The organism is Aeromonas sp. sif2416 (assembly GCF_019218665.1).
GTDB classification, from domain to species: Bacteria; Pseudomonadota; Gammaproteobacteria; order Enterobacterales; family Aeromonadaceae; genus Aeromonas; species Aeromonas encheleia.
In genome coordinates this window covers 115,344-229,850 of record NZ_JAHUXC010000004.1, presented here as the reverse complement: position 1 = coordinate 229,850, position 114,507 = coordinate 115,344, and the positions used below count along the sequence as shown (strand labels likewise).

Below are 114,507 nucleotides of genomic sequence, written 5' to 3'. Positions count from 1 at the left end.
GTTCCATGGTGCGGATCTGCACGCCCGAGGTGTGGGTGCGCAGCATCAGATCGGGATTGAAGTAGAAGGTGTCGTGATCGGTACGCGCCGGGTGGTGAGCCGGGATGTTCAGCGCATCGAAGTTGTGGAAACCGTCTTCGATCTCGGGACCGCGCTCAACCTTGAACCCCATCTCGCCAAACAGGCGCTCGATGCGTTCGATGGTGCGGGTCACCGGGTGCAGGCCACCGTTCTCGATGCGACGGCCCGGCAGGCTGACGTCGATGGTCTCGGCGGCCAGCTTCTGATTCAGCTCTTGCTCAACCAGGGCATCGCGGCGCGCGTTCAGGGCATCCTGAACCTGCTGCTTGGCCTGGTTGATCACGGCGCCCGCGGCGGGACGCTCTTCGGCGGACAAGGCGCCCAATGTCTTCATCTGCTCGGTAAAAAAGCCTTTTTTACCCAGATATTTGACCCGGATCTCGTCGAGGGTCGCAACGTCATTGACGCCCTCAATCTCGGCCTTGGCCTGGCCGACTACTTCTTCAAGCTGTTGCATGTCTTCCTCGTCACCACTCCCGGAACAGGAGCCTGTTAGGCTAAATAAGGGTAAGAGGGGAATAATACAAAAAAAGCCCCTTGGCTGACCATAGTTATGGTGGCCTTTTATCCCTAGAAATCATTTTGTTATAGGGAAAGGGTGTCAGTCTGTCCCCTCTTTCGCCACATAGGGTGTGATATGTCACACGTTTGTTGGCATAGATGATGGTTCATCCGGGGAAAGGAGCGGTGGGTTTGGTTGTCGGGGCGGATTTCGGGGCAACAAAAAAGGAGGCCTAGGCCGCCTTCACATGTCTAACAAAAACAATGGCTTACATGAATATCAATGAGTTAGATACTACAGGGGGTGACGCTAAGTCACCCCGGATGACCCTGTTTGGGGCAATTTGTGGACACTTCATCATGCGGCAGGTAGTGGATTTTCCAGCGGGTTGAAGCGCACCGCATCGCTCAGATAATCCGGTGCGAAGTGAGCATAGGTCATCGTCTGCTGGATGTTGTGATGGCCCAAAATTTTTTGCAGCGCGAGAATGTTGCCCCCCGACATCATGAAATGTGATGCAAAAGTGTGCCGGAACACATGCACCGCCTGCCCTGCTGGCAGGTCCGGCGCCACTGACTTGATCACATCACGCACCAACATATAGTCGAGGTCACGGAACAGCGGGCCGCGATTAACCCCGTTCGTTATCTCTTGGCACAGTTCGGCCGAGATCGGCACTGTGCGGTTCTTGCCATTCTTGGTGTTGATGTAGGTCACCCGACTGGCCAGCACATCCTCACGGCGCAGATGGGCCGCTTCACTCCAACGCGCCCCCGTAGCCAGGCAGAGTTTGACCACCTTCAGGTTATCCCCCGACAACGCGGCCAGCACCTCGCCGATCTCGTCCTGGGTCAGGTAGCCCATCGACCGCTCGACCAGCTTGACCTTCTTCATCTCTTTGAGCGGGTGCTCATGGTGATAATGGCCGAGATCAATGAGCACCGAGAACACCCCGCCCAGCATCTCCTGCTCACGGTTCACCGTCTTGGGCTGGCGGCCGGCGTGCAGTCGCTGCGCCCGATACTCGGAGAACAGCGCCCGGGTCACCTGCCTTGCCAACGGGTGGCGCAATGCGGCATCGATATTGTGGAGTTTCTTACGTACCGCCTCCCCCGCTTTCAGGGTCTGGCCATGGTAGCGCCACCAGAGCTCAATAAGTTCGGAGAGCGGCCGGTTATCTGCCGGGCGGTCCACCCACTCTTTGTTGTGCTCGGTGGCGATCACCCAGCGCTCGAACTGCTGTGCCTCGGACTTGGTCTTGAAACGCTTGCGGATCCGCTTGCCTTCCCTCCCCTGCGGGCGGATATCGACCAGGTAACCCTCGGGCGTGGACTTGATGCTCATCGCCCCTCCTTATATAGGAAGGCGTTCACCCATCCCAGTTGCCCGCACATCGACACCGTACCCAACCACTGCACTCTCACTGACATCACCCTCCATCAAAACACTGTTGTTTTATACAGCATTTGATGATGGTTAGCAGTGTTTAACTGAGGTTAAGGCATACATAGGCAAATAAGGTATGGTGGAGGAATAAAGTAGTGGCAATCTTGGCTTGGACCCAGCTATCTGCCAGCACTACAAGCTCTTCCAATCCAATCCAAGACAGGCCCATTCTTCAATACCAACACAATATGGCTGGTATCAGAGGAATAGCATAGTAGCTTTACTTTACCAATAAGCCTGAAACAGGCTAATTGATTTTTAAAAATGCTCAACGACTCATGAAACAGAAAAAGAGGGGGCATCCCCCTCATTTAATTATCATGATAGATGATAGCCCATATAAGATCTTTGAATGGTTTAATTGGAAGTCATTCAGTTTCATTCAGCATAGGGTTAGTAGCACTACTTGGGAGCTCTTCGGTTCTAGCCTGAGTCTTCCAAGCTATTTCGGCAATTTCCTTAATTCTATCAACAATTGGCTTAGCATCTGTGCCTAGCTTTCCTAATACCACTCCTGCATCGCCAACTAGTCCCCAGAAGCGATCAAGGTCGGAAACTTTCTTATGAAGCTCAGATTGTAAATGCTCTAACCGTTTCAGCAATCGTTGCCGATGACTTGCATCTAAAATTTCATTGTTGCTTATTTGCGCCCTGAGCTCATTAATAAGTAATTGAACACGTTCAAGATCACCTTGCGAGAACTCATATGAGAAAGCATTTGCAAACAAGCTTCGATAAGTCTCAGTATGATTATTTACTCTGTTTTTTAGGTCGTACGAACTAAACTGGCCACGAACGCTTTGAATATATTGGTTTAGGGTAATACAGTTAGCATTAATGTTATTAGTAATCTCAGGGAATGGGACTTCACTTAAAAATCCCTTTTCCATCAAGATTAAGTTAATAAAAGCAGCCCCTTCTATTAGAACTTCCTGCTCTTCGCTTGACCACTCAATATTATGTTGACTGTCACTCAACGAGTCATTTATTCTATCACAAGCTTGAACCAAACCCCTATAAGGGTTCTCCAAAACATAAGTAACAAAATCCTTACTAAATAGCATTTTAATTCCTCCCAAGAATTTTATTTTTTAACTCGAATCCAGTCTTCTTCATTGATGATCTGAATATCCTGCCCTTGTTCTTTTGCTTTGATGGCAGCTTCAATCTTACGGCCATGGCTGGTGAACATCCAATCACGGCTGGCCAAGCTTCCAACGATCAGCACATCGAGGTTGGTGGTGACGCCTTTCACAGGGGAAGCACCAAGCAACTTGGCCTGCTGTTCCAGGTTATGACGGGTATCGGAGAGAAACTTTCCTGTGAAGCAGACTGTCTTGCCTCGAAGACTCATCACATTGCCATCGGCAAAGAACTCGGTCGCCATCCCTGCAGCAAGACCTGATTCTGTGAAGCGCTGCCCGGAAATCTGCTTGACCAGTTCCAAAAGGTCTTTGCGCTCGTCTTCGGTGATTTCGCCATCTACCAGAATATCGTTGAGGCGGTTGAACAGCAGGCTACCCGGCCATGAGGCCAGCAGGTCACGATGCTTGAGCAGCAGTGAACTAAGAGCGTGCACCTCTTGTTCCACGATGTTGCTATCGGCACTGATGCCCTGCAGGAAGCCAAGCAACATGTTGACCAGCGCATCCATGTTGTCGTGCTCAATCTCGTTGTATTGCAGTACATCATTGAGCAGGTTCAGCAGATCTTCTTTCTCATCTGCTGTGATGACCCCATCTTCGAGAACGTCATGGATGAGATCTTGAATATCGAGGAAATCACCATCTTTTTTGAACTCGGAGTCTGATTTCAACCAAGTCGCCATAAAGAGAACTTCAGTGTCGTTAAGACGCTGATCGGCAGTGAGGCCGCTCAAGATACCGTGAAGGCTGATCAGTGCTTTCTGCTTATTGCGCTTGTAACCAAATGACATTGGCACATCATTGAACTCTGACATGTTTTCTCCCTAAAACGTCTCTGCCGCTCAAGCATGTCGTCCATTGTTATGTTGGTCTGGGCGTGGCTATAAGCTGGCAACGGATATAAAAACAGGGCGCATTAGCGCCCTGTTTGTCTTTTTCTATATGATCTGTGTTCTACCATCACGCCGATGATCTGGATGTGCTGCCGGTCGGAGTGCATGGTGGGGAAATCGTCATTAAGGGGGACCAGTTCAAACACCTCCTGCCCACTCTCGTCGATGCCGCGAGGCCGGTACTTCTTGAAGGTAGCCTCTTCGCTGCCATTCTTGGCCACGACGAAATCCCCTGGTTGGGGCACTTCGTCAGGGTCAACGATGATGAGGTCACCTTCCTTGAAGAAGGGTTCCATCGACTTGCCACGCAACCAGAGGCCGAAACCACAAGGGCCGACATCGACCCCCGCCGTCACAAACTCGACATTGCCATCGAAGGCAGTGGCCTGCTCACACATCTCGTGCCAGTGGCCGGCCTGGACATAGCTCAACACAGGCACGCGCGTACCTTGTGGGATCACGGCCGGTTCGACGTTGTGATATCCGGGCATCGCTTCCGGTGCAGGCTGTCCCCTCGCCTCCCCGTCTCCAGTCAAAAGCCAGTCAACAGTGACCCCCAGCGCTGCAGCTAAATCATTGAGATAGCGGCCTTTTGGCTGGTTAAGTCCCGACTCCCACTTGCTAATCGACACCCGGGTTATCCCGATTCGCTTAGCCAGCTCGTCTTGGCTCATTTTCTGCGCACGTCTGCGCGCTGATATGCGGTCATTGATAGTTTCCATAAACCTAAGTTACCACCCAGCAAGGTAACTAAAGCAACGAAACCACTTGACCCCTTCCCGACCCATAAGTTACCTTTAGCCATCACCGACACTTAGGTGACGAAATGGAGGATTTTAAAAATGCAAAAAAGTGCAGTTCTTGAACACTTCGGCACCGTTACAGCGACTGCCAAAGCTCTTGGTATTTCCCATGTTGCTGTCAGCAAGTGGAGCGAAACCATCCCCCAAGGCCGTGCCTACCAAATCGAGGTGCTGACCGGCGGCAAATTGAAGGCCAGCACGCGCAGTACCCCGCAACAACCAACCTCTTGTGTTTGAAGCCCCTGAGAAGGATTCACCATGGTTACTCGAATCAAACCCATCCGTATCCCCAGCGATGTGAGCCAGTTGCCACTCGATTACCCCTTTGGCAATCGTGTCAGTGAAAGCCTGGAGGAGTACGCCAAGCGCCAAGGCATGAGCTTGGGGGCTATCAAAAAGCGCGCTGACCGCGGCCAGTTGCCCATTTTGCAAGACGGTCCGGGCGCTCCCCGCGAGGTCAACCTCTACGCCCTGTTCCTGCAGGCCCGTTATCAGGCCGAGCGCTACGTCACCATGACGCTCGCGTGAACCTGCAAACACCATAACGGGTCAAGGAGAACCTCGCATGTTTACCGAATACGCCAGCAAACATCCTCACTGGATCAGCGCCTGCCAGCGCTTTGCGGCCAGTCACAACATGGCCGAGATCGCCCAGCGGGTCGGCATGAACCCGCAGCTCCTGCGCAACAAGTTAAACCCCGATCAGCCCCATGAACTGACGGTGGCTGAGCTGATTGCCATCACCCAGGCGAGTGAGGGCGATGAAACCCTGTTCGATGGAGCCCTTTTTGGCTGTGGCTTGACGGCTGTTGCCATCCCGCAGGCAGAACGGGCCCCTTCCCTGCCTCATCAGGCCATCGATCTGAACGCCAAGATCGCCAGCATTGGCCAGCGAGCCCTGGAGCTGACTGACCGCGGTCGGATCACCCGCTCGGAGCGCAACACCCTGGTGAGCGTGGCCACCTCGGCAATGGGATCGCTCGCCATCTTGATCCACGACATCGAGGCCCGCTTTCAGGCGGTGCCCGCCCTGGCCTGTGCATCAGACATCCTGATGCAGGCCACGACCATGTGAAGGGGAAACCACCATGCAACGCATTGACCACGAACAACGCAATCTGGCGGGCCTGACGCCCACCGAGCAGATCGCCATGAACACCGCCGGCTGCCTGCTACTGCGCGAGCTGTTCGGCAAGACACGTTCCAGCCTGGACACCGACTGGCTGGCTCTGGGCCAGGCCAAGAAAGCGGCCATCTGTGCCATCGCCCGCCAGTCGCGGGGCGAACTGATGACCGCCACCCTGTCAACCCTGCCCCATGCACAACGTGAGGCGATCAGGCTGGCGGTGATCGCACTGGAGTATCAGGGGGAGTTTCGCGGCGGCTGTGACAGCAAAGTCTGGCACCCGGCACTGAGTACCAGATCCATCAGGGATATCGAGAGGGAGAAGAAAGAGAGAGCGGCAAAGCTTCGCTTGAAGCGCGCCGTGCTGGCAGCAAGCCAGATGACCGGGCAAGGCCCGCGACCAATCGGGCAATAAAAAAGCCCGCATTACGGAGCAGCAACTCCAAGCGGGCCTTCTATCAACAACCACCTAGGAAGTCGACATGCCAACTTTAGCGATCCCCTGCGCCCTGCGCAACCTTCGCATACAGCAACGCAAGCTGACGGGCCGCTATGGCACCCGTCTTCGCCAACACCCTGACGGGGTTGCGCTTATGGAACGCACAACCGCACTGGCTTGGGCTTCTCTGTTCAGCCGCATCAACCCCTGCACTCTTTCACAAGGAGCCTGACCATGAACGCACAACCAACCCAGATCAACCTGCTCAACCACCATGCGGCCAAGCGCCTGCGCCAATTGCGGGAGCAGTTGAAACTGAGCCGCCCCAAGTTTGCCGATCAGCTCGGCATTCCGGCCACCACGCTCAAGAACTACGAGCTGGGATACCGCGAGATCGGCGGCGGCCTGTTCCTGCTGATCGCCAATCACCCGGAGCTGAAACACCACTGCGACTGGCTGCTGACTGGCATCGCCACGCCGGAGGTGCTGGCATGAGCGACGCCATCAAGATTGCCCGTCAGGCGCCCAAGCTCGTCGAGGGGTTGCTGGCTGATATGTTCGCAACTCATGCCGAAGATAACAGCATCGCCCTGGGCGGGATTTACTCCGGCCAGCAGTACATCCAGATCCAACTGGTCGCCACCTGCAATCCGGCCGCCCTGCTGGATGACGACAGCGGTGAGGACGATGACGAAGAGGGGCCAGCCATGGCCCCGACTCATGGCCCGCTGGTCACTCACTGGCTGGCGGCCCGCGCCGAGTTTATCGCGGCGGGGGGCGAAGTTCGGGGGGATAGAGACTTCTCCCGGGAGCTGCTGGCGCTCGGGGCCGTGCGCTCCGTCTATTGGCTGGCACTGGGCCAGGGGGAAACCGCCCTGGCCCGGGAAATTGGCGAGTGGTGGCACGAGTGCGCCCCGCTGCATGGACAAGGTGAGGTGATCCAGTGACTCATCACCTGCAGCAGGAACTGGCCAGCCTGATGCACCGCTGGCAAGAGACCTATCGGGAAGACGCAGCGCGGCTGCGTCTTTATCAGAAGGAGCTGGCCAATGCACGCCGGCTTCCTGCCCGCCCCCGGGCCAGTATCACGCTGTTACTGCGCCAGTGCGCGGCAGTCCGCCGACAACGAGAACAAGCTGACAGGCATATAGCCAGCTTGCACAACGACATAATGAACCCCGTGACCAACAAACCAATGAAGTGAGACAGCCATGAGACCGACTATGAGCCAAAGACAGCATCCTAATCACATGAACATCAAGCCTGAAGACCTCAAGCAATTTGCCACCAAGTACTTTGTTCAGGCCAAGCAAGCTGGCTTTTCCTTCGAACAGTTACTGAAGGAAGCGAACGCGCTTCACCCCGGAGCCAGGGACATTCTCATAGCTGTTTTTAATCAATCTTGACGCAGTAGTGGGCCCCTTTTGACGTTTCCTTGTGTTTGTCATGCAACCCAAGATCATTACTCAGAAACAGATTCAAACGTATGTAACTACCCATGCCATGTGCGGTGATATGGCGATAGACCTGGCCCTGTTCATTCTCGATTGCAAACCTCATTGCATTACCGCCCCCCTCAGGGCCACTAGAGAGAAAATCATTGATTTGTGAATCAAAAGCCGCGGGCTTGATTCCCTTTACGTATCGGCTGTCAAACATGCTGGATCTCCAACTAGTAATGAAGCGAATAAGGGTAACAAATATGGATTGCGAATGGATCCTCATCTCTGCATGCATCGGCGTGATTGAAATCGAATGAGTCTCAAGACCCAACTATTGCCGTTGTCCAAAAGGACACTGCGGCAGCGCATCGACACCCTTTCCAACGCTCTGCCCGATATCGACACCAGCGCCCTTGGCCCCGTCTTCACCGGCACCCCGGGCCAGAGCGATCTGGTCTGGGCCGTGCAACTGCTCGATGGCCTCTCTCCCCACCTCAACCAGACCCTGTTCAAACAGTACGTCCGCCGCCGCAAGGATGGCAGCACCCGCCATGCCCGCAATGCCAATATCTGGCTGCGCGAGCGGACCAAGCGGGTGAGAAGTCTTATCCAGGCGATCCCGGTAGATCCCCAGCACCTGCGCGATGAGGAGGGCCGCAAACGAGTGGCGCACCAGTTCGCCAATCAGACGGCCGCCATCTGGCACAACGTCGAGCAAGGTATCCAGGCCGGCGATGAGCCGGATCTGCTGCTGACCTGGGAGGTCATCCGCCAGCCTGCAGACCAGTGGGGCTTTATTGGGGAGCTGCCTGAGTTCAAGACCGAGGAAGTGCGTGATAACTGGATCCTGAGCGTGATGGTGCGCCTGCTCTCAGCCAAGTGGTGGGAGAAGCGTATCAACCGCACCTGGGATCGCCTGCAGGAGCACATCAATATCGTGCTCGGCAAGGTGCGTAAGGGAGTCTCGGCGTATGTGTCGAACGCCACCATGAAGGTGGTGCGCGAGCGCAAGCGGGCCATGATGCGCTGGTTGGCCGAGTCGGAGGTGATGAACACCCAGCATGACCTGGTGATCTCGATGAAAGATTGCTGGGAAGCCAGCAACGCCAACCCGGTCAACCGCCGCAATGAGATGATGGTGCGGATGCGCGGCTTTGAAGACTACGCCGAAGAGCAGGGCCATGTGGGGGTCTTCTTCACCTGGACTGCGCCGAGCCGCTTTCATGCCTGGAAGACTGGCCGCAATGGCAAGACGGTCGAAAATGAAAAATACGAGGGTGCTACCCCGCGGGAAACCTGCGCCTATCTGGCCAAGCTGTGGAGCCTGACCCGAGCCGCCCTCAAGCGCAATGATTTACCTGTCTACGGCTTTCGGGTGTGCGAACCTCATCACGATGGTACCCCGCACTGGCACATGCTGCTCTTTATGCGCCCTGCCAACAAATGGCGGGTGATCAGCACCCTGCAGCGCTATGCCCTCACCGATGATCATCAAGAGCTGGTGCGCGAGATCCAGGGGCGCCCGCTCTTCACTGACATTACACCCCGCTTTGACTGGAAAGAGATAGATCCGGCCAAGGGCGACGCCACCGGCTACATCGCCGCCTATATCGCCAAGAACATCGACGGTGAGCATGTGGATGGTGATCAGGAGTCCGACACTCCTGCTGATCAAGGAGCCCAGCATGCATGCGCCTGGGCCAGTTGGTGGGGGATCCGCACCTTCCAGCAAATTGGCGGCGCCCCGGTCGGAGTGTGGCGCGAGCTGCGCCGCATCAGCAACGCCAAGAAGCATGGCGATCTGGTGGGTCCACCTAAACCGGTGTTGCAAGACCCACGCTTTGAGGCCGCCCGCTTTGCCGCGGACAACGGCATCTTTCGCTGCTACCTGCAGGCCATGGGCGGCGCCCTGGCGACCCGTGCCGAACATCCCATCAAGCTGGCACACCTCATCGAGGAGCAAGCCAACGCTTATGGCGAAGACATCAAGCGTCTGATGGGCCTACACACCGTCCGCCTAGGTGTACGCACCCGACTGACCGGGTGGGAAGTGGTTCCTGCCGGTACCTTTGAGGCCACTAAGGCCGCCGAGGGTTCGGCTTGGGGTGTTGGGGTTAAGTCGGGCGACAGCCCGGCTCCTTGGAGCTCTGACAATAACTGTACGCGGCCCGACCCCGAGGCTTTCGCAGACCAGATAATGACAGATCAATGGGGTTTATCGCCCTTCTCCATCGACCGCTTGCGGGCCGGCGCCAGCGTCACGGCGGACGGTTTCACCCTTTGGCTGGAGAACGGGCAGGTGCAGTCGAGCCGAGCGATCCCGAGCGAGCCGGATTGGATACCAGATGGCCTGCCGCCAACCGAACAGGGCCTGTCGGATGAATACGCAGTACCGGAAGGCGATCAGGACTGGCCGATGCTGGTTGAACTGTGCGGCAAGGTGTACCAGGCCCAAGGCCACGCCGGGACACACCGCTGGATCGATATGATGCCGGAGCCCTATCAGTCGGAGATGTGGCGTGTGTTGGAAGGGCTGGATGCGCCGGAATGGATGCAGAAACAGGGTAACCCAACAATACAAAAATAAACATTCAATTAAATACCATCCAATTGGTTTCGTTTAATGCGTTTGATCTGGACTGACAAAACAATAATCCCCGTAACTAAAAGTTTCATCGGATGGCATTCTGACTAAAAATCACACAAAATGAAGTGCTAGCGGATTGCTACACAAAAATACCCCTCTATAATCTGCTTCACTTGAGGCTTCTTGTAGACAAATGTCACAGTATTGTATACAACTCAAATCCTGACCGTACTACAAAGAGTGATTATCATGGAGTTTACAGTATTAGAACGACATGAAAGAGTTCCTCAAAATGCAAAGAACCATGTGTATTTAAAAATTGACAATTGGAATGACTATTCATTCATGACAATGTTCTATTTATCAGTTTTTGATAAAAATGGGGAGTATCATGATATCGGATACATCAAGATCGCTTTTAAAGGACAGACTACAGAAACACCTACCTACAAGAAAATAAAACCTAATTTTTCTAGGTTATCTTCTATTTTCTTCTCTGTAGGAGTGGATGTTGATTTTTACAGGAATCTTTCTCTGCTAAACAATAGCTTAGCTAGGGAAATTCTGACTTCATTAAATGATATTACACTGAATCAAGATATTATAGATGCAGTACAGGAAGAGGACGTATTTCGAATATCCTTACTTCGAGACTCAAGCTTAACATCGATAAAAGGACAATATGCAAGGGCTCTTGCTGGAAAACCTGAACTCACAGCGTTTAAATTTTCATTCGTACGTGATGGTGAAGATGATGAAACATACCCTATTAAACTTGATTTCAATGTTAAGGATAACTCCACACCAAGCACAAACATACATGCATTGATAGGTAGAAATGGTTCAGGTAAAACTACAATTCTTAATGGGATGATTGATGCAATAACCAACACCCAAAAGGGAACATGTAGTTTCATTGAAAACTCATGGCAAAGAAGACCAATAGAATCAGACTATTTCAGCAGTCTAATATCGATTTCATTTAGTGCATTTGACCCCTTCTTACCTCCTAAAGAACAGCCCAACCCAAGCAAAGGAACCTGTTATTTTTATATCGGATTAAAGAGTCAAAAAAATCCAGAGAGTCACTTAACTCTGTCAGAGCTAAGGTATGAATTTGTAGAATCACTTGTTGATTGCTACCGGTTAAATAATAAAAGAGAGTTGTGGTTTAATGCAATTAATCAGCTAGAAACAGATATAAATTTCGAATCAATGAATCTGTCTATTTTATTTAGGTATTATCGTCGACTTGAAAGAAATCTTAAGGAGAATGAACAGGTTGACTCTAAACCATTCATTGCGAAACTGCATGATGAGATCATTGATATATTAGAGCACCTCAGTTCTGGCCATGCCATTGTCCTTTTTACTATCACAAAAATAATATCAAAGATTGAAGAAAAAACACTTATATTACTTGATGAACCGGAAGGGCATCTGCATCCACCATTACTATCAGCATTTATTCGGGCATTAAGTGAATTGCTTTTTGAACAGAACGGTGTTGCTATAATAGCAACGCACTCACCTGTTGTTCTTCAAGAAGTACCGAGAACATGCGTCTGGAAAATTAACCGAGTTGGAGACGTCATTGTTCCACATCGCCTAGACATAGAGACTTTTGGTGAAAACGTAGGCGTATTAACTAAAGAGGTTTTCGGATTAGAAGTAGTAAACTCTGGTTATCACAGTTTATTATCAAAATCTGTTAATAGAGGCATGAGCTATCAGGAAGTACTGGAGCAATATAACGATCAGATGGGTATGGAAGCACGCTCGGTGTTAAAATCCATGATAATAAATAGAGATCGAGGGATTCAATAATGAGAAAGCTCCCTGAACCTCCATACAATTTCAATGATGTTTTAAAAAAATGTTCTGATGGAATGGAGCAGGTTAATGTTAAGGCTAATTTCCTAGCCTCAAAACAATATCTTATACCTTTTGAAAATCAATATAGAGCATTAGGTGGAGCAGGACATCTATGCAGATTCCCTAAAATAACAGGCATTAACAGAAATAGTGTTGTAGTTCCTGGCCTCACAAAATCAAAACTAGAGTCACTATACACTAGCAACCTAAGAAATCTTAAAAAACCAGCCAGATTAATATATGATGAACTGCTTGCGTCAGCAAAAGGACGGTGTCCATTTTGTGGTGAAATTGGGGTTCCAAAAAACATTGATCATTTTCTACCTATAGCCCATTTCCCACAGTTATCTGTATTGCCTTTGAATTTAGTACCATCTTGTCGAGATTGTAACATGGGTGAAAAAGGTGATGATTATGCAACAGCTCCAAGGGATCAAATCCTCCATCCATATTTAGATGATGATATTTTTTATACGCAGCAGTGGGTATTTGCCAGCTATATTTCCAATGACATTAATGACCCGGTAAACCCAGGAGTTGTTATTTACACGGCTGCACCACCAGACACATGGTCACTAGTTGATGCACAAAGAGCCATAAAACATTTCACTGACTTCGACCTAGCTAGTAGATATAGCGCAAGAGCGGGTGACCATCTAACTGATATAGTCAGCCAGAGGAATAGCTTTTATGAAAAGAATAGAGAGTCCATGTCCGAAGACGAATTGAAATTAGAATTCATTGATACTATTTTAGAGCCTGTTATAACAGGCCATTTATTTGAAAATCATTGGAGAAAAATCATGTATAAATGCTTGTCACAGTCGAGAGATTTTTTACAAAGTGAAACTGTTGATGTGTTCAATACTTCTAAAAACCTCTAATGGATTTTTTATTTATTAATCGAGCCACAATAATTTCCAATGCTACTATTAATCTTCCCATTTTTATATAAAACAGCATGGATTAAAAATATTGAAAGGCCTCATAATATTTTTTCACTAAACGCCCCCTCATATAGGGGGCTGATGCCATGAGCGCACTCCACATCTTATTGGGTAAATGAAGACTTGCTCAGTGCTGTCAGACGTGACAGCTAGAATATTTGCATTTATCTCAGACTATTAAACTGCGTGTTGCTACTGTCCACTCAATCCTTGTAGCATCAGTTGTCGCCCCTCTGGTGTCAACGAGCCCATCAAGCTCAGCACCAACTGGTTTGTGGTCTTGGCCGAGGGGCTTAGGGTGTGGGCGAACGACAAGGTGGCCACCCAGCTATGACCACACTCGGCGTCAGTGCACTGGCAATAGAGATCAGAGACATCATTGCTCAGGCGATTGGTCTTGGTAATGCGGCCCCGCTGGCCACACACTTTGCAGTAAACCCGCATCATTTCCCCCCCTTCCCCATAAAAATCAACGATCTATTTTGCCACAGTGATCACTGTTTGTTTATACAGTGGAGCCTACATTCTCCCGAAAATCGACCCAGAGGGATCGAGGGAGTCCAGCGATGTTGATGACGTCCTGCACCAGCTCGCAGAGCGGCAGCACCTCGTTCCTGGCATAGGTGGCGTCGTACTTCTCGGGATCCCCGAGCCCTCCCCCGCCATTGGTCGGGATGATGCCAGCCAGCGCCGCCGGAAAGCGATGGGATGTCAGCACATCCTGGGCTGTGATCCCCTTGATGGCCGCGAACTCATCCTTGGTCGCGATGTCCCCCACCGGGATCAGCTTGATGCCATCAGGCTTGCCGTCCGGGATGTTGACGAACATGGAGCGGAAGTTCCCCACCCCCTTGCTGCTCGCGATCATCTCCTTCATCTCCTCCTCGGTGTCGTCGTCCATGTTGGGATCTGTGGCGTAGAAGATGAACCCCATGTGGGCACCGTTGAGGAAGTATTTACGCCGGAACAGGGTGGCGTCCTGGTTGAGCAGTGCCGACTGCAGGCCGCCCAGGTAATCGGGCATGCCATAGACCTGCTGCTCGGGGTCGTACTGGGCCAGCCAAATCACATCCTCCGGCCGGTAAATCAGGTTCGGCTTGCCCTGCTGCAAATAGACAAAGCAGCCATCCTCGCGCCGGCGCAGGTAGACGCTGGAGAGCGGGTGCAACCCCACCACCTGGCCAAAGCCGTTGCGCAGTTTGAGCAGGCTCGCATCCCCAAACTGCAGGTAGTTGTGCACAAACGCCGTGATGGTGGCGCGCTGATTGGTAAAGCGCCCCGCCACCATGTTGCGCCGCGCCATCAGGATGGCCCCGTGGTGGGCGTTGGCCCGGGCCACCTTGGCCAGCCCCTTGCGCTCGATGGGCGGCTGGTAATACTCGCCATAGGGGTTGTAGAACACCCCGGTGTAATCGGTCATCCAGGCCGTGGGATCGATAGCCTCCGGCATGCTGAAGGCCACGGCGCTGCGGTTGGGTGAGGTGGCCGCCTGGGCCGATTGTTTTCGTTTGGTCATGCTGCCTTTCTCTCCTGGCTGGTTGCCCAGGTGGATTTGCGTTTGCGGTTGGTATCGAGGGGCTCATTGGCCACGGCGTGGGCGATGGCAAAGAACACGTCGGCGTGTCCGGTCACGTTGTCGCGCGCAGCGCGGAACGTCATCTGGCCGCCGCCGGTGGTGCTGCGTTTGATGGCGAGGAAGGCAAGCGGGATGTCCCGATCAGAGCTGTCCCACTCGATGCGATTCGCTTCCACCACGTCGATCATCTTGAGGACCAGCCGCGACTTGCTCTCGATGCTGTAGTTGATGGGGTGGCACACCCCTTTAAAAACCGGCTTCAAGAGATCAAACACCCCGGCGCCGATGCCGGAGACATCGACCCCGAGATAGGTGACCCGGAATTTCTTGGCGATGCGGGTGATCTCCTGCGCCTGGAACTGGAAGTTGAGCCCGCGCCAGTAGTGCTTTTCCAGCACCCGGAAACGCTCGCCGGCGACGGTGGGCGGGGCGACCACCACCAGAGTGGCGTTGTCGCGGGTGCGGCTCGGGTCATAGCCCAGCCACACCTCCCGACGGCCGAACGGGTCAGGCCGCCCGCGCTTGTAGTCCTCCCACCGGGTCGGGTCCACCCCTGCCCGCTCCATGTCCTGAAACTTGAACACCGACAGGGCATCGTCGATAAACCGACACATGTAAAGACGGTCGAACACCTCCTCCGGATACTCGTCCTTGAGCTCCTCGATGTCGATGAGGTGGCAACCGAGGCGAATGGCATCTTCGATAGTGATAACGTAGCGCCACTGCCTGTCCGGGCAGACTCGGCCGCCGTCGCGCAGGTCATCTTCGCCAGGGAAGTCGATGGCCACCCGGCTCGGGCGTTGCCCCTTCCAGCGCTCCCCGGTCCAGAAGCGGTACGCCTCGTGCACCTTGCTTGACGGGGTCGAGAAGTAGGTCTTGCGCCAGTGGCTCTGGGTCGCCATGGCACTGGCCACGTCCGAGAGCTTCTCAAAGTTTGGGATCCAGAAGTATTCGTCGATGTAGACGTTGCCGGAGCGGGATTGGGCGCTGTTGGAGTTGGTGGAGCAGAAATGCAGTTCGGCCCCGTTCGACAGCACGATGGGGTTGCCGGTCAGGGTGACGCCAAGGAAGGTCTGGGCAATCTTGCAGATGTAGGAGCGGAACACCTCCGCCTGGGCCCGGGTGGCGGACAGGAAGATCTGGTTGCCGCCGGTCAGAATGGCATCTTCCAACGCCTCGCCGGCGAAGTAGTAGGTCATGCCGATCTGGCGGGACTTGAGGATGTTGCGCGTGCGCGGCAGCGCCGGGTCGTTCTTGGCCTCCCGCACCCGCAACTGATAGCCGAACAGGGTACCCAGCCACTCGGTAAAGTCATCGACCGTCAGATGCCCGATCTCGTTCTTGGCCTTCTTGCCGCCCTTGCGGCTACCGCCTGCCTGACGGCTTTGCTCACGCTTGCTGCGGCTGGGCCCGGGCTCATGCCCTTGCTCACGCTGGATCTTGAGGGCCTGCTCGCGCTCGGCCCACTTGAGCGCCTTCTCTTTGAGGCTGACATGGTGGCCGATGAGCCTGTCCAGCTCCTCCTGCTCGCCCGGGGTTTTCTTCTCCCGATGCAGCAACACCTGCACACGGCGATTGATGGCATCCTCCACTGCCTCTTCGGTCAGCAGGTCACGCCAGCCGAGCTTTTCGGCCCAGTAGTAGATGATGCGACAGGAGTTGAGCCCCAGTTCGTCCTTGATCTCCTGGGGTGTCCATCGTTTAAGGTAGAGTCCCTTCGTCGCATTGCGGATCTCTTCGGGGTACGCCACGGCGCCTCCATCCGGTGAATGATGGCGCCATCATAGCCAGCCCCCTCCCCTCCCTTATCCCACTGATGTTCTGAGCAATTCGGATTTCCTGCTGGATCCGAATCCCGCCGAACACCATAGCGTGAAACCCCCTTGCCGACCCGATAGCCTGAGCCCGCATCACTTGGGAGCAGGCATGAACGAATCAACCTTGAGAACTGGCTGGGTCTGTATCGCCACCGAAGGCAAAGCGGTGGACGGGCGGGACATTACCCGCGACTGGCTCACCGACATGGCCGAGACCTACGACCCGACCTATTACACCGCCGTCATCTGGCCCGATCACGATCGCTGGTCCAGCTACGGCACCGTGCAGGCCCTCAAGACCGAAGAGGTGGATGGCAAATTCAAGCTGTTCGCCATCCTCTGCCCAAATCGGGATCTCATCTACTGGAACCAGAGCGGCCAGTATCAGTTCTGCTCCATCGAGCCCTTCGAGAACTTCGCCGATCTGGGCCGCACCTACCTGCTGGGCCTCGGCGTCACCGATGAACCGGCCAGCATCGGCACCACCCATCTCAAGTTCAGCAAGAGCAACAAGGGGCAGGCCGTTGGCACCAGCGAGCCGCTGGATCTCTCCACGTTCAAGCTGCCCAAGCACGAAAAGGCCGATGGCCTGATCGCCAAGTTTTTCAGCTTCCTGGCCAGCCACGGCGAGCAAGCCCCCCAACCTACCCCCAGCCAACCCGAGGATGAGGAAATGACCAAAGAACAGTTCGATCAGATGCTGGGGGCCCTCAATGGCCTTGGCACCAAGATCGATGGCTTCAGCGCCAAGCTGGGCACCCACCCCGCGCCCGAACAACCCGCCACCACAACCACCGAACCCGACAAGGTGGAAGAGAAGCCCGGCATCAGCGCCGCGCAATTCAGCAAGCTGGAGCAGACCCTGGCCAGCCTGACCGACAAGTTCGGCGAGCTGAACGGCAAGATCGACCAGTTCTCCGTCGAGAAGCCGGGCCAGCGCCCGGGTGCACTCGGCGGTGACGATACCCCTGCAGTCTATTAAGGAGCGACCGTGAGCCAGACCCTTACCGTCCAGGCCATGCAGCGCCTGGAGCAATACAGCAATGCCCTGGCCAAGGCCTACGGCATCCCCGTCAACGCCCTGGCCAAGCAGTTCAGCGTCACCGGCCCGGTGGAAACCGGCCTGCGCGCCGCCCTGCTCGCCTCCGTCGAATTCCTCGGCCTCATCACCTGCCTGGATGTGGACCAGATCAAGGGTCAGGTGGTGCAGGTTGGCATCGGCAAGCTGTTCACCGGCCGCAAGAAGAACGGCCGCTTCAACGGCAAGATCGGCGTCGATGGCAACACCTACGAGCTGACCGAGACCGATTCTTGCGCCTCTCTGGACTGGGCGACCAACGCCGGCAGCGAGGGCGAGTTCCTGCGCCTGGTAGGCGATTTCATCAACAAGGCGTTTGCTCTGGACATGCTGCGGGTCGGCTGGAACGGCGTGGAAGCGGCCGCCGATACCGATCCCGCCGAGCACCCGCTGGGGGAAGACGTCAACAAGGGCTGGCACCAGATCGCCCGCGAGTGGAACGGCGGCAGCCAGATCATCAAGGCCGAGGCCGGCAAGAAGATCTACTTCGACCCGGACGGCAAGGGAGATTACAAGACCCTGGACGAGATGGCCTCCGATCTTATCAACACCACCATCGATCCCCTGTTCCGCCAGGACCCGCGTCTGGTGGTGCTGGTCGGTACCGACCTTATCGCCGCCGCCCAGGCCAAGCTCTACAGCGAGGCCACCAAGCCGAGCGAGCAGATCGCCGCCCAGAAGCTGGCCGAGTCCATCGCCGGGCGCCGCGCCTATATCCCGCCCTTCTTCCCGGGCAAGCGGATGGTGGTCACCACCCTGGACAACCTGCACATCTACACCCAGCGCGGCACCCGCAAGCGCAAGGCGGACGATAACCAGGACAAGAAGTGCTTCGATAACCAGTACTGGCGCATGGAAGGCTATGCCCTCGGCGAACACCTGGCCTATGGCGGCTTCGAAGAGGCCGACATCGAGATCGGCGCCGCGCCGGCAGCTCCCGAGGCCTAAGCCATGAGCTCACCCGGTCAACGTCACAAGCAGCGGGTTCACGCCGTGCAGGGGGCCCAGCAGGCCGCCAGCTCAGGTGTCGCCACCGGCGCCGTGGCCGACAGCCTGCACCTGCAGCTGATTGCCCTGGAGCAGGACATGGTCCGGCTGCGCAAGCTGGCCCGCATCGGCGACCGGGTGAACATGAAACGCGATGAGCTGATGCCCAAGTACCGCCCCTATGTGGAGCGCTATCTGGCTGCCGTCGCTGAGTCCGGCCAGCCCTATCAGAACGAGCTGTTCCAGCGCCTCATCATCTGGGCTTTCGATGTGGGCGACTTCGACGCCGGCATCGCCTGGGCGGATCTCGCCATCGCCCAGGGCCAACGCACCCCGACCAACATCAAGCGCGACTGGGCCCACTTCGTGGCCGACACCGTGCTGGAGTGGGCCGAGAAACAGGCGGCCGAGGGGCACGCCGTCGAGCCCTGGTTCTCCCGGGTGTTCGACAAGGTGCGCTGCGACTGGCGCCTCAACGAGCGGCTGACCGCCAAGTGGTTCAAGGCCGCCGGTTGCCTGCTGCTGCGCGACCACGACGGCCAGCCCCGCCCGAGCGCCGTGGGGGACAGCGCCACCCTGGAGCAGGCCGACCACTGGCTGGCCCAGGCCGACCAACTGCACGGCAAGGTGGGCGTCGGCACCTTGCGCCAGAAGATTGCCATGCGCCTGCGGGCGCTCAATCCCGAATAACGAACCAACTCTCCGCGCCGTCGCACCCCGGCGCGAATGCCATGAGCAGCCTCTGGCTAACTCAGCGGCAATTGCGTGGCTTCAGGGGTGCACCCATTCAACCAGCGAGGCAAGCCATGTTTGCAGGCAAGGACATCGACTACAGCGCCGCCACTATCCGCAATGACGGGTTCTGGCCGGATGTGGCCGTCGCCGACTTCGAGCGCCGCCGTGCCCTGCCTGCCGATCTGGACCAGCAGACCACCGGCGCCGCCTTGCTGGCCGCCGTCTCTGAAATAAACCTGCAGCTCGCCAGCCACCAGGCCGCCCTGCAGGGCAAGGGTTATGCCAGTGCCGCCGCCGTACCGGGTCCGAGCCTTGACGATGGCGCTGACTCCGGCAGAAACGCCCTGACCGAGCAGTACCTTGCTGCCGTCTTCGCCCGGGCCAAGGCGGCCTTGCTGCCGGAGTTCGCCAGCGTCACCGAGCGGGCCACCGCCAACAACCAGGTGGAGCGCTCCCCTGACCAGCGCGCCCAGTTGCTGGCCGAGAGCCAGCAACTGGTGCGCAGCATCAAGGGCAAGCACCGGGCGGGAGTGTCGCTGATATGAGCGCCGCCATGAACGAGCAGCAGGCCCAGGGCTACTTCCTGCAGGCGCTCCACGCCGAGTTGTTGCGGGTGCTGCCGGCCAAGTGCCACAACCGCCTGGATAGCTGGATGGAGAACGGCACCATCAAGCTCGAACCCAGGAACATGGGGCCCACCGGGGTGGACGTGGCCTGGCTCACCTATCAGGCGGTGTTCACCATAGAGCAGCTGCCGTTTCGGGAGCTGGATCCGGCCATTCTGTTGGCGGCCGTCGCCGCCTGGGTACAGGAGCACGACGAGGTGCGCGGGCAGCTCGACCTGCCCGATCCCGAGTACGCCGTGACCCCGAACGACGAGCAGACCGCCGATCTCGAGATCCAGCTCCCCTTTGCCGAGCCGCTGCGCCTTATCGAGCACCAGCAAGGGCCCATCAACTGGCTCGGCAAGCGCTGGAACGTGGCTCCCTATGACATCTGGGTGGCCGAGCAGATTGACCTGAACGTGGGTGATACCGGCGCTCACCAGGTGGGTGGCCTCTCATGATCACCATCACCCTGGACACCCGTCGCAGCAAAGACCAGCTCAACCTGCTGGCCTTGCCGCCCAAGCAGCGCAAGCGCCTGGTATGGCGCGCCGCCAACGAGATGAAGAAGCTGGCCGCCCGTCACGTGCGCCAGCAGCAAGATCCCAACGGTAATGCCTGGGCCCCACGCAAGCGGGGCAAGCGCAAGATGTTGCGCGGCCTGCCCAAGTTGCTGGTGATCCACGAGCCGCGCCAGGACGTGGCCGAGGTTGGGTTCAAGAAAGGCACCATGAGCGCCCACGCCGGGGTCATCGCCAACACCCACCAGAAGGGGCACACCTACAAGGTGACGGCCGCCAGTCGCCGGCGCATCGCCCCCAGTGAAGGCGGCAAGCAGAAGCAGGCCACCAAGGCCCAGGCCCGCAAGTTGCGGGAGCTCGGGTTCAAGCGCCCCGGTCAGCGCAAGCGCTCATACCGCTCGGCCTCGCTCGGCTGGATCACCGGCCACCTCAACTACGCCCAGGCGGGGTTGCTCATCAAGAAGCTCAAGGACGAACCGGCGGCCGAGAGCTGGGAAATCCATCTGCCGGCGCGCCCGTTCCTGGGCGCCAATGCCCGACAGCGGCAACAGGCCTTCGCCCGCGCCCTGCAGAGCATCGATTACGGCTGGGACGTCAACAAGCAAGACATGAAGGGGAAATAACGGCATGTGGCCTTACGTACAGATCAACAACTTGAACCAGATGCAGGGGCCCGTGACCGAGGTCGAGCGCCACCTGCTGTTCATCGGCAGCGCCGCCAGCAACACCGGCAAGCTGCTCTCCCTCAACGCTCAATCTGACTTCGATCAGTTGCTCGGTACCGCGGACAGCGAGCTCAAGGCCAACCTGCTGGCCGCCCGCGATAACGCCGGCCAGAACTGGTCGGCGGCGGCCTATGTGCTGCCCACCGACAAGCCCTGGCTGGACGCGGCCCGCGACGCCCAGCAGACCCAGTCGTTTGAGGGGGTCGTGGTGCTGGGGCAAGAGTGGGACCAGGCGGCCATCAACGCCGCCCACGCCCTCAACCAGGAGCTGATCGCCAAATGGGGGCGCTGGCAGTTCATGCTGCTGGCCGTACCGGCCATCGCCGACGAACAGGACTGGTCCACCTACGAGGCCGAGCTGGCCACCCTGCAGGATGGCATCGCGGCGAGTTCGGTTTCCCTGATCCCGCAGCTTTGGCCGACCCTGGCCGGCGCCTATGCGGGCCGCCTGTGCAACCGGGCGGTGAGCATCGCCGACAGCCCCTGCAGGGTGAAGACCGGCGCCCTGGTGGGCCTTGGCAACAAGCCGGTGGACAAGGACGGGATCCCGCTGCCACTGGCCACCCTGCAGACCCTGGAGCAGAACCGTTACTCGGTGCCGATGTGGTACCCGGACTATGACGGGATCTACTGGGCCGATGGCCGCACCCTGGACGCCGAGGGCGGCGACTACCAGGTGATCGAAAACCTGCGCATTGCCTACAAAGTGGCGCGCCGGATGCGCCTGCGCGCCATCGCCCGCATCGGGGATCGCTCGTTCAACTCCACCCCGGGCAGCACCGCCGCCGCCATCACCTACTTCGGCAAGGATCTGCGGGAGATGGCCAAGGCTGCCACCATCAACGGCCAGCCGTTCCCGGGCGACATCGCCTCCCCCCAGGATGGCGACATCCGCATTCAGTGGGTCGCCAAGAACCTGGTCTCGGTGTTTGTGGTGGTGCGCACCGTGGACTGCCCCAAGGGGATCACCGTCAACATCATGCTCGATTTGAGCCTCAACAATGGGGAGGGCTAACCCATGACCCGTCGTATCTCCGGTGCCAGCTTTGACACCACCCTCCTGGGGGCCATGGTCCACGTCGAAAAGGCCAGCCTCTCCATCACCGATAACAGCGCCGTGGCGCAAACCCGGGGGATCCCGGACGGCTTCGTCGATGGCGATGTCGCCGCCGAGCTGGAGTTCGAGCTCGACACCAAGAATTTCTCGCAGTTGGCCGACGCCGCCAAACGGGCGGGAAGCTGGCGCGGGATGGAGCCGGATGATGTGCTGTTCTACGCCGACACCGGCACCGAGACCATGAAGGTGGAGGCCTTCGGGGTGAAGCTGCTGGTCTCCGACCTGCTCGACATCGATCCCAAGGGGGGCAGCAAGAGCGTGCACAAGGTGAAAGGCTTTGTGACCTCCCCCGACTTCGTTCACCTCAACGGCGTGCCTTACCTCTCCAAGGAAGACACCCGCCACCTGCTGGGTTAAGGGGGGCGCATGGACGACATCGACCGCGCCACCCGCCACGCCGCCCGCATGCTGGCGGTCCAACTGGCCAACCAGGTGGGCAAGGGGCACTACCAGGGGGAAAGCCTGCACCAGTGCGAAGAGTGCGACGACGACATCCCCGAGGGACGCCGCCGCCACGTACCCGGGGTGCGCCTGTGCGTCCCCTGCCAGACCCGCCTTGAGAGGCTGGGCCGCTAATCAGAGCAACGGACATGAACCACATGCCTCACAAAGACCCGACCCTCGCCACCGCCCTGCTGGCCTGGCTGATGGACAACTGGCCCGCCGTCTATGGGGCCCTGCTGGCGCTTGCCATCGCCTTCCTGCGCATCACCTACGCCGGTGGGCGGGGTCGCCGCCGGCTGATCGAATCCCTGCTGTGCGGCCTCATTACCTTGGCGGCCGCCACCGGGACCCACCTGCTCGGGATCCCCCAGGAGGCCACCCCCTTCCTGGGTGGCGTGGTGGGGCTGCTTGGGATCGACATCATCCGCGACCGGGCGGCCCTGATGTTTAGCAAGAAGGAGGACAACAATGCCGCGCAGTGACTGCCACCCCCAGGTGGCCGCCTTTCTCGACCTGATCGCCTATGCCGAGGGCACCAAGGGGCTGGGCGACGACGGTTACAACAAGCTGGTCAACCCGGCCGGGTTCTTCCAGGACTACCGCGAACACCCCGATGTGTTGGTGCGGGTCAACCCGACCCTGCACAGCACCGCCGCCGGGCGCTATCAGTTCCTGTCCCGCCATTGGCGCCACTACCAGGCGGCGCTCGGCCTGCCGGACTTTGGCCCCGTCTCCCAGGACACCTGGGCCATCCAGCTTATCCGTGAGCGCAAGGCACTGGATGACGTGATCAAGGGTCGCATTCAACAGGCGATCAGCAAGTGCGCCAACATCTGGGCCAGCCTGCCCGGCGCCGGCTACGGCCAGCGCGAGCACAAGCTGACGGATCTGCTGGCCAAGTTCACCGAGTTTGGCGGGGTGCTGGCATGAGCACGTTCATCCGGTTGTTACCGGCCCTGATCGGGTTGGTGATCGGCAGCTTGCTGTTTGCCCAGGGGGAGCGGCTCACCCAACGCACCCGGGAGCTCGCCACCGCCAACGAGACCATTGCCACCCTGCGAGAGGCGAACGACCAGATGGCCAGTGTGCTCAAGTCGCTGCGACAAGAAGACAGCATCCTGCGCCAACTGCTCGCCCACCAGAACACGGCCTTGGCCGAGCTCGACAACCAGAACAGGAAGACCGCCGATGACCTGCAACAAGCCCTGGCCACGCCGCCGGCGGGCCGCCCGGATTGCGCTCGCGAGCCTTTGCCTGCTGGCGTTCTGCGCCTGCTCCAGCCAGCCCACAACCGTGGTGCAAACCCGGGTGGTCAAGCGGCTGCCGCCGCCGGGACTGGTGCCCCACTGCCCGGAGCCTGAATTCACGGGGAGCACCTACGGCGACGCCGTGCGGTTTATCCCCACCCTGCAGATGGCGCTGCGCCGCTGCCAAACCCAGATCACCACCCTGAACAACTGGATAACCCAAGAGGACACAACCCCATGAGCAAGACCCTGACCCTGACTGTGGCCGGTACCGACATCAGCTTTGAACCGACCATGACCGCCTACAACGGCTTCATCAACGACATGATGCCGAGCGACAAGGTGGCGCCGGCCCACAACTACCTCAAGAAGATCGTCTGCCAGGAGAGCAGGGCCGCACTGGATGAGCTGCTCAAGCGCCCGGGCGCCGCCCTGCAGTTGGCGGGAGCCATTAACGAGCAGTTCGCCCCCACCCTGGAGATCACCGTAAAAAACTGACCGCGCGCGCCGAGGCCATCGAGCGAAATCCCCTGGAGCAGGTGCTGGCGCTGCGGCGCTACTACCTGCCCCAGGAAGAGGACGACCTCGACAGCCTGGCTCGCGCCATCTGGTTAGACAAACAACACCGAGAGTCCAACGCCGCCGCCGTGGCCGAGGGCATTGCCAAAGCACTGAACGGGTAACGACTGATGGCCTGGATGGAAAAATTGATGATGCAGGTGGCCCTGGTTGACCAGGTCACCAAGCCCCTTGCCGGCATCAATGCCCAGATGGACAAGGTCAGCAAGGCGGGCCGCCAGGGCTGGAGCAACATGGCCATGGGGGCCACCACCCTGGCCGCCGGCGGGCTGGCGGTGCAGGCGGCCCTGGGTCCTGCCATCGAAATGGACCGGGCCCTCTCCGAGGTGGCCTCCCTCGATGTGCAAAAGGACGTGCTCGGGGCGCTCGGCCGGGAAGCCCTCAAGCTGTCTGTGCAGTACGGCAACTCGGCCACCGAGATTGTCCGCTCCTCCTACGATATCCAGTCCGCCATCGCAGGGCTGGAGGGCAACGAGCTGCCCGCTTTCACCCGCGCCTCGACCGTTCTGGCCAAGGCCACCAAGGCCGACACCGCCACCATCACCAACTACATGGGCACCATGTACGGCATCTTCGAGCAGCAGGCCAAGAGAATGGGCAAGGCCAACTGGGTGGAGGATGTGGCCGGCAAAACGGCGCTCGCGGTGCAACTGTTCAAGACCACCGGCCAAGGCATGGCCGATGCCTTTGGGGCCATCGGTGCCAACGCCACGGCGGCCGGGGTGTCGATGGATGAGCAGTTCGCCGTGCTGGGCCAACTGCAGGCCACCATGGGCGGCGGCGAAGCCGGGACCAAGTTCAAGGCCTTCCTGGCCGGGGTGGGCAGTGCCCAGAAGGCGCTCGGCATGAAGTTCACCGACGCCGCGGGCAACATGCTGCCGGTGCTCACCATCCTCGACAAACTCAAGGCGCGCTATGGCGAGACCCTGAGCGTGGCCGAGGGAGACGAGTTAAAGAAGGCGTTTGGCTCGGATGAGGCGGTGGCCATGGTCAAACTCCTGATGACCAACACCAAGGCCCTTTCCACCAACATCAACGCCCTGGCCAACACCCATGGCATGGGCAAGGCCGAGCAGATGGCCGCCTCTATGACCGACCAGTGGGAGCGGGTGACGCAAGCCTGGTTCGCCATTCGGGCTGCCGCCTTCGGGGTGGTGCTGCCAGCCATCCACAAGGTGGTGGGGGTCTTTGCCGATGGCGCCGACACCGTGCTGCGCTGGACCCACCTATTCCCGAACCTCACCCGGGCGGTGAGTTATGCCCTGCTGGCCATCGTGGGCCTCGGCATGGTGACCGGTGCCTGGATGCTGGTCGCTGGCGTGGCCAAGCTGGCCACCCTGGGGCTCGGCATTGCCTGGTCGCTCCTGATCGCCCCGCTCAACCTGCTCAAGGCCGGGCTGGTTGCCTTTCGCGCCATCCTGCTGGCCGTCAACATCATGATGGCTGCGAACCCGGCCGTGCTGCTGGCCTATGTGGTCGGCGGGCTGCTCGTCGGGGCTATTGGGCTGGCGATCTACTACTGGGACGACCTCAAGAAGACCCTGGCGGATTGGGGCGTGTTTGAGGCAGTCCAGGCGATGATCGACGGAGCCGCCGCTGGCTGGGTCAGCTTCATGCAGCTACTCGGCAACCTGAGCCCCTTTCAGTTGCTGGGGCGGGCGGTGGACTGGCTGATCGAGAAGCTCAACCTGATCCCGGGGGTCAATATCGAGCTCGGCAGCATGCCGGATCTGCAGATGCCCGCGCTCACCCCGCTGACCCTCCCGGTCATGCCGGGGACGGTCAGCACCCCCATGGTGGCAGAGCAGCAACAGGCCTCGATCACCGCCCCCCTCGCCCGCTACCGCCAGCCGGAGCAGAGCAAGGTGCCTGCCGGCGGACTGGGCCAGCAGCTGATCCAGGCCAACGCAGCCGCGAGCTCTGCCAACCAGAAGCCCGCCAAGTCCCTGCACATCGGCGAGGTGCACATCACCAACCAGAACCCCATGACCCCGGAACAACTGGCAGAAAACGCCTGGCTGGAGACCAAGTGATGAGCGACCCCAAGTACATCGACATCCTGGTGGTGAACGGTGCCTGGCAGCTCGATGCCGGCGGCCAGCCCCGCACCACCCAGGACCGGCACAGCATCGGTCAGGACATCAAGCACCGCATCATGGAATCCGGGCTCGCCCGCAAGCTCATCGGCGAGCGCAGCCCGACCCTGCGCAGCGACGTGATGACCGAGATTGAGCTGCTGGTTGAAGACGACGAGCGGCTGGTGCCCGGCACCATATTCATCAGCGAAGAGGCCCCCGACCGGATGCTGGTCACCGCCCGCACCTATGAATTCGGCGAACTGGAGGTAACCCTGTGAATCTGCGCCCGACCGTAGACTTTATGGCCCTGCTGGCCGAGGCCGGCGTGCCGACCACCGAGGCGGCCATGGAGGCCGAGCTCAAGAAGGAAGTGGTGGCCGCCGGCTCCCTCATCACCAACGACAGCGATGTGAGCCCCTTCTGGCGGCTGGTGCGCGGCGTGGTCATCACCCCGGCCCTCTGGCTTATCCGCACCCTGCTGGCGGGCCACGTGCTGCCCAACACCTTCGCGGCCACCGCCACCGATGCCTATCTGGACCTCAAGGCCTGGGATGTGGATCTCACCCGCAAGGCGGCCCAGAAGACCCGGGGCCTGGTCAATTTCGTCAAGGCCAACCCGAGCGACGCCGTCACCATCCCGGCCGACATCTGGGTCACCACCGAACGCATCAACGGCACCATCTATCGCCTGCGCCCCCTGCAGGCGGTGGTGAGCCCGGCCGGGGAAGCGGTGGCCCGGGTGGTGTGCGAGGCCGAGCTCGCCGGCGCGGCCTGGAACCTGGCCCCGGGATATTACAACCTGCTGAGCGAACCGGTGACCGGCATTCTCTCGGCCCGTAACGATGACAAGGAGTGGATCACCACCCAGGGCAGCGACGTCGAGAGCAACGATGCGCTCGGCCTGCGCATCCAGAACCAGTTTTCGGCGGTGGGGCGCTACCACATCGACGCGATTTACCGCTCCATGCTGGCGAGCGTCGCGGGGATCCGCGCCGATCACATCTTCTTCGAGCACGACGCCCCGCGTGGACCCGGTACCGCCAACGCTTACATCCTGCTGGAGGTGGGGGCCACCCCGGCCAGCCTGATCAATCAGCTCAACGACTACGTGGGCCGCCAGGGCAACCATGGCCACGGGGATGATCTGTTCGTGATGAGCATCCCCGAGACCCAGCACAGCCTCACCCTGGCACTCTGGCCCCAGGCCAACCTCACCGACGAACAGCGGGCCGCGCTCAAGACTGGTGCCGAGAACCTGGTCAGGGCGGCATTTCGCCAGTCCGCAGACTTCCCGGCCGTCACCCGCACCTGGCCGCGCTCGCGCTTTTCGCTCTCCCAGCTTGGCCGCGAGCTACACAGCCAGTTCCCGCAGCTCCTGAGCCTGCGCTTTGGCGAGAGTGACATCGTCGCGGGGCTGGCCATCCCTCGCCTGAGCTCGCTGGAGGTGACCCTGCATGACTGACCCGACGCCCCTTGAGCACGAGCTGCAGGCGCCGCGGCTACCGGATGCCAGCGCCCCCTGGTGGGAAGACGGCTACACCATCAGCCCGGCCCATGCCGAGCCGGGGTTCCTGGCCAAGGGCATCAACGCCTTCTGGCAACGGATCAAGGGCTGGCTGCTGCTGCCGCTGGCCCAGCAAGACCCGCTGACCTGCTCGGAGTCCTTGTTGGCCCTGCTCGCCTGGGAGCGGGACATCGCCCGCTTCAACGGCGAGCCGCTGCCGCTCTTTCGCAAGCGGGTCAAGTTCGCCTTTGTGAACGCCAGAGACGCCGGCGAAGTGGCGGGCTTCAAGCGCATCTTCGAGCGCCTTGGCATCGGCTGGTGCGACATCCACGAACGCCAGGCCGGCACGCCCTGGGACGTAATCACCATCGAGGTGACCGATAGCGCCATCGCGAGCAACCAGCAACTGATGGAAACCCTCATCCAACACTATGGCCGCACCTGCCGCCGCTACCGCTTCCAGGTGGTTTACCCGGTCACCGCCACCCTGCGCCCCGGTCGCATCGACATGGGTCAGCAGGTGTTCGGCGCGACACTCAAGAGGACCCCATGAGCCAGATCATTACCAACGCTTTCGCCAGCTACCTGCAGGCGAGCCTCGCCAACCAGACGCCGGTGGTGCTCGATGAGTTCGTGCTGGCCAACATCCCGGGCCTGGACCCGAACCAGCCGATAAGCCCGGATCTCGGCTTGCCTCCGGCGGGCCAGATCGTGCATCGCCGCGCAGTCGATCAGCGCGGTCGCATCAACAACGACGCGGTGGCCTACACCATCGTGATGGACACCACGGTCGGCGATTTCAGCTTCAATGCCCTGTACCTCATCAACAAGGCCAGCGGCATGGTGGGGATGATTGTGCACAAGGGGCTGGAGACCAAGCTCAAAACCAATGAGGCCACCGGCCAGACCGGCAACAGCCTGGTCAAGTCCATGTTGATGGAGTACGACCGGGCAAGCGAGGCCACCGCCACCCACGTGGATGCCAGCACCTGGCAGATTGACTATGCCGCCCGCCTGCTCGGGATGGACGACGACCTGCGCCTGCAGGCCCTGCAGTTCTTCGGGCCGGCTACCTTCTACGGCGACGGCTTCAAGCTGGTGAATGAGGCCGGCGTCTACAAGGTGCAGCCCGGGGTGGCCTATGTGGGCGGCCTGCGCGCCCAGCTCGACGAGGTAAGGAAAGTCACCCCCGGCGCCAAGCCGGTGGGGCTCTGGCTCGACATCTACCGGGCAGGCTCCCTGCTCAATGCTTGGGTGAATCACGTCACCCTCACCCTGAGCGTGCCGGCCCTCGCCGACTATGTGGACGGCAACGGCTATCAACACCACGTGGCCCAGGTCGCCACCATCAACAACGACGGCAGCGTCACCGACCTGCGCCGCAAGCGCACCATCGAGCTCTCCGGTGATGTGACTGGCAAGGGGATCCTGGAAGATGCCCAGGGCGTCAACATCGCGGTGGAGATCAAAGACAACAGCCACGGCCATCTGATGGAGAACGTGGCGGGCTTAACGCAAGCGCTCGCCAGCAAGCTCGATACCAGCGGCTACAAAGCGCGCCGCGATATGTTGAGCAACAACGGGACCGCCTTTGATGTCACCTACAACAAGGACATGAACACCTGCAAAGCGGGTGACTTCGGGCTGTACGCGAAGACCGGCAGCAAGAACGCGCCCCCGACATCAGGCAACTATTTCTACTGCGAGACCAAGCGCATCTATGCGACCGAGCCTCTGATCCAGATTGCCTGGCCATACGACGGTGATGGAGTCCTGGCCATGCGCAACTACAGCGCGAACACCTCAACCTGGAGCTCGTGGCGCGAGGTCTTCGACACTGGCCACAAGCCGACCATCCAGGAAGTCGAAGGCCTGCAACAAGCCCTGAACGGCCTTTCGCCCACGTCTCACTCGCACCAGGGCTCCTGGCTCAACCCCATCAATCTGGGTACCGAAGACCTCGACACTCTGAAAGAGCCCAAGGTGTATGCCCAGCATGCCAACGCCAACGCCTCCGCAGCCCGCCACTACCCGGAGAACAGCGCGGGGGCGCTCATCGTCAGCTCTGGCGCCGGTCCCCAGCAGACCTACCTGGTCTACAACTCCAGCCGGGTCTGGCGCCGGGCGCAGTACAGCACCGGTGCCTGGACACCCTGGACCCGGGATTACAACACCGGCAACAAGCCCACGCCGGCCGAGCTCGGCGCGGCTGCGGCGAGCCACTCTCACCCCTGGTCCCAACTGACAGGGATCCCGGCCTATGCCGCGCGCTGGCCCAGTTGGGGAGAGGTCACTGGAAAGCCCGGCACCATGCCGCCGTCTGCCCATACCCACACCGCAGCACAGGGCAACGCCGACATCGTCACGAGCAGTTACGGGCAGGTGGGCACCTATGTACTGGCCTCCAATGTCTCCGGCGCCACCAAAGGCATCGGCGCCACAGTGTCGGGGTCCAGCCTGGTACCGGCCTCGGCAGGGGAACGGCACCAGGACGGCGCCAAATTGGCTGGCACCTGGAAGTGCCTAGGCTACTCCTTCGGCTCGGGCGGCCCCTTCGATACCCGCATCACACTCTGGATAAGGATCGCCTGATGGAGATCATCACCGCCAAAAACGTCATCGCCTACACCAACCAACCGGATGCCCTGGACATGGAGGTGGCCTTTGCCCACCTGCCCGGTCAGTTCGTCACCTTTACCGCCCGCAAGGACGACTCGGCCGAACATGGGCGCGAGCTCTATGTGCGCGCCATGTTTGGCGACTTCGGCGAGATCCGCACGCTGGCCCAACCCGAGTACCTCCCGAGCGAAGCCGAGCAGCAGCGCAAACTCGATACCCTGCAGGCCGAGGCCACCCTGCACATCGCCCCTCTGCAGGACGCCAAAGAGCTGAAGCTGGCCACCCCGCAAGAGCTCGACAAACTGGAAGCCCTGCAACGCTATCGCATCGCCCTGATGCGCCTGCCGCAAAGCGAGGGTTGGCCAACTTCGGTCACCTGGCCGGAGATGCCCCAATGAGTTGGGCCCAGGGGGCGCTGCGCTGGCCCGCGAGCGCTGACACCCTGCACACCCGCTCCCGGGAGGTACTGGGGCAGCTCCCGGCGAGCCAGGCGAGCGCCATGGGCCGACTGCAGGGACTGGCCGCGCGGGCCCAGTATCGGCGCCACCCGCTTAGCGAGGCGGCCGGGGGCTTGGCCGGTCTTCGGGCCGAGCTCGACCGGTTGCTGGTGATTGGCCACTGCCTCACCGTCACCCCCTATCAGCACGGAGTGGGACAACTGCAGGGCACCCAGCACCATCTGTCCGCCCCCAACGCGGTGGCGGCCCTGGCCGCCAAGCTGCAGGATGGCGCCGACCCACGGCAGCCCAGCGGGCAGCAGCATGCCCTCGCCTGGCTGGTGACCGGCAACAGCGCCGAAGACCTAGCCCGGCAGTTGGCGCTCCTCTGCGCCCTGCTGCCGTTGCCGGAGTGGTGCGCCACCTTGCGCCGCCTCACGGCCAGCAACGACACCATGCACCAGCCCACCGCCGCCAGGGTGCCGCGCTGGCGCGCCGGGGAGCCCCTTTGCTGGGCACCGCTGCGCCCTGCCCGGGCGGCACTTGGCGCGGAGCTGTCCCAACTGGAGAGCCTCGCCAGGGATAGCCAGAGCCCCATCGACAAGCTACAGGGGTTAGCCCTGCGCCGCAGCGCACGCCTCGATGTGCTGGCCACCGCCCTGGCCGAACTTGGCACGCTATCCGGCACGCTCTGGCACTGGCAAGGCCTGGGAGATGCGGCGAGCCTCGCCACCCAACTCGAGCAGAGCACGTCCCCCGACCACAGCATGAGCATGACGGTCGGTGCCCTGCTGCTTTCCCCCTCCCCGCTCACCTTCTGGCAGGAGTTGACCCCATGAGCCAAGCCATGCTGACCCTGGATGGCGAACCCATCATCATGAAGTCGATGCGGGTGTCCGCATCGATGCAGTTTCAGGACAAGGACCAGAGCGGCCAGACCAGCTCGACCAGCAGCGCCGAGCAGGGCGCCAAGGGCAAGGAGCTCGATGTTTCGGGTCTTATCCCGTTCAAAGAGGAGCGCATGCTGAGCCGGCTGTTTGAGTTGGCCGACGCCAAGGGCAACGGCGGAAAGCGCCACATCTACCGGGTCGGGTCGCTCCTGGCCAAGTCGGTGAAGGTGCGCCAGGCCAGGTTCGCCGGGCGCATCACCGCCAGCGAACAGGAGGGGCTGCTGGCCTGGCAGGTGCAATTCACCTTGAAGGAGTTCAACTCGGTACCGGAGAAACGCGAGCAGCGCCTGCCCAAGCAAGCCCCGACCGTGGGCCAGGGCACTGCCAACACCAGCGCCGCCAAGCCCGGCGGCAAAGAAACTGAGAACGAGTCGCAAAGCCTCAGCAGCTTTGAGCGCTACGTGCTCCAACCGATGGATGACATGCTGGCATGAAACTGACGACCTCACTGACCCTTGCCGGCCAACCGGTGCACCTCATCGGCCATGACCTGGTGCTGGATCTCAACGCCGGCGGCCGCGCCGCCCTCACCATCGAGGGCACCGCCAGCAAGGGGCAGACCTTCACCCTGGACACCGGCTATAACGGCGACCTGCGCCGCTGGTTCACGGGCTACGTGTACGATGTGCACCCCGCCGCCAACGGTGCCAGCAAGCTGCTGTGTCGGGAGCTCGCCGGTGCCCTGGGATCCCGCCTCCCCATCAGCCAGCAGCATGCCACCCTGCGCGCCCTGCTGGCCTGGCTGACCGACCGCTGCGGGCTCACCTTCCTGCTGCCCCAGGGGGCGGACTACACCGACCGGCCGATCCCGAACTTCACCAGCGCGGGCACCGGCTATCAGTTGCTCGATAACGCCGGGCGCGCCTTCGAGGTGCCGGACTTTGTCTGGTACCAGCAACCGGATGGCGCCATCTACGTGGGCAGCCATGCCCATAGCCGCTGGCATGGCAAGGAGGTGACGCTAGATCCCGCCTGGTCAGGTCGCCAGGCGGGCGACACCCTCACCCTGTCGCCGGTGCCGACCATCCGGCCCGGGGCCATCATCAACGGCAAGCGGGTGATGCGGGTACGCCTCAAGGGCGATGAGATGACCCTGGCCACGGCCACACCCGGCAAACCGGTGAAGTCGCCGGAGCGACGCAAGATGGAGGGCGAGTTCCCGGAGCTGGCGGACAAGATGCACCTGCCAAAGTTCGGGCGGGTCGAAGCGGTAAGCGATCAGGCCACTGCCGGCCAGCTCAATGACCCCTTTCGCCCGCGCTACGCGGTGGATGTGCAACTGCTGGGCGAGGATGGCCAGCCGGACAAGGCCGCCCCGCTGTATCGGGCGGTGCCGCTGCCGGTGCTGTTCGGCGGGCAGGAGCAGGGCCTGCTGCAGTTCCCCGTCGAGGGGACCCTGGTTGAGCTGGGGTTCGCCTTCGGCCGGGCCGACCGGCCCTTTATCCGCACCGTGCTTGGCAGCGGCTGGGCCTTGCCCGACATCGCCCCGGGCGAGCAACTGCAGCAGCAACGGGCCGAGGTGTTCAGCCGCATCGATACCGTGGGGAACCTCTGCCGCCACACCGACCGCCGCCTGCACGACCAGGCCCTGCAGATGCAGCATCAAAGCGATGACTACCTGGGGGACCATGGCCAGCATCGGCTGCAGGTGGCGCAACACAGCGTCGAAGAGGTGGGCGGGTTCAAGCTCATCGAGGCGCTAGGGGCCATCGAGCTGCTGGCCGGCGACGATCTCACCTTGGGGAGCCTCGGCAATCTGAGCCAGACCACGGCCGGAGATCTGGTCGAGGTGGTGGGACAACTGCGCCGAGCGGTCGCAGGCGAACTGCAGCACCTGGAGGCGCCCCGCTCCTGGGTGGGAACGGATAGCGTGAACATCTTCCGGCTACTGCTGCAACTGATGAACGTGGTGGAGCAGCTGGCCGCCGCCACGGCTGGCCATACCCACGGCAGCGGACCAGCACCAGGGAACAGCGCGGCAATGACGGAACACGGCCAACAAGCCAAGCAACTGGCCAACCAACTCTCTCCCATCATCGAATAAAACAGAGGGCCTTTAAGGCCCTTTCTCATTTTTGCTCAAACATCTCTTTGTTTAACTTCTCTTTCAGTGCTTCCAAAGAGAGTCTGTCTAACGCATGGTCCAGTTTCATAAGACCATGTGCTTCACACTTTTGAGAATAGATCTCCTTGCCAAATCGCCAGCTCGTCTGTTTGACGTAGCACTGCTCCCATCCCAAACGTTCAATATTCGACATGCTGACTTTTTGTGTCAGCAGTCCCAAACCAGCAGCAATAGCAATCAGGGTGACAACGAAGATCACCCGCCGCTTAACCGCTTTTGAGGAAAGGTCTGGCTCAGGCATGTCCCGAGAAAATATCAGCTTTCCACCGGCGTATAGCATGAAAGGGGCCGCTAGTAGACTAACGAAGATAGCGAACCATCCCCGCCAGTCATTCATTCGCAACGGATCTGCCGGTGTAAGTGCTTGCAGGTCGATGAATTCAGAACCAAACACCATGGCCATCCAAAGGCCACCTATTCCGAGTAATGCGACAACCAATCCACTGGCTCGCATCTGCCATGAGATCTGCCCAGTCATTCAAACTTTGCCTTAACCGCTTGTTTCATCATCTCTGAAAGCTCTGCCTCTTCGTCAACAAAGTCGATAATCTTACCAGCAGCAATCGTTGCCAGGGCAAAAACCGTCCCGGTTAACAAGATCCCGAGACCAAACACAGTCGCAACAACTCCCGCAGCAATAATTCCAACTCCATTAGCAAGTGTGCCTTTGACAAGGTCTATGCCCACATTGCTGAAGAGATCTACCATCGTCGTCTCATCCCGTAAGATGTAGTCGATGACGTTTACCGAAACGGAGAAGACAAAATCAGCCAAGAATCCCATCTTGACCAAGTGGGCATTCGCCTTTGCGCCTATACCCAACCTGAGAATCTTGGGATTGCTGGCTTTCCAGATATTCCCAGGGATCGTTTTGTGAACCTGCTTATAGTTCTTGATGATCGTATAGGGTTCACCATCGATAACCTTGGTGTACGCAATTACCCCCATACCACCTAGCGCTTTCGCTGTAGATTGGGCGAGACGAATCCTTTCACCGGCATCTTTGATGGACTTGGCATCCCCCAGACGATCTTTGGCATTCAGCTCTTTCCAAAGCGCTTGGAGTTCTTCAAAGGTCAGTACAGCGACAGTTTGAACCGGTTGTGTATAGACGACGTCAAGGTACTCACCCGTAATAGGATTATATGGGGGCCAATAACCAGGTGATGATGCCGGAATTTCCACGGGACTGGGCGCCGATGCCATAGCCGCGGCGCGGGCGGAGGGAGCACCATCACCCACAGTGACAGTTCCCCCACCAATGATGACCCCACCACAAGAAACCCCCTTCCCTGTAAACGCTAGCGGCTGACCATTCACAAAAACGGTTGAAGAACCCGCAGCGATAGACCTGGGATGTTGTGGATTATTGGGTTTGTCATGAGGTTCGAGAGGGTCACCTACACGAGCGGCCGGGAGACCATCAATAAATACATCTGGAGAGCCGGAGATAATCTTGGTTGGTGGGAACCCATCATGGTCAGTTCCAATATCGCCAACCTTTGCTGCATTACCCATAGCAAGTTCCCGTTCTGTGATTCAAGAACAGAGCACTCTAAGGAGTCACTGGAGGCTTGGTCAAAGCTATAAATCGAAAGTTAAGAAGCGAGTCTCAAAATGAACTGCTATGCGACAGGACATGGCCAAGACTGCCTGACAGCCCGAAGATGGCCAGGGAAAGGTGCCGCAACTAGAGGGCCATCAGGCAGGACTGCATCATACGTGAAGCCTGCGTACGCTCACAGCCTCCCGTGAACGATGGCGACGTCCACCGCCGCGTCTACGCCACGGAATCCGCGCTCATCCGCTCCCGCCTGCGGGGTTCACCGATAAAATTTTTTGCAAAAGTGGATTACCGCAAAACGATAGGCCCAGGCCGCGCCCCATCAAGGATCCGCAAGGCGTTGAGGATCTGCAAAGAAGGATCTTTTTTGCAGGCTTTTTCAGTTCAATGGGGCTCATAAGCTCAGAAGAAAACGCGTAACTCATTGAATATATTTAGTTATGTGTGTTTTCCGTGAAAATTGGACTGAATAAGGAGGATCTTGAAGACTGATAGTAATTTGAAGAAAAGACTTTAAATTCATAATGTTATTTTCATTTTCGTGTTGTTTGGGAACTGCAACTTTCCAAAACCGTTTATCTTGTTTGATCACGCTCAGCTATCCATCGTGGGCACTACTGGGTATCGCCGCCCTGAAAGTAGACCTATTTATACCTACCTGCGTTCATGAGGCTTGCCCGTCAGGATAGGAGCTCATACGATACCCAGCGATATCAATTGCCATGGAAGGATAATGAGTGAATAGGCAGACTGAGCTAAGGCATAGGATCCGACAATCCATCAGTAAATCGAGACCAAAACAAAACTCAACAGAAGGAGTCAACTCGGCATTGAAATTTTGGCAGGATATGTTGATGTTTTTACCCATAATTTATGCAGCAATCTATCTGATTGGCCTTCTCTACCACATTGGATATTTGGGGGAGTTTAGATTAGGGCCTGAAGAGTTCCCATTATCAACAGACCTGATTTTGTTACAAGGAGTGATTTCCTTGATAACTATGTCCTCGCCACACGTATTTTACGCAATTCTGCTATTTGCAGCCTTCTTAGCACTACTCGTATTTCTCCTCTTTGCTCGTCGAACCCGGGAGAAACTCACCATATTTTTCAATCATCTGAAAAGCGTGAACAGGGCCAGTAGAGAACTGAAAGAGACTATGTCTTCCGCTAAAGTCACAACTCAACTGATGGAAAAGAGTGCCGAAATATATGCAAGATTCGTTGTGTTGTTTGTGCCGCTACTTATGCTGATTTTTATGGGTGTAGTCTCAATGCAAAACGGTATTGCAGCTACAAAAAAAGACAAAGAAAACCTATTTTTAACCACTCCAGACAGAACAGAAAGCACATCACCGTTGTTAAAAAATGGACCTTACCTGCGAGTAGCCTGTAACTCAGTGCACTGTGCCTACTGGAATAAACAAGGCACTATCATTCTCCGCCATGACCAAGTGGAGCAGACATACTTACCGTCCCAAAGAAAGCAAGAAAAATCATAGCGTACTATGCATTTCCTCCCTCCAACTACTGCACAAAAAAGGCTCCAAACTATGGAGCCTTCTTCTAGCTGTTTGGTGCCCAGGTCAGTGAGCCGCCAACTCACGAAACAGGTCTGGTTTATCCTGGATAAGCCCCAGCACTTTCGCGGCTAACCCCGTTGGATTGCGGCGCCGGGTTTCCCAGCTTTTGACCGTATCCACACTTGTTCCCAGTGCTAGGGCAAACTCTTGCTGCGAAACCTTGAGGGCCAGGCGAATGGCCTTGACGTCAGCGACCTCGTATTTGGTCCGTGCAGCAGGTTCTAAGCGGCCCTGCTTGATCTCGACAGCCTCTTCCAGGGAAGCCTTCAGTTCGTCAAATATGTTCATATCAAACCTCCCCTTTCAGTAACGTGGTCAATTTCTTCAGCTCAGCCTTTTCTGCTGCTGTGAGGCTCTCTTTCTCACTCTTCGCATACGCCAGTACCAGGTAAATCGTCTCTACAGTTGCCAAGAAGTAGATCACCCTGGCACTGCCGCTTTTCCCTTGCTGGCCTGTTGCCATGCGAACTTTTCGCAAGCCACCAGTACCTTGGATCAAGTCGCCTTTTTCTGGCTGGGCAATCAGCTCGACTTGCAGTGCTCTGAGCTCATCGTCTGTCGCTAAGGCTTTTATCTGTCTAGTGAAGATAGACGTCTCAATAAATTCAATCGCGTGACTCACGCATCACTCACTCTGAGCATTCATCATGGTGTACATAGTACACATCACGAGTCAGCGAGGCAACATGGCCATTCTGGCTGTGCCCCACCCCTGCCGCCAATGCGTCCACTAAGCTCTCAGGCTCCGATGGCATCGAGTCAAATAAATGGGGCAATATGTGGACACTAAAAATAAAAAATCCATATAAAACAGTTAATTGCAGATACAAAAAAGGAGGCCTAGGCCTCCTTTTATCTTTCATAACAGAACCGGATTAAACCAGAGCTGCTTTGGCCTTTTCAACCAGGGCGGTGAAAGCCAGCTTGTCGTGAACGGCGATATCGGACAGGATCTTGCGATCGATCTCGATAGAAGCCTTCTTCAGACCGTTGATCAGACGGCTGTAGGACAGACCGTTCTGACGGGCTGCAGCGTTGATACGCGCAATCCACAGCTGACGGAACTGACGCTTTTTCTGGCGACGGTCACGGTAGGCATACTGACCAGCTTTGGTTACCGCTTGTACCGCTACGCGGTAGACACGGGAACGGGCGCCGTAGTAACCCTTGGCGGCTTTCATTACTTTCTTGTGACGAGCGCGAGCAGTCACACCACGTTTAACTCTTGGCATTTTTCACATCCCCCTTATGCGTACGGCAGACAAGCGACAACACGTTTGTGGTCGGCAGCAGAAACCATGAACTTCGGCCCCAGCTTGCGCTTACGCTTGCTGCTCTTCTTGGTCAGGATGTGACGCAGGTGGTTGTGCTTACACTTGAAGCGACCTGAGCCAGTCTTCTTGAAGCGCTTTGCAGCACCCCGGTTGGTTTTCATCTTCGGCATTTCATCATACTCCGCATTGTGAGTGACAACAAAATCGCAAGGCGAACCGACTCATGGGGCGAACCCATGAGTCAATTTCTTGTGGGCCTTAAGATTTCTTCTTAGGTGCGAGGACCATCACAGCTTGACGGCCTTCGACTTTCGGGAACGACTCGACTACGGCCAACTCTTCCAGATCGGTCTTGACTCGCTCCAGAACCTTGATACCAAGATCCTGGTGAGCCATTTCACGACCACGGAAGCGCAGGGTGACCTTCGCCTTGTCCCCGTCTTCTAGAAAGCGAACCAGGTTGCGTAGTTTTACCTGATAGTCGCCTTCGTCAGTGCCAGGACGGAATTTGATTTCCTTGACCTGGACAACTTTCTGCTTTTTCTTCTGTTCTTTGGTGGTTTTGCTCTTTTCGTAGAGGAATTTGCCGTAATCCATGATCCGGCAAACGGGCGGCTCAGCGTTAGGACTGATCTCGACCAGATCCACTCCGGCCTCAAGGGCCAAGTTCAGAGCATCTTGAATGGTGGTGACGCCAATGGCCTCACCATCCAAACCGGTCAGACGAACTTCTTTCAGACGGATCTCTTCATTGATCCGGTGAGCGCGGGCTTGCGGTTGCTTGCCCAGTTTTTTTCCGCCTTTTATAGCTTATTCCTCCACTTTCTTTTGTCCGCGGGTCTGAACTTCCTGGGTCAACAGAGCGATTAGCTCTTCAACAGGATAAGTGCCCAGGTCAGCCCCTTTACGAGTTCGCACTGCAATCTTGCCGGCTTCAACTTCTTTATCGCCGCAGACCAACATGAAAGGAACTCGTTTCAAAGTATGCTCGCGGATTTTAAAGCCAATCTTCTCATTTCTCAAGTCCGCTTTTGCGCGAAGACCCGCATCATTCAATGCCTTGGCTACTTTCACTGCATAATCGGCCTGATTATCCGTGATATTCATCACCACGGCTTGAGTCGGTGCCAACCAGGTTGGGAACAGTCCCGCGTACTCTTCGGTCAGAATACCGATGAAGCGCTCGATGGAACCCAGGATGGCGCGGTGGATCATGACGGGCACGTGGCGCTCGTTATCTTCCCCCACATAAGTGGCACCCAGACGACCCGGCAAGGCAAAGTCGAGCTGCACGGTACCACACTGCCACGCACGATCAAGGCAATCATGCAGGGTGAATTCGATCTTGGGGCCGTAGAAGGCGCCCTCACCCGGCTGCAGATCGTACTTCAGACCGTTCAGCACCAGCGCCTCGGCCAAGGCCGCCTCGGCACGATCCCAGGCCTCGTCGGAGCCGATACGCTGCTCGGGACGGGTGGAGAGCTTGACCACGATGTTCTCGAAGCCAAAGGTGCCGTAGACGTCATAGACCATACGGATACAGGCGGACACCTCTTCCATGATCTGCTCTTCGGTACAGAAGATGTGGGCGTCATCCTGAGTGAAACCCCGTACCCGCATCAAGCCGTGCAGGGAGCCTGACGGCTCGTTGCGGTGGCAGGAGCCAAACTCGGCCATGCGCAGCGGCAGATCGCGATAGGACTTGAGGCCCTGATTGAAGATCTGGACGTGACCCGGGCAGTTCATCGGCTTGATGGCGTACTCGCGGTTCTCGGACTGGGTGGTGAACATGCCCTGGGCATACTTATCCCAGTGGCCGGAGCGCTCCCACAGTACGCGATCCATCATGGCGGGGCCTTTCACCTCCTGATAGTCATACTCACGCAGCTTGGTACGCATGAAGGTTTCCAGCTCACGGAAGATGGTCCAGCCATCGTTGTGCCAGAACACCATGCCGGGTGCTTCTTCCTGCATGTGATACAGGTCGAGCTGCTTGCCGATCTTGCGGTGGTCACGCTTGGCGGCCTCTTCGAGGCGCTGCAGGTAAGCCTTGAGCTGCTTCTTGTCGGCCCAGGCGGTACCGTAGATCCGCTGCAACATTTTGTTGTTGGAGTCGCCACGCCAGTAGGCGCCGGACATCTTCTGCAGCTTGAAATGGTGGCAGTGACGCATGTTCGGCACGTGGGGGCCGCGACACATGTCGACGTACTCTTCGTGATGATACAGACCGGGCTGGTCATCACGGGCAATGTTCTGATCCAGGATCTCGACCTTGTAGGTCTCGCCGCGGGCCTCGAACACGTCGCGCGCCTCCTGCCAGGAGACCTTCTTCTTGATGACGTCGTAATCCTTGGCGGCCAGCGCCAGCATGCGCTCTTCCAGGGCAGCCAGATCTTCGTCGGTCAGGGTACGATCGAGATCGATGTCGTAGTAGAAACCGTTATCGATGACAGGACCTATGGCCATCTTGGTCTGGGGCCAGAGTTGCTTGATGGCATGACCCAGCAGGTGAGCACAGGAGTGGCGCAGGATGTCCAGACCTTCTTCGTCTTTGGCGGTGATGATGGCCAGGGAGGCATCGGCTTCGATCAGCTCGCAGGCATCCACCAGTTCACCGTTTACCCGACCGGCAATGCATGCCTTAGCGAGACCGGGACCTATGTCCGCGGCGACGTCCATGACAGAAACGGCGTGGGCAAATTGACGTTGGCTGCCGTCAGGCAGAGTAATGATTGGCATTATGTATTTCCTTGACAGTGGTGACCCCTACCAAAGGCCACGTGTGAATTGAAAATGTCCTTTAAAATCAAGCCTCTCACTTGGATGTTTCACCGTTCACAATACGGTTGGTACACACAGTGGCACACAAATTATTTGTTGTGTGATGCTATCAATCGACAGGTACAGCGGAGGATTGTATCAGACGTGACAACTCAGACAAGTTGCCACGACGATTTTGCATACAGCGACGGGGCGGGTTATCGGATGGCGTGAGCGGGTGCGCGGGCCCATCCCTACTCAGGACGGGCCCCCTATTATGAAAATGGTTATTGCCGCCGAGCGTCCCATTGGCCCCCTCCCTGTGCTAGGTTTCCAGATAGGAGCCCGTCTGAGAGGAGATAAAGATGTACACCTATGACATTTCGTTTCCGGAGCACGCGGAGAAGATTATCCATCCGGATCACCTACTGACGACGCACTGCCCCGTGCATCTCGGGGAGCTGGTGATCCTGAGCGATGGCAGCAAGCGCGAGGTCTGCAGCATAGTGCACAGCGCCGATCGCAGCACCCTCTACGTCACCGACGTCACCCCGGGCAAGGTCAGCGCCAGTGCCTGAAGACGCAGGCTAGCTTGGCGTGCTGGCCTGGCCGGCCTCCAGGAGTGACTGCCCGTTGAAATCGAAGTCACTGCGCCCCTCTTCCGCCAGCGCCAGCTCCTGCAAGACCCGCAGCGCCAGCTTGTTGCCCTTCTGGGATGCCTGATAGAGCCACTGCTTGGCCTCGGCCATGTTGACCCGGCCGTTGGCCCCCATCAGATGGAGCACCCCCAGCTTGAGCATGGCGGGCACATCGCCGTTGTGGGCCGCCAGCTCCATCCAGTGAAAGGCCGTGCGCAAGTCCCGCTGCACCCCCACCCCGCGCAGGTAGAGCTCCGCCAACCGGTACTGGCCGAAGGCATCCCCCGCCTGCGCCGACTGGCGATAGAGGCTGACGGCCTGCGCCAGATCCTGCTCGCTCCCCTGCCCCACCTCGTGGCTCCAGCCCATCAGCGCCAGCGCCCTGGGCTGACCCTGATCGGCCAGCGGCTGCCAGATCCTGGTCGCCTCCTCGAAGTGGCCTACGCGCCAGGCACGGTTGGCTGTCGCCAGATCCTGCTCGGTGGAGAGCGGGATCAGACGCCAGATGACCAGGCCGATCACTCCGATAAACAGCCAGCGAGACGTTGTGGGTTTCATGATGATTTCCGTGATCCAGTTCTCATTTTGTCTATGTAAACGAAATGTAGCGACGGGATCAAGCAGGAGATCTCTCTGTGATGTCATTTAGAGGGTGGCTTGCTGGCGGAACTTGAAATTTGGCGTGCGCCCGAGCAGAATGACTGTACATATAAACAGTATTGGTCGGCGACTATGGCAGGACGAGGCAGTACCCACAACATCGATCACCGCTTCAGCGGCCCGCTGATCGAGGTCATCGACGATGGTTGGCAGCATAAGGCCGCGCCTGAGTTTGAGGCCTCGGCGCCCCAGACCGAGGTGCGCGAGATCCAGGCCAAGAGCATCATCAGCCACAATCTCTCGCCGGATGTTCCCTTTGGCCGCTCCATCAACCCCTATCAGGGCTGCGAGCACGGCTGCATCTATTGCTACGCCAGACCCAGCCACGCCTATCTGGAGCTATCCCCCGGCCTCGACTTCGAGACCAAGCTGTTCGCCAAGATCAATGCCGCCGAGCTGTTGCGGCGGGAGTTTGCCAGGCCCAGCTATCAGCCACAGACCATAGTGCTGGGGGCCAATACCGATCCCTACCAGCCCATCGAACACCATTACCGGCTCACTCGCGTCCTGCTGGAGGTGATGCTGGCCCACCGCCATCCGGTGGGGATCATCACCAAGAGCGCGATGATATTGCGGGATCTCGATCTGCTGGCCGAACTGGCCAGGGAGGGGCTGTGTCAGGTGATGGTGTCGGTGACCACCCTCAACGAGACGCTGAGGCGGCAGCTGGAACCCAGAGCCAGCACCGGGGCCGGGCGACTCAAGGTGATCGAGAAACTGGCCCAGGCGGGGGTGCCGGTCGGCGTGTTGGCAGCTCCCATGATCCCGCGCCTCAACGAGCCCGAGCTGGAGCAGATCATCAGGAGCGCGGCCGAGGCGGGCGCCGGCTGCGCCGACTACATACTGCTGCGGCTGCCCCATGAGCTGACGACCCTGTTCAGCGACTGGCTGAGCGAGCATCATCCTGGTCAGAAGGAGGCCATCCTGAACCAGCTGCGGGCCAGCCGTGACGGCAGCCTCAACAGCCCGGCCTTCGGCACCCGCATGCGGGGCCAAGGCCAGTTTGCGGATCTGCTCGCCCAGCGCTTTCGCCTCATCAGCAAACGGATGGGGCTCGGCAAGCGTCACGTTCAACTGAACCTGGATCGCTTCATACGCCCCAACGAGCAGTTACGCCTGTTCTGACGTCAGGCGGCCATCAACCCCTCGGTCGCGACGGATAGGAGCGCACCTGCTTGCCCTGTGCGATCAGCTCGGCGGGCAGGCGCGATGGCTCATAAGCGACTTCCTCCTCCTGCGCTTCCTGTGACGATGCCTTGGCATCCTCTCCCCACATCCGGCTCCACCAGATCTCCCACATGATCCAACTCGTCATAAGCTGTTCCTCCTGGATGATATCGGCACACTCCGGGCTCGGGCGTGATCGTGCCCTTACCCCTCGATGAACAACCGCAGTCTGTCCCGGTGGGATGACAGCCAGATGACGCAGGGATGAAGGATCGAGTATGAGAATGAGCTGGCGCACGGATTTGGCAGAGTGGCGCCCTCACGCCGATGTGGCTCGGAAGAATTCGGGTGGATCGCCACGGCGGGAGCGAACGGCAACCAAGGCAGGACAAACAAAAAGAGCGACCCAAGGGTCGCTCTTTTTTATCGATGCGGGTAGCGATTATTCGTCGCCAGCCACACCCTCTTCGCTGGAGCCTGCGTCGGCAGCGCCGGCGTCTGGCGCAGTATCTGCACCTTCAACCTGCTCACCATCGATGGCAACTACGTCGTTCTCTTCCTCGTCGCTCTCGGCGATGCGCTGCAGGCCGACCACGGTCTCATCTTCACCAGTACGGATCAGACGAACACCGCCGGTGTTACGGCCGATGATGCTCACCTCGGCGACCCGGGTACGCACCAGGGTACCGCCGTTGGTGATCAGCATGATCTGGTCGGTATCCTCGACCTGGATCGCATCGATCACCTTGCCATTGCGATCATCCACCTTGATGGAGATGACGCCCTGGGTACCACGGCTCTTGGTCGGGTACTCGGTCAACGCGGTCCGCTTGCCGTAACCGTTCTCGGTGGCGGTCAGGATGGCGCCCTCGCCACGGGGGACGATGAGGGAGACCACCTTGTTGCCATTAGGCAGACGGATGCCACGGACACCGGAGGCTGTACGACCCATGGGACGCACTCCCTTGAAGGTGCCCTTGCTCTCGGTGTTCTCGGCGCCTTCAACGCCGTCGCTGCCTTCGTCGTCGTTGCCGGCGTCAATGACGCTGTCGTCATCCGCGTCGGCATCATCGCTGACGTCCGCATCGGCGCGACCGCTGCCTTCAGCGAAGCGAACCACCTTGCCCGCATCGGAGAACAGCATGATCTCGTTGCTGCCGTCGGTGATGTCCACCCCGATCAGCTCATCGCCCTCTTTGAGGTTGATGGCACGAATACCGGAGGAGAGCGGACGGCTGAACGCAGACAGGCTGGTCTTCTTCACGGTACCGTCGGCGGTGGCGAAGAAGACGTACTTGTCGTCGGCATATTCCTTGACCGGCAGGATGGCGGTGATGCGCTCACCCTCTTCCAGCGGCAGCAGGTTGATGATCGGACGGCCGCGGGCGCCACGGGACGCCTCCGGCAGCTGATACACCTTGAGCCAGTAGACCTTGCCACGGGTGGAGAAGCACAGGATGGTGTCGTGGGTGTTGGCCACCAACAGACGCTCCACGAAGTCCTCTTCCTTGATCCGGGTGGCCGACTTGCCACGACCACCGCGGCGCTGGGCCTCGTAGTCGGTCAGCGGCTGATACTTCACATAGCCCTGGTGAGACAGGGTGACCACCACGTCTTCCGGGGTGATCAGATCTTCGATGTTGATCTCGGCGCTGGAGGCGTTGATCTCGGTGCGACGCTCGTCACCGTACTGATCGCGCACGGCCAGCAGCTCATCGCGGATCACTTCCATCAGCCGTTCCGGGCTTGCCAGGATGAACAGCAGCTCGGCGATCAGATCCAGCAGAGATTGGTACTCTTCCAGGATCTTCTCGTGCTCGAGGCCGGTCAGCTTGTGCAGACGCAGATCCAGGATGGCCTGGGCCTGCTGCTCGGTCAGGAAGTATTGACCTTCACGGATGCCGAACTCCGGCTCCAGCCACTCGGGACGGGCCGCGTCGTCGCCTGCTTTTTCCAGCATGCCGGCGACGTTGCCGAGCTCCCAGCCACGGGCAATCAGCTTGGCCTTGGCATCGGCCGGGGTATCGGAGTGACGGATCAGCTCGATGATGGGGTCGATGTTGGCCAGGGCGACCGCCAGACCTTCCAGGATGTGGGCCCGATCCCGCGCCTTGCGCAGTTCGAACACGGTCCGGCGGGTCACTACCTCACGGCGGTGCAGCAGGAAGGCATCCAGGATCTCTTTAAGGTTCATCACCTTGGGCTGGTTGTTATCGAGCGCCACCATGTTGATACCGAACGTGGTCTGCATCTGGGTGTGCTTGTAGAGATTGTTCAGCACAATCTCGCCGGACTCGCCGCGCTTGATCTCGATAACGATGCGCATGCCGTCTTTATCAGACTCATCGCGCAGGGCGCTGATGCCCTCGACTTTCTTCTCTTTGACCAGCTCGGCGATCTTCTCGATCAACCGCGCCTTGTTCACCTGATAAGGCAGCTCGTGAACGATGATGGTCTCGCGACTCGTCTTCTCGTCCACTTCCACTTCGGCCTTGGCCCGCACATAGACGGAGCCACGACCGGTACGGTACGCCTGCACTATGCCGGCGCGGCCGTTGATGATGGCGCCGGTGGGGAAATCCGGGCCGCTGATGTAGGTCATCAACTCATCGATGGTGAGATCGCCATTGTCGATCAGCGCCAGACAGCCGTTGACTATCTCGGTGAGGTTGTGAGGTGGAATGTTGGTCGCCATGCCCACCGCGATACCGGAGGAACCGTTGATCAACAGGGTGGGTATCTTGGTGGGCATGACCGCCGGGATCATCTCGGTGCCGTCGTAGTTCGGCACCCAGTCCACGGTCTCTTTGTCCAGATCGGCCAGCAGCTCGTGGGAGATGCGGGCCATCCGCACTTCGGTGTAACGCATGGCCGCGGCGTTGTCGCCGTCGACCGAGCCGAAGTTGCCCTGACCATCGACCAGCATGTAACGCATGGAGAAATCCTGCGCCATCCGGACAATGGTGTCATACACGGCACTGTCGCCGTGGGGGTGATATTTACCGATTACGTCACCGACCACACGGGCCGATTTCTTATAGGGCTTGTTCCAGTCGTTCCCCAACTCGTTCATAGCAAACAGAACGCGGCGGTGAACCGGTTTCAAGCCATCACGCACATCCGGCAGAGCTCGTCCTACGATCACGCTCATGGCGTAATCAAGATAGGAACTCTTGAGCTCTTCTTCGATGTTGACCGGCGTGATCTCTCTGGCCAGATCGCTCATAGAAAGCCTTAATCCCTAATTAGTTGTTCTTTGGCTTAAACAGCGCGACATAGTAACACAGGACGCGAAATACCTTAAGCCGGAAATCGGGCTGGTCTGACAAAGTCCGTCCGTTATAATGCCCGCCAGGACAATAGATTGCGCGCCTGTCACGCTAGTTGCGCGCCCTGCCACAGGATCCACGAAAATGAATAGTGATGCCAATGTCGATCTGACCGAAATCGCCAAATTTGAAGCCATTGCCTCCCGCTGGTGGGACATGGAGGGCGAGTTCAAGCCACTGCATCAAATCAACCCGGTGCGCCTTGACTGGATCACCGACAAGAGCGACGGCCTGTTCGGTAAACAGGTACTCGATATCGGCTGCGGTGGCGGCATCCTCTCCGAGAGCATGGCGCGCCGCGGCGCCAAGGTGACCGGCATCGACATGGGCAAGGAGCCGCTCGGCGTCGCCCGCCTCCACGCCCTCGAACAGGGGGTCGAGCTCGCATACCGCCAGATGACCGCCGAGCAGCACGCCGATGAGGCGCCCGGCCAGTATGACGTGGTCACCTGCATGGAGATGCTGGAGCACGTGCCGGATCCCGCCTCGGTGCTGCGCGCCATCGCCAGCCTGGTCAAGCCGGGTGGACGGGTGTTCGTCTCCACCATCAACCGCAACCCCAAGGCCTATCTGATGATGATCCTCGGCGCCGAACACCTGCTGAAGATGGTGCCGAAGGGTACCCATGATCACAAGAAGTTCATCACCCCCGCCGAACTCTGTCGCATGGGGGAAGCCGCGGGCCTGCTGGTGCGCGACATGAGCGGGGTGCACTACGCGCCGCTCTCCAACCGCTTCAAGCTCGGGGCCAACGTCGACGTCAACTACATGGTGGCCTTCGTGCGCCCGGAGCAAGGCTGATGAGCGCTAACCCAACGCCGCTGCGCTGCGTGCTGTTCGATCTGGACGGCACCCTGCTCGACACGGCCCCGGATCTCGGCGCCGCCGTCAATCACGTGCTGGTGAGCGAAGGCTTTGCGCCGCTCGGCGATGACATCATCCGCCAGACCACCTCCCACGGCGCCCTGGGGCTGCTCAGGGCGGGCCTTGGCGACGAACTGCTGGAGGAGCTCGGCAGCCAGCGCCTGCGCAGCGCCCTGCTCGACTATTACGCGGCCAACCTCTGTGTCGGCACCCGCCCCTACGAGGGGATGCTCGATCTCATCGCGTGGCTCGACGAGCAGCAGATGCCCTGGGGCATAGTCACCAACAAACCGGGCTTCCTCACCGAGCCACTGCTGGCCGCGCTGCCCGCGCTGGCCAGCTGCGGGGTGACGGTCAGCGCCGACACCCTGCCGGTGCGCAAGCCCGATCCCGCCCCCATGTTCTATGCCTGTGAGCGGCTCGGGGTCGAGGCGGCGCACTGCCTCTATGTCGGCGATCATGTGCGCGACATCGAGGCGGGCCGCAATGCCGGCATGCGCACCGCGGTGGCGGGCTGGGGCTATCTGCATGACGACGAGGATCCCGCCGACTGGGGCGCGGATCTGCAGTTCGATACCGTGCAGGCGCTGCACCACTGGCTGCGCTACGAGCTGACCTAGTGCCTGCCTAGCTGCCTTTGATGGATGTCACAGGCAGCTTTCCACGAAAAAGGGTCCATTAGACCCTCAAGTCACTGGCCCGGGGCCGTCGACAGAGACAATGAGGGGAGCCGAATTAGCCCCCACTTTTTTGCCTTTGGCAACGCTGCTCCTGACGGGATCGGACACCTTTTGACCCTTGCTGCACAAGGGATAGCCAGCTGAAAATCGCTAGTAAAAACGCCCTCTTTTCGCAAGCGAAAAAAGTTATTTAAATTTTCCATCTTCGATCATCAGACTTGCATTTAGCGGATCGGACGCATGAAAACCCACTCACTGTGAGCAGTCACTAACAGAGGCGATAAGACTCACAATTTATCCACAGCTATCGGGTTATCCACACGTTGCAATACGGGGATGACCTCACTATCTTGTAGTTCGAAATCAAAATAACACTATATCTTGTGATTCATCGCGCCAAACACCCCTACTCCTGTTGCCGAAAACGGCCTGGTGAGGACGTGGCGCGATGGTTTTTCGGGAATCAACTAAAGGTCATCAGCCAATGAACTTGTTTGTGACGAAGCGTAACGGCCACAAAGAACCCATCGATCTGGATAAAATTCACCGCGTACTGGACTGGGCCGCCGAGAAGCTCGACAACGTGTCTGTCTCTCAGGTGGAACTCAAGTCGCACATCCAGTTCTATGACGGTATCCGTACCGCCGACATCCACGAAACCGTCATCAAGGCTGCCGCCGACCTGATTTCCGAACAGAGCCCGGATTACCAGTACATGGCCGCTCGTCTGGCCATCTTCCACCTGCGCAAGAAGGCCTACGGCCAGTTCGAGCCGCCCCACCTCTACCAGCACGTCGCCAAACTGGTAGACATGGGCAAGTATGACAAGCACCTGCTGACCGACTATAGCCAGGCCGAATTCGAGGAGCTGAACGAGCACCTGGATCACTGGCGCGACATGGACTTCTCCTACGCCGCCGTCAAGCAGCTGGAAGGCAAGTACCTGGTGCAGAACCGCGTCACCGGCGAGATCTACGAGAGCCCGCAGTTCCTCTACATCCTGGTGGCCGCCTGCCTGTTCTCCAAGTATCCGAAAGAGACCCGCCTGGACTACATCAAGCGTTTCTACGATGCGGTGTCGACCTTCAAGATCTCCCTGCCGACCCCGATCATGAGCGGTGTGCGCACCCCGACCCGTCAGTTCAGCTCCTGCGTGCTGATCGAGTGCGATGACAGCCTGGATTCCATCAACGCCACCGCCAGCGCCATAGTGCGTTACGTCTCCCAGCGCGCCGGCATCGGTATCAACGCCGGTCGTATCCGCGGTCTGGGCAGCCCCATCCGTGGCGGTGAGGCCTTCCACACCGGCTGCATCCCCTTCTACAAATACTTCCAGACCGCGGTCAAGTGCTGCTCCCAGGGCGGCGTGCGCGGCGGTGCGGCCACCCTGTTCTACCCGCTGTGGCACACCGAAGTGGAAAGCCTGCTGGTACTCAAAAACAACCGCGGCGTGGAAGAGAACCGGGTCCGTCACATGGACTACGGCGTGCAGATCAACAAGCTGATGTACCAGCGCCTGATCAAGGGCGGTGACATCACCCTGTTCTCCCCGTCCGACGCCCCCGGCCTGTACGACGCCTTCTTCGCGGATCAGGACAAGTTCGAGCAGCTCTACGTCAAGTACGAGCAAGATCCGGCCATTCGCAAGAAGACCATCAAGGCGGTGGACTTGTTCTCCCTGATGATGCAGGAGCGCGCCGGCACCGGTCGCATCTACATCCAGAACGTGGATCACTGCAACACCCACAGCCCGTTCGATCCGAGCGTGGCACCGGTGCGTCAGTCCAACCTCTGCCTGGAGATTGCGCTGCCCACCAAGCCGCTCAACAACGTGGATGACGAAGAGGGCGAGATCGCCCTGTGCACCCTCTCTGCCTTCAACCTCGGCGCCATCGAGAAGCTGGAAGATCTGGAAGAGATGGCGGATCTGGCCGTGCGCGCCCTGGATGCCCTGCTCGACTATCAGGACTACCCGCTCAAGGCCGCCCAGAAGGGCAGCATGAACCGTCGCACCCTAGGGATAGGCGTCATCAACTACGCCTACTACTTGGCCAAGAACGGTGCCCGCTACTCCGACGGCTCCGGCCTGGCGCTGACCCACCGCACCTTCGAGGCGATCCAGTACTATCTGCTGAAGGCCTCGGTGCAACTGGCGCGCGAGTTCGGCCCTTGCCCAGCCTTCAATGAGACCACTTACGCCCAGGGGATCCTGCCCATCGATACCTATAAAAAGGATCTGGACGCCCTGTGCAACGAGCCGCTGCGCCTGGACTGGGAAAGCCTGCGTGAAGAGATCAAGACCGTGGGTCTGCGCAACTCCACCCTGACCGCTCTGATGCCGAGCGAGACCTCCAGCCAGATCTCCAACGCCACCAACGGCATAGAGCCGCCGCGCGGCCTGGTCTCGGTCAAGGCCTCCAAGGACGGCATCCTCAAGCAGGTGGTGCCCGAGTACCATCGCCTGAAAGACCAGTACGAACTGCTGTGGAAGCAGCCGAGCGTCGATGGCTACCTGCAACTGGTCGGTGTCATGCAGAAGTTCGTGGATCAGGCGATCTCCGCCAACACCAACTATGATCCCGCCCGCTTCGAAGGCAACAAGGTACCGATGAAGCAGTTGCTCAAGGATCTGCTGACCGCCTACAAATACGGCCTCAAGACCCTGTACTATCACAACACCCGTGATGGTGCGGACGATGCCCAGACCGACATGCAGGATGACTGCGCCGGTGGGGCCTGCAAGATCTGATGAACCGGGCGGGAGCGACAAGCTCCCGCCCTCCTGTTTCCTCTCATTCAAGACATTCAAATCACCATGGCCTATTCAACTTTCTGCCAAACCCAGAACGACCAGCTCAAAGAGCCGATGTTTTTTGGCCAATCGGTCAACGTGGCCCGCTACGATCAGCAGAAGCACGACATCTTCGAGCGGTTGATCGAGAAGCAACTCTCCTTCTTCTGGCGCCCGGAAGAGGTGGACGTCTCCCACGATCGCATCGACTACCAGGCGCTGCCGCCCCATGAGCAGCACATCTTCATCTCCAACCTGAAGTACCAGACCCTGCTGGATTCCATCCAGGGTCGCAGCCCAAACGTGGCGCTGCTGCCGCTGGTCTCCATCCCGGAGCTGGAGACCTGGATTGAGACCTGGGCCTTCTCCGAGACTATCCACTCTCGCTCCTACACCCACATCATCCGCAACATCGTCAACAACCCGGGTCAGGTGTTCGACGACATCATCACCAACGAGCAGATCTTGAAGCGTGCCGGCTCCATCAGCCACTACTACGACGATCTGATCGAGGCGACCGCGCTCTACCATCTGCACGGCGAAGGCACCCACAGGGTGGGCGAGCGCGAGCTGACCATCACCTTGCGTGGGTTGAAGAAGAAGCTCTACCTGTGCCTGATGAGCGTCAACGCCCTGGAGGCGATCCGCTTCTATGTCAGCTTCGCCTGCTCCTTCGCCTTCGCCGAGCGCGAGCTGATGGAAGGCAACGCCAAGATCATCAAGATGATCGCCCGCGACGAGGCGCTTCATCTCACGGGGACTCAGCATATGCTGAACCTGATGCGCAACGGCCTGGACGATCCCGAGATGGCGGAGATCGCCGCCGAGTGCGAGCAGGCCTGCTTCGACATCTTCAAGGAAGCCGCCATTCAGGAGAAGGAGTGGGCCGAGTACCTGTTCCAGGACGGCTCCATGATCGGCCTGAACAAGGACATCCTCTGCCAGTACGTGGAGTACATCACCAACCTGCGCATGGCGGCGGTCGGCCTGGCACCGGCCTTTGCTGGCGCCAAGCAAAACCCCATTCCCTGGATCAACACCTGGCTGTCGTCTGACAACGTGCAGGTCGCCCCTCAGGAGGTGGAAGTGAGCTCCTACCTGGTCGGCCAGATCGACAGCGAAGTGCACGCCGATGATCTCGGTGACTTTGAGCTGTGAGTGACACGCTGGCGCCGCAGCATGCACCGGAGCAGACCGCCTCGGCGGCGCCCCTGGTGCATACCCGCGACGGCGCCCTGCTCGCCCAGCCCGGCGAGAGCCTGTTGGAAACCCTGGAGCGCCACGGCCATCGGCTGGAATTTCAGTGCCGCAGTGGCTATTGCGGCGCCTGCCGCACCCCGCTGCTGGCAGGCACAGTGCACTACCCCAATACGCCGCTGGCGTTTGTCTCCCAGGGCGAGTGCCTGCCCTGCTGCTGCAAACCGATTGGAGCCATCCGGCTGGATATCCGGAAGGCGTGACCCGGCGCCGATCGGCAAGATCGGCCCCTGACGCCCCATAAAAAAAGCCGCCGGATCGCTCCGGCGGCTTTTTTGTTGCTCGCTCATATGGCGGGTCGCCATGACCCGGCCAGCATCTCAGAGCCAGGGCGCGGCAGTCGGCCCCTGGTGCAGGCCCAGCTTCCAGACCCGGCCAAAGTGCTTGTAGTGACCGGCAGCCACGCCGGCCTTCTCGCCCATGCCGTGGTAGAGATCCAGGTGCCCCTTCTTCACCGCACCGCCCACATCCAGCGCGATCAGCAGGCGCAGCTGATGCTTGCCGGTCCAGTTGCCCGCCTTGTCGAGCAGCGGCACCTCCGCCAGGATGGGGGTGCCCATCGGCAACAGGGTCTTGTCAGCCGCCACCGCCGCCAGCGGCAACAGCGGGATACCGGCCGCCCCGATCACGTCGTTGGTGGGACGACGCTCAAAGAAGACATAGGAGGGATTCTGCTCCACCAGCTCCTTGACGTTCGCCTCCGGCTGGCTGTTGGCCCACTCCTTGATGGCCTTCATGGACATCTGCGCCTTGGGCACCTCGCCCCTGTCGATCAGCACCCGGCCGATACTCACGTAGCCATGGCCGTTCTTGCCGCTGTAACCCAGATATTGCAGCCTGTCGTCATCCCCGTAGTGGACGAAGCCGGAGCCCTGCACGTCCATCAGGAAGTTGTCGATGAGGGATTTGCTGTACCCCAGCTCCAGCCCGCGGTTGGCCAGCGCCCCCTTATGGATCTGAGCCCGGCTCGGACAGCGACCGGCACAGTTCGGCATGGCATAGATGGGATACTTGTACTGGCCATCCGGGCGATGACGCACCTCCAGCACCGGTGAGTAGTAGCCGGTGAACAGCACGTTACCCATGCGATCGGCGCCGCCCAGCTGGGCCAGGCTGATGCCGTACTGGCCGATCTGGGCCGGATTGCCGCCCTTGGCGACCCAACGGGAGAGCTGACGATAGAGCTCGCCATAACGGCGGGTCATCTTGCCGGAGCGCTCCAGCACCAGCCGGCTCTGGGGGCCGAACTTGCTGAAATCCGACGCCTGTCGGCTGCTGATGCGTTCGACCCGCACCAGATCGGCTGGCAGGGTACCGTCCAGATACTGCTTGCCCAGATTCTCCGGCACCTCGCAGTTCAGAAAGCATCTGGCTTCGGTCTTCTTCTGGGGCACCTTGGCAGGGTCAGGGTTGCCCGCACAACCGGCCAACCCGACCACAGCGGCGGTCAGCCAGTACGCGTGTTTTTTCATATGTCCTCATCTAACCGAAAAACGCTAACACCATGAAAATGGTGATGAATTCAATCAAAGGCAGCAACGGATGCCACTTGGTATCCGTCTGTTCGCCCGCGCGGGCCGCGCGGCCATGGCCGCGGCGCCAATGCAGGCGGCGCTATCATACAAAAACAAAGGGCCTCTTGGCCCCTTAAATTGAAAAATCCTGTGCATTCATCGCTAGGCCCCTGCCACGGCATCTGTGGCCCTGGTGATCAGGCGAAGAGGTGCACGGGGCGCTGACCTTCAGGGCCCGATCGTCATCGCCAAGCCGGGCCGCCCTCCCCTGGCCGCCGGGATTTTCCAAAGGCCGATCATCTGGGTTATAACAAGGGGACAAGATGTGAGGGGTCATGGATGGAACAGCTCGAGATCTTCCCGCTGCAGAGCCCCTGTATCGGGGTGTGCGAAGTGAACAACAAGGGCTACTGCAAAGGCTGCCTGCGCAATCGGGAGGAGCGTTTCAACTGGCTTGTCATGACCCATGCCGAGCAGCAGGAGGTGATGCGGCTGTGTCGGGGTCGCAAGGCCAGGGTCGAGGCGGCGCGGCGCAAGGCGCGGGAAGCCGCAGAGGCCGAGCCACAGGGAGGACAGGCGGAGCTGACGCTCCTTCCCGATCAGGACGAACAGGGCGCTCTCATTCCACCTAGGTGACGGTTGGGTGCCACATCAACATTATCTACCCGCTACCATCCAGCCGAGTCGCAGAGCATAGTTTCGACTCTTCACGCCCTCAAAAACACCGTGGCGGCTCACGCAGAGTGGCCGCCACAATATCGTCCTTTCAATCAGCTCAGGATGGCGTTATCTCCCTGATTACCACCAGACCTCGGCCTGAGCACCTATGGTCCAGGTGTCGTCCTGCGTCTCACCAGCGGCATCCGGGCGGAATTCATCATCCTGCTGCAGATAGCTGGCGAAGATCCGGATCTCAGGGCGAGCCCACCAGTCGTTGCTGGGAGCCCAGGCCTGGGACAGCGTGATCTTGGATCCATCCTCCTCCTCACGCTGACGGCCCTTCTCCACCCAGCTGTCCTTGAAGTAGCCGAGCTCGAGGTAGGTCTTCATGTGCTGGTTCCAGCTATAGGAGGGCCGAATGACGGTGGAGAACACCTCCTTCTCATCGTATTCGGTGGTGACGCGGGTATCGTTATTGAAGTCGCTGAGGTCATTGGCCTTCGCGTAGACGATCTGATGACCCAGCTCAAAACCACCGCCCAGCTTGATGGCGCCATGGTTCAGCACCCGGAAACCGCTGCCCCCGCCGGAGCTCATCTCCAGCCCACTGCCGCTGCCGTTGCCGTAGTTGGTGGCCTGGCCGGTCAGCCCATCGCTGAAGTACTGCACCGCCGTCTTGTTCACCCCGCCCATCACATTCCATACCACCTGCGCCGTGAGCATCTGCCCATTGGCAACCTCATCGAGGCTCTCTTTCTGGCTGTCGGAGGCATTCACGTGGGCGAAGTTATACCCCATCTCCAGCGTGGCATCCTGCCACACCGGAATGCCGGCATAACGGATATCGAAGGTATTCACATTGACGTGCTCGTCGCCCTCGTCATCCCCATCGCTGTCCACCTCGTCCCAGGGATCATTGCGGATGATGGCGAGGGAGAGTTTGCCGGGGCCCAGATCGATCTGCTCCACCCCGACCCCGGCGCCGGAAATGTCCCAGTACGCGAAATCGGTGAGGTGCACATCGTGGATCTGATAGTAACGTTTACCGGCCCAGAGCGTTTCGTTCCGGCCAAACAGATTCGTCGCCTTCACATTGGCCTGGCGCAGCGCAAACTCGGCCTCCTCGTCGGTGGCCGCCTCCCAGTCACGCTCCTGCCCCGATGACATGGTCAGCATGGTATCGAAGGCGAAGGTTTTATTATCCTGATTATATACTTCCTGACCCAGGCTCATTTCGGCATAGGTATCCGCCTCATTACCAAGACGCCCTACCCGCTGTTTATTCATGGTCTGCATATCACCATTATCTGAGGTGCCAAGACCAGAACGAAGATAGCCATGAAAGTCTATCGCCAACACAGAGGAAGAGATCATACAGGCGGCGACGGCGGTCGCCACCTTTAATTTTTTAACGCGCATAGGTACATCCTTCTTATGATAAAAAGTCAATCTGAATGGTGTATTACTCTTACTTATTAAAAAGCCAAAGGCGGCTCAAAAATGATGTCGTTGTTTAACCGTGTAAATAAACAGATAGAGATAGCTCAGCATGGGGATGGCGAAGCCATAAATAACCCCCGACATATCAGACAGCAGCGCCTGAATGGAGGGAATAACGGCACCACCCAGGCCGGCCATGATCAATACCGCCGAGGCGATAGGGATCAGCCGTTTTGGAATATTATTGATAACCAATGAGTAGATGACCGGATAGATCACCGAATTGGTCAAACCGATCAGCAGCAATACATAACCGCTGTATTGATTGGACAACAGCATGCTCATCAAAATAAGGCTCGCTGGAATACTGGTGCAAACCACCATCAAATAGGTCAGATTGACCCGGCTCGCCACGCAGCCATACAGCAGGCGGCCGATCATGGCGCCGGCCCAGTACAGGGAGATCAAGGCGGCGGCCTCTTTTATCGACAGATTGCCCAGGCTCGGCTCCGTCAGATAGATGACGGTATTGACCGCCACTGCCACTTCGGCGCCGACGTAACAAAAGATGGCAAGCGCACTCAGGGAGAAGAACTTGTTGCCGAAGAGTGCCCTGATATTCTCAGAAAAATCAGACTTCTCCTCCCCGCTGATCTCGACATCGGGCAGCCGTGTCAGCTGGCTCAGCAGGATCAAGCCGAGGATGAACAGCAGCAGTATCCCATAGATGAGCGTCAGCCTGGCACTCTGCTCCTGCGCAGAGAACTGGTAGAAGCCACCCAGGATAAAGGCGGCCGACAAGGGTGCCACTACGGTGCCGAAGGAGTTGATGGAGGAGGCGAGACTCAATCTGCCGGGCACCGAGGCAGCGGAGCCCAGCGCGGCGAGATAAGGATTCGCCACCACCTGCATGGCCGCAACGGCCAGCGCAATAAACAGGACTCCGACACAGAGCAGACCGAAACTGTGGCTCTGATAGGCGAGCGTGATGATCCCGCAGCCCAGGATCGCCAGCCAATAAGAACTCTTGAGCGCCTTCCTATAGCCAAATGCCGTCATGACCCACCCCATAGGGATCGAGGCTAAAAAGGGGGCACAAAAAAATATAAGTGAAATAAAGCTGGCGCTAGTATTGGTTAATGAATAATGTTCCTTGATGTAGGGAACCGATACGGATGTCAGTGCCGTTATCACACCCCAAATAAAGAATGTGGCATTCAATATGAACAGCGGTGCAACCTTGCTGGTTTTGTTTTGCATGTTGTCTTCGGATCAGAATATAAAATGAGTGGAGCACGTTAGGGAGAGGAGGCTTGGCCTCCTCTCCCTATTATTAGCTGATCACATAGCTATTAAGCTGGCCTGACTTCAGCGTGACGATATTATCAGTTGTGGTCCGCCCCAGCAAATTGGCGGAGGATACCACCATCATGCCGATATCGGAGCGCAGTTCCCCTACCTGGATGACACCGTCTTCGCTGTTATACAGGCGCAGTAAATAACCGCCCTCTCTATTTTTCAGCAGGGTACTGAATACCGCTTCCGTCCCCATCAGTTCACCCAGGCTGAATTGATTGGGCACCTTGAAATCCAATGGATTGGTGTGGAAGTAGCTGATATTGAATTCGCCGGTACGCGACAGCGACTGCTCATGATAATAACCATTCAACTTGGCGAAATTGACATAGCGGCGCCGGATCTGATTGGCCTGATAGCGCTCACCCATGTGCAGCGCCAAATGGAATGTCAGCGGTTTCAGCAACTGGCTATCCGGGGTGGCGATGATCTTTTCTGCCAAGCCACTGGCGCGGCCGGGACGACGCGACAAGTCCGGCAAACCGAAGTGACCACAACTGCGGAACAGGGTAATCGCCAGGCGATCGAAGTCGGCGCCGACCACCTGGTACTCCTTGCAACCCTGGGTGAACACAGACGCATAATGCGCGTCCCCGATCAGGGAGACATGGTTCAGCAAGGGCTCAGTGGTGGTCGGCTCCTCGACGAAGCCCTTCTCGCGCCAGTCGGCCAATTCCGCGGGCTGAGTGTCACGGGCCACCTCGAAGAAGGGCGTCCCCGCGCGGGAGAAGCGACTCGCAATCTGGCTGTTGACCAGCAGGCGCAGGCGATGATTCTTGCTCTTGTTGTCGACCGAGAGGGTCAGCTCGATGAGATCGGCATCCTGCTTCAGCGCCAACTCGAGCACGAAGGGCAGCACCTGCTCGGCGCATCCCTTCGCCCGGCTCTCGAGGTCATGGGGCACACGCCACTCCCCGGTCAGGGTCATCACCTCGGACTGGGCATGCCGTATCACCCGCACATCGGCCTGCTCGAGACCCAGCGCGATGCACCAGTCATGCTCTGGCGGGCAATGATCGTAGTTGTCGCCGGCATCCCCATCATTCTCGAAGCTGAGGATCTCGGTGAAGGTCTGGTTGAGGCGGCTGTCGGTCAGGTTGAGCACGCCGTCTTTCATCTCCAGCTTGTAGAAGGCATTCTCGATCGCCGTCCCGCTGAGCGCACTGGGCAGGGTGCGGCAGCAAGAGCCGAGGCTGTCGTCAACCTCCAGCACCTTGTAGCCAAGGGCCGGCAGGCTGATCGCGACCTCTATCTCGGTGAGGTAATGGTATTTGGCCGGATCATGCATGCTCTCATCCTTGCGCCAGATGCCGCCATAATCCCGCTCCTGCGCGATCACGCTGTAGGCGACCTGCTCACCCTCATACCAGAGGCTGAACTCTTCCTGCTTCGTGAAGACGCGGTATCTGGCGACCAGCTCGCTGCGCTCCGGCAGGGTGTTGACCAGGATCAGGGGAGAACGGCCGGCCTGGATCTCGCAGCTCAGCGCGAGCTTGCGCAGCAGGTAGACGTGGGTGCTCTCGGCCAGCTCGTGGGCCATCTTCAGCCGCTCGAAGATGCGGGCGTTCGTTCTGTCGGTGTTGGTGCAGACGCTATGGGTCTGGGCACGGGCCAGCAGGCGCCAGATCTCGTCGACAAGCCCCTGCTCCCAAGGCAGCCCGAGCTTGTCGGCCATGGCCATCAGGGGCTGCACATTGTAGGTCATCAGGCGCTCTATCTTGTCTTGCAGCTGCTTGATGTCGTAACGCACCGAGTTGATCGACTTGTGCACGCGGGAATATTGGGTATCGAGGAACTCGCCGTAATACACCGGGAGCTTGTCGCCGCACACCGCCTGCAACCGCTCGAAGTATTTCTCGAAGGTCGTCTCGACGAAGTGATATTCGTCAGACTCGTCGTTGTATTGCGCCAGCTTCTCCTTGAAATCCGGCCGGATCGGCGTCTGATCGTTGCCCATGGTCAGCAAGAATTCATCGAAGGGTGACTTGTTGGCGATCAATTCGAGCGGCGTCATGGTATTGGTCTTGCACTCGGATGCCAGCTCCTTGGACAGCAGCTTGCCGCTGAAGAAGGGGTCATAAGACCAGCCATAACCATCGATCAGCACATTGGTGATGACGCGACTCTCCCCCGGGCCTTCCCAGAAGAATTCGGTCGGCAACTTGTGCTTGTCGCCCATGCCACGACGGAATGAGAACTTGGTGATCCCGACGCCATTGAAGATTTGCGGGAAATCCACCGGATGACCGAAGCTGTCCGGCAGATAGGAGACCATGGAAGAGCCGCCCAGGGAATTCGCATATTCGATGCCGAGGCGCAGGTTGTTGATCATGGCCTCGCCACTCACGGCGAACGTCTCGGTCTGGGTGTGCCATGGCCCGATGAACAGCCGCTGTGCCTTGATCAACGCCTCCAGCCTGCCGCGATCCTCCGGGCAGACAGCGAGGTAATCCTCGACGATGGCCGTCTGACCATCCAGCAGGAAGTGGTCCACCGCCCCCTCCTCCAGCATCTTGATCGTCTCGCGCATGTGGTAGACGAGTTGAACCTGAGATTCACGATCGGTGAAATACCATTCATTATCCCAGTGGGTCTGATATACAACGTGGCCAAGTTTCTTCATTTTCATATTACCGATGATAAGTGTTATTAAGAGGGAAGCACGGCTCCCCTCCTGCAATATATTCAGGCCTGTTCGGCGATATAATCTTCCAGCTTCGTTTTGAGTCTATCGACGCTGGCACCATATATTGCCTGCACGCCTCCTTCGAGGACGACCACGTCCATGGCACCCAATTTCATCCAGACCCGCTTTTCCCCATTGACCAATTTGTGGTCCTTGACTTCCACCCGCAGACGGGTGAAGCAATTACCCACCGAGATGATATTGTCCAGCCCACCCAAAGCCTCCACTATCTTGGCTAATTTGGAATCATCGCTGCTGACGATATTGCTGAGCAGGCTCTCTTTCTTCGGTTCTTCGTCTGCTTCCGTATCCGGTTCACGCCCAAAGACGGTGATATCAAACTTCATCACGCAATAACGGAATACCGCCGCATAGATGCCGGTAATACCGAGACCGACGGCAAACCAGAGCGCCAACTCCCACCAGCGACCCAGTACCACGCCGACCTGCAGGATGCCGGAGGCCACCACGTTGACCAGGCCGAACAGCTTCCAGGTGAAGACCGGCTCCCCCATGATGGAGCTGAGCAGGTCAGGGATCATGGCGAAGGTCGAGAGTAGCAGCACGTGCACCACGTAGAGGATCGGGGAGACCAGCACGAACATGAATTCCAGCGGCTCGGCGAAGCCGGTGAAGATGACGGCGGCCGTGGTGCTGATATAGAGCGCCTGTACCTTCTTGGTCCGCCTCTCCTTGGGGATAGCGAAGAACATGCCGAGCGCGGCGCCAGGCAGGGCAAACAGGCCGGTGATGTCCTGGGCATAGAACATGTTGCACATGTTCGGCTTGTTGAACACGTCCATGGCCATCGCCTGCTGGCCCTGGTTGACCAGGTTGACGATTTCGTCGAGCCGAGCCGGGCACACCTGGGCGATGCCGATCAGGTTCACCTGCTGCAGCGTGGAGTAGAGGGTGCCGCCCACCGGGGTATATTCGAAGACGTAGTTGGTGATGTGGTGCATGCCGATGGTGCGCAGTCCCACTTCCAGGAAGGTCTTGAAGAAGGGGGCGACAAAGGAGCCCGAATGTTCGACCGCACGGGCGATGTGCTCGAGGCCGATACCGATCAGGGGCCACACGAACAGGATCACCAGGGCCAGGATCAGCGCGTAGAAGAAGGTCATCAACACGGTGAAGCGCTGGCCATTGAAGAAGTCCAGCCAGATGGGCAGCCGATCGAAGCCCTTGTACTTCTCCCACAGCTGGGCGGCCAGGGCACCGACTATGATGGCGCCTATGACCCCGACGCGCATCGTCACTATGCCAAAGACGTTCTCAAACAGGTTGTAATATTCCGGGTTCTTCTCTGGCGAGAGCAGATCCGTCACTAACTTAATATCGGTGAGTCCCTTGAACTGGCTGAAATAGACCAGGGACAACTCGCCCAATATCTTATGAAAGGTCAGGAAAAACAGGCCGGCGATGACAATTGCACCCGCCTGTTTCTCTTTGGTCAAGGCCGCCGCCACACAGAGGGCGAAGAAGAATGGCAAATTACCGAGCACGACCCAGCCGGCCAGGTTCATATATTTTCCAATAAATGAAAATGCCACGCCGATGACCGGAATGCCGCCCAATAAGGACTCATTCATGCCGACGGAGCCAATAGCAATCATCATCGCTGCGAAGGGCAGCACGAAGGTAGCCGCAAATAACATCGACTTGGCGAAGAATTGCAGTTTACTCAACAAAGCTTTATTCATCGTTGTTCCTAATTTGCTAAGTGAGAGCGAAATACGTTATCTGCCATGTAGGGTACGAATGGCAGATAACCTCATCTGATTGTTATTTAATAAATAATTGACTGTTCCGGGGCTCAGCCTCTGACGTAGGCCTTGATGGTGGCTATGGTCTGGCCTTCACTCTCGCCGCTCGGACGGATCCGGTAGCGCCCCACCGAGGCCGGGATGATGAAGGTCTCGGCGTAGTGCACCACGAAGGGCTCGAACGCCTGATCCGGACTCTCCACCGTGGCCTCGCGCCCCTCCACCAGGTTCAGCACTTGGACTGTGCCCAGGGTGTGGTGCTCAATCGGCACGCTGAACCAGTGACGGCGGGTCTCGATAAACTCGCGCTCGTGCAGACCGGTGCGCTCCTCGCGCCAACCCGCCCCCTCCCCCAGCGGCTCGATGCGGTTGACCAGGTTCTTCTCCACCCAGTTGGTGTCGCGATCCCACTGGATCACCTGGCGACCATGCTCGAGGTGGATGGGGCGCGGGATGCCGTCCAGTCCGACCCGTCCCCAGTCCCACAGCTTGAAGGTGAAGATGTAGGGGGTGGCGCTGATCTCCAGCACCATGGCACCGGAGCCGGAGCAGTGCACCGTACCGGCCGGGATCAGGAAGTGATCGTGCTTCTTGGCCGGGAAGCTGTTGACGAAGCGCTGGTCATCGAAGGGCTTGTCGCCCCGCTCGGCGGCGGCGAGATCCCCCAGCATCTCATCCGGATCTATCCCCGTCCTGGTCCCCAGATAGACGCAGGCATCGGGCGCGGCATCCAGCAGGTAGTAGCTCTCGTCCTGGGTGTAGTGCATGCCGAACTCCTGCTGGATGTATTCGGTCAGCGGATGCACCTGCAGGCTGAGGTGCTGGCCACCCATGGTGTCGAGGAAATCGAAGCGGATCGGGAACTCGGCGCCGAAGCGGGCGTGCACCTGCTCGCCGAGCAGGGCCCGCGGCTCGCGGAGTACCAGGTTTTGCGAGGGGATCTCCACCCGGACCGAGCCAAAGCGCAGGTAGAGGCTATTTTCCTCGGGTACGCAGTCAAAACACCAGGCGTAATTGGCCTGCTCTGGATCGAGATCACAGACTTCTTTCATCCACTGGCCGCCCCAGACACCGGGATCGAAGAAGGGGACCAGTCGCAGCGGCTGATGGGCCGCCTGGTGCAGGGCGCCACGCAGCGCCTCCCCCTCCACCATGGCCGGGTTGGCCTTGTCGTTGGTGTCGAGCAGGAAGTCGATAGCGGGCAGCTGGGCCAGCTTGTGGCGATCGAACACCCGCCACTCGATGAAGAAGGCCCGCTTGTAGCGGCGCAGTATGTCCTCATCCAGGTTGTCGACGCCCCAGTTGCCGATCTCCTTGCGCCGCAGGCGTTGCTGGATCTCCCAGCGCGCCAGATCCGCATAGACCCGCACATCCCCCTGACAGACCAGCGAGGCGCCGCCCCCCAGCACCACGATCAGCCCCTCCTGCACCGCCGCCACCTCGGCTTGCAGGGCCGCCAGCTTGGCGGGATCGAAGAATTCACTCAGCTTGTGCGGCGCCAGGACCCCAAACACCCGATCCTCGGTGATGAAACGCTCCAACATGGCAAAAATCTGGGGTTCGGGCAGCCGGGCCTGCTCGACCTCGATCAGATGCAGCGCGCCAAACGACTCGGTGAGCCAGCCCTTGATCTGCGCCAGATCCACCCCGTGGTAGCTGTCGATCACCAGGACTCGCCGACCGCTCTCGCCGACCGCCTCGCGAAGTCGCCGGGCTATGCTCGCCCAGCCCTGACAGGCGGCGTCATCGAACCCCTGCACCTTCACTTCGGGGAACTTGTCATAATTGGGCAACCCCATCGTCTTCATCTTCGCTTTACCTCTCATGCTGTGATGGGATGAAAGATAAATCGATTAACCAATAAAACCTATCCGGTAAACAAGGTTAACCTCACAGCATTCGATCGCCGCGGCCAAAATGAAATCAAAACGAGAGGTTAATCTCAATTAAGCATCTTCATTTGACACGTGATTGGTTAATCGATATACCTGCGCCATCGAATCACGACCGACGAAGTGACCCAATGAGTAATGTGACCGTAGCCGACATCGCCCGCCACCTTGGCATCTCCACCGCCACCGTCTCCATGACCCTGCGCAACAAGGGACGGATCTCCGAGCAGACACGGCAGCGGGTGCTCAAGGCGATCGACGAGCTGGGCTATGTCTACAACCAGACCGCCGCCAACCTGCGCAACAAGAGCAGCAACCTGGTCGGCCTGCTGCTGCACGACATCACCAACCCCTTCTATGCCGAGATGACGGTGGGCCTCAGCCGGGAGATGGAGGCCCATGATCTGATGCTGTTTCTCGCCAACAGCGAGGAGTCGGCCGAGCGCCAGCAGCGGTTCATGGACTCCCTGCAGCGCAACAATGCCGCCGGCATGGTGATCTGCGCCGCCCAACCGACCCCCCACAGCTTCTTCGACAGCCTGCTGCGGCGCCGGATCCCCACCATACTGGTCGTGCGCCAGGTGCCTGATGCCGCCTTCGACTTCGTCGGCACCGACAACTTCCTCGGCAGCCAGCTGGCGACCGAGCATCTGCTGCGGCTCGGCCATCGCCACATCGCCTTCATCGGCGGGCAGGCCTCCTCCATCAGCCGCTCCCAACGGCTGGGGGGCTACATGAGCAAGCTGATCGAGCACGGCATCGCCCCCAACCAGGCCTGGATCCTCCCCTGCGGCGCCAGCCGGATCGATGGCACCCAGACCATGACAGCCCTGCTGGAGCAACACCCGGAGGTGACGGCGGCGGTCTGCTATCAGGACGTGGTGGCACTCGGCGCCATGCTGGCGCTGCGCAAACGGGAACGGATGATAGGGCGGGACTTCGCCCTGGTGGGCTTTGACGATATTCCGGAGGCGGCGCTGGTCGAGCCCGCCCTCACCACCGTCTCGGTGGCCGCCCAGGAGATTGGCCGCAAGGCCGGCGAGCTGCTGCTCGAGCGCATCGCCGGCAACGATGAACCCGCCAAGAGCCTGATCCTGCCGCCCACCCTGGTGGTGCGCCAATCCTGCGGCAGCCAAGCCTGAGCCGCGAGACGACCCGAAAACCCATACCCTGGCCAGAGAACTGCTCTGCCATCAACAAAAAAGGCGGCCCGCGGGCCGCCTTGTTCATTCTCTATTTTCACTCTTGGGTTATCAGGCCGTCGCCAGCTTGGCCTGCGCCTCGCCGCGCTTGAGCATGGCGTAGGCGACCCCGGTCACCAGCGAGCCGGCCGTGATGGCCAGGATGTACATGAACACGTGGCTGATGGCGTTCGGGATGAAGAGCACGAACAGGCCACCGTGGGGCGCCACCAGCTCGCAGCCGAACAGCATGGATAGCGCACCGGTCAGGGCGCCACCGACCATGCAGGCCGGGATGACCCGCATCGGATCCTTGGCGGCGAACGGGATGGCCCCCTCGGAGATGAAGCACAGACCCAGCACGAAGGAGGCCTTGCCCGCTTCCTGCTCCGCCTTGATGAACTTGGTGCGGGCCAGGAAAGTGGCGATCCCCATCCCCAGCGCCGGCACCATCCCGGCGGCCATCACCGCCGCCATGGGGGCATAGGTCTTGGAGGCCAGCAGGCCGACCCCGAAGGCGTAGGCCGCCTTGTTGACCGGGCCCCCCATGTCGAAGCACATCATGGCACCGATGATGACCCCCAGCAGCACGGCGTTGGCGGAGCCCATGTTGTTGAGGAATTCGGTCATGGCACTCATGATGCCGGCGACCGGGCCACCCACCACGTAGATCATCACCAGGCCGGTAAACAGGCTGGCCACCAGCGGAATGATGAGGATGGGTTTGAGCGCCTCCAGAGTGACCGGCAGACGCACCTTGTCACTCAGGTACTTGGCGCTGTAGCCGGCCAGGAAGCCGGCGACTATGCCACCGAGGAAACCGGCGCCGAGGGAACTTGCCAGCATACCGCCGATCATGCCGGGCGCCAGGCCCGGCCTGTCCGCGATGGAGTAGGCGATGTAGCCGGCCAGCACCGGGATCATCAGGGCGAAGGCGGAGCCGCCGCCGATCTGCATCAGGGCGGCGGCCAGGGTGCCCTCCACCTTGAACGCCTCGATCCCAAAGATGAAGGAGATGGCGATGATGAGGCCACCGGCCACCACCATGGGCAGCATGAAGGAGACCCCGGTCAGCAGGTGCTTGTAGGGGCCCGCCTTCTCCTCCTTCTTGGCCGCGGCGGCGCCGCTGTGGCGATAAGTTTTCGCCTCAGTCCACGCCTTGTCCAGCTCGGCGCGGGTCTTCTTGAGCGCCGCCCCCGTACTGGTGTGATAGACCGGCTTGCCATCGAAGCGGGCCATGTCCACCTCGATGTCGGTGGCGAGGAACACCAGATCGGCGGCGGCGATCTCCTCCGCCGTCAGGGCATTCTGGGCACCGACCGAGCCCTGGGTCTCGACGCGGATCTGGTGACCCAGCTGTTTGGCCATGGTCTCCAGCGCTTCCGCCGACATGAAGGTGTGGGCCACCCCGGTCGGACAGGCGGTGACCGCGACTATGCGCTTGGCCGTGTCAGGCTTGCTCGCCGCAGGCTTGGCTGCAACAGCAGCAGCCTGATGGCGATAGAGGCTGGCCTCGCGCTCGGCGGCGGCCAGCACGGCGGCCGGATCCTGCAGGGCGAGATCCATGCTGCCCTGGTAGAGGCGCTTGCCGTCATAGGCGGCGAGATCCACCGGACCGCTGGCCACCACCAGAATGAGGTCGGCGGCGGCTATCTCGTCAGACGAGGGCTGCTGACGCGGCTGCACGCTGGAGCCGACATCGAGCCTGAGCTCCCAGCCCGCCAGTTTGGCCTGTTGTTCTATCCGTTTAGCAACGAGAAAGCTGGTGGCGATGCCCGCCGGGCAGGCCGTAACCAAGATTGCTTTCATTGGGCATCTCCTGAGTTTTCCATGGAAGGGGATTGAATGGGGGCGAGGTGATCGAGCCGCTGCAACTGCACCTGTCCGAGCAGGGGGGTCAGCACCTCGATGTCGCTGAAACCGACCGCGACCTGGCTCACCGCCAGGGCGGAGACGGCGGTGGCCAGTCGCAGGGTCTGCTCCGGCGCCCAGCCGAGGCTGAGGCCATGGGCAAGCCCGGCGACCAGCGAATCGCCGGCGCCGACGGTGCTGACCACCTGCATGCGCGGCGGTATGGCCTGCCAGCTGGCATCGGGACCAAACCAGATCAGGCCCTCGGCGCCGTTGGAGACAACCACATGGGGGATCCCCTGGGCCTGCAGGATGCGGGCACAGTCGGCCTGCTCCTCCAGGGTCTCGATGGGGCGCCCGGCCCACTGGCTGAGCTCCTCCAGATTGGGTTTGACCAGGGTCGGCGCGGCGCCAAGGCCTGCGCTGAGCGCCGCCCCGCTGCAATCGAAGATCACCCGCTTGCCCTTGGCCTTGAGCAGGCCGATGAGACGGGCGCAGTAATCGGGCTCGACCCCCTTGGGCAGGCTACCGGCCAGTACGAACCAGTCGGCGCCCTGGCCGGCATCGGCGCACAGCGCGTCGATCGCCGTCTCCAGTTGGCACACGGCCTCAGCGTGGATCTGCAGCCCCGGCAGGTTGAGATCGGTGACCCGACCCGACTGCTCGGCGATCTTGACGTTGATGCGGGTGCTGCCCGCCACCCGCACGAAATGATCGGCCAGGATGCGCTCTTCGAACAGCGCCTCGAAGGCCTGGGCGTTGTCCTCCCCGAGCCAGCCGGTGAGCGCCACGTCACGGCCGAGATCTTTCAAGACCATGGCGACGTTGATCCCCTTGCCCGCGGCACGTAAGTGAGCCTCGCTCACCAGATTCACCTCGCCGAGGCTCATGGCCTCCAGGCGGGTGGTGAGATCCAGCGCGGGATTGAGGGTGATGGTCACGATTTTCATCAGTGCGCCCCCTCCCCCAGCCCGGCGGCGATGGCCTCGCCAATCCCCTTGAGAGCGGCTTCGGCATCCGCCCCTTCGGCGCGAAACGCCAGCCGGTGACCGCACTTGACGCCCAGACCGATGACCTTCATCAGGCTCTTGGCGGAGACCGCCTCGCCGCTGCCATCGAGATTCGCCACCCGGATGTCGGATGCGAACTCCTTGGCGACCTTGACCAGCATGGCACCCGGCCGGGCGTGCAGGCCGTGGGGATTGATGATGGTGAAGGTCTCGCTGAGGCCGCTGGCGGGGCCCGCCTGCAACATGGCGAGTCCCTCGCTGCCCGCCAGGGTGGCGAGCTGGCCGGCGGCGGCCAACCTGGCCAGATTCTCCAGCTGCGGCAGATGGCTGGCATCGCTGGCGCAGAGCAGCAAGAGGGCGCCGACCGGCAACTCCCCGGCCTGCAGTGGCGTGCTCGGGGTCGCCAGTACCCAACCGGTCTGGGTGGCTGGCGTGCGGGCCAGCCAGATCCCCTCGCCGAGGTAGGCCGGCTCGCTGGCCAGCAGGGAGGTCACCATGGCGGCCTCCCCCCAACCGGCAGACTTGGCACGGGCGGCGGCCCCCAGCAGCAGTTGGTCGCGATCGTCGGCCGGGAAGTCCGCCAGGGTCAGGTATTGCACCTCTTTGGCCGCGGTCGCGCCGGTGAGGATATTGATGATGGTGTCGGCATCGGTGGCGGTTTTCAGTTGCGCGGCGGCCTGATCGTCACCCAGCACATGGGTGAGCTGGCGCAAGATGCCCAGATGTTCGTCGGACTTGGCGGCGATGCCGATGGCCACGTAGGCGATCTGCCCCTCATCCCACTCGATGCCCTGGGGGAACTGGGCCACCATGACACCTGTGCTCTTGACCAGATGGCGGGTGTCCGTGGTGCCGTGGGGAATGGCGATGCCGCTGCCAAGGTAGGTGGCGTGCTGGGCTTCCCGCGCCAGCATGCCGTCCACATAGCCCGCTTCCACCAGACCGGCCTCGGTCAGTTTGCCTGCCAGCAGGGCGATGGCATCCGCCTTGGTCGCCACCGATTGCCCCAGCAGGATCTGCTGCTGCGCCAACTTCAACATAGAGATTCTCCATCAGGTGCCGGCCTCGCCTGCTGGCGGTCCGGCTTAACACTCGGGTAATTTGCCTGCTGACAATAGACTGGATTGCGTCCTTCGGTGATCCAGGGCGGCTTTTCAACCCCGGTCACCCATTGTCTGCTGACAAGCTGAATCGTTTCACTTACACTCAGACTGAATCGTTTCAGCTTATTGTTCAAGTGCCGACGCCGAGTGCTTTTCAATGATATGATCCCGCGCACACTTTTCGGTGTCCCTACCTGGGTCGTCGCGGACCTTGCAACTCAAACAGAGCCAAGATGATGAAACTGGATGAAATCGCCGCCCTCGCCGGTGTCTCGCGCACCACCGCCAGCTATGTGATCAACGGCAAGGCCGATCAATACCGCATCAGCCAGGCCACCCGTGACAAGGTGATGACGGTGGTCAATGCCCACAACTATCAACCGGACAGCCGCGCCGCCTCCCTGCGCGGTGGCCAGACCCGCACCCTGGGGTTCATCCTGCCGGATCTCGAGAACGCCAGTTATGCCAAGCTCGCCAAGCGGCTCGAGCAGGGCGCAAGGGCGCAGGGCTATCAGCTGCTGATCGTCTGCTCGGAAGATGAGGCGGATACCGAGAAGGAGCTGGCCAGGATGCTGGTCAGCCGCCATGTGGATGCGCTGCTGGTGGCGAGCTGCCTGCCGCCGGAGGATCCCTTCTACCTGCAGCAGCAGGCCCATGGCGTCCAGATCCTGGCCATCGATCGGGCCATGGCCGCCGATCACTTCGTCACGGTGGCGAGCGAGAACCAGAAAGCGAGCTTCGATCTCACCGCCTCCCTGCTCACCCCGGCCATCCGGCATGTGGCACTGATCACAGCGCTGCCCAGCCTCACGATCAGCCAGGAGCGGAAAGCGGGCTTCGAGCAGGCGCTGGCTCAGCAAGCTGCCGCGTCACAGTTGACGCCCCACATCTGCGAGGGGGAGCACTTCTCCCGTATCGAGGGCTATCGGCTAATCAAGGAGCTGCACCTGCGGCTCGGTCAGCTGCCCGAGGCGCTGGTCGCCACCTCCTACATATTGATGGAGGGGGTGCTGGACTACCTGCTGGAGCAGGTGACCGACATGAGCCGGCTCGCCATGGCCACCTTCGGTGACGATCGCCTGCTCGACTTTCTCCCCTTCGGCATCAACTCCCTGCCCCAGCAGCACGACGCCCTGGCCAGCCAGGCGCTCGCCCTCGCGCTCAAGGCCATCAACGGCGAATACCACTGCGGCCTGCACTACATAAGCCGCACCCTCAAGCGTCGCCGCTGAGCCCACCGCGCCGGCGGCAACCGCCGTCGGCGCGCTTTTTCACCAAAGAATCCCGTTTTCTGACATCTTTTATTTCCACTTATTGCCACCTCACAGTACAAGATCTGCTGTCATAGGCTTGTCTCCGCTATTTTGATCCGCTAACGTGGCAACCATCTTTTACAAACGAGCGGTTTTTCGTAACGATGCGTCCACTCCGATATTGCTAGCCTCCGGCCTCAGCCCCGGAGGCGCCTCCTGACTCTGCTTCTGGCACTCTTTCTCTGATCTCGGATGGACACATGAACACCAAAACCCTGGGTTGTACCCTGTTGATTGCCGGCACCACCATAGGCGCCGGCATGCTGGCCCTGCCGCTGGCCTCCTCCTCCCTCGGCGGCCCCGCCACCCTGCTCTTGATGATCGGGCTCTGGGCGCTGATGGCCTTCACCGCCATGCTGCAGGTGGAGGCCAGCCTCAACACAGGCAAGTGGTACCTGCACCAGCTGGCGGATCACCTGCTCGGCCCCTGGGGCAAGCGCATCGCCTCCTTCTGCATCCTGATGCTGTTCTACTCGCTCGCCTCCGCCTACATCAGCGGCGGCAGCAGCCTGCTGGCACAAGCCTTGGCCGATGCCGGCACCACCGTCAGCCAGGAGCAGGCGGCCTGGGCCTTCACCCTGCTGTTTGGCGGCATGGTGTGCGTGGGCACCAAGCAGGTGGATTACCTCAACCGGCTGATGTTCACCGTGAAATTGGTGATCATGGTAGGGGTGCTGGCGCTGCTGCTGCCGCGCGCCGAGGGCCAGCACCTGCTCTCCATGCCGCTCGGCCAGGGGCTGCTGCTGGCGGGCCTGCCAGTCATCTTCACCTCGTTCGGCTTCCACGGCTCCATTCCGAGCGTGATGCTCTACCTCGGCGATTGCCCCAAGCAGCTGCGCCGGGTCTTCGTGTGGGGCTCCGCCCTGCCGCTCATCCTCTACGTGCTGTGGCAGGTCGCCATCCTGGGGCTGCTCGGTCAACAGACCCTGATCCAGACCGGCGGGGCCCTCGACAGCCTGCTGGCCAGCGTCGGCAACCTGGTCAGCTGGCCGGCGTTCAATCAGGCGATGCACCTGTTCGCAGACCTGGCGCTGGCCACCTCCTTCCTCGGGGTGACGCTGGGGCTGTTCGACTTCATGGCCAAGGTGACCCGCCGCAAGGACAATGCCGGCGGCCGTATCCAGACAGGCATGATCACCTTCGTGCCGCCGCTGCTGTTCGCGCTCTACTTCCCGCAGGGCTTCATCATGGCGCTGGGCTATGCCGCCATCGCCCTGGCGGTGCTGGCGGTGCTGCTGCCGGTGACCCTGGTGTGGCAGAGTCGCAAGCGGGCCGAGGCGCACCACTACCGCGCCCCGGGTGGCGTGCTGGCCCTGGGGCTGGCCGGTGCCATGGGGGTACTGATCGTCGGCGTCCAGGTGAGCGTCAGCCTGGGGCTGCTGCCAGCGCTCTGATCCTCACCCTTGGATGGAAAAAGAGAAGCCCCGCCAACCTGGCGGGGCTTTTTCGTTCCTGCTGACACCTCGCACAAGGCCGATGCTGGCGCTGGCGCTGGCGCTGGCAGGGTCTGCCCCATAGCTGTGACCAATGCATCAGGCAGTCTGCCGCTGAAATACTCTTTAGCCCCACTTCATATTCACTTCACTCTGCCATGACAGGCTGGGACCTCTTCCAAGACCACGAGATAATATGATGATGAAATTGGCGGCGCTGTTCACGGCACTCGGGGTGATCTCCCTCATCAGCTTCCAGCTGATCGGCTCATACGTGGATAGCCAGGGTTATCTGCATGAGCCGTTCGGCCTGTTGCCCATCGGCTTCCTGTTCATCTTCATGGGGATACTGCTCGCCCTCTTCGGCGCGCTCAGGGTGTTTTGCCGACAACAGCGCGCGAAGGCGGATAAGCAAGCCCGCTGAGGCGGCTGTCTGACACGCCGGACTCCCGGCGAGCGGCACACACAGAAAAGCCCTGCCAATCTGGCAGGGCTTTTTCATTGGGCAGCATCATGGAGCCAGCCCCAGAGCCAGCGGCCCGGGGCTGTTTTGCGGCGACTTAACGAGCCGAGACGGTGATACTGGCCAGATCGATCAGGTTGACCGATCCGCCCTGCCCGCCGGCATCGTTGTAGGTAGCGTTCGCCTTCAGATAGCTCATGTTATAGAAGTCACTCACCAGGATGTCGTACTGTCCCGCCGGCACCTCGGCGATGACGGGGGTGGAGTCACGCAGCGGCTTGAGGTCGCCATCCTGCATCACGTGGGGCATCTGCACCACGCCGCTCGCGACCACCTTGCCATTGCTGAGCACGGACACCCGCTTCACCCCGTTGGTCACCCCCAGGTTGATGGCGTGCTGGGCATTGCTGTATTGCAGGCGAATGGCACGCTTGCCATCCAGTGTGACACCCCGCACCAGCAGGGTATCTTCCGGGCGGCCCCAGTCCTTCAGATAGGGCACGGGAATGGCCGCATCGGCCGCCGTGAGGATGCCGCTATGGGAGACCGCATCGGCATCGACAGCGATGCGCTGGCGCTCGGGTTGGTAGCACACCGGCTTGGAGTGATGGGAGCGGTTACCGGACTCGGGGTAGATGGCTTCCGCGCTGTAGCAATAGGCCATGCCCGGTTGCGGCGCCAGCTCGTCGACCCAGTCCCTCGCCGCATCCAGCCCGGCGGCCACCAGCTTGCCATCCCGATAGATGTTGTAGCTGAGCGCCCCTTGGTTGACGCTGTCTTGCAAGGCGACGACCAGCTTGCCCCCTTGCTCGGTGACCCCCAGCAGGGCGGGCTCGGTCGGGGCGAACACCTTGCGGTTCTCCACATCCAGCGGCGCCACGTCCTCGATCAGGCGGATCCCCTGCTCATCGGCCACCCCGGCTCCCAGCTGGATCTCGATCAGGTTGCTGGCAGCCAGCATCTCCTCGGTGATCAGCTCAGCCACGGGGGCGCCATTGAGCAGGATGCCCCGCACCGGATAGTAGCTGCCCTCCTCCCCGGCCTCGGGAAGCAGCAACTTGATCTCGATCTGCTTGCCGCGGTAGTTCAGCCCCTTGAGCGCCGCCTCCGGCTTGGCCCCCATCAGCTTGTGCAGGTGGGCGGTGACGAAGGGCGAGACTCGGATCCCCTGCTCTTCCAGGTTGTAGCCAAAGAGGGTGCTGGTCACCATGCCGAGATAGCCGCCGACGGACCAGAGCTGGCGTTGAGAGTTGATAACCGGACCCGTCAGATCGGGATGGGTCAGATCCATCAGCGAGGGCTGACCGGAGAGCCACTCCAGGTTCTCCATGTTGGAGAGGTTGAGCGCGGCCCCGCGCATCAGGGAGTCGACATGGCGATCGGCCATGGCCACGTTCTGCACCCTGGCGGCGGCTTTCAGCCCATAGGCGGAGACGAAGGGCCAGATGGCACGGTTATGGTAGACCGGCATATCGGGCTGTTGCGGGAAGTAGACCGGCGCGCCATAAGGCCCCATGGGATAACGGCTGACGATCTCCCTGGCCTGGCCCTCATCGGCAATGCCCGCCAGTATGGCTAGGGATTCCCCGAGCAGGTCGAACTTGTAGGCCGGGCTCGGATCCGTGCTGGTGTTGATCAGGCTGGCATACATCTTCTCATCCGCCAGCCAGAAGCCATGATTGATGGCCTGCTTGAGCGCGCCGGCCCACTGGCTGTAGCGGGTCGCCAGCTCATCCTGGCCCAGCTCGGTGGCCAGACGCGCCGCCAGCCCTAACCCCTGATAATGGAGCACGTTGGTGGAGAGAGACTTGCTCATGCCGATGTGGGCGATGTCGGCGGTGATCCACTTGGCATAGGTCTGATCACGCCAGTCGAGGAAGGATTGCTCCCCGACATAGAGGCCATCGCCCTCATCGAAGGCCGCCAGGCGATCGCTCTCTATGGTATTGCGCAACCCCTCGAACGCCTCGGGCAGGAAGGCACTGCGCTCCCCGGCAGGCAGCGCCGCCAGCACCTGCTCGGCCGCCAGCGCCCAGCCCATGCGGTCGGTGCTGATGGGCCAGCTGCCCCCCGTCCCCGTATCCTGGATGATCTGGCGCCCCTGCGGGATCAGGCCGTCGAGGCCCTGCTTCAGCTCGGCCCTGAAGTCGGAGAGCTTGAACTGCAGGGAGTTCCGCGCCCGTTGCGGATCCAGGACCCCCAGCCCCAGATCGGTGGCGTAGGAGAGATCCCGCGTCCAGACATAATGCCACTTGGCCCCCGTTTCGAAGCAGTCGCAGGGGATCGCCTGACCGCCGCCGTAGCTGCCATCCTTGACCTGGGCCACGCTGTTTTGCCGCATCTCGTGCGTCGCCAGCGCAAACAGGGCATCAAACACCATGTCGCCCGAGCGCAGCCGGGGCAGATCCGCCTGCTCCTGATACGTGGTGAAGCTATCCCCCGGATCCCGCAGCTCCTGCGTCGTCGATTGGGCATAGCCGCGATAGTCGGCCCCGGCCTGCTTGACCGAGAAGGTGGCCACCTCCTTGACCCCGGCTTTGTGGGTCTGGTACTCCAGCTTCTCGATAAGCTCGTGCCCTTCATGGGGATTGATCATGCCAAGATCCTCGTCCGTCGCCGCACTGACCCGCAGCCAGGGTGCCTGCTCATCCTGACTCGCATCGAGGACAAACTTGTAATATCCCGCCTGTGACACCGACAGGGACGCCAGCTGGCAGCTGCTATCACAGCGCTGCATCCTGACGCTCTCATTCAATGAGATGGCGCCGCTGGGACCAAAACCTATCCCATCTTGGGCGGAAGCCATCTTTATCTTGTGCTCGCCGAGGGCCAGCTTGGCGACCACCACATAGCGCTTGTCGCCCTGGTAGACCATCTGCAAGACGGGCTCGAGGTTGCCATCTATGCCCTTCAGATAGAGGCTTTCGCCGTAGTTGGGCTCATCGCGCACCATGGAAAATTCGATGACGGGCGCCGCCAGATCGGCATTTGTCACCTTGACCTGGATATCCAGCAACCCTTTTTCGGTCACGACCAGACGGTTGTTCTGGCCGTTATTCTGGTAATACATGGGATAGCGCTGATCGGGGAAAATACTGGTCTCTTTGCGGCTGTCGGCAGAAAAATCAGGATATTTGGTCCACTCCGGCCCCCCTACCTTGAAGGGCGACATGCCTGAATTCATCTTCAGGTTATCCAAGCGGTAGACCCCGTCCTTGAAGAGCAGCTTGAATTTGTCTGTGCGGTCCCAGCCGCTGAATTCCCCGACCAGGTAGAGATCGAAATCCCAGGGGGCCTTCACCTCGGGTTTGACGTTATTATCATTACTGGCGGAGGAGCTGTTATCGTTGCAACCGGACAAGACGACGCCGCCGCATAATAATGCCACGGATAAAGCCAATGGATGGATTCTCATATTTTCCCTTCGTTACTTTATTATTTGTTTTGTTATTTGAGTGACACAATAAAATTGCTCTCGCAGCTTACACCTGCATGCCTGAAAGCAAACATAGATGACCCGACAGGCAAGATAGATGCGCTCTATAAGGGCATGAGATTGCGTGATCGCCCGCACTAAAATGGCGCCATTGCCGGTCAACACGAATAGAAAACAACGTGAAGAGCCACACATAAAAACCGTTTCGGGCGACAGCCTGGCGATTGACAGCCTGGCATGCTTGCTCTAGCGTTGCGCTCCGCCTGACCCTGAACGGACGCCATTCTCCGTGGACAAACATCTAAGACAATTCATCGAAGTCGCGACCCACCAGAGCCTGAGTCTGGCAGCCCGGCATATGGGGCTGAGCCAACCGACGCTGACCCACAACATGAAGAAACTCGAAGAGAGCCTGGGCACGACCCTGCTGATCAGGCACGCCGGCGGTGTGGCGCTGACCCCGGCCGGGGAGCTGCTGCTGACACAGGCCCGCGTGATGCAGCGGATCTACGACGAGACGCTCAGACGGCTCGCGCTGCTTCGCGAGCGGGCGGCGCTGCCACTGAGAGTGGGCACCGGCCATGCCTGGTGGCAACGGGTGCTGCACCCTGTCACCCTGCGCTATCGAGAGGCCAATCCATCCTGTGCCATCAATATCGAGGTGGGCAATCATCTGCGGCTACTGGATCTGCTCCTGGGCAATCATATCGACCTGTTTCTGGGGCATGAGATCCATGGTCTGGATAAACATTACAGCCTGATCTTCATTCCGTTATTCACGTCCAGCGACGCCGTCTTTGTCAGGGCCGGACATCCCCTCTCGGGGAAAATTTGCGGCAAGCAGGATCTGGTGAATTACCCCAGCCTGTTGATCACCACGGATGAGCAGCAATATCTGCATCTGGTCGAGGATCTGGCAAGAAAGCAGCAAGATCAGGCCGACATGCAGCTCAATGACAAAATTATTTATACCTGCAACTCGCTGGTCGCCGGCATCGACATGGCAAATACCAGCAATGCCGTCATGCCATATCCGGGCAGCATGGCGGGTTATTTCGCCCAATTCGGCATAGTCCCGCTCGACATGGACGAGGAATATAACAAGGGGGTGATCGGTATCTATATTTCTCGCGAGAAAATGGATGAGCCCCATATTCAGACCCTGTGCCAACAGATCCAGACGCAGGTCAGCAAGCATGACGTCTTGATGGCCACCTGCTGACGCCGCGCAGAGGCTGGCCCTCCCCGTCTTCGGCTGCCACCCCAGGCGCCCAGGATGGCGGCAAGAGACGGACACAAAAAAGCCCTGCCAATCTGGCAGGGCTTTTTCTATCAACCGGTGGGAGGATGAGGGCGAACCCTCAACCCTTTACTGGTTGTGGCTGGCGCGACGGGGACGACGGGCCTGGGCCGGCTTGGCGGCACCCTCGGCCGGACGCTGTCCACCTTGCGGCTTGGGCTTGCCCGCATTGCCACCGGTGCGCGCACCGCCAGCATTGCCGGAACGACCGGCACCCTGACGCTGACCTTGCGGACGCGGCGCACGGCGCTCTTCGCTCGGATCACGCGGCTCTTTGCGCAGCGGCGCACCTATGCCACGGGCGATGTTGTCGAGGGTCTCGCGGGAGGCTTCAAAGCCAGCCACCTGCTCGCACTTGATGTTCTGCTTGGTCAGACGCTCGATGGCCTTGATCAGCTTGCCTTCATCGGCGGCCACCAGGGAGATGGCATGACCGGCGGCGCCGGCACGACCGGTACGGCCGATACGGTGCACATAGTCTTCCGCCACGTTGGGCAGCTCGAAGTTGACCACTTGCGGCAACTTGTCGATGTCCAGACCGCGGGCGGCGATGTCGGTCGCGACCAGCACCTTGACGTTACCATCTTTGAAACCGGCAAGGGCACGGGTACGGGCACCCTGGCTCTTGTTGCCGTGGATGGCGGCGGCGCTGACGCCGTTCTTGTCGAGGGTCTCGGCGACACGGTTGGCCATGTGCTTGGTACGGGTGAACACCAGTACCTGCTGCCAATCGTTGCTGGTGACCAGATGGCTCAGCAGGCCGATCTTGTTGGCCTTGTCGCAGGGGTGCACCAGCTGCTCGATACGCTCGGCGGTGCTGTTGCGCGGGGCCACTTCGATCACCGCCGGGTTGTTGAGCAGGCCGGTGGCCAGCTCGCGGATCTCTTCGGCGAAGGTCGCGGAGAACAGCAGGTTCTGACGCTGCTTGGGCATCAGGGCCAGGATCTTGCGGATGTCGCGGATGAAGCCCATATCGAGCATGCGGTCCGCTTCGTCCAGCACCAGGATTTCCACCTCGTCAAAGCGCACGGCGCCTTGGTTGTAGAGATCCATCAGGCGACCCGGACAGGCCACCAGCACGTCCAGACCACGGCGGGTAGCCATCATCTGCGGGTTGATGCTGACGCCACCGAAGACCACGTGGCTGCGCATCGGCAGATGTTTGCCGTAGTTGCGCACGCTCTCGCCCACCTGGGCGGCCAGCTCACGAGTCGGGGTCAGTACCAGGGCACGGATCCGGTTGGGAGAAACCTTACGCTTGCTCTCCATCAGACGCTGCAGCATCGGCAGGGTAAAGCCTGCGGTCTTGCCGGTCCCGGTTTGGGCCGCCGCCATCAGGTCGCGGCCAGCCAGAACGGCGGGGATCGCTTGCAGCTGAATGGGAGACGGGGTGTCGTAGCCTTGCTCGGCAACGGCACGCAACAAGGGTTCGGCCAGACCGAGGGAAGAAAAACTCATAATTACCTGCTAGGGATAGGGGCGCCGGGGATTTGTGGTGGGGCTCCTCTGCTGAGCCGATGCCATCTCACAAGATCTGGGCCTATTGAGAAAACAACGATTTCCCCGGGGAGCAGAGCAAAGGGGAAAGAATAGAGGTGCAGTCTATCGGAGTTGGCCCTGTTACACGAGAAAAATGTGACGTCCCTCCCAGCATGGATGGAAAACTGTGCCTCTGCTGGGTGGAACGACGATGATAACACCCGCTCGCGCCAGCCTCTGCCAGACGACCATGCCTGGCCGCCGTTGGCGCTTGCCTCGAAGGTCTGACAAGGAGGTTTTGCTTGATGAGGATATGCGCCCCCGGCGCGCTCTGGCGCGCGATGGGAGTGGGTCTGTTGCTCGCCCTGAGCCTGCCGCTGGCGGCCAAGGAGACGCTGTCGGTGGCCTGGAGTCCCTGGCCGCCCTTCAGCCAGATCGATGAGCGGGGCAAGCTGACCGGGCAGGATGTGGCGCTGACGCGCCAGATCCTGCACAAGGCGGGTCTGACCCCCCAGTTTCACAACTTGCCCTGGGCCCGGGCCCTGCACCTGGTCGAGCAACAGCGGCTGGATCTGGCCATGGGGGCACTCGAGACCCCGCAGCGGCGCCAGTTTGCCCGCTTCTCGGCTCCCTATAGACGCGCCAGCTTCGTGCTGCTGAGCAACGCCCCCATCCCGAGCCACGTGGATCGCTGGCAAGGGATCCAGCGCCTCACCGACCTGTGCGGGCAGACGCAACTGCGCCTTGGCAAGCTGCGCGGCACCCGCCCTGCCCCGTTGACGGCGGCCTGCCCGGCCCTCAGATTCGCCACCGAATACAACTCGGACGAGCGGCTGATCGAGCTGCTGCTGGCCCGGCGCCTGGACGGCGTCATCATGGAGTGGCAGTACGCCAACTATCGGCTGACACAGCTGGGGGCCAATCGGTACATCCGCTGCCAGTTGCTGCTCCATCGGCAACCGGTCAGCCTGATGTTTGCAAAGGATGCGGTGAGCGAGCCCGAGCTCGCCCGCATCGACGCCGCCATCGCCACCCTGCCCCCGCCAAGCCAGGCCTTTGCCCCGCCCCGCTGCCGCTTCGACGGCAGCCAGACACCGGATGATGACACCTTGGGCCAGCCCGCGTTCTGATGACAATACGCGACAATACACAATGAGAAAGGCGACCCTGGGGTCGCCTTTTTTTGTCGTGCAGCATGATCGGCCGAGAGCCCGGCACCGAGATCAGCGCAACTGGGGTGTCTGGGTCAGCACGCCCTGATTCTGGGCACGGTGGCGCAGCAGGTGATCCATCAACACCAGCGCCAGCATGGCCTCGGCGATGGGCACGGCACGGATGCCGACGCAGGGATCGTGACGACCCTTGGTGATCATCTCGGTGGCCTCACCGCTGGTGTTGATGGTCTTGCCCGGCACAGTGATGCTGGAGGTGGGCTTGAGCGCCATGCTCACCACTATCTCCTGACCGGACGAAATCCCGCCCAGGATGCCGCCGGCATGGTTGCTGGCAAAGCCTGCCGGCGTCATCTCGTCGCGATGCTCAGAGCCTTTTTGCTCCACCACCGCGAAACCGTCGCCGATCTCGACCCCTTTCACCGCGTTGATGCCCATCATGGCGTGGGCGATGTCGGCGTCGAGCCGGTCGAACACCGGCTCACCCAGGCCCACCGGCACGTTGCGGGCGATGACCTGCACCTTGGCACCTATGCTGTTGCCCTCCTTCTTCAGATCGCGCATGTACTGATCGAGCGCCTCCAGCTTGCCCGCGTCGGGGAAGAAGAAGGGGTTCTGCTCGATCTGCCCTGCGTCGAACGCCTCGGCCTTGATGGGGCCGAGCTGGGAGAGGAAGCCGATGATCTCGATGCCGTGCATCTGCTTGAGGTATTTCTTGGCGATGGCCCCCGCCGCGACCCGCATGGCGGTCTCCCGCGCCGAGGAGCGGCCGCCGCCCCGGTAGTCACGCTGACCATACTTCTGGTGGTAGGTGTAATCGGCGTGGCCCGGGCGGAACAGGTCCTTGATGTCGGAGTAATCCTTGGAGCGCTGATCCTGGTTCTCGATCAGCAGGCCGATGGAGGTGCCGGTGGTCCGGCCCTCGAACACCCCGGCCAGGATCTTCACCTCGTCCGCCTCGCGGCGCTGGGTGGTGTAGCGGGAGGTGCCGGGCTTGCGCCTGTCCAGATCCACTTGCAGATCCGCCTCGCTTATCTCCAACCCCGGCGGGCAGCCGTCGACCACGGCGCCCAGCGCCAGGCCGTGGCTCTCGCCGAAGGTGGTGACCCGAAAGAGTTGGCCAAAACTGTTCCCTGCCATGGGTGCTCCTTGCTGCTTAGCTCTTGTAAATCGCGAAATGGTCCCGGTACTGCTCCAGCTCGGCCTTGGTCATCACGAACACGCCGTGGCCGCCGTTCTCGAACTCGACCCAGGTGAAGGGCACCTCGGGGAACTGGGACTCCAGGTGGATCATGCTGTTGCCCACCTCGACCACCAGCACACCGTCATCCTTGAGGAAGTCGGCGGCATTGGCCAGCAGGCGCTTGGTGAGCTTGAGGCCATCGGAGCCGGAGGCGAGCGCCAGCTCGGGCTCGTGCCGGAACTCCTCAGGCAAGTCCGACATGTCTTCGGAGTCCACGTAGGGCGGGTTGGAGACGATGAGATCGTACTTGTCACCGACCGGCAGATCCCGCATCAGATCGGAGCGGATCGGAATGACCTGCTGCTCCAGACCGTGATCGGTGATATTGCGCTCGGCCACGTTCAGCGCATCGATGCTGATGTCGATGGCGTCCACTTCCGCGTGCGGGAATTCGTGGGCCATGATGATGGCGATGCAACCGGAGCCGGTGCAGAGATCCATGATCCGGGTCGGTTCATGTTTGAGGAAGGGGGCGAAGCGGTTGGCCACCATCTCGGCGATGGGGGAGCGCGGGATCAGCACCCGCTCGTCCACATAGAACTCCCAACCGGCATACCAGGCCTTGTTGGTCAGGTAGGCGGCCGGCACCCGTTCCTGCACCCGGCGGATGATCAGCTCGGCGATGCGGTGACGCTCACTGGTGGTCAGCCGGGAGTGGCGCATGCCGGGATCCACGTCTGGCGGCAGATGTAACGCGGGCAGTACCAGCTGCACGGCCTCATCCCAGGCGTTGTCGCTGCCATGCCCGTAGAAGATCCCGGCGTCGTTGAAGCGACTCATGGCCCAGCGCAACATGTCCTGGATGGTGTGCATCTCGGCAACCACCTCATCGATAAATATCTTGTCCAAATCCACCTCCAAGTCGAGTAATATCCGGCCCGAGAAACCTATATAGCGAGCAAGACGAGTACCTGATGAAAAAAACGCCCTCACCCACAGACGAGGAAAACCTGCTGTTTCGTGATGCTGTCAAAGGTACCCGGAAAATTAAGCAAGATACCATAAGGGCCGACCTGCGCCCGGTCAAGCAGAAACGCGAACTGCGTGAAAGCCGCGAAAAGCTTGGGGTTGGCCACTTTTTCAGCGACGAGTACCAGCCCCATCTGGACGAGGATGGCCCGACCCGTTATGTGCGTGAGGACGTCTCGAAATTCGAGCTGAAGAAGCTCAAGCGCGGCAGCTACCCGCCGGAGATCTATCTGGACCTGCACGGCATGAACCAGAACCAGGCGAAACTGGAGCTGGCCGCCTTGCTGACCCTGTGTCAGAAAGAGAACATCCACGTCGCCTCCGTGATGCACGGCATCGGCAAACACATCCTCAAGCAACGGATCCCGAGCTGGCTGGCCCAGCATCCCAATGTGCGCGCCTTCCATCAGGCGCCGCGCGAATGGGGCGGCGACAGCGCCATCCTGGTGCTGCTGGATATCGAAGAGTAAGCCGACGGCAGAATGCATAGCCTCAGATCAAAAAAGCGCGCCCTTGGGCGCGCTTTTTCTATATCCCCTTGGACCTTGCCGAGGTGGAGCTACCTAGCCCTGTTGCCAAGTGATCCGGCAAGAAGATCCGTACCAGCTCGGCAATCACGGCATATTGCGCCTTTATGGGACTCCTTCTCGGGCGTCGATGTGTTAGTCAAACAGGGCTAATCCTGCCCATCAGGGCGACTGAATCGTATCGGCGACGGAACAGAAACAAGATTGACCACCAGCCTGCCGCCGTTATGCAGTTGCCACTCGAAAAAGTCGGTGAACCCTGCGCCGGTGAGGGCCCGGATCACCTTGGCCACCACCCCGTGCGCCACCAGCAATACCCGTTCCCCCTCATGCTCATACACCAAGTCCGTCAATCCCCGGGATACCCTGGCTACCACAGCGTCCAGGGATTCCCCACCGGGGGGCGCCTCGGCCCAGCGCCGGGTGATGTTGCGTGCCCATAGCTCGGGGTAGCGCTCCCGTGCCTCCCCCTGTGTCAGTCCCTCAAACAGCCCCACGTGCCGCTCACGAAAGGCCGGGATAAGCTGAACAGGCAGCGCCAAGGTGCGGGAAATTTGCTCGGCACTCTGCCTCGCCCGCAACAAGGGAGAGGACAGCAGCCGCGTAAACGGCGCCTCCCTCGCGAGCCCCTGCGCCAACTCAGATACCTGCTCCCATCCCTTGTCGTTAAGGCCAATGTCCAGCGCGCCGAGATAGCGGTTCTCGGCATTGGCCTGGGTCTGCCCATGGCGGATCACCACCAGTTCCATCCGTTCTCCTCGTTTATCGACGGTGCAGGCCGCGCTAACCCTGCGCCAAGAAGTGGGCCACCAGGGCATTGGCATGACCGTGCCCCATGCCGTGCTCGCTCTTGAGCCAGGCCACCAGCGCCATGTGCTTACGCTCCTCCTGGCCCGCCAGCAGGGCCAACCAATGGGCGATGGGCTGACCATATTTCTGCTCGATGGCCGGGAAATAGGAGGCGGGCCCCCTCAGCTTCTCTTGTTCATCCATCTTATCCTCCTCGAGTCATGGCGCCGCGCAACCGCCGCAGCTCATCTATATAAGCGGCTCTCTGCCTCAGTCCTTGGGGGCGAACTGTTCGAACACCTGCTGACCCGTCAGGGTCGGGGTGTCGTTTTTCAGCTCGTAGAAGTCCGGCTTCTCGTCGATGAAGATCTGGCTGGCCAGCTCGAACGACTGATCCTGGAACAGGCCGGCAGGCAGTATGTATTCATCCGTAGGCAGCAGATGGTAGAAGAGATGGGTACCACAGGTCGGACAGAAGCCGCGCTCCGCCCACTCGGACGAGCGGTAGGCCACCGGGGTGATCCCCTTGAAGCGGACATCCTTGCCGCCATGCACCGCAAACATGGGCCCCCCGGACCAGCGCCGACACATGGCGCAATGGCACAGGCTGACCTCCCGGTGTTCACCGCTCGAGACGACGATGCCGCCGCACAGACAGGTTCCTTGCATATAAAGCTCCTAGATCCATGGCCCGGGTCGGCGGAATGCCGGCCACATTCAGCATCAGATGAGTAGCATGCAGCCCAGTATCCCGCAACTGACCATGCTGGGTATCGGCGCCCTCATCCCCCCTCACAGCCCCGGTGGGCCTACCTCCGGGGTGTCTTCAGGTACTCAGGACATGCACCTTGCTCAGCTCTGCTCCTGCAGGGCGATGCGGTTGCCTTCGGGATCCTTGAATTCGGCCACCCTGATGCTGTCGCTCACCCGGGTGATGGGATAGAGGCTCTCCCCTCCCCGCTGCAGCACCCTGGCCATGGCCTGCTCGATATCGGCCACGGTCAGGTAGATGCGGTTGCCATCTAGGCTGGGCACATAACTATCTCCCTTTGCCAGGGCGCCGGAGCAGCCCGCCATTCCCTCAAACAACGGGAACAGCGCCATCTCGTTGCCATCGATCTGCACCCGCTCGAGCGCTATCTCGAAGACCCCCTCATAGAAGCGGATGGCCCGCGCCAGATCCCGCACCGGAATTTCAAAATGGATGGCGATATTCATGACTGATCCCTTTCTGACGAGGCCGCGTTGGCAAGAAAATAGGCCCTTGATGGAGATTCGCGACGCTATCGAATAAACGGTCATCATCAATAAGCCGAAACAGCGCGAACGGCAAATAGCCTCTTTATTGTGCCATCTCGGGGATAAATGGAGGGAGGCACGTCGCCTCCCTTGTGTTATTCAGGCCAACCACTTTAGCCAAAATTCATGTCGGATCGATATGCCCTGACACAGGGCAATCACCTCGCCATTAAATGACCTGAGCCCAGGGGTCGCCCTTGGTGGGATCATCTCCCTGGGTCCACCATTTCGCCTGATAAATAATGCCCTTGTGGCTGACCTTATTACCGGCGGTATAGACCTTGCTGACGGACCAGGCGGGGACATCACCCACGGGGGGATTGGGATCGACCGGCGTGGGATCCAGCTTTTCCACCACCCGCACCTTGGGCCAATTGGCGTGAGAGCCATAGAAGTTGGTCACACATTTCTCATAATCCCCCGGTACCAGTGCCGAATAGGCGGTCTGGAACCCGACCAGCTCACATTCAAACGAATAACCACCGGGCCTGTCAGCATAATATTTCCAGTTGCCGTCCCAGTTGGCATAAAGCACATCGGTGGCACCGTTCAGATTCAGGCTGCCATAGGGGGTCTGCTGCCAGCAGGTATTTTTCTCGTCGGCCTCGATGGGGATCTGGTAATGTGCCGCCAGCCCTTCCCAATACCGGATACGGTTGACCGGCTGGCCCTTGTCCTTATTCTGCTCACCACATTCGATGCCACCGTTGATGACATTGATGGTGGTGCCAAAGCCATAGCCTATCCCCGCCGCGGTCTCGCGCTGGGAGGGCACCCAGGTGCGATCGATCACGTGCAGCATGGCGGGTTTGGGGGCCTGCGGCGTCAGGAAGAACCAGATGGCCGAGGCCAGGTTCAGCCAGGAGTCGGCGACCCGGCCGGGATCGTTGAGCAGCACGGAGGCGTCGCCCGCGAACATGGCCTCGGAGAAGGCGCCGTAATTGAAGTGGTAGGAGAGCTGTTTCGCCCCGCGGCCAAAATAGCCCTGACCGGTGGAGCAGGGCCATTTCTTGTTTTGCCAATCATTCTGACCGCAGCCGGTGGTATAGCCGGTCTGGCCCTCTGACCAGCCCATTTCGCGCACGTGCACCAGCGCCTGCTGCCACTCCTCCAGCGCCAGCGGATTATCGGAGCTGTTATTTTTGCCGATATGGCCGCCGGTCTCCTGAGCGAAATGGGCAAAGGCGGTCACTATGGATTTCTTGCAGATGGCATCCGCATTGCGGCCATCGCTATATTCCCCACAGAAGGCCGGGAATTTACCGACCGCCCGCAAGAAGCGCACATAGGTATATTCAGGTGCTGCCATCTGGGTCAGAAAGTCCCAATCCGATTCGGAAAATACCCGCTCGACCCGCTTGACGTTATCCGGATTGCTGGCCTGCCTCGGCTCTATGGCATCCACTATGGTGTTGGAACGAGTGGCCAATGCCTTGGACCAGATGCCATACATGGGATTGGCGGTCTTGGCATTTTCCACCGCCAGCAGATCCGGCGCGGCAATCACATATCCCCCGCTATTTTGCGGATCGGGCTGGATATTCATGGCCCCCTGGCTTGGCAAGGCGCAGGCAAGGGTGATCAGCCAGGCGCTGTGCTTGAGTTTGAACATAGATAACGATCCTTGTCTCAACGTGAAGTTCAGGCCGAGCATAGGCGTTGCAATAACTAAATTCACTTCGAGAATTAAGAAGGTGGCGAATATGTGAGCCATTTCACTCTGCGGGTATTTCTGCCTGATGGGGATAAAGGCGCCTATTTCCGAGTACCACCGAAAACAACCTGGATATAGTCCAGGCGGGCAAGAAACCATAATAACCGGGCCGCCCTCCGGGCGAGCCAACGCCCGCGTCATCAAGGCGCTGGCTATCGGGCTCTATAGGAAGCACTGTGAGTGACGACGCCTCCAGGGCGGCAACGCCCTCAGCTCATCTGCTGGCGCACCGCGCGGATCAGGATGTTGCGGGGGGTCATAGGCTTGTCGCAAAACTCCCCCACCTCGACCTGATACCCCTGCTCCTGCAAGAAGAGCGCGCGATCCAGCGCCAGCCAGATCTCGAGCGGACGGCGGAACAGGTGGCGCACCAGCTCCATGCGGGCGACATCGCCGTAGCGCGCCTCCCCCATGGCCAGAAACGCGGCCAGATCGAGCCCAGCCGGCAGGATGAGCCCCTTGCGCTGCGCTGCCCAGGCGCAAAATGCCTCGAAGCTGCCGGTGAGCAGGCTCTTTTGCATGTTGGGCACCGGCAGGTACTCATCCACCCCGCGCAGATGGCGCTGCAGGCAGTCGAACGCGAGGCGCCACACCACCTCCAGCTCGCGCAAGCGGGAGATGCGGGCGCCGGCGGTCACCGTCTCCTGCAACGGCAGGCGCAAGTCAGCCTTGGTCAGTTGCAGATCGCTGGCCTGGGCGGCCGTGGACAGGGGGCGATAGTGGCTGCCGCGGATCAGGTGATAACAGCAGGGAGAGACGGTGACCCCGCGGGCACCGCGTTCGACCACCCGCTCCAGCAAATGGGTGTGCAGCTCGCCGCAGGCGTGCAGCGCCATGGCGTGATGCTGCTCGGCGATAAGCGCCCCCGACTCGGCGGCGAAGGCATCGGCCTCAATAAACTGCATGCGAGCGCCATCCCGGGACGCCAGTCGGCGCCCCTCCTCGCAGAGCTGACCTTGCAGCTCCAGGCTCAGGATCTCGGCGCCTCTATGCAGGGAGACCAGCCGTCCCAGATGGCCCTTGCCTGCGCACCACTCCAGATAGGGCCCCTGATGGGGGGGCAGGTTGCCGCAAAATGCCTCTATCTGCGCCTGCTTGCGCCCCGGCATGTGCATCGCCATCTCCCTGGCACACTGAATGGGCTCGGGGAGGAAGCGCTCAAGCTCGCTCAAGCCGTGCAGCGCCGCCCCCGCCGGGATCCAGGGGGCGAGCAGCGCGCACAGCGCCGCCATGTCGCCATCGAGCTCATTGAGCTGCGCGAGGGACATGGCGTTGAGCCGCGCGGCCAGTGCCGGCGCCTCGTCGGCGAAGGCGAGCGTCAGGTGGTGATAGGGCTGATATTGCCACCAGCGCCGGGTCTCGGTCAGCAAGCGATCCAGTTGTTGAAAACGTTGAGCCAGCACGGCGATGGTTGTCCTGCAATTCAAAAAAGAGGCTCATTCTAGCGATCCTCCGCCAAAAAGCACTCCTCAGTGCAGGCTGGTGGTCGCGGGCCAGGGGTCAGACCGCCTCCCCCTGAATACCGGCGCGCCTCTGACCCGCCGCCATCAGCGCTGGCGTTAGCCTGACAAAGAACGGGGTTTTGTGCTATATTCCGCCCCCTCATTAGCGCGACTCGCCCCGGCGGGTCGTTTTACCCATATGAACGGAACCAAAACATGACCATCAATGCCATCCTGCAAGCGCGTGCGGACGCCAAGTGTGAGCTGTGTGGAGCAGAACATGCGCTGACCGCCTTCCCGGTGCCACACTCCCCCGCCAGTGACGATGATCACAGCCTGGCCCTGTGCGATACCTGTCGTGGTCAGCTGGAGCAACCGGACACCCTGGAGGTCAACCACTGGCGCTGCCTGGGTGACAGCATGTGGAGCCAGGTGCCGGCGGTGCAGGTGATGGCATGGCGCCAGTTGAAGGCGCTGTCCGCCCGGGGTGAGCTCTGGGCCCAGGACATGCTGGACATGATGTACATGGAAGAAGAGACCAAGACCTGGGCCGAGGCGGGCGTCGCGAGCGAGGATGACGACAGCGTGCCGACCGTCGACTCCAACGGCGCCGTGCTGCAGGAGGGGGACGCCGTCACCCTGATCAAGGATCTGGACGTCAAGGGCGGCGGCTTCACCGCCAAGCGTGGCACCCTGGTCAAGGGCATCCGCCTGACCAACAACCCGCTGCATATCGAAGGCAAGGTCAACGGCGTGCAGATCGTGCTGGTCGCGGCCTATCTGAAGAAGGCCTGATCCCCATCGGCTGGTTTGTCGGATGATGCAAGAGGCGCCCCCAGGGGCGCCTTTTTTGTATCCGGCCGCCGGCCAGATGGTGTCGCGGCGAGGGTGGCGCGAGCCGGAAACTGGGCTATCCTGCAAACCAGCCCCGCTGAGTGTGCAACAACATCCGCTGGGGTGTGTCGCCCCGCCAGGGGATAATGCCGACACCCGGTGTCACTGAGCACTAGCTCATATGGAAACCCTGTGGCACTCTGGGTCGTCCATGGACAGATCCAAGACATCATGACCTCATGATGTCCCTCTCGTAACAAGGAGCACTACCGATGGCCAAAGCCAGCAAGAAAGACGTCAAGAAGAAAATCGCCGCCCGCCAGGAGAAGATTGCCAAGCACGAAGGCAAGATCAAGAAGCTGAAGAAGTCCCTGAAATAAGGGCCGGCACCATAAAAAAACCGCCATCAGGCGGTTTTTTATGCTTTGGATAACCGGATGCCTCACCTATCCCTTCCTTCTGGTGTTCGGCGCCGTTCCAACAGGCGGCGAGCAATCCAAGTCGCCACAGGGCCGCGATAGAAGCCGCTGGACGGTGCCCCCGGCACACGGCATCATGACTTTTTCACAAGGGAAATATCATGAATCTGGATACATGGATGTTGTTTCTGCTGGCCTATCTGCTGGCGACCCTGACCCCGGGCCCCAATGTGCTGCTGGTGATCAAGAACGGGCTGCAACTCGGCTGGCGCTCGGCCCTGCTCTCCATCAGCGCGAATCTGTTCTGCCAGGCCATCCTCATCTTCCTGGTCGCCATGGGCGTGGGCGCCCTGCTGCAGACGCTGCCACCCCTGTTTATCGCCCTCAAGCTGGCGGGTGGTGGTTATCTCATCTACCTCGGCTACAAGGCGCTGCGAAGCGCCAAGGCGGGGAACCAGGAGGTTGCCCTGCCTGGCCGAACCATGAGCACAAGGAGTGACGCCTCCCTGCTGCGCGAGGCGTTTCTGGTCTCGGCCAGCAACCCCAAGACCATCATCTTCCTCTGCGCTCTGCTGCCCCAGTTTCTCGATCACCAGAGCCCGCTGCCGATCCAGTTCCTGACCATGTACCTGACCATCTGCGTCATCGTCAGCCTGGTGCACCTCTGCTACGTGGCCCTGGCCAGACGCGCCGGCAACTACTTCAAGCCGGGGCGCAGCCAGCGTCTGTTTAGCCGTATCACGGGGGGGATCTTCATCTCTCTGGGCGGCGCCATCCTGTTAAGCGGTCGGCCCTGAGCGCACCCCGTCAGCCCCTGCTCAGGGGCTGAACTCTTCTCCCTGGGGCTTTATCTCCCCCCTTCCATCCTCTGCCGATACAGCAGACCAGCGCCATAGGCCCGCCCAACCATCACATCCACCGCGCCCGGCCGGACACCCTGATCGCACTGCCGGCTTCGGCCGGGATCTCGGCGTGTAGCCGCGACGGCATGCCCATGTCTTCCCCCTGTTCGATGTCGATGGCGCCGCCATGGGGCCAGTGCAGATCCCGCAGATATCCCGCGAACGCCGCCGTCGCCGCACCGGTGGCGGGATCTTCATAGACGCCCCCATAGGCGAAGGGGTTGCGAGTGTGGAACAGCCGATCTTCCGCTGCGTAGCCAAGCAATATGGTCACCAACCCCTCTCGACGCATCAGGATGCGCCCCTGGGCCAGCTCATAGTGCATGGCACTGAGCGCGGTGCGGCTATTTAAGGCCAGCAGCAGGTGGTCGGCACCGCCATGGATCAAGGCAGGCGGGATCCGAGGATCCAGATCCGCCGCGCCATAGCCAAACAGCGCCAAGGCCTCACGCACCAGATCGGCGGATGCCGGTTGACTCCGGGTCGGCGGTGACTGCAGCGCCGCCTGCCATTGTCCGGCCTCATCCTGCCAGCCAGAGACCCGAATATCGCTCTGACTGAGGTTCAGCGCATAGTCCCCTGCCCCGAAACGGTGCGCCAGCGCCACCCCGAGGGCGATGGTGGCATGACCGCAGAAGGGCACCTCGGCCTCGGGCGAGAAGTAACGCACCCGCCAGCGGGTCAACTCACCGGGTTGCAGCGGGGCGGCGAAGGCCGTCTCCGAGAAGCCCACCTCGGCGGCGATGCGTTGCATCTCCTCTGCCCCGGGCAGGCTGGCACCAGTCCAGACCCCGGCGGGATTGCCCCCTTGTGGACCGTCGGAAAACGCGGCGATCCGCACCAGCTCAGTTAACAGATCCATCATGATCACTCCCTGTTCTTATGTCGAAAGAATACCGGGCTCCCCTCGCGCTGTCGCCACGCTGGCCCCGTATGTGGCCACTGGCCTGGTGCGCGAAGAAAGCTATGTGTGACACCAGCAAAACAGGCCCAGCTTAGCCGTTAAATTAACTGCCGCACAGGTGTCGGTTGGGCGCCGCAGATCCTGGCACAGGCGGCTAGAGTGTGATCACAGTGTCTGTATATGAGCCGATCTGGAGTGCCATATGTATTCTTACACCCTCAGCTTCAAGGAGGAGGTCGACAAACTGACGGCCCCCGAACACGACATCATCCTGCAAAGCCCCGCCCAGGCCGGCGACTTCGTCATCCTCTCCGACGGCAGCCGCCATCAGGTGATGTTTGTCAGCCACCGCGCCCACTACAGCAGCCTCTATCTCGATAAGGGCGTGAGGGTGCCCCAGAGCTGAGCCAGCTGATTAATGGGCACCAGATGGATTGCACCTGTTTGCCGGTCCCCTGTGCGAGCCCTATTCCAGGTGCTAACGTGAAACAGGCCTGCCATCTCGCCCCCAGGATATTGCCGCGAACACAGGCTGTTTCTCATGGCAGTCAAGGCTGCGATGAACCGGAAAGACTCACATTTTGAGGGATTCACTATGTCCAGGAATGCTGCTCTGATCGTAACCCTGACCCTGCTTGGCATGGCCCCGGCTCATGCCATCAACGCAAAATACGCTCAGCAGCTGGAGCACTCCGGCTGTACACAGGTCACCGAGGCCCAGGGCTGCGACATTCACAAGACCAAGGCGGAGAACGCCGCCGCCGGGTTTGGTGATGCCCCCGTGGCCGCCACCAGTGGCAGCCCCTACACCGGCAACTGGGTCGCCACCTTCCCCGAAACGGGCGCCACAGTGGCCATTATCCGCATCGATGACAAGGATCAGGTCTGGGTCAACGACAAGAAGGTCAGTGCCAAGAAATCCGATGGGGCCCTGGTGTTCAAGGACGGCATGATCATCTACACCATCCAGGGGGATCGTCGTATCAAGGGCGAGGATGGCTGGGTCGATAACGATGCAGGCACAAAGGGGCCAATCGCAGCCAAATAAGCGACATAACCGGACGTGAAGGGGAGCCTGGGTTCCCCTTCTTGTTTTATCTCTTGCCATTCCTTGCCCCCTGTCGCCACGGTGAGTGGCAGCCCTCCTCTTCCCCTACCCCTGTTTCGGATAGTCGAACAGGACCCTAACAGGCTTTAGCCCGGCGATGGCCGACCATGAGGCCGCGTCAAAGGTGAACTGGACGACCGCACAGGTCGGCATCCGGGTGATCTTGCCGGAGAAGCGATGGGCAAGGTCGGTGAACTCGGGGTTGTGGCCAAACAGCATCACGCACCTCAGGGGATCGCCAAGCTCCCCTATCACCGCCAGCAGGGTCTCGACGTCGCTGGCATAGAGCCGCTCATCGACGAGGATGCTCTTGGCCCGGAAATCGAGCGCCTCGGCGATGATGTTCGCCGTCGACAGCGCCCGGCAGGCGGGGCTCGACAGTATGGCGTCGGGCTTGACCCCGGCCTTTGCCAGCCGCTTGCCCATCAGGGGGGCGTCACGCTGACCGCGCCTGGCCAGCGGCCTCGCCCTGTCAGACAGGGCAACCTCCTCCCAGCTCGACTTGGCATGGCGCACCAGCAACAGCGTTCTCTCCATTGTCCCTCCCCGATGGCTTTCGTATCGCCATCCTCTGTTGAGGGCAAGCATGGCTCAGTCCGTCACTCAGTGACACCCGCTGATGGCGAAGTTGCGGGGTCCTGGATGAAAGCCACCCGGGGATGGCCAATGAAAGGTCTCACTCGGCCAAGGGGACGAGTTATGGGCTCACCTCTTCCATCAAGATCAGCCGCAGGGGCTCCGCCAGCAACTCCTCGGCCTGGCAGGCAAAGGCCTGAAAATAGTCGGTCGCGCAATGGGCATCCAGGGCGCCCTGATTGACGAAGGCCTCGCGCATATAGAAGGTCCCCGGCTCCTCCTGCAACTCGAACAGCACATAATCCAGGTTGCCCGGCTCCAGGCGCGTGGGCTCGATAAGCTTGAGCAGCTCGCGCCGCAAGCGCTCCCTCATCCCGGCCCTGGCTTTGAGCACTGCAATCGACACTATCTTGTCCGATCTCATCTTCATCACCACACTCCGTTATCAAGAAATTCATTGGCAAAGGATGCCCATCACAGCGGCTTGTCAGCGAGCCAAGGGCGCATCCTTCGACATGAGACGCAGTGTAAGAGCAGGCTATTGATGCGTATAGACAGACAATATGGACAGACTGTTCGCTCTATTAAACAAATCTGAGAGCAACACGGAAGGCAGGTCCCGGGACTGTGAGTGCACCCAAGCCTCCTGAAGGGAAGCCTGCGACCGAGCCATCGAGGCTTTCGCACCAGAGCCAGCCGCTGATCACCGACTCGCACATTCAACTCCTTGGCCTGCAGTCTTCACAGGCACGAGCGGCGCCGTTGCCCATCGGTTCGGTAATCTGGGCCCACACCCAGCCTCCTGGCTCTCTATGCCGCCCTCAGTAAGGCATGCCGTCTTTATGCAGGGCAGACCAGGCGCCATCGGCGCCTTGTACCAGGGCCAGATCGTCATCGGGGTATTCGACCGTATCGGCAGGCAGTCTGTCGCCGACTTCAAGGTAGGTTACGTCTGCGGAGGATCTGTTCAACAGCTGGTGAGCCAGGCCACTGCTGGCCTTGAAACCGATGCAATCCCCCGGCGACATCGGGAACTCCTCATCACCATGGACTAGCGTGGGGGTCCCCGAGAGGATGTAGATGAACTCATCCTGTCTGGAGTGATGATGCTTGAGCGCCGAGATGGCCCCCGGCGCCAGGGTCGTGAAGTTGACGCCAAAGTTGGTGAGACCGAAGTGATCCCCCAATCTGCGCCTGGTGCGGTGCCTGACCAGGGAGGCGAAGGGTTCTGGATAGAGGGACTTGGCCCCCTGTACCGGGATCTGGGTTAGGTGAACGGGCCTGTGGTCAGCCATCTCGATTCCTCCGTCTCTGTGCGCTGGCAAGGGTTACCGACAAGCCGAGTCACAGACTCGGCCATCGCTCACCCCACAGTTAGAGTCCGGCTTTAGTTTCTGTCAATGCGAAGCGTCGTGACATGAGGCCTAACCGGCGTTTCTGCCAGCGCTGCAATGGGCAGCGCTGATTGACCCTGCAGCCCCTACATGACTTCGAGCTTGACCTTGATAAGGCCGGATCTGAGGTTGCCTATGCTGCTGAACGCCGCCCTGGAGAGATCGATGACCCGCCCCCTCGGGAAGTTGCCCCTGTCATTTACCCGCACCACCACGCTCTTGCCGTTGGCGACGTTGGTCACCCTCACCATGGAGCCGAAGGGTAGCGTCATATGGGCCGCCGTGTTCGCGTTGTTCTTGTAGGGCTCGCCACTGGCCGTCCTCTTGTTGTGATAACGGTCGGCATAGTAGGACGCCAGCCCGGTCTGGCTATAGCCGTGCCAGTTGCCGCCCTTGCCGGCTTCCGGCTGGCTGCTACAGGCCGCCAGCAGCAGGCTGAATGCCAACAGCAGGACGCTTCGCACGCTCCTCTTCATTCCGTATTTCCTCGACTGTGTATGGGGCCTAATGTCTGGCCTGCTCGTCGATGCTTCATCACCGATTAAGGCGCCCACTCTCGCATATTTCCCATATAAAACGGGAGGCCCAGCCTCCCGTTTTGCGTATTGCTCCGTCAGCCTCTGTCAGGCGATCAGCTTGTCATCGGCGAAACCGAAGCCGCGCAGGCCCACCACGTGCACGTGCTCGTGCTTGCCCTGCACCTTGCGGATGAGCTTGTAGGTGGTGCCCTTCTCGGGGCTGATGTTCTCCGGGGCGGCGATCAGCAGCTGCATGTCCTGCCGCTCGCACAGCTCGAACAGGGTGGCGATGGACTTGCCATCCAGGCGCGCCGCCTCGTCCAGGAACAGCAGACGGCAGGGAGCTATGTCCTTGCCGCGCAGGCGGCGGGACTCCTCCTCCCAGCTGATCAGCACCATCAGCAGGATGGCCTGGCCGGTACCGATCGCCTCGCCGGTGGAGAGCGCACCGCTCTCCGCCCGCAGCCAGCCGTCGGCGCCACGCTGCACCTCGATCTCCAGCTCCAGGTAGTTGCGATAGTCGAGCAGCACATCCCCCATCACCTGGTAGCTGCGCTCCCCCTGCTCTATCTGCGGGTTCAGGCGCTGGAACAACTTGGCCATGGCCTCGGAGAAGCTGAGCTCCTTGTCGGCGAACAGATCGTTGTGCATGGCGCTCTGATCCGCCAGCGCGGTCAGCAGGCGAGTGTGAGCCTCGCGGATATTGACGTTGAGGCGCACCCCGCGCACCAGCCCGAAGGCGATGTTCTGCAGCCCCTGGTTCAGCACCCTGATGCGGTTCTGTTCGCGGCGGATGATGTTGGTGATCTTGGCCGCCACCTCGTGGGAGGAGAGCGACAGATGGGTTTCCCGCTGCTTGAGCTCGTCGGCGAGACGGGCCAGCTCGATCTCCATCTCCTCGATGGCCTCCACCGGATCGTCCGAGCGGATGATGTCGTTGCGGATGCGATCCTTGAGGTAACGGTAGACCTGCACGTAGAAGGCGACCTTCTGCTCCGTGCTGCGGTTACCTTCGGAGAGGCGCAGCGCATCGCGCAGCGCCTCGTCGTGGGCCACCGCCACCCGCAGGGCGCCAAGCGCCTTGTCGGACATGGAGCGCAGCTCGTCGCTGTCGAGATAGGCCAGCTCGCGCTTGTTGAGGCGCTTCTCGACGTCGGTCTCCCGCGCCAGCCGTACCACCCGCGACCAGCTCGCCTTGTGGCCCACCAGGGATTTGCGAGCACCAAAGTAGTCCTTGCCCTCCAGCTTGAGACGCCCCCCCAGGGATTCAATCTCGCGCTTGCATACCTGCAGCTGGGCCTCGGCGCTGGTGCGACGGGAGCGGGTGCGGATGAGCAGCTCTTCGATCTCTTTCTTGTGGGCGCGGGACTTCTCCTCCATGTCGGCGCTGAGGGTCAGCCCCATGGCGGCCAGCTCCTGCTCGAACTCGTTCAGGGTCTGGCGCTTGGCCTCGACGCTGGAGTGCAGCGCGGTGCGCAGCTGCAGCGCCTCGGTGTGGCGCTGGGCAATCTGCTTGTGCTGCTCGCCGGCGGTGCGGGCGGCCAGCTCGGCGGCCTTGAGCTTCTCTTTCAAGCGCTCGCTCATCTCGGAGGCCTTGCCGAGCAGGTCCTGGGCGTCCTGATAGGCGAAGTGCGGCAGACGGGCCACCAGCTGATCCAGCGCATAGGCGCGGCGCTTCTGCTCGGCGAGCTGCTCGTTCACCTCGTCGAACGCGGCCTGCAGGGCGGCGAGATCCTGGGGATCCTGGCGCAGCACCTGCACAAGTGTCTCGAGCCTCTCGAGCGCCTTGCCGTGCTTGCCGATAAAGGCTTCGGCCTGTTTCAGGCTCGCCACATCGGCGTGGGCGGCCTCGAGCCGCGCGGCCAGATCCCCTTCCGCAAACAGGTGGGCGAAGGGCAGCATGGCCTGCACCAGCTGGATATAGCGGGTCAGCTGGGCGCCCGCCGCCTTGGCCTCGCCAAGCTGCTTGTCACACTCGGCTATGGTTGCCTGCAGCTTGCGCTGCTCGGCCTGCTTGGCCTGTACCTCGGCCTCGGGATCCGGCCGGAAGGCAATATCCAGGTGCTGGCCGATGAAGTCGCGGAAGTGACCGTAGAGGCGGTGATACTTCTGCTGCTCGAAGGCGGCCTTGGCGTAGCCCTCGATCAGATTTTCGCGTTCCAGATCGAGCTGTTCGATGCGTTTCTCACGGGCGGCGCGGCCGAACAGCGGCAATTCCGGGTAGCGGGAGAAGCGCACCTGACGCTTGCTGCTGCGCACCAGCACGGCGTCGCCGAGCTCGTCCGCCTCCACCAGATCCTCGTCGAAGGAGTCGGGGTTGCCCTGGATGAGGTAGATATCCTCGGGGCAATCTTCCAGCTTCTTCAGCCGCTCTATGGCCCCTTCCAGATCCAGTACCACCAGGGCGCTGCGCGCCGGGCCGTAGAGGGCGGAGTAGTAAGGGGCATCGTCGATGGAGATGTCGTCATAGACATCGGAGAGCAGCACGCCCCCCACCTGCTCGGCGATGCGGGCGAGGCGCGGATCCGCCTCCCCTGCCCCCAGCTGCAGGTTGCGGATCTGCAGCTCAAGCCCCTGTTTCCGGGCCTGGATACGGTTGCTCTCCTGCTCGAACTCGCGCTCCTTGTCGAGCACGGTCTGCATGCCAGCGGAGAGTGCCTCGGCGCTGGCCAAGGCTAAGCCACTCTGTTCGCGCAGCTGCTCGAGCTTCTCGAAGGATTTCAGCCAGCGCGGGGCCAGCTTGGTGAGATCGCCGATGTCGCGGCCCAGCTGGACGCCCTGATGCTCCAGGCTGGCGCGACGCTGGCTCAGATCGCTCTGCTGATCGCTCAGCTCTTCCTGACGGGTGCGCTGGGCCTCGAGGAAGATCTCCAGCTCGTCGCCGCTGGCGATCTGCTGGCCAGAAGCCTGGGCCAGCTCATCGCGCAGCTTGAACAGGGCCTTCTGGCTCTCGCTCTCCTTCTCCAGGCGGGCCAGGGCGGCGCGCAGCCCCTGCCCCTGTGCGATGCGGGCCTTGTCTTCGATGTGGCGCTTGAGCAGGGCCTGGGCGTTGGGCCAGGCGGCCTCGCGGGCGGTCTCGGGGGCAATGCTGAGCAGCAGCGTCAGCGCGGCCTGGTGCTCGGCCACCGCAGCCTTGGCCAGGGCCAGCTGCTGCTCGGCCCCCAGTACTCGGCTGGTGAGGCTCTGCTCGACGGCGCGGAACTGATGCAGGGTGTCGCTCGCCTGTTCGGCGCTCAGCCCCGGCAGCTCGCACTGCTCGCGGGCACTGTCCAGCGCCTGCACCGCCTGGCGGTACTGGATGGCGCGGGTCTGCTGGATGTCCAGCGCCTGCTGATAGTCGGCGAGCTGGGTCTTGAGGCTATCCACCTCGGCTTGGGCCAGCTCCTTGCGCTCCTCCACCTCCAGCAGCTGGCTGTGGATCTCCTCCACCACCGCCTGCTGCTGCTCGAGCTTGTCGTTGAGATCCGCCAGATCGGCGCGATACAACTCGATCTTCTTCTGCAGGCTGACGGCGGCCATCACCTTGGCCAGGTGCTCGGCGGCGGATTCCAGCTCGTCGGTCAAGAGCTTCTCACGATTGGTGAGCTGCTCCACCTCGTCGGCCAGATAGATGGCGCGCTGCTTCTCCTCGGCCAGCAGCCGGCGCTTGCCAGCGAGCTCAGCCCGGGCCTTGAGGGCCAGCTCGGAGAGGCGATTCTTCTCGGCGGCGTTGCGTACATAGTCCGCCGCCACGTAGTGGGTGGTCTCGGTGATCAGGTTCTTGAACAGATCCCGTTGACCCTGCGTCTCCTTGATGGCTTCCAGGGTGCGGCGGTTCTCGTAGATGGCCGCCTCCATGTCCTGGAACGCCTTGCGCACGCCTGAGTTCTCCGGCAACAGGTATTCCCGCAGGGAGCGGCTGATGGACGAGGAGATGCCGCCGTAGAGGGAGGCTTCGATCAGTCGATAGAACTTGCCGCGATCCTTCTGGTCGCGCAGCTTCTTCGGGGTGATGCCGAACTCGAACATGAAGTTGTGATAGTCGGTCACCGTATTGAACTTGGCGACCTTCATGGCACCAAGCTCGGCGGCGGCCCCCTTCAGATCGGCGAAGGCGCGCACCCGCCCCTTGCCGTCCTGGAGTTTTTCCAGCAGCAGATCGGTGGGCGCCAGCCCCTCGGGCACGTCTACCAGGGCGAAGGGGGTGATGTTGACCTTGTTGTCGCGGTTGGCGACCTGCTCCAGGTGCACGCCGACCCAGATCCGCTGCTCGCGGCTGTTCATCACCTCGAGTACCGAGTAGCAGTGGCCCCGCTGCAGCTTGCCGTAGAGCCCCTTGTCGCGGGAGGCACTGCTCGATCCCGCCTCTGTGGTGTTGCGGAAGTGGAGCAGAGACTGATCCGGGATCAGGGCCGCGATAAAGGCCGCCATGGTGGTGGACTTGCCGGCGCCGTTACCGCCGGAGAGGGTGGTCACCAGCTGGTCGAGATCGAAGGTGCGGGCAAAGAAGCCATTCCAGTTGACCATGGTCAGGGATTTAAATTTGCCTCTCACGCCATTTTCTCCATCAAACCAGTAAGTTCAATCAAACCAGTCGGCTCCATCAGGGCCAGAATTTTAACGTTGCGGGTCATTCTCAACCTCCAGCTCGAGCTGCTCTTCATCGAGATCCGCCTCTATATCCTCAAACAGCGAGTCGCTGCTCGGCATCTCGTCGTCGTGGAAGATGGCCTCCCCCTCCTGGATCATGCGCAGCTGCACGGCGCGGGGATCCTCGTCGGAGCGCACATCGGCGGCGAAGCGGAACACCGACTCGTTGACCCTGAACTTGTCGCCGTTGCCGAGCGCCGTGATCATGCCAAGGCGGCGCAACCGGCGCATGGAGGTGCGGATCTTCTCCAGCAGCTTCTTCTTGTCCAGATCGGTGCCGCCGGAGCGGCTGTTGACCATGCGCAGCAGCTGCTTCTCGTCCGCCAGGCTCAGCACCTCCTCTTGCAGCTCGCCCATGGCGAACACCCCTTCAGAGGCGAGCCGGTCCGGGCTCAGGAACAGGTAGCAGAGCACCTTGCCCACCAGCATGTCGAGCTCGGACAGGACAGTGGTGCCGATGTCGGCGCTGGGGCGCGGGCGCAGGTAGAAGAAGCCCTCCGGTGCCTTGATGAGCTCGACCTGATAGCGGCCGTAGAAGATCTCCAGCTCGCCGTGATACTCCACCAGCATGGAGTGCTGTTCGAAATCGTCGGCACTGAGGTGGCGGCCCGAGCGCAAGGCGGTGTCGATGCGCGGAAACAAGGGGTTGGCGATGGCCTCTGCGAGCCGCAGCGGCAAGGGAAACTCAGTATTGATCAATGACATAGGCCTGAACCTTGGATCCAGCTTGGTTAATGGGTTTCCATGCGGGTTGCTGGTGAAGCTCGCGCTCACCGCTGGCATGGCCGAGGCGCACGGCCTGGTCTATCAAGAGACGGGCCACGTCGAAATGGGCATGGGCCGGGTAATCCAGCAGGTACTCCCGCAGCACGTCGGCCAAGTCCAGTCGCGAGCTCTGCTCGGGGTAGCGGGCGAGGTAGCGATCGATGCGCTCCGCCAGCTCCTGGTTGATGTCCACCATCTCCAGGTATTCCATCTCGAGCGGCACCTCGCCGGTGACCTCCTCGTCGTGGATGGCGATGGTTTCGTCCCGCAGCTCCAGCAGGCGGGGCTCCTCGGCGATGCGCAGCAGCCAGCTGTGCTGCTCGAAGTTGCGGATGGAGTCGCGCAGCCGCTGGCTGAAGGCGCGGTTCTTGTCCATGTCGATGGCGTTGCGGATGAACTTGTGGACGTGTCTGTCGTAGCGGGCCCACAGCTCGATGCACTGCTGGCCCCAAGAGGTGATGACGTCGAGGCGCCCCTGCAGGGCATGGGTCAGCTCCTCGACGTGGAACAGATCCTCGCGCCCCTGGGCCGCCTCCTGAATGTTGAGCAGCCCCTCCTGCAGCCGGTGGCCGGCGGCGTCCAGGGTGTCCTGCAGCTCGCGCAGGGTCTGGCCGGTCTCGTGCAGCAGCTTCTCGCAGCTGTGGATGGCGTCGACCCAGTTCTGGGTCAGCAGGGCCGCTATCTCGCTCTTGACCTGATTCTGCTGCTCGTCCATGGCGCGCTGGGTGAGATCGATGCGCCCCAGGGTCTCCTCAAGTGAGAAGCTGAGCCTGGGCAGCACCTCGGCGTCCCACTGTTCGCGGGTATTGGTCTCGAGCGCCGCCTCGCGGGCGGTGTCGAGTTCGGCCGCCAGGTGTTCGAGCAGGATGGAGAGCTTGATGGAGTCAACCTGGCGCTGATCCATGAAGAAGTCGACGATGCTCACCCCCAGGCGCGACAGGCGGTAGAGGCTCTCCCCCGCCACCATGTCGGTGTTGAAGCGCGACAGCAGTTGCTGGCGAATGAGATCGTTGATGGCGTTGTTGGCGCGACCGCTCTGGGTCTCGTCCATCTGGCCGAAGGCGCTGCTCACGTAACCGAAGGCATCGTGCAGCGCGGCCTCCGAGAGATCAGACTCGTCCTCGGACAGGGTCTTGATCGCGATCAGAAAGGCCAGCCGGTCGGTGGGCAGGCTCAAGGCCAGACCTTCCTGTCTGACCCATCCCACCGTCTCGGGCAGGGTACGGGATGTACTCATCATGACGTTATCATCTCGTTGTTATCGGCGAGGGGCTGGCACGGGGCGCCGTTTCCGCTCGCGCTGGTATGGGCCAAGGGTGCGCGGGCGACCCCTGGCAGCTAGATCCCGCTAGCATAAAAACCGGACATGGCTGCTTGGCTTGTGCATCGTCAACATGGGGTCTTGAGCGAGACGACCGCAGGCCCTCGACGGCGCCGGCGAGCGTCCTGCGCCCTCCTCCCCGCATCGAGGTGTCAGCCGGTCGGCTTCTGCGCCATCACATGAATGTAACGGCCGAGCGACACGAAGGGCTCCTGGCGGCAGTACTGCAGCTCCATGGCCAGCAGATCATCGAACTTCTCGACCTGATCCTGCTTGTGGCGCATGTAGTCGTGGATGACCCGCACCCCCGTCTTGCCGATGATCTTGAGCCCCCCTCGCCCTATCCAGTCGTATACCTGTTCCGGCAACTGCGGATTGGTGGGGGTCAATGCGGTCTGACGCTTCTTGCGAAGGCCGAGCCGCACATAGTCGAAATTGCCCACCACCAGGCTCTGGAACAGCAAGCCATGACGGTTGTAAAAAAGCAGCGACAGTATGCCCCCTGCATTGACGAAAGGGAACAGACCGAGCAGGGTCTGGCGCGGCTCGGCGAGCCACTCCAGCACAGCATGACAGAGCACCAGATCAAAGGTTCCGCTCACGTGCTGTTTCAGATCCTGGATGGGGCACTGGATGAGACGAATTCTGTCTTCAAGCCCCTTCTCGGCGATCTGGACCCGGGCCAGTTCCAGCATCTCCGCCGACAGATCGCACAGCTCCACCTGGTGACCCATGGCCGCCAGCTTCTGGGCGAAGTAGCCAAAGCCGCCCCCCGCATCCAGGATCCGCAGCGGCCGGTTGCCGAGTCGGGCCAGGCAGGCTTCGATGTCGCTCCACACCACAGTGGTACGGATGCGCCCCTTGGTGGAGTCGTAAATGTTGCGGGCGAACTTGTCGGCGCGTCCGTCAAAACTCTGATCTTGCTTCAAGGCAGACTCATCTTCGGCCACACCTGTCCGTCGGCTCACGGGATGGGAGCACAGAGGGTTGGGCCACAGGAAAAAAGAGGGGTATTCTGTCACATCCCGGATCTGCTGAAAACTCAAGGACGACACCACAGTGTTTGAGCTAAAAAAATGGCTGGGTCAGCTGCTGATGCCGCTGCCCTTCTCCCTCTCCTTATTGCTGTTGGCGCTGCTGCTGCTCTGGTTCACCCGCTTCCAGAAGACCGGCAAGCTGCTGGCCACCTGCGCGCTGCTGCTGATCACCCTGATGGGGATGCGGCCGGTAAGCTACGAGCTGGCCCGCCCGCTGGAGCAGACCTTCCCGCCCTTCGAGACAAGCCTGCACCCGGACATCGACGCCATCGTCGTGCTCGGCAACGGCCACGTGAGCGATCCCGCCGTGCCCATGCGCAGCTGGCAGAACAACATCGCCCAGGCGCGAACCCTGGAGGGGGTGCGGCTGGCCCTGGCTTATCCCCAGGCGCAGCTCATCTTCTCCGGTTATGTGGCGGGGGATCCCTTGTCCAACGCCGAGGTCAACGCCCTCATGGCGCAGAGCTTAGGGATAGACAGATCCCGAATGACGTTGTTTGAAAACAACAAAGACACCCATGACGAGGCGGTCAGCATCAGTCGTTATCTCAAGGGCAAGCGGGTGGCGCTGGTGAGCTCGGCCACCCATCTGCCGCGGGCCATGGCGCTCTACCGCGGCCAGGGACTCGATGCGGTGCCGGCCCCCACCGACTATACCGCCAAGCAGAGCCAGCAACCGCAACCCCTCTACAGTTACCTGCCCAAGGGGCGTTATCTGATGTATTCCGAGGCTGCCATTCACGAGTGGATTGGGGTATGGTGGGCCCGTTTGCGGGGGCAGGCTAACGAATGAGCGATCGGCTCTTGCATTCCTGATTTGGATCAGGAAAGCGAAAAAAAATTACGTCATTTGCCGCCGGGTCAGCTATCTTGGGCTCGGTTCAATTCATATAATGTCGCGCAATCAAATGCCTAGGAGAGTTACAAGATGAGACAGCACCTGGTAATGGGTAACTGGAAACTGAACGGCACCAAGGCTTCTGTAGAAGCTCTGATCAAAGGACTGACCCCGGCTGCTGCCGCTCATCCTTCTGTGCAAGTCGCCGTCTGCCCGCCGGTTATCTTTTTGGGCCTGGTTGAGCAACTGACCGCCGGCAGCAAGATCGCCTACGGTGCCCAGAATGCCGACCTTCACGAGTCTGGTGCCTTCACCGGCGAGAACGCCCCCTCCATGCTGAAAGCCTTCGGCTGCACCTACTCCCTGGTCGGCCACAGCGAGCGCCGCACCCTGCACGCAGAGACCGACGACGTGGTGGCTGCCAAGTACGAAGTCATCCAGAAAGCCGATCTGATCCCCGTGCTCTGCATCGGTGAGACCCTGGCTCAGTTCGAAGCCGGTACCACCAATACCGTGGTCGAGACCCAGCTGAAAGCCGTGATCGATCGCTGTGGCATCGCCTCCTTCAGCAAGGCCGTGGTGGCTTACGAGCCGGTATGGGCCATCGGCACTGGCAAGACTGCCACCCCGGAGATCGCCCAGTCCGTCCACGCTCACATCCGTCAGTATCTGGCTGGCTTTGACGCGGCCGTGGCTGCCAAGGTCCAGATCCTGTACGGCGGCTCCGTCACCGGTGCCACCGCTGCCGATCTGTTCGGTCAGCCGGACATCGACGGTGGCCTGGTGGGTGGTGCGTCCCTGAAAGTGGACGACTTCTCCCAGATCATCGCTGGCGCTGCCCAGTAAGTGATGCACAGAGAGGGGCCTGGCCCCTCTCTGGTATATCGCTTTCCTATGGTGTCCGCATTCCATAGGAAAGCCGATATAGTAAACATGGCTGACCCCATTTTCAGATACAGATTTTTGACAACTCAGATCCAGAGGCACTCATGACCAAGCAAATCAAACGTATTGGTGTTTTGACCAGTGGTGGTGACGCACCGGGTATGAACGCAGCCATCCGCGCCGTGGTGCGCGCCGGTCTGCATCATGGCCTGGAAGTCTACGGCATCTATGATGGCTACCTCGGTCTGCATCAGGACAGGATCGTCAAGCTGGAGCGCCACAGCGTCTCCGACGTGGTTAACCGCGGTGGTACCTTCCTCGGCTCTGCCCGTTTCCCCGCCTTCAAAGATCCGAAAGTCCGGGCCGAGGCGATCGAGAACCTGAAAAAACACGGCATCGACGCCTTGGTGGTGATCGGCGGTGACGGCTCCTACATGGGTGCCAAGAAGCTGACCGAAGAGGGCTTCCCCTGCATCGGCCTGCCGGGCACCATCGACAACGACATCGCCGGTACCGACTTCACCATCGGCTTCGATACCGCACTGAACGTGGTAGTGGATGCCATCGACCGTCTGCGCGACACCTGCAGCTCCCACCACCGCATCTCTGTGGTCGAGATCATGGGCCGCCACTGTGGCGATCTGGCCATGTCTGCCGCCGTGGCCGGCGGTGCCGAGTATGTGATAGTGCCGGAAGTGACCTTCGACAAGGACAAGCTGCTGCAACAGATCAAGGAAGGCGAAGCCAAAGGCAAGAAGCACGCCATCATCACCATCTGTGAGCACGTCACCGACGTGAACGCCCTGGCCAAGGACATCGAGGCCATGACCGGTCGCGAGACCCGCGCCACCATCCTGGGCCACATCCAGCGCGGCGGCTCGCCGACCGCCCGCGATCGCATCATGTCCAGCCGCATGGGCGCCTTCGCCGTCGAGCAACTGCTGGCCGGCCAGGGTGGCCGCTGCGTCGGTATCCAGGGCAACGAGATGGTGCACCACGACATCATCGACTGCATCGAGAACCTCAAGCGCCCGTTCGATCAGGAGCTGTACGACCTCTCCACCACTCTGTTCTAAGCCAGATAGCGCTGATACAGGTTGCTGTGACAAAAACCCTCCGCCGGAGGGTTTTTTTATATGTCCGTGGCGGCTGGCCGTCGGCCCCTTCGGTGCCACACCTCCGCGCCCAGCACTCCCGAAGACATGGAGGCACGGGACCTGACCTCAGGCTTATCCCCAGCAAGGGTCACTCAGCGCCCATGACACGTTTTACTCTGCTCTGACTGTCTCACTGAGGTCGATCGCCGTGGCCAGCCACGCCCCTAATACTGTGAGAGCCTCTGCCCGTCATCCGGCTCGCTGGCACCGGGTCCCCGTCCCTAGATCCCTCCCCCGGCAAGGCGCCGCCAGCAGCCTCCATTACAGCCAGATAGGGGGGTAACAAGCACCCACCGCTGCCAGATTTTCTCTTGGCCAAGGCGATATTCCCCCTGTTTTGAACCATGAATTGTGAAAACGCTGCCAGGAGGTGACGTTAAGGCACTGCCATGACTGGGGTAAGAGACAGGATAGAGAGGAAAAGTGGCTGGATAAGTCATATAGTGCATCCAGGCAAGCCAACGCCTCCATGGCGACATCTCCAGACGCAGTAACGGAGGGTTTTAGGCGAGAAAACTTATGAAACCCAATAAAAGCCCCATATAAAACCCATAAAAAAATCACCACACAAAAACGTAATGCCATGTATTTACTACAAATAATACCATGCAGATGACATGCGCATCCCCCACCTTATCACCATGGTGATAAAGTGACCTCAAAATTGTAAAAAAGACGCCTTATTCTTATCTTGCAATAAAACTGCCACATAAATACATTTATCATTGTTTTACCAGGCCGTTATGGTATCTTGATCCCATCATTAGTCAGTGAAGGGAGACAAAATAATGAAAGAGTTCGTTGTTACCGCCGTATTTACCGTGTTTTTCACTCTGGTTGCCGTCTCTCTGCCGTCACTGGCACAGCTTTGAGTCGGTTGATTGCCCAGAGAATGACATGGTCTGAACGCCATCAAGGCCTGGATGCTGGCTAATCACTCACAGAATATGTTTTTGGTGCCACTGATCTGAATATGCAGACGAATCGGCCTTTATAGTCAATCTGCGCATGTTTTACGATCAAGCCATCGCCAACAAGGGGAGCCTCATGCTCCCCTTGTTGCATTTCTGCCGACGGGATTTACTCTTGCTCCCCTGCCCGTCACAATATCTGCTGGACTAGCCATGCAGGAATTACCATGACCCAAGATGCTCTGCGCCATTGGCGCCGTGATCTTCATCGTCTGCCCGAAGCGGCCTGGTGTGAATTTAGAACCAGCTCCCTCATCGCTCATCACCTCTCTGAACTCGGTTTCTCCGTCATGCTGGGTGACCAGCTGCTGGCCAGCAACCTCATCATGGGGCGGGAGATCGACGTCGCGGCCCAGAAGGAGCGCGCCCTGCGCCAGGGTGCACACCCCGACTGGCTGGCCCGTATCGAAGAGATAACGGGCGTGATGGGACTCTGGGAGAGCGGCCGACCGGGCCCTACCCTGGCGTTTCGCTTCGACATAGACGCGGTAGAAGTGAATGAGGGCCAGGGAGAGCTGCATCCCCCCAGCCAAGAGGGGTGGCAGTCTCACAACCCGGGCTGGATGCACGCCTGTGCCCACGATGGCCACACCGCCATCGGTCTGGTGCTGGCCGAGCGGATCAAAGCCCTGGCCGAGCGGCTCAACGGGCGCATCAAGCTGTTCTTCCAGCCTGCCGAGGAGGGTTGCCGCGGTGGCAAGGCACTGGCGGCGGGCGGTCAGCTCGACGACGTGGATGCCCTGCTGGCGCTGCATATCGGCATTCATGCCAAGAGTGGCGAACTGGTGGTCAACCCGACCGAGTTCCTCTGCTCCACCAAGTTCGATGTGGAGTTTATGGGCCGTGCCGCCCACGCTGGGCTCGAGCCCAACGCGGGCAGCAATGCGCTGGCTGCGGCCTGCATGGCCACCACCGCCATGCTCGGCATCCCCCGCCACCGGGATGGCATGACCCGCATCAACATAGGTCAGCTCAGCGGCGGTAGCGGCCGCAACGTGATCCCTGGCCATGCCCGCCTGCAGGGGGAGACCCGAGGCGCGTCCCCTGAGCTTAACAACTACATGTTTGGCCAGGTGCAGCAGATAGTGGAAGGGGCCGCCCTGATGCAGGGCACGACCTACCTCATCCGCAAGCAGGGGGAAGCCATCGGCATCGAGAACAGCCCGGCCCTGCTCGAGGAGATAGTGCCGCTGGCACAGGCGCTCCAACTCGAGATCATCCACAGCCGCCGCTTCGGCGCCAGCGAGGATGCCGGCTTCCTCATCGAGCGGGTGCAGCGCAGCGGCGGCGAGGCCGCCTATCTGATCCTGGGGGCCGATCTGGCGGCGCCCCACCACCATCCGGAATTCGACTTCGATGAAACCGTGCTGAGCCACGGGGTCGACCTGCTCGAAGCCTGGTTGCTCAGCCGCCTCGGCACCTGAGAAATACGAAGATGAAAAAAGGCAGCCCAAGGGCTGCCTTTTTTGTGGCTGGCGAGGAGCCGGTGCCTCATTGTCCCAGCACTATGGCGAAGAGGTGGGCGAAGTGATGGATCTCGTGGGTCGCCTCGCACGCCACCTGCTGGCGCGCCGGGTTGTACCAGCAGGTGGCCAGCCCCTGCGCCGCGGCGCCGGCGATGTCGGTCTTGGGATTGTCCCCCACCATTAGCACTCGCGCCGGGCTCGGTTGCCCCATCAGCTCGAGCGCATGCTGGAAGATGGCGGCGGCCGGCTTGGTCACATTCACCTCGTCGGAGATGATCAGCGGCTCGAACCAGTCGTCCCAGCCCAGCTTGCTGAGGCGACCACGCTGGGGCAGGCTGAAGCCATTGGTGATGATCCCCATCCTCACTTGGCCCTGCAGGAGCGCCTCCAGGGTCTCGACCACCCCCTCCAGCGGCATGCTCAGGGCGATGATCTGCTGCAGGAAGGTGTCGTTCATCGCCATGGGCGCCACATCCACCTGCTCGGCAAACAGCGAGAAGCGAGTCTGCTGCAGATGGGTGGCGTCTATCTCGCCGGAGTTGTACTGCTGCCACAGTCTGTGGTTCAGCTCGTGATATTGCGCCATCTTGGGCGCGCTGGGTGTCACCCCGTAGATCTGCAGGGTCTGCTCCAGGGCCTGGGCGACCGGGAAATCGAGCAGGGTTTCGTCCAGATCGAACAGCACCCAGTCATAACTTGGTTGTTTCACGCTTGTCCTCATTCGTTGTCTTGCTTAGGTTGCTTGCTCATGCATCTCGATCATCGAGGCGCCGCCCCAGCGGGCCGTCGAGCAGATCCAGCGTCAATCTGACCCCGAATCCGGTCACCTCGCTGCTGACCACACCATTGCCCCCCTTGTTGCGAAAACCGCTCAGGTCGAGGTGCAACCAGGGGGTCTGCTCGGGCACGAAACGGCTGAGGAAGCGGGCAGCATCGATGTGATCCGGTGACGCACCCGGCGCACACTGTAGCAGATCGGCCCATTCGCTATCGAGGTTGTCATCGTAATCCTCGTCCAGCGGGAAGGGCCAGACACGCTCGCCGCTGCACTGGCCCAGGCTTATCAACTCGCCGAGCCACTGGGGTCTGTTGGTAAAGGCGCCGCTGTAACGGCTGCCGAGCGCCCGCTTGCAGGCACCGGTGAGAGTCGCGTAGTCGATCAGCAGGTCCGGCTCGTCCTGCACCGCCATGGCCAGGGTATCCGCCAGCACCATGCGCCCCTCGGCATCGGTGTCGACCACCTCTATGGTGGTACCGTTGATGGCGGTCACCACCTCCCCGGGTTTGTAGGCCAGCGGGCCTATGTGGTTCTCGGCGATGGCAAGCCAGCAGTGCACCTCGTAGGGCAGCTTGGCCCGGCTGATTGCATAGAGGGTGCCCAGCGCCACGGCGCTGCCCCCCATGTCCAAATGCATGCCATACATGCTGCCGCCGACCTTGAGGTTGTAGCCCCCGGAGTCGTGGCAGATCCCCTTGCCCACCAGCGCCAACCGGCGCTCCGCCTTGGCCGGGCAATAGCTGAGCTTGACGATGGCGGCCTGGTTGTCTGCCGATCCCCTGGCCACCGCCAGGAAGGCGCCGGCGCCGAGTCTGGCGAGTTCGGCCTCATCGAACTCCTGCCACTGCCAGCCCTCCTGCTGCGCCAGCTGCTGCGCCCAGGCCCGGTAGCTACGGGGGGTCAGATCGGAGGCCGGCAGCACGGCAAGATGACGGGCCAGGCCATTGCCTTGCGCCTCGGCATGGATCCGGGCCAGATCGAGCTCGCACGCGGGTGACACCATCAGGTGCCGGTAGCTCGTGGGCTCCTCGCTGCGCTGCTTGTGGGTTGGCAGCGGCACATTGGCCGCGAGCAGCGCCGAGAGCACCAGCTCGGCCAGCAGGGCCCGGCTGGCGTCGTCGAATCCCTCAAGATGCAGCGCCAACTGCTCCACCTTGAGGCCGGCCAGGGGAGCGACCCAGGAGCGGGCCAGTTTGTAGAGCCGATGATCCAGGGTTGGCTTGGGATCCACGAAGATCACCAGCTGCAGGCCCTGGCCGTCGGCCAGCCGATAGGGGGCCTTCTGGCCAAGGGCGAGCTGGGCCGCGACCCCGGCGAAGGCGGGTTGCGCCAGCAGGGTGCTGCGCTCGGTGTCGGCGACCAGCAGCAGCTTGATCTGCGCCTGGCTTGCCATCACCTCGTCAAGGCTAGTGGTCTGGATGTCAATCTTGGGAGGGAGATAACTGAAGAGTTGCAGCATAGGAAGCGGCCTCATCCATGAACAGAGGTCACGATGATACCGAACAAGGGCTGGCGACGACCAGTAGCTTGAAAATTAATGTTCAAGATCAGGATGATAGAATATGAGTTCAGAGAGGAAAAACAGGGGGGGGGATAACATGAAAAGTTGGTTGCGGGGGCCAGATTTGAACTGACGACCTTCGGGTTATGAGCCCGACGAGCTACCGAGCTGCTCCACCCCGCGTCCGAATTGTTTGTCCGTTGCCGGACCTATCCCACAGGGTACCGAGCAGAAGTACCTTGCGTCTTCGCCTCACCGCAGCGACCTGCGCCGTGCCATGAATACAAATAGTTGGTTGCGGGGGCCAGATTTGAACTGACGACCTTCGGGTTATGAGCCCGACGAGCTACCGAGCTGCTCCACCCCGCGTCCGAATTGTTTGTCCGTCACCGGACCTATCCCGCAGAGTACCGAGCAGAGGTACCTTGCGTCTTCGTCTCACCGCAGCGACCGAAGCCGTGCCACGAGGACAAATAGTTGGTTGCGGGGGCCAGATTTGAACTGACGACCTTCGGGTTATGAGCCCGACGAGCTACCGAGCTGCTCCACCCCGCGTCCGAATTGTTTGTCCGTTACCGGACCTATCCCACAGGGTACCGAGCAGTAGTACCTTGCGTCTTCGTCTCACCGCAGCGACCGAAGCCTTGCCATGAGAACAAATAGTTGGTTGCGGGGGCCAGATTTGAACTGACGACCTTCGGGTTATGAGCCCGACGAGCTACCGAGCTGCTCCACCCCGCGTCCGAATTGTTTGTCCGTTACCGGACCTATCCCGCAGGGTACCGAGCAGGGGTACCTTGCGTCTTCGTCTCACCGCAGCGACCGAAGCCGTGCCATGAGGACAAATAGTTGGTTGCGGGGGCCAGATTTGAACTGACGACCTTCGGGTTATGAGCCCGACGAGCTACCGAGCTGCTCCACCCCGCGTCTGAGGTCGCCAATAATAGGCGCCAGCGCTGAGATTGCAAGTAATTATCCTAAAAAAAGTGCATTAGGGGATGAAACCGCCATATGTTGTGTTCTTTTGCAACAAACCGTAGTTTTTTCAGTCAGCTAGCTAATGCCCTGCCCCGCAGGGAGCTCTGCCCCCTCTCTATATCTGACAGCCGATCCACGCCGGCGGTGCGCCTTTCCCATGAAAAAGCCCGCGCCTATGGGACGGCGCGGGCTTCTCTGTTCTTCATGACGCGTTGCGGCGGGCTCAGACCAGCTGATGCAAGACGCTGGTCGCCGCCAGCTGGGCGATGATCAGGCCACAGAGGGTGGTCGAGACCACCACAGGCGCCGTCTCCTGCTGTCGATAGAGCGGGCTGAACCAGAGCAGCAGGGCGGCGATCAGCAGCCCGGCCTGGGTCAGCACCCCGGGGATCAGGGCATCGAGGCTAGCGCCATGACCCTGCCACCCCACCAGCACCGCCAGCCAGATCAGGCTCAGGATGGCGGCGATGAGCCCCGCCATGGGCAGCAGGGTATTGAACGCCTGCAACCTGTGACGGGCGCGCAGCAGCATCAGGTGGGCGAAGGCCGATCCCAGCAGCACCATCTGCAACGCCCCGCTCAGCCAGCCCTGGATCTGCAGCAGGCCCAGTCCGTACAGGGCGAGCGGCATGGCCGGCAGCCACAGCAGACTGGACGGGATGGCGCGCTTGCCCTCCAGGCGGGACTGGGCCAGAGAGAGGACTATCCCCAGGATCATGGCGGCGCCCCCGCACCAGATCAGCCAGCCTTTCATCCCGGCCTCCATCGCCAGCATCAGGGAGAGCCCGGTGATCACCCAGATGGAGAAGAGCTGCGTCGTGATCCGCGAGCGCTGGCCCGGGCAGAGATCGCCGCGCCACAGCACCAGCCCGAGTGCGATCAGGGCACCCAGCGCCATCAGGCCGGTCAGGGGAAAGAGCCAAAAAGGAAGTTGGACGAACATAGGATCTCCGGCAGCAAACTGATGACGGGGCCAAAGGGGCGCCCGGCAGTAAAAATGAGAGGGGCGAGTATACCCAAACCCGCCCCCATCCCCAACGGCGATATCCGGATCTAGCCCTGACCGCGCGCCAGGGCCACCACCCTGGCGAACATCTGCCGGATCATCGGCGGGATGCGCTCGCCGCCGAGTCGCTCCGCCTCCTCCACCACCGCCAGCGCCAGGCCGGGCTTGCTGCGATGATGGATGGCCTTGGCGATGATGCGCCCGGGGTTGAGGGTCGAGCGGCCGCCGACGCCGGCCTCGCGCCGAAACACCCCCTCGAACCCGTTCTGATAGAGATAGTGCTCGATGTCGGCCGCCGGCAGCTGGGTCAGTCGATCCCGCTCCCGCTCGCCCTTGAGCAAGGAGCGGGCCGAGCTGGCGTACTTGATCCCGGCCTCGTCGCCGTCGGTAAGCAGGTGCCACTCGATGCCAAAGTCCCGCGCCACCTTGATGAGCGGCGCCTGGCCGCACTGGGCGAATTCGATGATGCGCACCCCTTCCGCCCGCAGACTGTAACCGCAGATCTGGGCCAGCTCGGAGAGCAACCAGATCTCGGTCTCCCCTTCCACCAGCAGCCAGCAGCGGGCGAACATCGACATGGGTCTGTTGATCCGCACATGGAAGGCGATTTTGCGCAGATCGTCGCTGCTGTAGCGCTCGCCCCCCAGCTGATGGCAGACGATGTCCTGCTGACGGCGCACCAGCCGGCGCACCTGGTTGAGCGGCAGGGAGGAGAGCAGATCCCCCGAGTTGGTGGTGAGCAGCTTCTGGCCCGGCAGTTGCTCTAGCAGGCCCCAGGCCAGCGCCAGCATGGTGGGGTGCAGGCGGCTCTCAGGATCTTCCAGGATCATGATGGGTCTGGCCCCCTCCTCCAGCTCGCGGTTGCCGCGGGCGTTGAGCAACATGGCCGCCATGCCCGCCATCGCCAGCTGCAGGGCCCGGTTGTCGGCGTTGCGCAGCAGCATCTGCAGATTGCCGGGGTTGCGCAACGTCATGGGGCGATTGACGATCTCCCGCTGGCTGCGCGGCTTGTGCTTGATGGGGGCCAGGGCGCTGAAGTAGTGCTCCATCAACTGGCGCACCGCCAGCAACGCCTCCTTCAGTTCGGGCTCGCCGATGCGCTGGGGCTCATCCGTCAGCTTGCCGGACAGCTCGCCGAGGCGCTGCTCGGACAGATCCCCCCAGGGCAGCGCCTCGACCCCATCGCGGATCGTGCGCGCATCGCGCAGGCGGAACACCGGGTTCATGGTGATGAGCAACTGCACCAGCTCATCGTTGTCGTCGATGGCCAGGGTCTTGCCGATACCGTCGAGAAAGTCATGGGTGGTCAGCACGCTGCCGTCATCCTGCAGCTCGGCGCTGGCGCGATAATGGACGCGGTGAAACTTGTCCCGGTGCGGGATCCAGGCCTCGCCGAGGCGCGCAAGCCGGCGTGAGTGCTGGCACATCTGGGGCCGGTACTCGCTGAAGGTGAGCACCAGTTGCAGGTTGCGCGACGACGCCAGCTCCGGGTCTTCCGGTTGGTGGAAATCATCGCGGGTGAACTGATAGGGGCCGGCATCCCCCAGCAGGCACCAGAGGGCGCGCAGCAGGCTGGACTTGCCCCAGGCGTTTTCGCCGATGAGCACCGTGGTGTGATCCAGCCCGAGCGAGAGCCGATTTATCCCGCGAAAACCTTTGACTTCAATACGTTCCAGAAACATGAGGCCATACCCAAGTCCATGCTGATGGCGTCATAGTGGCAAAGTTGCCAGGAAAATCCTATCGGGTCGTGGCGACTTTCAGCGGGAACTGTGAGGAATGAGAGGTTCGGGGGCGGGAGGGACACAGAGCCGAGTCTTGGGGCCATTCCAATGGCTGAACCAGAGATGGCGGGTACGGATCTGACGCTTGCGATGCTTCAATGGACACTCCTTGGTGATAGAGGGCAGCCAGGCTGCCGTTACCCAACGAGTCTGCCGCCTATCCGTGACAATGGGATGACAACTGGCTGCGCCACTGCCCGGGACTGAGGCCGAAGGCCTCCCGGAAGCGGTTGCCGAGATGGGCCTGGGAGGAGAAGCCGCACTGGGCGGCGATGCTGGCCAGGGGATCGGGTCCTGCCAGCAGTTGCTTGGCCCGCTTCAGCCGCAATCCCTGCAGGTAGCGATGGGGCGGGCAACCCAGGCTCTGGCCGAACATGCGGGCGAAGTGATATTCGCTGAGGCCCGCCTCCTGGGCCAGCTCGCTCAGGGTGACGGGCTCGGCCAGGTGCGCCAGCAGATACTCCTGCACCCGCCGGATCACCACGGGGGCAAGGCCGCCGCGCACCTCGGGCAGGCTGGGCGCCTCCCGGGTGTGGTGGCGATAGGCGTGCAACATCAGCATCCAGGCGCCGTGGGAGAGCGCCATGCGATCGACCCCGTGCTGCCAGTCCAGCTTCATCAGCTGGGCCTGCACCAGCGCCGCGGCCTGGGGATCATCGATGAAGGTCTTGTCTTCCAGCACCAGATGACGGCCCTCCTTG

General features: G+C 60.5%; 112 protein-coding genes and 5 tRNA genes (2 of these 117 running past the window's edge). 59 read left to right on the top strand and 58 right to left on the bottom strand.

The window, feature by feature from the left end:
• From pheS to KW821_RS10285, 5 genes are all read right to left on the bottom strand, one after another.
• Positions 1–538 carry the 5' portion of a phenylalanine--tRNA ligase subunit alpha gene (gene pheS / locus KW821_RS10305; protein WP_005315542.1) on the bottom strand. 446 nt of this gene lie to the left of the window's left edge, so only the first 538 of its 984 coding nucleotides appear in the window; it begins with the start codon at positions 536–538; the stop codon falls past the left edge of the window.
• 402 nt (positions 539–940) lie between these two features.
• A complete protein-coding gene (locus KW821_RS10300; RefSeq protein WP_218291380.1) occupies positions 941–1,927 on the bottom strand; it encodes a tyrosine-type recombinase/integrase in 987 nt (328 codons plus the stop codon).
• Between the two features lie 470 nt (positions 1,928–2,397).
• Positions 2,398–3,093: a hypothetical protein gene (locus KW821_RS10295; RefSeq protein ID WP_218291379.1), complete on the bottom strand. Its 696-nt coding sequence runs from the start codon at positions 3,091–3,093 to the stop codon at positions 2,398–2,400.
• 20 nt (positions 3,094–3,113) lie between these two features.
• The gene (locus KW821_RS10290) at positions 3,114–3,989 is read right to left on the bottom strand and encodes a BRCT domain-containing protein (protein WP_218291378.1); all 876 of its coding nucleotides are present in this window, start codon (positions 3,987–3,989) and stop codon (positions 3,114–3,116) included.
• Between the two features lie 101 nt (positions 3,990–4,090).
• Positions 4,091–4,789, bottom strand: a complete 699-nt coding sequence (locus KW821_RS10285; protein ID WP_218291377.1) for a LexA family transcriptional regulator — start codon at positions 4,787–4,789, stop codon at positions 4,091–4,093.
• A 120-nt stretch (positions 4,790–4,909) separates the two neighbouring features.
• Between KW821_RS10285 and KW821_RS10280 the strand changes: the two genes are divergently transcribed.
• From KW821_RS10280 to KW821_RS10240, 8 genes are all read left to right on the top strand, one after another.
• Positions 4,910–5,107, top strand: coding sequence for a Cro/CI family transcriptional regulator (locus tag KW821_RS10280; RefSeq protein WP_218291376.1), 198 nt, complete (start codon positions 4,910–4,912; stop codon positions 5,105–5,107).
• 21 nt (positions 5,108–5,128) lie between these two features.
• Positions 5,129–5,398 carry a hypothetical protein gene (locus KW821_RS10275; RefSeq protein ID WP_045526470.1) on the top strand — a complete coding sequence of 90 codons (270 nt, stop codon included), beginning with the start codon at positions 5,129–5,131 and terminating at the stop codon, positions 5,396–5,398.
• Between the two features lie 37 nt (positions 5,399–5,435).
• A complete protein-coding gene (locus KW821_RS10270; protein ID WP_218291375.1) occupies positions 5,436–5,945 on the top strand; it encodes a phage regulatory CII family protein in 510 nt (169 codons plus the stop codon).
• A gap of 13 nt (positions 5,946–5,958) precedes the next feature.
• Positions 5,959–6,411, top strand: coding sequence for a hypothetical protein (locus KW821_RS10265; protein WP_218291374.1), 453 nt, complete (start codon positions 5,959–5,961; stop codon positions 6,409–6,411).
• Between the two features lie 258 nt (positions 6,412–6,669).
• Positions 6,670–6,930 (top strand): DNA-binding transcriptional regulator, encoded by a 261-nt coding sequence (locus KW821_RS10260; protein WP_218291373.1) that lies wholly within the window; start codon positions 6,670–6,672, stop codon positions 6,928–6,930.
• Positions 6,927–7,382 (top strand): hypothetical protein, encoded by a 456-nt coding sequence (locus tag KW821_RS21725; RefSeq protein ID WP_256353426.1) that lies wholly within the window; start codon positions 6,927–6,929, stop codon positions 7,380–7,382. The genes KW821_RS10260 and KW821_RS21725 overlap by 4 nt, the downstream gene beginning before the upstream one ends.
• The gene (locus KW821_RS10245) at positions 7,379–7,639 is read left to right on the top strand and encodes a hypothetical protein (RefSeq protein ID WP_218291372.1); all 261 of its coding nucleotides are present in this window, start codon (positions 7,379–7,381) and stop codon (positions 7,637–7,639) included. The genes KW821_RS21725 and KW821_RS10245 overlap by 4 nt, the downstream gene beginning before the upstream one ends.
• Positions 7,640–7,658: 19 nt before the next feature.
• Positions 7,659–7,841, top strand: coding sequence for a hypothetical protein (locus KW821_RS10240; RefSeq protein WP_218291371.1), 183 nt, complete (start codon positions 7,659–7,661; stop codon positions 7,839–7,841).
• Here KW821_RS10240 and KW821_RS10235 read toward each other — a convergent pair.
• Positions 7,828–8,094, bottom strand: a complete 267-nt coding sequence (locus KW821_RS10235) for a hypothetical protein (RefSeq protein WP_218291370.1) — start codon at positions 8,092–8,094, stop codon at positions 7,828–7,830. The two genes, KW821_RS10240 and KW821_RS10235, sit on opposite strands and share 14 nt — an antisense overlap.
• A 96-nt stretch (positions 8,095–8,190) precedes the next feature.
• Between KW821_RS10235 and KW821_RS10230 the strand changes: the two genes are divergently transcribed.
• The 3 genes from KW821_RS10230 (at position 8,191) to KW821_RS10220 (ending at position 13,223) form a co-directional block, all read left to right on the top strand.
• Positions 8,191–10,464 carry a replication endonuclease gene (locus tag KW821_RS10230; protein ID WP_218291369.1) on the top strand — a complete coding sequence of 758 codons (2,274 nt, stop codon included), beginning with the start codon at positions 8,191–8,193 and terminating at the stop codon, positions 10,462–10,464.
• A gap of 249 nt (positions 10,465–10,713) precedes the next feature.
• Complete coding sequence (locus KW821_RS10225) at positions 10,714–12,291, top strand: AAA family ATPase (RefSeq protein ID WP_256353425.1); 1,578 nt, start codon at positions 10,714–10,716, stop codon at positions 12,289–12,291.
• Complete coding sequence (locus KW821_RS10220) at positions 12,291–13,223, top strand: HNH endonuclease (protein ID WP_218291368.1); 933 nt, start codon at positions 12,291–12,293, stop codon at positions 13,221–13,223. Before KW821_RS10225 ends, KW821_RS10220 begins: the two co-directional genes overlap by 1 nt.
• Positions 13,224–13,478: 255 nt before the next feature.
• On the opposite strand, the gene KW821_RS10215 is transcribed toward KW821_RS10220, so the two are convergent.
• From KW821_RS10215 to KW821_RS10205, 3 genes are all read right to left on the bottom strand, one after another.
• Positions 13,479–13,730: an ogr/Delta-like zinc finger family protein gene (locus KW821_RS10215; protein ID WP_218291482.1), complete on the bottom strand. Its 252-nt coding sequence runs from the start codon at positions 13,728–13,730 to the stop codon at positions 13,479–13,481.
• Between the two features lie 61 nt (positions 13,731–13,791).
• Positions 13,792–14,802 (bottom strand): phage portal protein, encoded by a 1,011-nt coding sequence (locus tag KW821_RS10210; RefSeq protein WP_218291367.1) that lies wholly within the window; start codon positions 14,800–14,802, stop codon positions 13,792–13,794.
• Entirely contained in the window at positions 14,799–16,613 is a 1,815-nt protein-coding gene (locus tag KW821_RS10205; RefSeq protein WP_218291366.1) for a terminase large subunit domain-containing protein, read from the bottom strand. Before KW821_RS10205 ends, KW821_RS10210 begins: the two co-directional genes overlap by 4 nt.
• A 175-nt stretch (positions 16,614–16,788) precedes the next feature.
• Between KW821_RS10205 and KW821_RS10200 the strand changes: the two genes are divergently transcribed.
• The 24 genes from KW821_RS10200 (at position 16,789) to KW821_RS10090 (ending at position 34,349) form a co-directional block, all read left to right on the top strand.
• The gene (locus KW821_RS10200; RefSeq protein ID WP_218291365.1) at positions 16,789–17,661 is read left to right on the top strand and encodes a GPO family capsid scaffolding protein; all 873 of its coding nucleotides are present in this window, start codon (positions 16,789–16,791) and stop codon (positions 17,659–17,661) included.
• Between the two features lie 9 nt (positions 17,662–17,670).
• Complete coding sequence (locus KW821_RS10195; protein ID WP_218291364.1) at positions 17,671–18,705, top strand: phage major capsid protein, P2 family; 1,035 nt, start codon at positions 17,671–17,673, stop codon at positions 18,703–18,705.
• 3 nt (positions 18,706–18,708) lie between these two features.
• Positions 18,709–19,434 (top strand): terminase endonuclease subunit, encoded by a 726-nt coding sequence (locus tag KW821_RS10190; protein ID WP_218291363.1) that lies wholly within the window; start codon positions 18,709–18,711, stop codon positions 19,432–19,434.
• A 116-nt stretch (positions 19,435–19,550) separates the two neighbouring features.
• Positions 19,551–20,024, top strand: a complete 474-nt coding sequence (locus KW821_RS10185) for a head completion/stabilization protein (protein ID WP_218291362.1) — start codon at positions 19,551–19,553, stop codon at positions 20,022–20,024.
• Positions 20,021–20,545, top strand: coding sequence for a phage tail protein (locus KW821_RS10180; RefSeq protein WP_218291361.1), 525 nt, complete (start codon positions 20,021–20,023; stop codon positions 20,543–20,545). Before KW821_RS10185 ends, KW821_RS10180 begins: the two co-directional genes overlap by 4 nt.
• Positions 20,542–21,228, top strand: a complete 687-nt coding sequence (locus tag KW821_RS10175) for a phage virion morphogenesis protein (protein ID WP_218291360.1) — start codon at positions 20,542–20,544, stop codon at positions 21,226–21,228. The genes KW821_RS10180 and KW821_RS10175 overlap by 4 nt, the downstream gene beginning before the upstream one ends.
• Before the next feature lie 4 nt (positions 21,229–21,232).
• Entirely contained in the window at positions 21,233–22,345 is a 1,113-nt protein-coding gene (locus KW821_RS10170; RefSeq protein WP_218291359.1) for a DUF2586 domain-containing protein, read from the top strand.
• 3 nt (positions 22,346–22,348) lie between these two features.
• A complete protein-coding gene (locus tag KW821_RS10165) occupies positions 22,349–22,804 on the top strand; it encodes a phage protein (protein ID WP_041214425.1) in 456 nt (151 codons plus the stop codon).
• A gap of 9 nt (positions 22,805–22,813) precedes the next feature.
• Positions 22,814–23,023 carry a TraR/DksA family transcriptional regulator gene (locus tag KW821_RS10160; protein WP_139737785.1) on the top strand — a complete coding sequence of 70 codons (210 nt, stop codon included), beginning with the start codon at positions 22,814–22,816 and terminating at the stop codon, positions 23,021–23,023.
• 23 nt (positions 23,024–23,046) lie between these two features.
• Positions 23,047–23,373 (top strand): phage holin, lambda family, encoded by a 327-nt coding sequence (locus KW821_RS10155; RefSeq protein ID WP_039040942.1) that lies wholly within the window; start codon positions 23,047–23,049, stop codon positions 23,371–23,373.
• Positions 23,360–23,821: a glycoside hydrolase family 104 protein gene (locus KW821_RS10150; RefSeq protein ID WP_218291358.1), complete on the top strand. Its 462-nt coding sequence runs from the start codon at positions 23,360–23,362 to the stop codon at positions 23,819–23,821. The genes KW821_RS10155 and KW821_RS10150 overlap by 14 nt, the downstream gene beginning before the upstream one ends.
• Positions 23,818–24,252: a DUF2570 domain-containing protein gene (locus tag KW821_RS21720; RefSeq protein WP_256353424.1), complete on the top strand. Its 435-nt coding sequence runs from the start codon at positions 23,818–23,820 to the stop codon at positions 24,250–24,252. Before KW821_RS10150 ends, KW821_RS21720 begins: the two co-directional genes overlap by 4 nt.
• Positions 24,146–24,379 (top strand): hypothetical protein, encoded by a 234-nt coding sequence (locus tag KW821_RS10145; protein ID WP_256353440.1) that lies wholly within the window; start codon positions 24,146–24,148, stop codon positions 24,377–24,379. Before KW821_RS21720 ends, KW821_RS10145 begins: the two co-directional genes overlap by 107 nt.
• Complete coding sequence (locus tag KW821_RS10140) at positions 24,376–24,636, top strand: putative phage tail assembly chaperone (RefSeq protein ID WP_218291356.1); 261 nt, start codon at positions 24,376–24,378, stop codon at positions 24,634–24,636. Before KW821_RS10145 ends, KW821_RS10140 begins: the two co-directional genes overlap by 4 nt.
• 41 nt (positions 24,637–24,677) lie before the next feature.
• Positions 24,678–24,821 carry a hypothetical protein gene (locus KW821_RS10135; RefSeq protein WP_218291355.1) on the top strand — a complete coding sequence of 48 codons (144 nt, stop codon included), beginning with the start codon at positions 24,678–24,680 and terminating at the stop codon, positions 24,819–24,821.
• Between the two features lie 6 nt (positions 24,822–24,827).
• Positions 24,828–26,750 carry a phage tail tape measure protein gene (locus tag KW821_RS10130; protein WP_218291354.1) on the top strand — a complete coding sequence of 641 codons (1,923 nt, stop codon included), beginning with the start codon at positions 24,828–24,830 and terminating at the stop codon, positions 26,748–26,750.
• Positions 26,750–27,073 (top strand): DUF2590 family protein, encoded by a 324-nt coding sequence (locus KW821_RS10125; protein WP_218291353.1) that lies wholly within the window; start codon positions 26,750–26,752, stop codon positions 27,071–27,073. Before KW821_RS10130 ends, KW821_RS10125 begins: the two co-directional genes overlap by 1 nt.
• The gene (locus KW821_RS10120; protein WP_218291352.1) at positions 27,070–28,257 is read left to right on the top strand and encodes a baseplate J/gp47 family protein; all 1,188 of its coding nucleotides are present in this window, start codon (positions 27,070–27,072) and stop codon (positions 28,255–28,257) included. The genes KW821_RS10125 and KW821_RS10120 overlap by 4 nt, the downstream gene beginning before the upstream one ends.
• Positions 28,250–28,852, top strand: a complete 603-nt coding sequence (locus tag KW821_RS10115; protein ID WP_218291351.1) for a phage tail protein — start codon at positions 28,250–28,252, stop codon at positions 28,850–28,852. Before KW821_RS10120 ends, KW821_RS10115 begins: the two co-directional genes overlap by 8 nt.
• Positions 28,849–30,891, top strand: coding sequence for a phage tail protein (locus KW821_RS10110; RefSeq protein ID WP_218291350.1), 2,043 nt, complete (start codon positions 28,849–28,851; stop codon positions 30,889–30,891). Before KW821_RS10115 ends, KW821_RS10110 begins: the two co-directional genes overlap by 4 nt.
• Complete coding sequence (locus KW821_RS10105) at positions 30,891–31,316, top strand: tail fiber assembly protein (protein ID WP_218291349.1); 426 nt, start codon at positions 30,891–30,893, stop codon at positions 31,314–31,316. Before KW821_RS10110 ends, KW821_RS10105 begins: the two co-directional genes overlap by 1 nt.
• Positions 31,313–32,194 (top strand): hypothetical protein, encoded by an 882-nt coding sequence (locus KW821_RS10100; RefSeq protein WP_218291348.1) that lies wholly within the window; start codon positions 31,313–31,315, stop codon positions 32,192–32,194. Before KW821_RS10105 ends, KW821_RS10100 begins: the two co-directional genes overlap by 4 nt.
• On the top strand, positions 32,191–32,739 hold the full coding sequence (locus tag KW821_RS10095; protein ID WP_218291347.1) for a hypothetical protein: 549 nt from the start codon (positions 32,191–32,193) through the stop codon (positions 32,737–32,739). Before KW821_RS10100 ends, KW821_RS10095 begins: the two co-directional genes overlap by 4 nt.
• Positions 32,736–34,349, top strand: a complete 1,614-nt coding sequence (locus tag KW821_RS10090; RefSeq protein ID WP_218291346.1) for a hypothetical protein — start codon at positions 32,736–32,738, stop codon at positions 34,347–34,349. Before KW821_RS10095 ends, KW821_RS10090 begins: the two co-directional genes overlap by 4 nt.
• A 25-nt stretch (positions 34,350–34,374) precedes the next feature.
• Here the strand turns inward: KW821_RS10090 and KW821_RS10085 are convergent, their stop codons facing one another.
• Positions 34,375–34,908, bottom strand: a complete 534-nt coding sequence (locus KW821_RS10085; RefSeq protein WP_218291345.1) for a hypothetical protein — start codon at positions 34,906–34,908, stop codon at positions 34,375–34,377.
• Positions 34,905–35,948: a type VI secretion system PAAR protein gene (locus KW821_RS21715; RefSeq protein WP_256353423.1), complete on the bottom strand. Its 1,044-nt coding sequence runs from the start codon at positions 35,946–35,948 to the stop codon at positions 34,905–34,907. The genes KW821_RS10085 and KW821_RS21715 overlap by 4 nt, the downstream gene beginning before the upstream one ends.
• 876 nt (positions 35,949–36,824) lie before the next feature.
• Between KW821_RS21715 and KW821_RS10075 the strand changes: the two genes are divergently transcribed.
• The gene (locus tag KW821_RS10075) at positions 36,825–37,496 is read left to right on the top strand and encodes a hypothetical protein (protein ID WP_218291344.1); all 672 of its coding nucleotides are present in this window, start codon (positions 36,825–36,827) and stop codon (positions 37,494–37,496) included.
• An 84-nt stretch (positions 37,497–37,580) separates the two neighbouring features.
• Here the strand turns inward: KW821_RS10075 and nadS are convergent, their stop codons facing one another.
• The 6 genes from nadS to thrS all read right to left on the bottom strand — a co-directional run bounded on the left by nadS (position 37,581) and on the right by thrS (position 41,590).
• Positions 37,581–37,865: a NadS family protein gene (gene nadS, locus KW821_RS10070; RefSeq protein WP_218291343.1), complete on the bottom strand. Its 285-nt coding sequence runs from the start codon at positions 37,863–37,865 to the stop codon at positions 37,581–37,583.
• A 1-nt stretch (position 37,866) separates the two neighbouring features.
• Positions 37,867–38,199, bottom strand: a complete 333-nt coding sequence (locus tag KW821_RS10065; RefSeq protein ID WP_113995678.1) for a type II toxin-antitoxin system RelE/ParE family toxin — start codon at positions 38,197–38,199, stop codon at positions 37,867–37,869.
• Between the two features lie 253 nt (positions 38,200–38,452).
• A complete protein-coding gene (gene rplT, locus KW821_RS10060) occupies positions 38,453–38,809 on the bottom strand; it encodes a 50S ribosomal protein L20 (RefSeq protein WP_005300683.1) in 357 nt (118 codons plus the stop codon).
• 14 nt (positions 38,810–38,823) lie between these two features.
• Positions 38,824–39,021 carry a 50S ribosomal protein L35 gene (gene rpmI, locus KW821_RS10055; protein WP_005315535.1) on the bottom strand — a complete coding sequence of 66 codons (198 nt, stop codon included), beginning with the start codon at positions 39,019–39,021 and terminating at the stop codon, positions 38,824–38,826.
• Positions 39,022–39,109: 88 nt separating this feature from the next.
• Complete coding sequence (gene infC / locus KW821_RS10050; protein WP_256351883.1) at positions 39,110–39,640, bottom strand: translation initiation factor IF-3; 531 nt, start codon at positions 39,638–39,640, stop codon at positions 39,110–39,112.
• A gap of 21 nt (positions 39,641–39,661) precedes the next feature.
• Positions 39,662–41,590 (bottom strand): threonine--tRNA ligase, encoded by a 1,929-nt coding sequence (thrS, locus tag KW821_RS10045; protein WP_042652214.1) that lies wholly within the window; start codon positions 41,588–41,590, stop codon positions 39,662–39,664.
• Positions 41,591–41,976: 386 nt separating this feature from the next.
• On the opposite strand from thrS, the gene KW821_RS10040 reads away from it, so the two are divergent.
• Entirely contained in the window at positions 41,977–42,189 is a 213-nt protein-coding gene (locus KW821_RS10040) for a hypothetical protein (protein WP_042652215.1), read from the top strand.
• 9 nt (positions 42,190–42,198) lie between these two features.
• On the opposite strand, the gene KW821_RS10035 is transcribed toward KW821_RS10040, so the two are convergent.
• Entirely contained in the window at positions 42,199–42,807 is a 609-nt protein-coding gene (locus KW821_RS10035; RefSeq protein WP_218291342.1) for a tetratricopeptide repeat protein, read from the bottom strand.
• A 174-nt stretch (positions 42,808–42,981) separates the two neighbouring features.
• Here KW821_RS10035 and KW821_RS10030 point away from each other — a divergent pair, with 174 nt between their 5' ends.
• On the top strand, positions 42,982–44,034 hold the full coding sequence (locus KW821_RS10030; protein ID WP_218291341.1) for a PA0069 family radical SAM protein: 1,053 nt from the start codon (positions 42,982–42,984) through the stop codon (positions 44,032–44,034).
• Between the two features lie 13 nt (positions 44,035–44,047).
• Here the strand turns inward: KW821_RS10030 and KW821_RS10025 are convergent, their stop codons facing one another.
• Positions 44,048–44,224 carry a hypothetical protein gene (locus tag KW821_RS10025; protein WP_218291340.1) on the bottom strand — a complete coding sequence of 59 codons (177 nt, stop codon included), beginning with the start codon at positions 44,222–44,224 and terminating at the stop codon, positions 44,048–44,050.
• Between the two features lie 294 nt (positions 44,225–44,518).
• Positions 44,519–47,302, bottom strand: a complete 2,784-nt coding sequence (gene gyrA, locus KW821_RS10020; protein WP_218291339.1) for a DNA topoisomerase (ATP-hydrolyzing) subunit A — start codon at positions 47,300–47,302, stop codon at positions 44,519–44,521.
• Positions 47,303–47,489: 187 nt separating this feature from the next.
• Between gyrA and ubiG the strand changes: the two genes are divergently transcribed.
• The 5 genes from ubiG to yfaE all read left to right on the top strand — a co-directional run bounded on the left by ubiG (position 47,490) and on the right by yfaE (position 53,200).
• Positions 47,490–48,206 carry a bifunctional 2-polyprenyl-6-hydroxyphenol methylase/3-demethylubiquinol 3-O-methyltransferase UbiG gene (gene ubiG / locus KW821_RS10015; protein WP_218291338.1) on the top strand — a complete coding sequence of 239 codons (717 nt, stop codon included), beginning with the start codon at positions 47,490–47,492 and terminating at the stop codon, positions 48,204–48,206.
• Entirely contained in the window at positions 48,206–48,889 is a 684-nt protein-coding gene (locus tag KW821_RS10010; RefSeq protein ID WP_218291337.1) for an HAD family hydrolase, read from the top strand. Before ubiG ends, KW821_RS10010 begins: the two co-directional genes overlap by 1 nt.
• A 544-nt stretch (positions 48,890–49,433) precedes the next feature.
• Positions 49,434–51,698 carry a class 1a ribonucleoside-diphosphate reductase subunit alpha gene (gene nrdA, locus KW821_RS10005; RefSeq protein ID WP_218291336.1) on the top strand — a complete coding sequence of 755 codons (2,265 nt, stop codon included), beginning with the start codon at positions 49,434–49,436 and terminating at the stop codon, positions 51,696–51,698.
• 66 nt (positions 51,699–51,764) lie between these two features.
• The gene (gene nrdB, locus KW821_RS10000) at positions 51,765–52,898 is read left to right on the top strand and encodes a class Ia ribonucleoside-diphosphate reductase subunit beta (protein ID WP_218291335.1); all 1,134 of its coding nucleotides are present in this window, start codon (positions 51,765–51,767) and stop codon (positions 52,896–52,898) included.
• Positions 52,895–53,200, top strand: coding sequence for a class I ribonucleotide reductase maintenance protein YfaE (gene yfaE, locus KW821_RS09995; RefSeq protein WP_218291334.1), 306 nt, complete (start codon positions 52,895–52,897; stop codon positions 53,198–53,200). The genes nrdB and yfaE overlap by 4 nt, the downstream gene beginning before the upstream one ends.
• A 117-nt stretch (positions 53,201–53,317) precedes the next feature.
• Here yfaE and mltA read toward each other — a convergent pair whose 3' ends face one another.
• Complete coding sequence (gene mltA / locus KW821_RS09990; RefSeq protein WP_218291333.1) at positions 53,318–54,469, bottom strand: murein transglycosylase A; 1,152 nt, start codon at positions 54,467–54,469, stop codon at positions 53,318–53,320.
• A 381-nt stretch (positions 54,470–54,850) separates the two neighbouring features.
• Here mltA and KW821_RS09985 point away from each other — a divergent pair, with 381 nt between their 5' ends.
• The gene (locus KW821_RS09985) at positions 54,851–55,147 is read left to right on the top strand and encodes a DUF1289 domain-containing protein (RefSeq protein ID WP_256353422.1); all 297 of its coding nucleotides are present in this window, start codon (positions 54,851–54,853) and stop codon (positions 55,145–55,147) included.
• A gap of 162 nt (positions 55,148–55,309) precedes the next feature.
• On the opposite strand, the gene lamB is transcribed toward KW821_RS09985, so the two are convergent.
• The 5 genes from lamB to KW821_RS09960 form a co-directional block, all read right to left on the bottom strand.
• Positions 55,310–56,590, bottom strand: coding sequence for a maltoporin LamB (gene lamB / locus KW821_RS09980; protein ID WP_218291332.1), 1,281 nt, complete (start codon positions 56,588–56,590; stop codon positions 55,310–55,312).
• 75 nt (positions 56,591–56,665) lie between these two features.
• Positions 56,666–57,871, bottom strand: a complete 1,206-nt coding sequence (locus KW821_RS09975) for an MFS transporter (RefSeq protein ID WP_218291331.1) — start codon at positions 57,869–57,871, stop codon at positions 56,666–56,668.
• 73 nt (positions 57,872–57,944) lie between these two features.
• Positions 57,945–60,590, bottom strand: a complete 2,646-nt coding sequence (locus KW821_RS09970; RefSeq protein WP_218291330.1) for a glycoside hydrolase family 38 C-terminal domain-containing protein — start codon at positions 60,588–60,590, stop codon at positions 57,945–57,947.
• Positions 60,591–60,652: 62 nt separating this feature from the next.
• Positions 60,653–62,356: a PTS transporter subunit EIIC gene (locus KW821_RS09965; protein ID WP_218291329.1), complete on the bottom strand. Its 1,704-nt coding sequence runs from the start codon at positions 62,354–62,356 to the stop codon at positions 60,653–60,655.
• A 113-nt stretch (positions 62,357–62,469) separates the two neighbouring features.
• Positions 62,470–64,218, bottom strand: coding sequence for a class I mannose-6-phosphate isomerase (locus KW821_RS09960; protein WP_256353421.1), 1,749 nt, complete (start codon positions 64,216–64,218; stop codon positions 62,470–62,472).
• 224 nt (positions 64,219–64,442) lie between these two features.
• On the opposite strand from KW821_RS09960, the gene KW821_RS09955 reads away from it, so the two are divergent.
• Complete coding sequence (locus tag KW821_RS09955; RefSeq protein WP_218291327.1) at positions 64,443–65,453, top strand: LacI family DNA-binding transcriptional regulator; 1,011 nt, start codon at positions 64,443–64,445, stop codon at positions 65,451–65,453.
• Between the two features lie 111 nt (positions 65,454–65,564).
• Here KW821_RS09955 and fruA read toward each other — a convergent pair whose 3' ends face one another.
• Genes fruA through fruB form a run of 3 tightly spaced genes read right to left on the bottom strand, consistent with a single transcriptional unit; the run spans position 65,565 to position 69,393 of the window.
• Positions 65,565–67,301 (bottom strand): PTS fructose transporter subunit IIBC, encoded by a 1,737-nt coding sequence (fruA, locus tag KW821_RS09950; protein WP_218291326.1) that lies wholly within the window; start codon positions 67,299–67,301, stop codon positions 65,565–65,567.
• Complete coding sequence (pfkB, locus tag KW821_RS09945) at positions 67,298–68,293, bottom strand: 1-phosphofructokinase (protein ID WP_218291325.1); 996 nt, start codon at positions 68,291–68,293, stop codon at positions 67,298–67,300. The genes fruA and pfkB overlap by 4 nt, the downstream gene beginning before the upstream one ends.
• Entirely contained in the window at positions 68,293–69,393 is a 1,101-nt protein-coding gene (gene fruB, locus KW821_RS09940; RefSeq protein WP_218291324.1) for a fused PTS fructose transporter subunit IIA/HPr protein, read from the bottom strand. The genes pfkB and fruB overlap by 1 nt, the downstream gene beginning before the upstream one ends.
• A gap of 296 nt (positions 69,394–69,689) precedes the next feature.
• Between fruB and cra the strand changes: the two genes are divergently transcribed.
• The 3 genes from cra (at position 69,690) to KW821_RS09925 (ending at position 72,626) form a co-directional block, all read left to right on the top strand.
• Positions 69,690–70,688 carry a catabolite repressor/activator gene (gene cra, locus KW821_RS09935; protein WP_218291323.1) on the top strand — a complete coding sequence of 333 codons (999 nt, stop codon included), beginning with the start codon at positions 69,690–69,692 and terminating at the stop codon, positions 70,686–70,688.
• A 281-nt stretch (positions 70,689–70,969) separates the two neighbouring features.
• On the top strand, positions 70,970–72,163 hold the full coding sequence (locus tag KW821_RS09930) for an aromatic amino acid transport family protein (protein ID WP_042652230.1): 1,194 nt from the start codon (positions 70,970–70,972) through the stop codon (positions 72,161–72,163).
• Between the two features lie 235 nt (positions 72,164–72,398).
• Positions 72,399–72,626 (top strand): DUF3955 domain-containing protein, encoded by a 228-nt coding sequence (locus KW821_RS09925; protein ID WP_218291322.1) that lies wholly within the window; start codon positions 72,399–72,401, stop codon positions 72,624–72,626.
• 136 nt (positions 72,627–72,762) lie between these two features.
• Here the strand turns inward: KW821_RS09925 and KW821_RS09920 are convergent, their stop codons facing one another.
• Positions 72,763–75,864, bottom strand: coding sequence for an amylo-alpha-1,6-glucosidase (locus KW821_RS09920; protein WP_218291481.1), 3,102 nt, complete (start codon positions 75,862–75,864; stop codon positions 72,763–72,765).
• A 526-nt stretch (positions 75,865–76,390) separates the two neighbouring features.
• Between KW821_RS09920 and KW821_RS09915 the strand changes: the two genes are divergently transcribed.
• Entirely contained in the window at positions 76,391–77,323 is a 933-nt protein-coding gene (locus KW821_RS09915) for a LysR family transcriptional regulator (protein ID WP_218291321.1), read from the top strand.
• 147 nt (positions 77,324–77,470) lie between these two features.
• Here KW821_RS09915 and KW821_RS09910 read toward each other — a convergent pair whose 3' ends face one another.
• The gene (locus tag KW821_RS09910) at positions 77,471–78,859 is read right to left on the bottom strand and encodes a DEAD/DEAH box helicase (protein ID WP_042652233.1); all 1,389 of its coding nucleotides are present in this window, start codon (positions 78,857–78,859) and stop codon (positions 77,471–77,473) included.
• 326 nt (positions 78,860–79,185) lie between these two features.
• On the opposite strand from KW821_RS09910, the gene KW821_RS09905 reads away from it, so the two are divergent.
• A complete protein-coding gene (locus tag KW821_RS09905) occupies positions 79,186–80,010 on the top strand; it encodes an ABC transporter substrate-binding protein (RefSeq protein ID WP_218291480.1) in 825 nt (274 codons plus the stop codon).
• A gap of 93 nt (positions 80,011–80,103) precedes the next feature.
• On the opposite strand, the gene aroC is transcribed toward KW821_RS09905, so the two are convergent.
• On the bottom strand, positions 80,104–81,192 hold the full coding sequence (gene aroC / locus KW821_RS09900) for a chorismate synthase (RefSeq protein WP_042652235.1): 1,089 nt from the start codon (positions 81,190–81,192) through the stop codon (positions 80,104–80,106).
• Between the two features lie 16 nt (positions 81,193–81,208).
• Complete coding sequence (prmB, locus tag KW821_RS09895; protein WP_218291320.1) at positions 81,209–82,144, bottom strand: 50S ribosomal protein L3 N(5)-glutamine methyltransferase; 936 nt, start codon at positions 82,142–82,144, stop codon at positions 81,209–81,211.
• Positions 82,145–82,209: 65 nt separating this feature from the next.
• Here prmB and smrB point away from each other — a divergent pair, with 65 nt between their 5' ends.
• Positions 82,210–82,734, top strand: a complete 525-nt coding sequence (gene smrB / locus KW821_RS09890) for an endonuclease SmrB (protein ID WP_042652236.1) — start codon at positions 82,210–82,212, stop codon at positions 82,732–82,734.
• Positions 82,735–82,940: 206 nt separating this feature from the next.
• Here smrB and KW821_RS09885 read toward each other — a convergent pair whose 3' ends face one another.
• The 6 genes from KW821_RS09885 to KW821_RS09860 all read right to left on the bottom strand — a co-directional run bounded on the left by KW821_RS09885 (position 82,941) and on the right by KW821_RS09860 (position 88,020).
• Positions 82,941–83,540, bottom strand: a complete 600-nt coding sequence (locus KW821_RS09885) for a histidine phosphatase family protein (RefSeq protein ID WP_218291319.1) — start codon at positions 83,538–83,540, stop codon at positions 82,941–82,943.
• A gap of 34 nt (positions 83,541–83,574) precedes the next feature.
• Positions 83,575–83,784 (bottom strand): DUF4287 domain-containing protein, encoded by a 210-nt coding sequence (locus KW821_RS09880; RefSeq protein ID WP_042652238.1) that lies wholly within the window; start codon positions 83,782–83,784, stop codon positions 83,575–83,577.
• A 66-nt stretch (positions 83,785–83,850) separates the two neighbouring features.
• The gene (locus KW821_RS09875; protein WP_218291318.1) at positions 83,851–84,249 is read right to left on the bottom strand and encodes a GFA family protein; all 399 of its coding nucleotides are present in this window, start codon (positions 84,247–84,249) and stop codon (positions 83,851–83,853) included.
• 183 nt (positions 84,250–84,432) lie between these two features.
• The gene (locus tag KW821_RS09870; protein ID WP_218291317.1) at positions 84,433–84,798 is read right to left on the bottom strand and encodes a VOC family protein; all 366 of its coding nucleotides are present in this window, start codon (positions 84,796–84,798) and stop codon (positions 84,433–84,435) included.
• 250 nt (positions 84,799–85,048) lie between these two features.
• On the bottom strand, positions 85,049–86,491 hold the full coding sequence (locus KW821_RS09865; RefSeq protein ID WP_218291316.1) for a chitinase: 1,443 nt from the start codon (positions 86,489–86,491) through the stop codon (positions 85,049–85,051).
• A gap of 311 nt (positions 86,492–86,802) precedes the next feature.
• Positions 86,803–88,020 (bottom strand): methyltransferase, encoded by a 1,218-nt coding sequence (locus KW821_RS09860; RefSeq protein WP_256353417.1) that lies wholly within the window; start codon positions 88,018–88,020, stop codon positions 86,803–86,805.
• A gap of 231 nt (positions 88,021–88,251) precedes the next feature.
• Between KW821_RS09860 and KW821_RS09855 the strand changes: the two genes are divergently transcribed.
• Together KW821_RS09855 and KW821_RS09850 are read left to right on the top strand one after the other, a co-directional pair.
• On the top strand, positions 88,252–88,830 hold the full coding sequence (locus KW821_RS09855) for an alkylphosphonate utilization protein (RefSeq protein ID WP_218291315.1): 579 nt from the start codon (positions 88,252–88,254) through the stop codon (positions 88,828–88,830).
• A gap of 619 nt (positions 88,831–89,449) precedes the next feature.
• Complete coding sequence (locus KW821_RS09850; protein ID WP_218291314.1) at positions 89,450–90,085, top strand: LysE family translocator; 636 nt, start codon at positions 89,450–89,452, stop codon at positions 90,083–90,085.
• 112 nt (positions 90,086–90,197) lie between these two features.
• Here the strand turns inward: KW821_RS09850 and KW821_RS09845 are convergent, their stop codons facing one another.
• Positions 90,198–91,055: a PhzF family phenazine biosynthesis protein gene (locus KW821_RS09845; protein WP_218291313.1), complete on the bottom strand. Its 858-nt coding sequence runs from the start codon at positions 91,053–91,055 to the stop codon at positions 90,198–90,200.
• Between the two features lie 241 nt (positions 91,056–91,296).
• Between KW821_RS09845 and KW821_RS09840 the strand changes: the two genes are divergently transcribed.
• Together KW821_RS09840 and KW821_RS09835 are read left to right on the top strand one after the other, a co-directional pair.
• Entirely contained in the window at positions 91,297–91,500 is a 204-nt protein-coding gene (locus tag KW821_RS09840) for a hypothetical protein (RefSeq protein ID WP_218291312.1), read from the top strand.
• Positions 91,501–91,689: 189 nt separating this feature from the next.
• On the top strand, positions 91,690–92,142 hold the full coding sequence (locus tag KW821_RS09835; protein ID WP_218291311.1) for a hypothetical protein: 453 nt from the start codon (positions 91,690–91,692) through the stop codon (positions 92,140–92,142).
• A gap of 105 nt (positions 92,143–92,247) precedes the next feature.
• On the opposite strand, the gene KW821_RS09830 is transcribed toward KW821_RS09835, so the two are convergent.
• From KW821_RS09830 to cmoM, 8 genes are all read right to left on the bottom strand, one after another.
• Positions 92,248–92,739, bottom strand: coding sequence for a histidine phosphatase family protein (locus KW821_RS09830; protein WP_218291310.1), 492 nt, complete (start codon positions 92,737–92,739; stop codon positions 92,248–92,250).
• Between the two features lie 160 nt (positions 92,740–92,899).
• Entirely contained in the window at positions 92,900–93,208 is a 309-nt protein-coding gene (locus KW821_RS09825; RefSeq protein ID WP_218291309.1) for a putative quinol monooxygenase, read from the bottom strand.
• Positions 93,209–93,599: 391 nt separating this feature from the next.
• On the bottom strand, positions 93,600–94,073 hold the full coding sequence (locus tag KW821_RS09820; RefSeq protein WP_218291308.1) for a cupin domain-containing protein: 474 nt from the start codon (positions 94,071–94,073) through the stop codon (positions 93,600–93,602).
• Between the two features lie 185 nt (positions 94,074–94,258).
• Entirely contained in the window at positions 94,259–94,648 is a 390-nt protein-coding gene (locus KW821_RS09815) for a septal ring lytic transglycosylase RlpA family protein (protein WP_218291307.1), read from the bottom strand.
• 147 nt (positions 94,649–94,795) lie between these two features.
• A complete protein-coding gene (gene mukB / locus KW821_RS09810) occupies positions 94,796–99,223 on the bottom strand; it encodes a chromosome partition protein MukB (protein ID WP_218291306.1) in 4,428 nt (1,475 codons plus the stop codon).
• Positions 99,224–99,286: 63 nt separating this feature from the next.
• A complete protein-coding gene (gene mukE / locus KW821_RS09805; protein ID WP_218291305.1) occupies positions 99,287–100,024 on the bottom strand; it encodes a chromosome partition protein MukE in 738 nt (245 codons plus the stop codon).
• Positions 100,005–101,324: a chromosome partition protein MukF gene (gene mukF / locus KW821_RS09800; RefSeq protein WP_042652251.1), complete on the bottom strand. Its 1,320-nt coding sequence runs from the start codon at positions 101,322–101,324 to the stop codon at positions 100,005–100,007. Before mukF ends, mukE begins: the two co-directional genes overlap by 20 nt.
• Before the next feature lie 233 nt (positions 101,325–101,557).
• Positions 101,558–102,334, bottom strand: a complete 777-nt coding sequence (gene cmoM, locus KW821_RS09795) for a tRNA uridine 5-oxyacetic acid(34) methyltransferase CmoM (protein ID WP_218291304.1) — start codon at positions 102,332–102,334, stop codon at positions 101,558–101,560.
• A 130-nt stretch (positions 102,335–102,464) separates the two neighbouring features.
• Here cmoM and elyC point away from each other — a divergent pair, with 130 nt between their 5' ends.
• The 4 genes from elyC (at position 102,465) to KW821_RS09775 (ending at position 107,717) form a co-directional block, all read left to right on the top strand.
• Positions 102,465–103,235 carry an envelope biogenesis factor ElyC gene (elyC, locus tag KW821_RS09790; RefSeq protein ID WP_218291303.1) on the top strand — a complete coding sequence of 257 codons (771 nt, stop codon included), beginning with the start codon at positions 102,465–102,467 and terminating at the stop codon, positions 103,233–103,235.
• A 135-nt stretch (positions 103,236–103,370) separates the two neighbouring features.
• Positions 103,371–104,126, top strand: coding sequence for a triose-phosphate isomerase (tpiA, locus tag KW821_RS09785; RefSeq protein WP_218291302.1), 756 nt, complete (start codon positions 103,371–103,373; stop codon positions 104,124–104,126).
• Positions 104,127–104,269: 143 nt separating this feature from the next.
• Complete coding sequence (gene pfkA / locus KW821_RS09780) at positions 104,270–105,241, top strand: 6-phosphofructokinase (RefSeq protein WP_042652255.1); 972 nt, start codon at positions 104,270–104,272, stop codon at positions 105,239–105,241.
• 1,219 nt (positions 105,242–106,460) lie between these two features.
• Complete coding sequence (locus KW821_RS09775) at positions 106,461–107,717, top strand: amidohydrolase (protein WP_218291301.1); 1,257 nt, start codon at positions 106,461–106,463, stop codon at positions 107,715–107,717.
• A 67-nt stretch (positions 107,718–107,784) separates the two neighbouring features.
• On the opposite strand, the gene yjjG is transcribed toward KW821_RS09775, so the two are convergent.
• The 10 genes from yjjG to KW821_RS09725 all read right to left on the bottom strand — a co-directional run.
• Positions 107,785–108,468: a pyrimidine 5'-nucleotidase gene (yjjG, locus tag KW821_RS09770; RefSeq protein ID WP_218291300.1), complete on the bottom strand. Its 684-nt coding sequence runs from the start codon at positions 108,466–108,468 to the stop codon at positions 107,785–107,787.
• 37 nt (positions 108,469–108,505) lie between these two features.
• The gene (locus KW821_RS09765) at positions 108,506–109,996 is read right to left on the bottom strand and encodes a leucyl aminopeptidase family protein (protein ID WP_218291299.1); all 1,491 of its coding nucleotides are present in this window, start codon (positions 109,994–109,996) and stop codon (positions 108,506–108,508) included.
• A gap of 148 nt (positions 109,997–110,144) precedes the next feature.
• Positions 110,145–110,221, bottom strand: a tRNA-Met gene (locus KW821_RS09760).
• Positions 110,222–110,330: 109 nt separating this feature from the next.
• A tRNA-Met gene (locus KW821_RS09755) sits at positions 110,331–110,407 on the bottom strand.
• A gap of 109 nt (positions 110,408–110,516) precedes the next feature.
• A tRNA-Met gene (locus tag KW821_RS09750) sits at positions 110,517–110,593 on the bottom strand.
• A gap of 109 nt (positions 110,594–110,702) precedes the next feature.
• A tRNA-Met gene (locus KW821_RS09745) sits at positions 110,703–110,779 on the bottom strand.
• A gap of 109 nt (positions 110,780–110,888) precedes the next feature.
• Positions 110,889–110,965: transfer RNA gene (locus KW821_RS09740), tRNA-Met, on the bottom strand.
• A 274-nt stretch (positions 110,966–111,239) separates the two neighbouring features.
• Complete coding sequence (locus KW821_RS09735) at positions 111,240–111,959, bottom strand: hypothetical protein (RefSeq protein ID WP_218291298.1); 720 nt, start codon at positions 111,957–111,959, stop codon at positions 111,240–111,242.
• 110 nt (positions 111,960–112,069) lie between these two features.
• Complete coding sequence (locus KW821_RS09730; RefSeq protein ID WP_042652260.1) at positions 112,070–113,704, bottom strand: ATP-dependent endonuclease; 1,635 nt, start codon at positions 113,702–113,704, stop codon at positions 112,070–112,072.
• Between the two features lie 259 nt (positions 113,705–113,963).
• A protein-coding gene (locus KW821_RS09725; RefSeq protein ID WP_370302239.1) for a helix-turn-helix domain-containing protein crosses the window boundary here: on the bottom strand, positions 113,964–114,507 show its 3' portion. 335 nt of this gene lie beyond the right edge of the window; 544 of the gene's 879 nt are visible here — the last part of the coding sequence; its start codon lies beyond the right edge, outside the window; it ends in the stop codon at positions 113,964–113,966.

Coding starts and splice junctions, on each gene's coding strand:
- KW821_RS09820 (WP_218291308.1), bottom strand. CDS start 94,073: ATGGCTGACCACAGGCCCGTTCACCTAACCCAGATCCCGGTACAGGGG.
- KW821_RS10200 (WP_218291365.1), top strand. CDS start 16,789: ATGAACGAATCAACCTTGAGAACTGGCTGGGTCTGTATCGCCACCGAA.
- KW821_RS10095 (WP_218291347.1), top strand. CDS start 32,191: ATGAGCCAAGCCATGCTGACCCTGGATGGCGAACCCATCATCATGAAG.
- KW821_RS09975 (WP_218291331.1), bottom strand. CDS start 57,871: ATGCAAAACAAAACCAGCAAGGTTGCACCGCTGTTCATATTGAATGCC.
- KW821_RS10210 (WP_218291367.1), bottom strand. CDS start 14,802: ATGACCAAACGAAAACAATCGGCCCAGGCGGCCACCTCACCCAACCGC.
- nrdB (WP_218291335.1), top strand. CDS start 51,765: ATGGCCTATTCAACTTTCTGCCAAACCCAGAACGACCAGCTCAAAGAG.
- KW821_RS10220 (WP_218291368.1), top strand. CDS start 12,291: ATGAGAAAGCTCCCTGAACCTCCATACAATTTCAATGATGTTTTAAAA.
- KW821_RS09855 (WP_218291315.1), top strand. CDS start 88,252: ATGACCATCAATGCCATCCTGCAAGCGCGTGCGGACGCCAAGTGTGAG.
- KW821_RS10215 (WP_218291482.1), bottom strand. CDS start 13,730: ATGCGGGTTTACTGCAAAGTGTGTGGCCAGCGGGGCCGCATTACCAAG.
- KW821_RS10235 (WP_218291370.1), bottom strand. CDS start 8,094: ATGTTTGACAGCCGATACGTAAAGGGAATCAAGCCCGCGGCTTTTGAT.
- KW821_RS09960 (WP_256353421.1), bottom strand. CDS start 64,218: ATGGGGTTGCCCAATTATGACAAGTTCCCCGAAGTGAAGGTGCAGGGG.
- KW821_RS10105 (WP_218291349.1), top strand. CDS start 30,891: ATGGAGATCATCACCGCCAAAAACGTCATCGCCTACACCAACCAACCG.
- KW821_RS10125 (WP_218291353.1), top strand. CDS start 26,750: ATGAGCGACCCCAAGTACATCGACATCCTGGTGGTGAACGGTGCCTGG.
- KW821_RS09885 (WP_218291319.1), bottom strand. CDS start 83,540: ATGGAACTGGTGGTGATCCGCCATGGGCAGACCCAGGCCAATGCCGAG.
- KW821_RS09840 (WP_218291312.1), top strand. CDS start 91,297: ATGTATTCTTACACCCTCAGCTTCAAGGAGGAGGTCGACAAACTGACG.
- KW821_RS09875 (WP_218291318.1), bottom strand. CDS start 84,249: ATGCAAGGAACCTGTCTGTGCGGCGGCATCGTCGTCTCGAGCGGTGAA.
- fruB (WP_218291324.1), bottom strand. CDS start 69,393: ATGTTGAAGTTGGCGCAGCAGCAGATCCTGCTGGGGCAATCGGTGGCG.
- KW821_RS10010 (WP_218291337.1), top strand. CDS start 48,206: ATGAGCGCTAACCCAACGCCGCTGCGCTGCGTGCTGTTCGATCTGGAC.
- KW821_RS10190 (WP_218291363.1), top strand. CDS start 18,709: ATGAGCTCACCCGGTCAACGTCACAAGCAGCGGGTTCACGCCGTGCAG.
- thrS (WP_042652214.1), bottom strand. CDS start 41,590: ATGCCAATCATTACTCTGCCTGACGGCAGCCAACGTCAATTTGCCCAC.
- KW821_RS10230 (WP_218291369.1), top strand. CDS start 8,191: ATGAGTCTCAAGACCCAACTATTGCCGTTGTCCAAAAGGACACTGCGG.
- pfkA (WP_042652255.1), top strand. CDS start 104,270: ATGACCAAGCAAATCAAACGTATTGGTGTTTTGACCAGTGGTGGTGAC.
- nrdA (WP_218291336.1), top strand. CDS start 49,434: ATGAACTTGTTTGTGACGAAGCGTAACGGCCACAAAGAACCCATCGAT.
- gyrA (WP_218291339.1), bottom strand. CDS start 47,302: ATGAGCGATCTGGCCAGAGAGATCACGCCGGTCAACATCGAAGAAGAG.
- KW821_RS10085 (WP_218291345.1), bottom strand. CDS start 34,908: ATGACTGGGCAGATCTCATGGCAGATGCGAGCCAGTGGATTGGTTGTC.
- KW821_RS10155 (WP_039040942.1), top strand. CDS start 23,047: ATGCCTCACAAAGACCCGACCCTCGCCACCGCCCTGCTGGCCTGGCTG.
- KW821_RS09845 (WP_218291313.1), bottom strand. CDS start 91,055: ATGATGGATCTGTTAACTGAGCTGGTGCGGATCGCCGCGTTTTCCGAC.
- fruA (WP_218291326.1), bottom strand. CDS start 67,301: ATGAAAGCAATCTTGGTTACGGCCTGCCCGGCGGGCATCGCCACCAGC.
- KW821_RS10140 (WP_218291356.1), top strand. CDS start 24,376: ATGAGCAAGACCCTGACCCTGACTGTGGCCGGTACCGACATCAGCTTT.
- KW821_RS10090 (WP_218291346.1), top strand. CDS start 32,736: ATGAAACTGACGACCTCACTGACCCTTGCCGGCCAACCGGTGCACCTC.
- mukF (WP_042652251.1), bottom strand. CDS start 101,324: ATGATGAGTACATCCCGTACCCTGCCCGAGACGGTGGGATGGGTCAGA.
- KW821_RS10300 (WP_218291380.1), bottom strand. CDS start 1,927: ATGAGCATCAAGTCCACGCCCGAGGGTTACCTGGTCGATATCCGCCCG.
- KW821_RS09825 (WP_218291309.1), bottom strand. CDS start 93,208: ATGAAGATGAGATCGGACAAGATAGTGTCGATTGCAGTGCTCAAAGCC.
- aroC (WP_042652235.1), bottom strand. CDS start 81,192: ATGGCAGGGAACAGTTTTGGCCAACTCTTTCGGGTCACCACCTTCGGC.
- KW821_RS10175 (WP_218291360.1), top strand. CDS start 20,542: ATGATCACCATCACCCTGGACACCCGTCGCAGCAAAGACCAGCTCAAC.
- KW821_RS10275 (WP_045526470.1), top strand. CDS start 5,129: ATGGTTACTCGAATCAAACCCATCCGTATCCCCAGCGATGTGAGCCAG.
- KW821_RS09830 (WP_218291310.1), bottom strand. CDS start 92,739: ATGGAGAGAACGCTGTTGCTGGTGCGCCATGCCAAGTCGAGCTGGGAG.
- KW821_RS10030 (WP_218291341.1), top strand. CDS start 42,982: ATGGCAGGACGAGGCAGTACCCACAACATCGATCACCGCTTCAGCGGC.
- KW821_RS10170 (WP_218291359.1), top strand. CDS start 21,233: ATGTGGCCTTACGTACAGATCAACAACTTGAACCAGATGCAGGGGCCC.
- mltA (WP_218291333.1), bottom strand. CDS start 54,469: ATGAAAAAACACGCGTACTGGCTGACCGCCGCTGTGGTCGGGTTGGCC.
- KW821_RS09735 (WP_218291298.1), bottom strand. CDS start 111,959: ATGTTCGTCCAACTTCCTTTTTGGCTCTTTCCCCTGACCGGCCTGATG.
- KW821_RS10025 (WP_218291340.1), bottom strand. CDS start 44,224: ATGACGAGTTGGATCATGTGGGAGATCTGGTGGAGCCGGATGTGGGGA.
- KW821_RS09985 (WP_256353422.1), top strand. CDS start 54,851: ATGGAACAGCTCGAGATCTTCCCGCTGCAGAGCCCCTGTATCGGGGTG.
- KW821_RS10280 (WP_218291376.1), top strand. CDS start 4,910: ATGCAAAAAAGTGCAGTTCTTGAACACTTCGGCACCGTTACAGCGACT.
- KW821_RS09835 (WP_218291311.1), top strand. CDS start 91,690: ATGTCCAGGAATGCTGCTCTGATCGTAACCCTGACCCTGCTTGGCATG.
- KW821_RS10295 (WP_218291379.1), bottom strand. CDS start 3,093: ATGCTATTTAGTAAGGATTTTGTTACTTATGTTTTGGAGAACCCTTAT.
- pfkB (WP_218291325.1), bottom strand. CDS start 68,293: ATGAAAATCGTGACCATCACCCTCAATCCCGCGCTGGATCTCACCACC.
- KW821_RS10260 (WP_218291373.1), top strand. CDS start 6,670: ATGAACGCACAACCAACCCAGATCAACCTGCTCAACCACCATGCGGCC.
- KW821_RS10290 (WP_218291378.1), bottom strand. CDS start 3,989: ATGTCAGAGTTCAATGATGTGCCAATGTCATTTGGTTACAAGCGCAAT.
- KW821_RS09765 (WP_218291299.1), bottom strand. CDS start 109,996: ATGCTGCAACTCTTCAGTTATCTCCCTCCCAAGATTGACATCCAGACC.
- cra (WP_218291323.1), top strand. CDS start 69,690: ATGATGAAACTGGATGAAATCGCCGCCCTCGCCGGTGTCTCGCGCACC.
- KW821_RS10130 (WP_218291354.1), top strand. CDS start 24,828: ATGGCCTGGATGGAAAAATTGATGATGCAGGTGGCCCTGGTTGACCAG.
- KW821_RS10035 (WP_218291342.1), bottom strand. CDS start 42,807: ATGAAACCCACAACGTCTCGCTGGCTGTTTATCGGAGTGATCGGCCTG.
- KW821_RS10285 (WP_218291377.1), bottom strand. CDS start 4,789: ATGGAAACTATCAATGACCGCATATCAGCGCGCAGACGTGCGCAGAAA.
- KW821_RS09850 (WP_218291314.1), top strand. CDS start 89,450: ATGAATCTGGATACATGGATGTTGTTTCTGCTGGCCTATCTGCTGGCG.
- KW821_RS09925 (WP_218291322.1), top strand. CDS start 72,399: ATGATGATGAAATTGGCGGCGCTGTTCACGGCACTCGGGGTGATCTCC.
- KW821_RS10100 (WP_218291348.1), top strand. CDS start 31,313: ATGAGTTGGGCCCAGGGGGCGCTGCGCTGGCCCGCGAGCGCTGACACC.
- rplT (WP_005300683.1), bottom strand. CDS start 38,809: ATGCCAAGAGTTAAACGTGGTGTGACTGCTCGCGCTCGTCACAAGAAA.
- KW821_RS09905 (WP_218291480.1), top strand. CDS start 79,186: ATGAGGATATGCGCCCCCGGCGCGCTCTGGCGCGCGATGGGAGTGGGT.
- KW821_RS10180 (WP_218291361.1), top strand. CDS start 20,021: ATGAGCGCCGCCATGAACGAGCAGCAGGCCCAGGGCTACTTCCTGCAG.
- KW821_RS09965 (WP_218291329.1), bottom strand. CDS start 62,356: ATGAATAAAGCTTTGTTGAGTAAACTGCAATTCTTCGCCAAGTCGATG.
- lamB (WP_218291332.1), bottom strand. CDS start 56,590: ATGCGCGTTAAAAAATTAAAGGTGGCGACCGCCGTCGCCGCCTGTATG.
- KW821_RS10165 (WP_041214425.1), top strand. CDS start 22,349: ATGACCCGTCGTATCTCCGGTGCCAGCTTTGACACCACCCTCCTGGGG.
- KW821_RS10160 (WP_139737785.1), top strand. CDS start 22,814: ATGGACGACATCGACCGCGCCACCCGCCACGCCGCCCGCATGCTGGCG.
- nadS (WP_218291343.1), bottom strand. CDS start 37,865: ATGAACATATTTGACGAACTGAAGGCTTCCCTGGAAGAGGCTGTCGAG.
- KW821_RS10150 (WP_218291358.1), top strand. CDS start 23,360: ATGCCGCGCAGTGACTGCCACCCCCAGGTGGCCGCCTTTCTCGACCTG.
- KW821_RS10240 (WP_218291371.1), top strand. CDS start 7,659: ATGAGCCAAAGACAGCATCCTAATCACATGAACATCAAGCCTGAAGAC.
- KW821_RS09930 (WP_042652230.1), top strand. CDS start 70,970: ATGAACACCAAAACCCTGGGTTGTACCCTGTTGATTGCCGGCACCACC.
- KW821_RS21715 (WP_256353423.1), bottom strand. CDS start 35,948: ATGGGTAATGCAGCAAAGGTTGGCGATATTGGAACTGACCATGATGGG.
- ubiG (WP_218291338.1), top strand. CDS start 47,490: ATGAATAGTGATGCCAATGTCGATCTGACCGAAATCGCCAAATTTGAA.
- mukE (WP_218291305.1), bottom strand. CDS start 100,024: ATGTCATTGATCAATACTGAGTTTCCCTTGCCGCTGCGGCTCGCAGAG.
- KW821_RS09955 (WP_218291327.1), top strand. CDS start 64,443: ATGAGTAATGTGACCGTAGCCGACATCGCCCGCCACCTTGGCATCTCC.
- KW821_RS09730 (WP_042652260.1), bottom strand. CDS start 113,704: ATGTTTCTGGAACGTATTGAAGTCAAAGGTTTTCGCGGGATAAATCGG.
- KW821_RS09880 (WP_042652238.1), bottom strand. CDS start 83,784: ATGGATGAACAAGAGAAGCTGAGGGGGCCCGCCTCCTATTTCCCGGCC.
- KW821_RS10185 (WP_218291362.1), top strand. CDS start 19,551: ATGTTTGCAGGCAAGGACATCGACTACAGCGCCGCCACTATCCGCAAT.
- KW821_RS21725 (WP_256353426.1), top strand. CDS start 6,927: ATGAGCGACGCCATCAAGATTGCCCGTCAGGCGCCCAAGCTCGTCGAG.
- smrB (WP_042652236.1), top strand. CDS start 82,210: ATGAAAAAAACGCCCTCACCCACAGACGAGGAAAACCTGCTGTTTCGT.
- KW821_RS21720 (WP_256353424.1), top strand. CDS start 23,818: ATGAGCACGTTCATCCGGTTGTTACCGGCCCTGATCGGGTTGGTGATC.
- rpmI (WP_005315535.1), bottom strand. CDS start 39,021: ATGCCGAAGATGAAAACCAACCGGGGTGCTGCAAAGCGCTTCAAGAAG.
- KW821_RS09970 (WP_218291330.1), bottom strand. CDS start 60,590: ATGAAGAAACTTGGCCACGTTGTATATCAGACCCACTGGGATAATGAA.
- KW821_RS09870 (WP_218291317.1), bottom strand. CDS start 84,798: ATGAATATCGCCATCCATTTTGAAATTCCGGTGCGGGATCTGGCGCGG.
- KW821_RS10270 (WP_218291375.1), top strand. CDS start 5,436: ATGTTTACCGAATACGCCAGCAAACATCCTCACTGGATCAGCGCCTGC.
- KW821_RS09865 (WP_218291316.1), bottom strand. CDS start 86,491: ATGTTCAAACTCAAGCACAGCGCCTGGCTGATCACCCTTGCCTGCGCC.
- KW821_RS09775 (WP_218291301.1), top strand. CDS start 106,461: ATGACCCAAGATGCTCTGCGCCATTGGCGCCGTGATCTTCATCGTCTG.
- KW821_RS10225 (WP_256353425.1), top strand. CDS start 10,714: ATGGAGTTTACAGTATTAGAACGACATGAAAGAGTTCCTCAAAATGCA.
- tpiA (WP_218291302.1), top strand. CDS start 103,371: ATGAGACAGCACCTGGTAATGGGTAACTGGAAACTGAACGGCACCAAG.
- KW821_RS09910 (WP_042652233.1), bottom strand. CDS start 78,859: ATGAGTTTTTCTTCCCTCGGTCTGGCCGAACCCTTGTTGCGTGCCGTT.
- KW821_RS10110 (WP_218291350.1), top strand. CDS start 28,849: ATGAGCCAGATCATTACCAACGCTTTCGCCAGCTACCTGCAGGCGAGC.
- KW821_RS10040 (WP_042652215.1), top strand. CDS start 41,977: ATGTACACCTATGACATTTCGTTTCCGGAGCACGCGGAGAAGATTATC.
- KW821_RS09815 (WP_218291307.1), bottom strand. CDS start 94,648: ATGAAGAGGAGCGTGCGAAGCGTCCTGCTGTTGGCATTCAGCCTGCTG.
- KW821_RS10115 (WP_218291351.1), top strand. CDS start 28,250: ATGACTGACCCGACGCCCCTTGAGCACGAGCTGCAGGCGCCGCGGCTA.
- KW821_RS10265 (WP_218291374.1), top strand. CDS start 5,959: ATGCAACGCATTGACCACGAACAACGCAATCTGGCGGGCCTGACGCCC.